The organism is Pseudoduganella flava, from assembly GCF_007830495.1.
Classification (GTDB): Bacteria; Pseudomonadota; Gammaproteobacteria; order Burkholderiales; family Burkholderiaceae_D; genus Rugamonas; species Rugamonas flava.
The window spans coordinates 112,775-225,563 of sequence record NZ_VLKW01000001.1 but is presented as its reverse complement, the minus strand read 5'-3'; the positions used below and the strand labels follow the sequence as shown (position 1 = coordinate 225,563).

Sequence of the window (112,789 nt, the reverse complement as noted above, 5' to 3'; positions counted from 1 at the left end):
GCCGGTCGGATTGGCCATCCGCATCACGTAGCTGTCGGCGCGATTGAGCACGCGCACCGTGTCCGGGCCGAAGATGCGGGCCTTGTCGTCCGCATACGCCTGCATCGTGCCGTGCCAGTCGAGGTGATCCTGCGTGACGTTCAGCACCGTCGCCGCATCGGCTTTCAGCGAGTACGTCGTGTGCAGCTGGAAGCTGGACAGTTCCAGCACCCACGCCTGCGGCAGCGAGTGTTCCAACTGAGCGTTCTCCATCGCCTCGCGCAGCACGTCCAGTGCCGCCGGGCTGATGTTGCCGGCCACCTTGACGGAGAGGCCGGCGCGTTCGCACAGCTGGCCCGTCAACGTCGTCACCGTGGTCTTGCCGTTCGTGCCCGTGATCGCAATGATCTTCGGCGCATACGCGCGGTCGGTCTTCAGCCAGTCCAGCGCCTGCGCGAACAGCTCGATTTCTCCCCATACCGGGATGTTGGCGGCTTGTGCGGCAGGCAGGAGCTCGGCCAGTTCGCGGTTCGGCGCGAGGCCCGGGCTGACGGCAACGAAGTCGACACCGTCCAGCAGCGCGGCGTTGAACGGCCCGGAAATGAACTGCGTGCCCGGCAGCGTCTCGCGCAGCACGGGCAGGCGATCGGGCACGCCGCGCGTATCGGCGACGCGCAGCAGCGCGCCGCAGCGGGCGAGCCACTGCGCCATCGCCAGGCCCGATTCACCGAGGCCCAGTACCAGCGCGATTTTGCCGTTGTAGATCATCCGCAATTTACCTTCTAGCGCAGCTTCAACGTGGACAGGCCGAGCAGCACGAGCATCATCGTGATGATCCAGAAGCGGACGACGACTTGCGTCTCCTTCCAGCCCTTCTGTTCAAAATGATGATGCAGCGGTGCCATCAGGAACACGCGGCGGCCCTGGCCGTAGCGCTTCTTCGTGTACTTGAACCAGCCCACCTGGATGATCACGGATACCGTCTCGGCGACGAAGATGCCGCCCATGATGAACAGCACGATCTCCTGGCGCACGATGACGGCGATGGTGCCGAGCGCGCCGCCCAGCGCCAGCGCACCGACGTCGCCCATGAACACTTGCGCGGGGTGCGTGTTATACCAGAGGAAGGCGAGGCCCGCGCCGGCCATCGCGCCGACGAAGATGATCAACTCGCCGGCGCCGGGAATGTGCGGGATGAACAGGTATTTCGAGTACGTGGCGCTGCCGGTCAGGTAGGCGAACAGGCCGAGCGCCGAGCCGACCATCACGGTCGGCATGATCGCCAGGCCATCCAGGCCGTCGGTGAAGTTCACCGCGTTCGACGAGCCGACGATCACGCAATAGGTCAGCGCGATGAAGCCCCACACGCCCAGCGGATAGCTGATCGTCTTGAAGAACGGTACGATCAGGTCGGCCTTCGGCGGCAGGTCCAGCGAGAAGCCCGACTGCACCCACGCGAAGAACAGCTTGAACACTTCGGCCGGCGTCGGCGCCGACACGGAAAATGCCAGGTACAGCGCGGCGGCCACGCCGACCAGCGACTGCCAGAAGTATTTTTCCGCCGAGCGCATGCCTTCCGGGTCCTGGCGCACGACCTTGCGGTAGTCGTCGACCCAGCCGACAAGGCCGAAGCCGATCGTCACGACCATCACGGGCCAGATCAGGCGGTTCGACCAGTCGCACCACAGCAGGGTGGACACGCCGATCGCGATCAGGATCAGCACACCGCCCATCGTCGGCGTGCCATGCTTTTTCAGGTGCGTCTGCGGACCGTCGGTACGGACGGCCTGGCCGTACTTCATCGCGGTCAGCTTGCGGATCACGGCCGGGCCGGCGATCAGGCCGATCAGCAGCGCCGTGATCGTTGCGAACACGGCGCGGAAAGTGATGAAGTTAAAGACGCGAAATGCGCCGATATCGTCCTGCAGATACTGTGCGAGCCAGAGCAGCATGATCAGTGTGATTCCTTGTTAGCTTGTTGCGATCCAATCAAATGCTGCACGACCCGCTCCATCTTCATGAAACGGGAGCCCTTGATCAATACCGTGGTGTCCGGCGTCACTGCCGCGTCGACTGCCGCGAGCAATGCGTCGAACTGTTCGAAATGGCGTGCATGGCCAACCATGTGCTTGGCCAGTTCGCCCGTGACGAGCACCTGGTCGATGCCCTTCTGCGCCGCGTAAGCGGCAATCTCTTCGTGGAATTCGCGGCCCTGCGTGCCGACTTCGCCCATGTCGCCCAGCACGAGCACGCGCGGCGTCGGCGCATTGGCCAGCACGTCGATCGCGGCGCGCACCGAGTCGGGGTTCGCGTTGTACGTGTCGTCGATGACGACGGCGCCGTTCTGCGCCTGCTTTTTCTGCAGGCGGCCGCTGACGGGCGCGAAGTTGTCGAACCCTTCCTTGATCTTTTCCAGCGTGATGCCGGCCGCGTAGGTGCAGGCGATCGCCGCCAGCGCATTGCGCACATTGTGCTCGCCGGCCGCTTGCAGGCCCACGTAGCACTGCGCCAGCTGGCCGTCTTCCTGCTTGATCGACACGAACACCTGGTTGCCGAATTCGGACGGGCGGAACGTGCAGCTGACATCCGCTTCCTTCGTCAGCCCGAACGTCAGCGTGCGGCGGTTGCCGGCCAGCTCGCGCCAGATCGGCGTAAACTCGTCATGTTCCGGGAACACGGCGACGCCGTCCGCCGGCAGCGCGGCCAGCACGGAGCCGTTCTCGCGCGCGACCGCTTCCACGGTATGCATGAATTCCTGGTGCTCGCGCTGCGCGTTGTTCACCAGCGCGATCGTCGGCGCCGCGATGGCGGCCAGCCGGCCGATCTCGCCCGGGTGGTTCATGCCCAGTTCGACGACGGCCGACGAGTGATGCGGGGCCAGGCGGAACAACGTCAGCGGCACGCCGATCTCGTTGTTCAGGTTACCGCGCGTCGCCAGCCGGTCTTCGTCGCCGTGCGCGGCCGCCAGGATCGCGGCGATCATTTCCTTCACCGTCGTCTTGCCGTTGCTGCCGGTGACGGCGATGACGGGCAGGTCGAACTGGTTCCGCCACCAGTGGGCGATCTGTCCGAGCGCCACGAGCGTATCCGGTACGACGATCGCGGAAGGTGAGCCAGATGCGTTCCAGCCGTCCGGCAGCTTCTCGACGACGACGGCACCGGCCTTTGCCGCCACCTGCGGCAGGAAGTCGTGGGCGTCGTACACCTCGCCGCGCAGCGCGACGAACAGCGCGCCGGGCGCGACGGTACGGCTGTCGGTCGAGATGCCATCGAAGGCGATGGGCTCGCCTACGAGGTGCGCGCCGTCGAGCGCGCCCAGGATCTGGTCCAGCGTTGCGCGCATCAGTTCGGCCTCATCATCGTCAGTCGGGCGGTCAGTGCCAGTTGGGCGTGGTCGGCGTCGGAGAACGGCAGTTTCTTGCCCTTGATCTCCTGGTACGGTTCATGGCCCTTGCCGGCCACGAGGATCACATCGTTCTTGCCCGCGTGCTTGATGGCGGACAGGATCGCCGCGGCACGATCCTCGATCGCCTGCGCCGGCCGCGCCGGGTCCATGCCGGCGACGATCTGCGCGATGATCGCGTCCGGGTCTTCGCTGCGCGGATTGTCGCTGGTGACGATCACCTGGTCGGCGGCCTGCGCGATGCGGCCCATCTGCGGGCGCTTGCCCGGATCGCGATCGCCGCCACAGCCGAACACGCACCACAGCGCGCCGCCACGGTCGGTGGCGACGGGGCGCAGCGCTTCGAGCGTTTTTTCCAGCGCGTCGGGCGTGTGCGCGTAATCGATGACGACCATCGGCGCATCGTTGCCGCCGACGAGCTGCATGCGGCCCGGCGCCGGCGTCAACGCCTCGATGGCATCGACGGCCGCGCGCAGCGGCATGCCCTTCGCCAGCAGCGCGCCCAGCACGCCCAGCGCATTGCTGACGTTGAACGCACCGACGAGCTGCGTCTTCACCTGCGCGCTGCCGTACGGCGAATCGAGGTGGAACTCGGTGCCGGCGCTGCGGCTCTTGATCTGGCTGGCGCGCAGCAGCGCGACGCCCGGCAGGTCGGCATGGTTCTGCAACGTGTAGCCGATCACTTGCGCGCCCTGCACCTGGGCGGCGATGCGGCGGCCCGCCGCGTCGTCGAGGTTGATGACGGCCGTCTTCAGGCCCGGCCACGCGAACAGCTTGCGCTTGGCTTCTTCATAGGCTTCCATCGAGCCGTGGAAGTCGAGGTGGTCGCGCGTCAGGTTCGTGAACAGCGCCACGTCGAAATGCATGCCCGACACGCGGCCCTGCTCCAGGCCGATGGACGACACTTCGATCGCCAGCGCGCGGGCGCCCGCGGCGCGGCACTCGTCCAGCGTACGGGCCAGCAGCACCTGGTCCGGCGTCGTGTAGCCGGTCGGCGTGAATTCCGGTTCGGCGCGCCCGTGGAACAAGCCGACGCCCAAGGTACCGATGACGGCAGCCGTCTCGCCGGCGCGCGCCATCGCGTGGCCCAGCCACACGGCCGACGACGTCTTGCCGTTCGTGCCCGTGATACCGACGGTGAACATGCCGGCATCCGGCATGCCGTACGCGGCGTGGGCAATCGGGCCGGCCACTTGTTTCAGGTCCGGCACCGCCAGGCTGGCGACCTGCCATTCCGGCTTGAACGTGAAGCCGGCCGGGTCGTACACAATGGCCGCCGCGCCCTGCTCGATCGCCGCTTCGATGTAGTTGCGGCCGTCGCCGGCGTCGCCCGCGCTGCCGTTCGGATAGGCGAAGAACACGTCGCCCGGCTTGATGCGGCGCGAGTCCGAGGCCAGCTGCCCGTTGGGCGCGGCCGACTTGATCCAGTGTCCGAATTGGTTGATATCGTCGTTGTTATTCATGCGGTTCATTACATGGCCTCCGGTCCGGTGTCCGTCGGCACCACGATTTCCGTCACCGTGGAATCGGGAGGCACGTTCAATGCACGCAGCGCGTTCTCTGCGACTTTGGCAAATGTGGGAGCGGCCACCTGGCCGCCGTAGTGGCCGCCCTGGGTCGGCTCGTCGATCATCACGGCGATGATGAAGCGCGGCGCCGACAGCGGCACGATGCCGACGAACGAGCCCACGTACTTGCGCGGGATCGCGTAACGGCCGTTCTCCACCTTGTAGGCGGTGCCCGTCTTGCCGCCGACGCGGTAGCCCGGGATCTGGGCCTGCTTCGCCGTGCCGTCCTTGCCGGAGACGACCATCTCCAGCATCTCGCGCATCGCGCGCGCGGTCTCGGGCTTGATGATCCGCTGGCCCTGGGGCAGCTCGCTGGTCTTTTCGAACGTCAGTGGGATCGTGTCGCCGTCGCGGGCAAACATCATGTAGGCGCGCGCCAGCTGGATCAGCGACACGGAGATGCCGTTCCCGTAGCTCATCGTGGCCTGCTCGATCGGCCGCCACGATTTATAGGGTCGCACGCGGCCTGCCACGGCGCCGGGGAAGCCCCACTTCGGCTGCTGGCCGAAGCCGACCTTGGTGAACATCTCCCACATGTCCTGCGCAGGCATCGACAGCGCGATCTTCGACGTGCCGATATTGGACGACATCTCGACGATCTGCTGCACGCTGATCACGCCGTGCGCATGGGTGTCGGAGATCGTGCGGTCGAGGATCGTGTAGCGGCCGTTGCCCGTGTCGATCGTCGAGTGGGGCGTCACCTTGCCCTTGTCCAGCGCCAGCGCGACGGTCACGGGTTTCAGCGTGGAGCCGGGCTCGAACGAGTCCGTCATCACGCGGTTGCGCAGTTGCGCGCCGGTCAGGTTGCGGCGGTCGTTCGGGTCGTAGCTGGGGTAGTTCGCCAGCGCCAGCACTTCGCCCGTGTGCACGTCCAGCACGACAGCGGCGCCGGCCTTGGCCTTGAACTTCTCGACGGCGCCCTTCAGCTGCGTGAACGCGATGTACTGGATCTTCGAATCGACGGACAGCACAAGGTCCTTGCCGTCGTGCGGCTCGTGCTTGGCGCCGATGTCCTCGACGATGTGGCCGAGACGGTCCTTGATCACGCGGCGCGAGCCGGGCACGCCGACCAGCGTCTTCTGGTGCGCCAGCTCCATCGATTCCTGGCCCACGTCCTCGACGTTGGTGAAGCCGACGACGTGCGTCATCACCTCGCCCTGCGGGTAGAAGCGCTTGTATTCCTTGCGGGTGTCGATGCCTTCGATGTTCAGCTTGGCGATCTTGTCGGCGATGTCCTGCTCGACCTGCCGCTTCAGGTAGACGAAGTTGCGGTCCGAATCGAGCTTCTTGCGCAGGTCGGCCTCGCTCATGTCCAGGAGGCTGGCCAGCGCGCGCAGCTTCTCCGGCGGCGCCTGCAGCACGTCGTCCGGGATCGCCCAGATGGCCTTGACGGGGATCGACGAGGCCAGCACCTGGCCGTTGCGGTCCATGATCTTGCCGCGCGTGGCGGGCAGTTCGATCGTGCGGGCGTAGCGGATCTCGCCCTGCTTCTGCAGGAATTGCGTGGACAGCCCTTGCAGCCACAGCGCCCGCACGGCCAGCGCGGCAAACGCCGCGAACAGCACGAACAGCACCACGCGCGAACGCCACGTGGGCAGGCGCACGGCCAGCACGGGGCTCTTCGAGAACGACACGCCTTTCGAGGCGGCCACGCGGGCGTTGGCGGAGGAGCGGCTCATTGCTCACCCTCCGTCAGGTATTGGGTGCGCGCCGGCGTCAGCTGGGTCATGCCCAGGTCGCGGTGCGCGATTTCTTCGATACGGGCATGCTTGCCCAGCGTCGACTGGTCCAGCTGCAGCTGGGCCCATTCGATGTCGAGCTGGCGCGCCTGCGACTGCGCCCGTTCCAGTTCGATGAACAGGTGGCGCGCCTGGTATTGCGCATTGACGAGCGACAGCGCGCACCCGACCAGCAGCACGGTCAGCACGGCGTTGATCTTGCCGCTCATTGGCCACCTCCTGCCGGCAGGCGCATCGCCACGCGCAGCACGGCCGAGCGGGCGCGCGGGTTTTCATCCACTTCGCGCGCGGACGGCTTGATCTTCGCCAGCAGCTTCATCTGCGGCTGCGGCAGGTCGGCCGCGCGGATCGGCAGGCGCCGGTCCGGCTGCGGCACATTGGCCCGCTCGGCGAAGAAGCGCTTGACGATCCGGTCTTCCAGCGAGTGGAAGCTGATCACGGCCATGATGGCGCCCGGCGCCAGCGCGTCGTAAGCCTGTTTCAGACCTGCTTCGAGGTCTTCAAGCTCTTGATTGATGAAAATCCGGATAGCCTGAAAGGTGCGAGTGGCCGGATCCTTGCCCTTCTCCCGGGTTTTGACCGCGCCTGCCACGATGCCGGCAAGCTGTCGTGTGCCTGAAATTGGCTCGATTGCCCGGCGAGCAACAATCGCCTTTGCAATCTGAAAAGCAAACCGTTCTTCCCCATAATCCCTGATCACCTTTTCAAGAGTCTGTTCCGATTCCGTGGCCAGCCATTCGGCCGCGGAGATGCCGCGCGTCGTGTCCATCCGCATGTCCAGCGGACCGTCGTTCTTGAAGGAAAAGCCCCGTGCGGCATCGTCCACCTGCGGCGACGAGATGCCCAGGTCGAGCAGGACGCCGTCGACGTGCGCAACGCCACGCTCGGCCAGCGCCTCGGACATCGTCGCGAAGCTGTCGTGCACGATCGTGAAACGGGGGTCGGCGATCTGCTCGGCGGTAGCGATCGCCTGCGGATCCTTGTCGAACGCAATGAGGCGGCCGGCCTGCCCCAGGCGGGACAGCAGCAGGCGGCTGTGGCCGCCACGGCCGAAGGTGCCGTCGACATACGTGCCGTCGGCCCGCGCGCCCGTGATGGCAAGCGCGTCGATCGCTTCGTCTAGCAGCACCGTACGATGCTGGAATGATGGCACCGCTGTGTTCGTCATGTGGCGGGCCCTTCAGAAGGAGAAATCGGACAGCGTGTCCGGCATGCCGGCGTCGATCGTCGCCTGCTCGTTCTCGGCGCGCTTGACCGGATCCCAGATTTCGAAATGGGTCAGCATGCCGGACAGCACGACCTCGCGGCCCAGACCCACGGTCTCGCGCAATTCGGGCGAGACCAGGATGCGGCCGGCGCTGTCCATTTCGACGTCGCAGGCATTGCCCAGCAGGATGCGCTGCCAGCCGCGGGCGGACATCGGCCAGCCCATGATCTGGTCGCGCTTGCCTTCCCACACGGGGCGCGGGTACATCAGCAGGCAGCCGTCCGGGTGCTTTGTCAGCGTGAGGCGTCCTTCGCACTGAATCATCAGTGCGTCACGATGCTTGGCCGGGATGGACATCCTGCCTTTCGCATCGAGAGTGATCGCGGACGCGCCCTGGAACACGGCTGTACTTTCTCTTCAGAACCTTAGGTTTGGAAATCTGTTGTGACGTTTGCGCGGCGCCGATTCCGCCCCAACTTCCCACAAAACTACACTTTTTCACACAGATGCCCACTTTAGAGTAAGGAAAGATAGTGGTCAAGCGATTTCCGGCTGGCAAAAGTCGATTTTTACTAATGAAATTAAGGACTTAGGAGCGATCCTTGAAGCAAGCTCAAGTCAGAAAACGCTGAGAAATCAGGGACCTAGGCAATTTATTGAATGTGCTACCTCATCTACACCGCAGCACAAACCCGTGCCAAGTAGCAAAAAATAAAATGAAGACGAAAGGATAAGATTGCTGAACGACAACGTCTTCGTCGCGACGCCGCAACGGTTCCGGCCGTTGCAAATACTTACAAAAATTACACATATTTGGCATTGCACGGCTGAGCTGATGCGTGTCAGGGGCGTAGTGAATACTAGCGTGGGAGTGGGAGAACTTTTACGTAAAAGCAAGAGAATAACCGCTGGGATAACGGTGGAAATTCCTGCGGGAAATAGCTTGTATAGACAACTTGGGAGAAGTAGCGGGTGGGAAGCGCGCGATTATACGCGGAACGCGGTGGGCACGAAGAAAACGGACACAAGCGGTGTGCAGGCGAAGTGATTGCTCAGTTTGCGCCTGCCGTTACAGCGGCGCTTCCCAGGATTTGGCCCGCTCGACGGCCCGGCTCCAGCGCGCCAGCAGCTCGGCGCGCCGGCCTTCTGGCATCGCGGGCTCGAAGCGCCGTTCGCATTGCCACTGCGCGGCAATCTCCTCTTCCGACGCCCAGAAGCGCACGGCCAGGCCAGCCAGGTAGGCGGCACCAAGGGCCGTCGTCTCCGTCACGCGCGGGCGCAGCACGGGCACGCCCAGCAAGTCCGCCTGGAACTGCATCAGCAGGTCGTTGCGGGCCGCACCGCCATCGGCGCGCACCTCGACGACGGGCTGCGCCGCGTCGCGCTGCATGGCGCCCAGCAGCTCCGCGCTCTGGTAAGCGATCGCTTCCACGGCCGCCCGCGCGATGTGGGCGGCGGTGCTGCCGCGCGTCAGGCCGACGATGGTGCCGCGGGCATAGGGGTCCCAATGCGGTGCGCCGAGCCCGACGAAGGCCGGCACCAGCATCACGCCACCGCTGTCCGGCACGGAGGCGGCCAGCGGCTCGACGTCGCTGGACGCCTTGATGATGCCCAGCCCATCGCGCAGCCACTGCACGGTGGCGCCGCCCATGAACACGCTGCCCTCGAGCAGGTAGCACTCGCCCGTGTGGACGCGCCAGCCGACCGTCGACAACAGCCGCTGATGCGATACGGCGGGCTGGGCACCCGCATGCATCAGCATGAAACAGCCGGTGCCATAGGTGTTCTTGACCATGCCGGCACGATGACAGGCCTGGCCGAACGTGGCGGCCTGCTGGTCGCCGGCGATGCCTGCGACTGGGATCGGCGCGCCGAACAGGTCGGCATGGGTGGCGCCGATCTCGCCGCTGGACGACACGACATCGGGCAGCAATGCATCGGGAATGCGGAACAGCGCGAGCAGGTCGGCGTCCCAGCGCATCAGGTGGATGTTGAACAGCATCGTGCGGGACGCATTGCTGACGTCCGTCACGTGCGCGCCGCACAGCCGGTAAGCGAGCCAGCTGTCGACTGTGCCGAAACACAGTTCGCCCCGCTCGGCCCGTTCGCGCGCACCCGGCACGTGATCGAGCAGCCAGGCCAGCTTGGTGGCGGAAAAATAGGCGTCCAGTTCCAGGCCGGTACGCTCGCGAATGAAGTCGGCATGGCCGGCGGCGCGCAGCGCATCGCAGTGGTCGGCCGTGCGGCGATCTTGCCAGACAATGGCGGGCGCGACGGGGCGGCCGGTTGCACGCTCCCACAGGACTGTCGTCTCACGTTGGTTGGCGATGCCGATCGCCCGCACCTGCTCGGGGCGCACGTGCGCATCGCGCAGCACGGCCTGGGCGACGGCCAGCTGGCTGGACCAGATGTCGTCGGCGTCGTGCTCGACCCAGCCGGGCTGGGGGAAATGCTGGGGAAATTCCTGCGCAACGCAGTGCGCGACGTGCCCGTCGTGGTCGAACAGGATGGCGCGGGAACTGGTCGTGCCCTGGTCCAGTGCCAGGATGTAGTGTTTCATCAGTGTCCTGAATTGCTAGTTCGTTGCAATAAATTTCACGAAATCGGTTCGAAAGCCGAGGCACTGCCTCGGCGCGGAAAAATACCGGGCAACGCCCGGGTATTTTCAACGCAGTATCGGAGCGATTATCGTCGAATCTGCAATTCAGGACACTGGAATAAGTTGAAGCAAGCCGATAGGCCGGATTCTGTTACGGCGCCGGCAAGCCGGCGCTATGACAGCCATTCCTCTAGGCGACGGATTACTCCGCCGCTCAAGCTTTCTACCCGCACGCTCCGCGAGCAACATCATCGCGTGCCTATTTGAAATTGCACCAGGTGGAGGTTACCGCGTTTCACCGTAACTTAATACGCTCGTCTCTGTGGCCCTATTCCTCGCCTTATACCCGAAGGCTTTCAGCGGACGGCCGTTAACCGTCACCCCGCTCTGTGGAGTCCGGACCTTCCTCCCGCCAACGCATTGCTGCGCCGGCCAGCGGCTGTCTGGCTTGCTTCCGGCGCTATTGTACCGCATCCGCCGCGGCGATCCGCGACGCCCTGCCCCAGCGATCGCCCGGCGCGCGCAGATAGTGCTCGTAGAGGTAGCGCCACGGCAGCGCCAGCGGCACGATGATGCCGACCATGCAGGCAAACGCGGTTTCCGCCGTGTCGCCGGCCAACGTGCCCGCGCGCCACTGCGGCAGGGCGATGACGAGCAGCCACAGGGCCTTCCACCCCAGCTCCCACAGCAGCACCGGCAGCATGCGGATCGGGTAGCGGATCCCGAGGAAGCACAGCAGGCCGAACGTGACCAGCATGCATTGGACGACGCCCTCCATCAGCTCCCACTGGCCGTGGTAACGCAGGATCTTCGGGCCGATCTGCGCGACCAGCGTGGCGCCGATCAGCAGGTACACGGCCCGCAACACGTACAGCCGGAACAACGAAACTTCCGTCATGGCGCTACTCCTTCAAGGATGGCAATTCAATCGACTTGCCGCAGGATCCGTTCGATGGCGGCGATGCGTTCGCGCAGCTCGACCAGCGACGCGTCGATCGATGCCAGCGTGCGCGCCGACTCGCCGTCCGCACGGGCCCGGTACTTCGCCTGGGCAATGGCGCTGAAGGCGCGGATGCCGAAGACCAGCAGCACGGCGGCAAGCACCATGAAGATCGTGAACAGGAATACGTGTTCGGACATTGGAAAACCTCTATGGTTCGGGGTTGGTCAGGCTGGCCGCGGCGGCCGCGATCGCGGCCGGGTCCAGCGTCACGTGGAACGGGTTCACTTCGAAGAAATTGAGCGCCTTGCCGTCGGCGGACAATTCCAGCTGACTGCGCACCAGGCCGGCATCCTCCAGCTTGGCCAGGTGCAGGTGCAGCAGTGGGCGGCTGATGCCCAACTCGCGGGCCAGCTGGCTGACGTAGTTGCGGCCACCGGCGGCCAGCGCCGCAACGATCCGCAGGCGGTGCGGATTGTCGAGCGCCGCCAGCATGGCCAGCAGCCGGTCGCCGTCGCTGCGTTTGGTTTTCACTGTCATGTGTAAACATTATCTGACATGTGACAGCACGTCAACAACAACCGTAAAACGGAAAAGCGTGTCGTTATTTCAAAAGCCGGCGACCGGGCCGCGCTCTAGAATGCGCCATCCCATTACAAGAGGTTCCCATGACGTCCGCAGCCCCTTCGCATGCACCCCGCTCCGGCGGCCAGATCCTGGTCGATGCCCTGCAAATCCACGGTGTCGACACCGCGTTCGGCGTGCCCGGCGAAAGCTATCTGGACGTGCTGGACGCGCTGCACGAATCGGGCATCCGCTTCGTCATCAACCGCCAGGAAGGGGGCGCCGCGTTCATGGCCGATGCGTACGGCAAGATGACGGGCAAGCCCGGCATCTGCTTCGTCACGCGCGGTCCCGGCGCCACCAACGCATCGATCGGCGTGCACACGGCTTACCAGGATTCCACGCCGATGATCCTGTTCATCGGCCAGGTGGGCGGCGACTTCATGGACCGCGAGGCCTTCCAGGAAGTGGACTACCGGCGCATGTACGGCCAGATGGCCAAGTGGGTGGCGCAGATCGACCGCGCCGAACGCATCCCCGAATACATCGCGCGGGCATTCCAGGTCGCGACCAGCGGCCGCCAGGGCCCCGTCGTGCTGGCGCTGCCGGAGGACATGCTGGTGGCCAAGGCCGCCGTCGCGGATACGCGCCACTACCAACCGGTGCAGGCATCGCCCGCGCAGGCGCAGATCGATGCGCTGCGCTCCCTGCTGGCAGGCGCACAGCGCCCGCTGGTGCTGCTGGGCGGCAGCGGCTGGACGGAGCGGGCGTGCGCCGACATCGCCCGCTTCGCCGAGGCGAACCACCTGCCGGTCGCGTGCGCGTTCCGCTTCCAGGACCTGATGGACAACGACCATCCGCATTACGTGGGCGACGTCGGCATCGGCATCAACCCGAAGCTGGCCGCGCGCGTGCGCGATGCGGACGTGCTGATCGCGATCGGCCCGCGCCTGGGCGAAATGACGACGAGCGGCTATTCGATCATCGACGCGCCGGTGCCGCGCCAGCGCCTCGTGCACATCCACGCCAGCATGGAGGAACTGGGCAGCGTCTACCAGGCCGAGTTGATGATCGCGAGCGGCATGCCGCAAGCGGCCGCGATGCTGGCGGCGATGGCGCCCGTCGATGCGTCGGCATGGCGGGACAGCGTCGCGCAGGCGAAGGAAGAGCTGCAGGCGTGGCAGCGCGTGCCGGCCATCTTCCAGGACGGTACCGCGCCGCTGAACCTGTGGCAGGTGGTACGCGACATCGACGCGCTGGCGCCGCACGACGTGATCATCACGAACGGCGCCGGCAACTACGCCACGTGGGCGCACCGCTTCCACCGCTACGGCGGCATGCGCACGCAGCTGGCGCCGACCAGCGGCGCGATGGGCTACAGCGTGCCGGCCGGCGTGGCGGCAAAGATCGTCGACCCGGCGCGCACCGTCATCACGTTTGCCGGCGACGGCGAGTTCATGATGAACGGCCAGGAGCTGGCGACCGCCGTGCAGTATGGCGCGGGCGTCATCCTCATCGTGTTCAACAACCGCATGTTCGGCACGATCCGGATGCACCAGGAACGCGAGTATCCGGGGCGCGTGTCCGGCACGACGCTGGAGAACCCGGACTTCGCCGCGCTGGCGCGCGCCTATGGCGGCCACGGCGTGGTGGTGGAAGAGACGGCACAGTTCGCCCCGGCGCTGCGCGACGCGCTGGCGTTCACGCGCGAGCAGAACCTGCCGGCCGTCATCGAACTGCGCTACGACGGCAACCTGATCACGCCGGGCGCGACGCTGGAGACGATCCGCGCGACCGCGCAGGCACAGAAGGCCGGCTGACCGGCCCGCCTTCAGCTCAGCTTGCAGCTCAGCCCGGGTTCAGCCCGGGTTCAGCCCTGTGATGGCGGGGCGGGTTCCCACTTCGGCGCTTCCGGCTTGTCCTGCGGCGATTCGGCTGGCGCCTTTTTCGGCGCGGGGCAGGCGCGGCAAGTCTTTGCCTTGCGACCGAAGTCACGCACCTTCGCCAGCGTCATCGGCAGCGACTGGTCTTCGCAATAGCCGCCGTCGAGCGTCAGCGTCTCGCCATCCCGCGAGAACTTGCCGCTGATGGTGCGCTCCGGCTCATCCGGCGGCTGCACGGTGAAGTACATCATCGCGCCGCGCGGATCGATATTGACGTCGCTCGCGACGAGCGGCCACGACAGCCCTCCCGCCGTGTACTCGTAGATCACCGTATCAACCTCGGCAAACCGCTGCACGGTAATGCGCTGGCCGCCGAACTCGCCGCTATCCTGCACGCACAGATCGGAATACACGACCATGCCATAGCGCGGCAGGCCGGCCTTCCCGCCATCCGCCTTCTTCGCCTTGCCCGGCGCGGCAACGGCAGCCGCAATGGCGGCGCAAGCGACCAATACGGAAAGAGCGAGGGAAAAAGCGACGCGATTTGTTGTTCTCATTGGACGGCCGGCAAAACGATGGAGCCGCCATTCTACCGCTGTCGGCCCCACGCAACAGCGTGACGCAAAAACAACAGGGGACTGTCCCTCGTTTTGAGAAATATTTCCAAAATCGAGGGACAGTCCCTCCCACCGCGGCTGTACGCCCTTCCCTCTGACGGGCAGGCGAAACTTATCCCGACGGCAAGTTATTCGGTTGTTTTACAACAGGGGACTGTCCCTCGTTTTGGGAAATGTTTCCTGAATTGAGGGACAGTCCCCGATTTTTGGAAATGTTTCTGAAATTCGGGGTCTGACCCCGATTTTAGGAGATATTGCGGGCGAAAAAAAACCGGCCGCGAGGGCCGGTTTGGATGCTGCACTAAGCGTTGGCTTAGAAGGAGTGACGCACGCCCACGTTGAACGCGGAGTCGCCGGTACCGGCTTCGGTGTTGCCACCGACCGTGTACGAAGCGCCGTTCTTGTTGGTGATCTTCGCGTACGAGATGTAGCCCGTCGTGCGCTTCGAGATGTCGTGCATGTAGCCCAGGGCCCACTGGTGCGCGTCGCGGTTCGCGATTTCCTTGTCGTCCACGCGCATGTAGGAAGCGATGATCTTGCCGGTCTTGCCAGCCACCGGAACCTGCACGCCAGCCAGCCAGTCGCGGCTGTCTTGCGATGCCGGCACGGCCGTGGTCGTGTAGGCGGTCGAGTTCGCGTAGGCGATGCTGTTCAGGCCCTTGTTCTGGCCGTACATGAAGTACGCTTTGGCGACGTTGAAGTCGTAGTTCACAGCCAGCAGGCTGTTACGGCCGATGCCACGCTCGATGGTCGGAGCCAGGCCGGTCGCGGTGTCGTTGTTGCGGTTGTTGTAAGCGATACGTGCGTTCAGGCCGCCGTTCGTGTACGACACTGCTGCGCCCAGCTGACGGCCAGCGGACGATTCAGCTTGCTCGCCGAAGCCGTAGAAGAACTCGCCGGAGAAGCCCGAGAACACCGGGGTCTGGTACACGACGGAGTTGCTGTTACGCAGGTTGATGCCGTTCGCCGGGAACAGGTTCTTTGCCGAGCCAGCCAGACCAGCCTGGAACGGGTCGCCCACTTGCGCCAGGGCGTTGTACCACGGGGTGTACTGACGGCCAACCGTCAACGTGCCGGCGGTGTTCGAACGCAGGCCGACGAAAGCCTGGCGGTTGAACAGCTGGTTGTTGGAGTTGTCCAGCGCGCCATCGTCAACGCGGTAGCCGGTTTCCAGGGTGAAGATTGCGGACAGGCCGCCACCCAGGTCTTCCGTGCCACGGAAGCCGATGCGGGATGCGTTGGCGACGCCGGAGGACAGCTTGGTCACGTTGCCGGCTTTACCGCCGCGCTCGCTGACGATGCCAGCGTCCACGATGCCGTAAATCGTTACATTCGACTGTGCAAAAGCGGCGCTGCTCATTGCGCCCAAAACTGCAACGGAGATTAGAGTTTTTTTCATTACATTTCCTTCAGTTGTGTTGCATGTAAAAAAGTAAAGCAACGGCTAATTCGGTCTTGCGGTGCCGTGAGCCGGGTACATACGCCGGCCCCGGACCGCTTATTGTGAGGGCAAACCCCGATTTGCCACTGTGCCACCCGCCCTGGATAAGTTGCGGGCAGCGTTCACTTATTGTCGCGGCCGATTCAATCGCGCCGTCTTCGTATCAGTGCGCTGGGCACTGGAGGCGGCACTATACTGATGGTTTGGCATTCCATCAAGTGTAAAAATACTCACCAGCTGGGCCAGACTTGCGGCCTGATCCTGCATGCTGTGCGATGCGGCGGTCGCTTCTTCCACCAGCGCCGCGTTCTGCTGCGTGACCGCGTCCATCTGGGCAATCGCTTCGTTCACCTGCACGATGCCGGCACTTTGTTGCTGGCCCGCAACAGTAATCTCTCCCATGATGTCCGTCACGCGGCGCACGCTGACCACCACTTCTTCCATCGTGCTGCCGGCCTGGTTCACCAGCTTCGTCCCTGATTCGACCTGGTCGACCGAGTCGCTGATCAGCTCCTTGATCTCGCGGGCCGCCGCGGCGGAGCGCTGTGCCAGGTTGCGCACTTCGGACGCCACCACCGCGAAACCGCGGCCCTGCTCACCGGCGCGGGCCGCCTCGACGGCCGCGTTCAGCGCCAGGATGTTGGTCTGGAAGGCGATGCCGTCGATCACACCCGTGATGTCCGAGATCTTCTTCGCCGACTCGTTGATCGAACCCATCTTCTCGACCACCTGCGACACCACCTGGCCGCCCTGCTCCGCGATCGCCGACGCGTTCACGGCCAGTTCGTTGGCCTGGCGCGCGCTGTCGGAGTTGTGGCGCACCGTGGAGGTCAGTTCCTCCATCGACGCTGCCGTTTCTTCCAGCGAGCTGGCCTGCGCTTCGGTGCGCGACGACAGGTCCATATTGCCGGCAACGACCTGCTGCGACGCGCTGGCGATCGTGTCGGTGGCATGACGCACCTGGCCGACGATGTTGGACAGGCTGTCGCGCATCGACTTCATCGCGAACATCAGGCTGCTCTTGTCGCCCGGACGGGTCCGTACATCCACGTTCAGCTCGCCTGCGGCGATTTTGCCGGCCAGCTTCACCGCGTATTCCGGTTCACCGCCCAGCGTATTGACCAGCCAGCGGGTGATCAGCACGGCGCCCAGCGCACCCAGGATCACCGAGCATACCAGCAGGCCCAGGATCCATGCGCGCGAGGAATTGTATACCTGATCACCGAATTTTGCTGCGTCGTTGCCACCTTCGCCATAATACTTGACCAATTTGTCCACCTGACCGCGCAAAGCGACGATCAATTTGTTGGATTCGCCACGAATCAGCTGCTTGGCCAGCGCGTCGTCGTCGGCGCGCACGGCGGCGCGCAGTTTCGCGTCCTCGGCCATGTAGCGATCCCACAACGACAGGAATTCGTCGTACAAGGCCTGCTCTTCCGGCGTCTTGATCAGCTTCACGTACTCGTCCTGCATCTTTTTCAGGTCGACGAGGTCGTTCGCAATCACCTTGTCATATTTATCCAGTTCGGATACCTGCTCCGAGATGATGTACTGCAGCTCACGGGTACGGACACGGGCGATCTGCGACTTGATGTCCTGGATGACGCGCATTGCCGGCATCCAGCGGCTCGACAGATCGGTTGCCGTCGCGTTCACTTTGGCGAGCTGATTGATGGAGAACAGGCCGACGATGACCGTCAGCACGAGAACCGCCGCAAAGGCCAGTCCTAGTTTGGTGGAGAGCTTGAGCTCGGATAGCCACTTCATGAAATTCCCTTGTATTGTCAAAATATCAGGCATATTGCCGTGTGGCAAAATTCTATCGCATCGCAGCAGATCGTGCAGGGTTCCATATCGCAAGCTTCAACGACGTCATCAAATCTGTCGTTTTTCTGCCTGAGCAAACCGTCATCAATGTCAATTCTGACGGTATTGCAGAGTGACCAACATCTCCCATTGCTGTAGGGCTACATCGCTGAAAATTTCAAACCTGAAACGAATTCATTTGCGCAAACGCTTGATGCATTGCACAAATTTCAGCTTGAACAAACTCCCGGGCTCGCTCACAATGCAATCATTATTGCCGCATGGCAATTTAGTCCCCAGGAGCCCTCATGTTTTCGTCCATTGAACAAAACGGCAACATTGCTGTAGTGCAGACCAACTTTTCGTGGGGCGACGACCTCGCCCGCATCATCGGCATCGTCGAAGGGCACTTCGACGACTTCAACGGCAACGGTTTCTATCCGCATCCGGACGAGGAAGCACTGCAGCGCGAACTGCTGCAAGTGCCGACGCTGCGCAACTTCGCGGCCCATATCGCCGAGCGCAAGGCGCGCGGCCTGGCGATCACCGGCCTGGGCCTGGCCGGCCTGTCCGAAGCGGACCGCAATGCGGTGCTGTACGCGATCGCGCTGACGCAAGGCTTCCCGACGTCGACCGACCAGCGCACGAAGCGCGTGGCGTGGGACGTGCGGGCGCGGGCGCGCACCGACTCGAAGTTCGTCACGTTCTCGGAGCGTACGGGCAATGCCGACATGCATACTGACTCCTCGTTCTATCCGATGCCGGAAGAGCAGTTCCTGCTGTACGTGGTCGCGTCCGCGCGCTGCAACGGCGGCGAATCGCTGCTGATCGACGTCGAGGACATCGTAGCCGAGCTGAACAAGACGGAAGAAGGCCGCGCCGCGTACGCATTGCTGCGCGAGGCGCAAGTGCCGTTCCGTGTGCCGTCGGTCTATGCGGCCCAGGACGAGCAGATCGAACTATTCTACGCCCCTGTTTTCCATGGAGACGGCCTGGCGATGCGCTGGCGCTACGATTCGATTGAAAAAGGGCTTGCGGCGCGCCCGGATCTGGCCACGCCTGAACTCGTTGGCGCGCTGCGCCTGCTCAACGACATCATCGAACAACGGGCACCGCGCTTCGTGCGCCAGCTGCCGGACGACACGCTGCTGTGGGCCGACAACCACCGCACGCTGCACGGCCGCGCCACGTACACGGACCCGGGCCGCCACCTGATCCGTATCCGCATCTCCAGCACGCCGAACGCGCGGCGCGTGGGGCCGTCCGGGATTTCCGCCGACTGATCGATTAGTATTGCGCCATGCTCGCTTCCATCATTCCTGTTTTCCTGATCATCCTGCTTGGCGTGGCCATCCGCCGTTACGGCTGGATGCCGGCCGACTTTTTCCCGTCGATCGAGAAGTTCGCGTACAACATCGCGTTCCCGGCGATGCTGTTCGCGGGCACGGCCCGGCTGTCGTTTCACGGCAGCCAGGTCGGCGAGCTGGCGCTGGCCACGTTGGTGCCGACCTTCGTCGTCGTCGTACTGACGCTGGGCTCGCTGCTGCTGTTGCCCACGCTGCCGGGCGCCAGCCGCTCGTCTGTGATGCAGGGCGCGATGCGGCCGAACACGTATTTCGGCCTGGCCGTCGCCGCCCTGTTCTTCGAAGCGAAGACGGCGTCGCTGGTGATGCTGGCGCTGGCGCTGTGCCTGCCGGTCGTCAATGCGCTGTCCGTCGTGGCGCTGGCCTGGTGGAGCGGCAGCAAGCCGAACTTCGTCACGGTCGCCAGGACGCTGGCGAAAAACCCCATTATCCAGTCGACACTGGCCGGTGTCGTCGTGAGCCTGGCCGGCATCCCACTGCCGAAAGAGCTGATGAATACGCTCGACATCCTCGGCAAGGCGGCAACGGCGCTGGGCCTGCTGTGCGTCGGCGGCGGCCTCGTGTTCACGATGGAAGGCGCGCGCCCCGCCGCGCTGACGGTCACGTCGGTGCTGAAGCTGCTCGTGATGCCGCTGTTGGCCGCCCAGGTCTGCCTGCTGCTGCACGTGTCGCCGCAGGTCGCGCTGGCCGCCTGTTTCTATTGCGCGCTGCCGACCGCGCCAAACGCCTATATCATGGCAAAGCAGCTTGGTGGCGATGCCCGGTTGATGGCGTCGCTGATCACGCTGCAGACCTTGCTGGCGGTCGTCACGGTCCCGCTGAGCCGGCAATTCATGCCGTGGCTCGGCGCCTGAACATACCTTCCAGTAAATATTTTTTTGCGTTATTTGTCCAAGACATGTAACCCACGATAACGTGAAAAAAATGAATCCTTTCCACTGGCTTGCCCGTGTCATGGACAAGTCACACTCCAGGGGGGCGGCACTTCCGGCGCGTTAGCGGCAAGGCAATTTTCCCGTTCCAAAAGGCATGTAGAATGCTGCACGCCCAATGCAGGAGTACCTCGCGCAGATGAACAATCCTATCCTTCCGACGGCCATTCCGTGCACGATCAGCGACGTCGAGCGCGACACCGGCGTGGCCAAGGAGACTCTGCGCGTATGGGAGCGGCGCTATGCCTTCCCGAAGCCGGAACGCGACCCGTTCGGCGAACGGCTGTACCCCGTGGAACAGGTACACAAGCTGCGCCTCGTCAAGCGCCTGATCGACCTGGGCTTCCGGCCCGGCAAGGTGATCGGTTACACCACGCAGGAATTGCAGGCACTGGCGGAAAAGACGGCCACCGGCAACCGCCCGCGGGCGCGCGGCACGGCCGCCGACATGCAACCCTATCTCGACCTGTGCCGCAGCCACCAGAGCGACGCGCTGCGCCGCCGGCTGTCGCAGGCGCTGCTCGTGATGAGGCTGCGCAACTTCGTCATCGACCTGATGTCCCCGCTGACCACGTCGGTCGGCGACGCCTGGGCCTGCGGCGACTTCGGCGTCTGGGAAGAGCATCTGTTTACCGAAACGCTGCAGATGGTCATGCGCAGCGCGATCTTTTCCGTGCCGGCCGCCAATCCGCTGTCCAGCGCGCCGCGCCCGCGCATCCTGCTGACGACGACGCCGCAGGAAAAGCATGGCCTGGGCCTCTTGATGTCGGAAGCGCTGATGGTCGCCGACGGCGCCAGCTGCATCTCGCTGGGCGTGCAGACGCCGCTGCCGGACATCGTCGACGCGGCCCGTGCGCTGCAGGTGGACATTGTCGCGCTGTCGTTCTCGACGGCGATGAACACCCGCCACGTGATCGATGCGCTGAAGGAGCTGCGGGCGCGGCTGCCGGAAGCCGTCGATATCTGGGCCGGCGGCGGCAACGCCGCGCTGCGCCGCCGCGCACCGGGCTTCGTGCAGGTGCTTACGCTGCAGGACATCGCCGGCGCGCTGGCCGACTGGCGCCTGCGCGCCCGGCAGCATTATTCAGCCTGAATTCAGCCTGAACTTCCGCGCCGGAAGGGTTGTGAGCCGTTTGGCAAGGCGCGCGCGGCCGCTCTGGTAGAATACCCGGCGCAACAACCTTACATCGCGTGTTTTCCGGCCCGTGAGCGGCCGCCAGCCTCCCAAGCACATGTTCAGCTTCTTCAAGAAAAAAACCGTCACGCCGGAGGTGCCGCCCGCACCGGTGCAACAGCCGGCGCCCGCCGCCGCAGAGCCTGCGGCCGCCCCCGACCTTCCCCCGGACACCGCCCCGCTCGCGTTCGAGATGGAAACGGCGCCGCGGCCGGAATCGAAACAATCCTGGATGAGCCGGCTGAAGGCCGGCCTGTCGAAGACCTCCGCCAACCTGTCGCTGCTGTTTGTCGGTGCCCGCATCGACGACGAGCTGTACGAAGAGCTGGAGGCGGCGCTGCTGATGTCCGATGCCGGCATCGACGCGACCCACTACCTGCTCGATGCGTTGAAACGCAAGGTCAAGGACGAGAAGCTGACCGACGCCGCCGCCGTCAAGGCCGCGCTGAAGACGTTGATGATCGACCTGCTCCGGCCGCTGGAAAAACCGTTCGTGCTGGGCCGTCACCAGCCGACCGTGATGATGATTTCCGGCGTCAACGGCGCCGGCAAGACGACGACGATCGGCAAGCTCGCCAAGCACATGCAGGCGCACGGCCAGTCCGTGCTGCTCGCCGCCGGCGACACGTTCCGCGCCGCCGCGCGCGAGCAGCTGATGGTGTGGGGCCAGCGCAATAACGTCACCGTGATCTCGCAGGAGTCCGGCGACCCGGCGGCCGTGTCGTATGACGCCGTCCAGTCCGGCAAGGCGAAAGGCACCAACGTCGTGATGATCGATACGGCCGGCCGGCTGCCGACGCAGCTGCACCTGATGGAAGAGCTGAAGAAGATCAAGCGCGTGATCGGCAAGGGCATGGAAGGCGCGCCACACGAGACGTTGCTCGTCATCGACGGCAACACGGGCCAGAACGCGCTGGCGCAGGTGAAGGCGTTCGACGACGCGCTGCAGCTCTCCGGCCTCATCATCACGAAGCTGGACGGCACCGCGAAAGGCGGCGTCATCGCGGCGATCGCCCGCGTGCGCCCCGTGCCCGTGTACTTCATCGGCATCGGCGAAAAGATCGAAGACCTGCAACCCTTCGATGCCGAGGAATTCGTCGAAGCGCTGCTCGGTTGAGACACGATGATCGAATTCGCCAACGTCACCAAACAATACACTCCCGATGCCACGGCGCTGCGCGGCATCAGCCTGACGATCAATAAGGGTGAGCTCGTCTACCTGGCGGGGCCGTCCGGCGCCGGCAAGTCCACGCTGCTGAAGATGATTGCCGCGATGGAGCGGCCGACGTCCGGCAAGGTCACCGTCAACGGCACCGACATCGGCCGCCTGAAGAGCGCCGGCATCCCGTTCCTGCGCCGTAACCTCGGCCTGATCTTCCAGCAGCAGCGGCTGCTGACGGACCGTTCCGTGCTGGCCAACGTGATGATGCCGATGCTCGTTACCGGCCTGCCGCGCGCGCAGGCCGAGGAACGCGCCCGCGCCGCGCTGGACAAGGTGGGCTTGCTGGACCGCGCGAGCGCCGCGCCGCTGGCGCTGTCCGGCGGCGAGCAGCAACGCGTGTCGATCGCCCGGGCGATCGTCAACCGCCCGCAGATCATCCTGGCCGACGAGCCGACCGCCAACCTGGACCGGGCCAGCGCGAACAAGGTGTTCGATGCGCTGCGTGCATTCAACAAGGTGGGCGTGACGTGCCTGATCTCGACGCACGACGAGCAGGTGCTCGATGGCGCGAGCCGCGTGATCCACCTGAAGCAGGGCAGCCTGGACGACAGCGTGCAGGGAGCATCCGCATGAGCGCCTGGCTGCGTCAGCATGGTTATGCGCTGGGGGCGGCACTCGTGCACGTGCGCCGCGCGCCCGGGTCGTTCCTGTTCAATATCCTCGTCGTGGCGATCGCGCTGGCGCTGCCGTTCGCCGGCGTGACGGTGCTGGACAATATCCGGCCGATGTCCGAGCAGCTGGCGGTGGACCCGGAGCTGTCCGTGTTCCTGAAGCAGGACCTGCCGCGCGAACACGCGCAGGGCATGGCCGGGACGCTGCGCGCCGTCGCGAAAGACGCCAAGATCGTCTTCGTGCCGCGCGAGAAGGCGCTCGAGGACCTGCAGCAGAAGAACGGCGTGGCCGGCGTCGTCGACACGCTGGGCGAAAACCCGCTGCCGGACAGTTATGTCGTGCGCCTGAACGCGTTCCAGAGCGCGGCCCAGGGCGCCGAGGTGGACCGCGTCGCCGAACGGCTGCGCGACCTGCCCGGCGTCGAGTCCGTGCAGGTCGACTCGGCCTGGGTCAAGCGGCTGGCTGCGTTGCTGGGCGTGCTACGCGTCGGCCTGCTGCTGCTGGCCGCGACGCTGGGCACGGTTGTCGTCGCCGTCGTGTTCAACACGATCCGGTTGCAGGTGCTGACGCAACGCGAGGAAATCCTCGTGTCGCGCCTGATCGGCGCCACCGATACCTACATCCAGCGGCCGTTCTATTACACGGGCGCGCTGCTGGGGCTGTGCGCCGGCGGCGTGGCGCTCGGTGCCGTGGCACTGTCGCTGCACCCGCTGAACGCGGCGATCGCGGAATTCGCCCGGCTGTACGCGTCCGAATTCCAGCTGGCGCCGCTCGAGCCGCTGGCAATGGGGCTGCTGCTGGCGCTGTCGGCCGGCCTCGGCCTCGTCGGCGCGGCGTTGTCGGTACGGCGGCAACTGGCTCGCCTGTCCTGAAGTATGGCGCCCGGCCCTTGAAAAAGGGTCGGTCGCCCTCATCTGTACCATGCGCCCCTCCTCGGGGCGTACAGCATCGCTGGTTCCCGTCCTACACGACCCCCTCGAGGTCCGTGCGTTCTCGCACAGAGTACGCCGTGGGCCCCACGATAACCTTGTTTCCAATCCCTTTGATCCAGCTCAAATTCTGACTGAAACATGGCCGGGAAGAACTGCATCAGCGTTCTACCGATTACCATGCCTCCATAGCGTTTTTACTATCGGAGCCATTGAAATCCGTTGATTGGCACTCGTCGAGGGAGAGTGCTAATATATGTTCAAACGCAATGTTGGCGAGCTTTCCATGGGTTAAGACCGGATTAAGTTCCCCATTGCATGCTGTATGCAGTGCGCACTGTCCGTAATCCCGCGGCGTGCATGCAAGACCCTTCGAGCGAGGAAATGAAAATGAATATGATGTCCGCACCTTCCGCCCTGGTTCCTGCCGGCAGCCGTGCTTTGGGACTCGGGTTCAGCGGCAACCTGGGTAACCTGGACGCCTACATTTCCGCAGTGAACCGTCTGCCGATGCTCACCCATGAGGAAGAGGTCTCGCTGGGCCGCCGCCTGAAGGAAAACAACGACCTGAAGGCGGCCGAGAAGCTCGTGCTGTCCCACCTGCGCCTGGTGGTGTCGATCGCCCGTGGCTACCTCGGCTATGGCCTGCCCCATGCCGACCTGATCCAGGAAGGCAACATCGGCTTGATGAAGGCCGTGAAGCGCTTCGACCCGGACCAGGGCGTGCGCCTGGTGTCCTACGCGATGCACTGGATCAAGGCGGAAATGCACGAGTACATCCTGAAGAACTGGCGCCTGGTCAAGGTGGCGACGACGAAGGCGCAGCGCAAGCTGTTCTTCAACCTGCGCAGCCACAAGCAGGGCCTGGATGCGATGACGCCGGACCAGATCGACCAGCTGGCCAAGACGCTGGACGTGAAGCGCGAGGAAGTGATCGAGATGGAAACCCGCCTGTCGGGCCGCGACATCGCGCTGGAAGCGCCGACCGACGACGAAGACGACAAGTTCTCGCCGATCGCCTACCTGTCGTCCGACCAGACGGAGCCGACCAAGGTGCTGGAAGCGGAGCAGGTGACGCGCCTGCAGTCCGAAGGCCTGGAAACGGCGCTGTCGAAACTGGACCCGCGCTCGCGCCGCATCATCGAGGCGCGCTGGCTGGCCAACGACGACGGCTCCGGCGCCACGCTGCACACGCTGGCCGACGAGTTCGGCGTGTCGGCCGAGCGCATCCGCCAGATCGAATCGGCCGCGCTGAAGAAGATGAAGGGCGCGCTGGCCGCTTACGCCTGAGCGACTGCCGCGACATGAAGAACCGGGCCTCGTGCCCGGTTTTTTTATTGCTCAAAAAGTGGGGACGGACCCATTTTGAGCAACTTTCTTCTGCTAACGCTCGTTTGCTCGGCAGCCACAGCTCAGCGGTGCGCCACCCATCGTAACACTTTGCTAATCTTCGTCCTCAGCCTTTGCCGCATGGAGGACGTATGCAAGCCAGGCTCTTTGGCATTTTTACCTTTGCGCTCACGTTCGGCATCATGGCGGCGTGCAGCATCGATGGCACCAGCGCCGGCGAAAGCAAGCCGCGCAAGACCAGCGCCAGCTATACGCTGCGCCAGGGCGAGAGCGTGTCGCTCGCGCCCGGCACCACACTGAAACTGGAACGCATCAACGACAGCCGCTGCAAGAAAGGCGCCGTGTGCGTCTGGGCCGGCTACATCAGCTACACGTTCACGCTGACCGGCCCGCAGGGCACGCACAACTTCGTGCTCGCCGAGAACATGCCGAACGCAGCGCCCACCCTCACGCAGGATGGCCTGACGTTCGCACTGGAAAGCCTGGATCCGCCGGAGCCGCCCGCGCTGCATGCTGAACCGCCGGATTATCGGGTAAGCTTGCGGGTATCTATTGCTCAGCCCGGCTCAGTCCAGCCCTCCAGCACATGACCCGTTCCCTGGCCCGTCCCCTCGTCCGCTCCGCCCCAACCTATTGCGCGATCACCATCCTCGCGCTGGCCTGTGCCACCGGCCAAGCCAAGACGCCCGTCGCCACCGGTACCGGCGGTGCCGTCGCCACGATCAGCGAGCAGGCGTCGCAATCGGCGATCGCGATCCTGAACCGGGGCGGCAACGCGATCGACGCGGCCGTCGCCGCGGCAGCGACGCTGGGCGTCACCGATCCGTTCAGCTGCGGCATCGGCGGGGGCGGCTTCATGGTGGTCTACCTGGCCAAGGACAAGCGCGTGATCACGATCGACCACCGCGAGATGGCGCCGGCCGCGTTCAAGCCCACCGTGTTCACGGCGGACGGCAAGGAAATGGACTTCGACACCGTCGTTGCCAGCGGCATGTCGGTCGGCGTGCCCGGCACCGTGCGCGGCTGGCACGAGGCGCTGCAGCGCTACGGCACGATGACGTTCAAGGACGTGCTGGCGCCGGCGATCGCCGTGGCCGACAAGGGCTTCACCGTCAACGAGAACTTCTCGCACTTGGTGGCGGAAAACACCGACAAGTTCCGCCGCTTCCCCGCCACCGCCGCGCTGTACCTGAAGAACGGCGCCGCGCTGCCCGCGGGTACGCTGCTGCGCAACCCCGACCTGGCCAAGACGTACCGCACGCTGGCCAAGGGCGGCGTGAAGGCGTTCTACGAAGGCCCGCTGGCGCGCGCGATCGTCGACGCGGTGAACCGCCCCGCCACCGCGGCCGGCGTCACGGTACGCGGCGGTGCGATGACCCTGGCCGACCTGGCCAATTACGAGGCGCGCATCCGCCAGCCCGTCAGCACCACGTACCGCGGCTATGAGCTGTACGGCATGCCGCCGCCCAGCAGCGGCGGCGTGGCCGTGTTCGAGGCGCTGAACATCCTGGAAGGCTGGGACTTGCGCACGTTGAAGCGCGAGCAGGCCGAGCACCTTTACCTGGAGGCGAGCCGCCTCGCGTTCGCGGACCGTAACGCCTACGTGGCCGACCCGGAATACTTGGAACCGCCCGTCGCCGGCCTGCTCAGCAAGGCCTACGCGGCCGAGCGGCGCAAGCTGATCGACATCGGCCACGCCGCCGCCGGCCCGGTTGCCGCGGGCGATCCGTACGCCTTCCAGCAGGACGCCAGCGTGCCGCTGCGCCCCGCCCCCGCCAGCAGCCGGCTGCTGCGCGAAGGCGCCCACACCACGCACCTGACGGTCTCCGACAAGGATGGCAACATCGTCTCGTACACGTTCACGATCGAATCGTGGGGCGGTAGCGGCATCGTCGTGCCCGGCCACGGCTTCCTGCTCAATAACGAGATGACGGACTTCGATTTCGCCGGCCCGCACCCGAACGTGCCGGAAGCGGGCAAGCGCCCGCGCAGCAGCATGGCGCCGACGATCGCACTGAAGAACGGCAAGCCGGCGTTCACGATCGGCAGCCCGGGCGGCGCGACGATCATCACGACGGTGCTGCAGACGATTGTCAACCACGTCGACCTGGGCATGCCGATGGATGAAGCGATCGCCGCGCCCCGCCTGTCCGAACGCAACGGCGCCGCGACGGACGTCGAACCGGGCTTCCCCGGCAGCGCGCAAGCGCAGACGCTGCAGCGCTACGGCCAGCGCTGGTCGGCCAAGCCGGAAGAAATCGGCGCCGCCAACGCGCTCGTCTTCAATGCGGACGGCACCGTCACCGCCGTCAGTGAACGCCAGCGACACGGCATCGGCAGCGCCCTCGTGCAGAAGACGGCGCACTGACGCCTCGCTCCCATGCATTGCCTGAAAACCGGGGTCAGACCTTGGTTTTCAGGCAATTTTCATTTCAGCCACCCGTTTTTACCTGGTTTTACAGCTTGTAGGTGGATAGCTCAGCTTGGCAGGGCTTGACATTCCAGTTACAATGCGAATCATTCTCATTTGCGTTCATAACAAAAGGAAGATCATGCTGCCGCCGAACACGTCCCTCCGTCTGACACCTTTCGCCCTCGCCGCGACCCTGCTGTGCGGCGTTGCGCATGCCGGGCCGGACGCGCCGGAGGAAGCGGCAGCGGAAACCAAGATGCAGACCGTGGTCGTCGAGGGCGCGGCGGAGAATGGCTACACGGCTCCCGCCAGCAATTCGTCCACGCGGCTGAATCTGTCGTTGCGTGAAACGCCGCAAGCTGTCTCCGTCGTCACGCGCGCGTTCATGGATGATTTTCGGCTCGACTCCGTCAATGACATGCTGACCAATACGGCCGGCGTCACCGTCGAGCGCATCGAAACGGACCGCACCTACTACACGGCGCGCGGCTTCGACATCACCAACTTCCAGTACGACGGTATCGGCATCCCGTTCGTGTACGGTAACGTGTACGGCAACCTCGACACGTCGCTGTACGAGCGTATCGACATCGTGCGCGGTGCCAATGGCCTGATGTCCGGCGTGGGCAACCCGTCCGCTACGGTCAACTTCATCCGCAAGCGCCCGACGCAGGCGCTGCAGGCATCGGCCGCGCTGACGTACGGCACGTGGAGCAAGAAGCGCTTCGACGGCGACGTGTCCGGCTCGCTGAACGAAGCCGGCACGATCCGCGGCCGTCTCGTCGCGGCCTACGAGGACAGCGATTCCTACCTGGACCGCTACTCGAACGACCGCAAGGTGATCTATGGCGTGATCGAAGCGGACCTGACGCCGGACACGCTGCTGACCGTCGGCCACACCGCGCAGATCGGCAACGTCAACGGCGCCCTGTGGGGCGCGCTGCCGCTGTACTACACGGACCTCACGCCGACCAACTACGACGTGGGCACCAGCACCGCCACCGACTGGGCGCACACGCGCAACGAGTACCAGCAGACGTTCGTCGAGCTGAAGCAGCGCCTCGGCGCGGGCTGGACGGCCCAGGCGACGCTGTCGCGCAATACCTTCAAGACGCGCGGCAAGATGTTCTATGTGTACGGCACGCCGGACCGCACGACGGGCCTGGGCCTGTATGCCTATCCGTCGCGCTATGACGCCGACAACAAGCAGACCCTGTTCGATGCGTCCGTGAACGGAAAGTTCAACCTGGCGGGCCGCGAGCACGAGCTGTCGTTCGGCGCGAACTGGTCGAAGAGCACGCTCGACGACATTTCCTATTACGGCCAGGGCATCGGCACTCCGCTGCCCGCGCTGGAGACCTGGGGCGGCGCCTTCCCCGAACCCGCGTTCGACGCGAGCGTGGACGGCAGCGCGTACACCGACAAGCGCAAGTCGATCTTTGGCGTGGCGCGCTTCAACGTGGCGGACCAGCTCAAGCTGATCACCGGCTTCACGACGACGAAGGCCGACAGCGACGGCCTGTCGTACGGCGTGGCGAAATCCCGCTCGGCGACGAAGACGACGCCGTATCTGGGCCTCACCTACGACATCCTGCCGAACGTGACGGCCTATGGCAGCTACTCGGAGATCTTCTCGCCGCAGAGCGAGACGGACATCGCGGGTAACACGCTGGCGCCGATGGAAGGCAAGAACGCGGAACTGGGCATCAAGAGCGACTGGTTCAACCGTCGCCTGAACACGTCCGCCGCGCTGTTCCGGACCAAGCAGACCAATATCGCCGAGCAGGCCGGCATTGCCGGCACGAAGGCCTACTACCGCGGCATCGACGCCGAATCGAAAGGCGTCGAACTCGAGGCGAGCGGCGAATTGGCGAAAGGCCTGCAGACCAGCGCCAACTTCACCGTGCTGTCGATCGAAGATCCGGCGGGCGCCGCTGCCCGTACCTACCTGCCGCGCCGCACGCTGCGCCTGTCCGCGACCTATCGCCTGCCGACGCTGCCGCTGACCGTCGGCGTCGGTGCCAAGTGGCAGGACGACATCCACCGCAACGAAGCCGACGGCGCCGCGATCCGCCAGTCCGCCTACACCGTACTGGGCCTGATGGCCCGCTACGACATCAACCGCCAGCTGTCCCTCGCGGTCAACGTCAACAACGTCACGGACAAGAAGTACCTGACGAGCCTGTACTGGAGCCAGAGCTACTACGCGGCGCCGCGCAATGCGAGCGTGACGCTGAACTGGAAGTACTGACGCCCGGCGCACATCCACGTCACTCCTCCAAGTCACTCAGCCGTTCCGCGCGCGCAGGTCCTCCGGGGCCTGCGCGCGTTCGTGCATCCCGTAGTCGCGCATCACACTGGCCACGCGCAGCCGGTAATCGGCAAACAGGCTCTCGCGGCCGGCGCGCTGCGCGCCCTGGTGCGCCTCCAGATTACGCCACTGTACGAGCGCCGCCTCATCGCGAAACACGGACAGCGACAGCAGCTTGTCGGGGTTCGTCAGGCTCTGGAAGCGCTCGATGGAGATGAAGCCGTCGATCCCTTCGACCAGCGGGCGCAATGCCGCGGCATGGTCCAGGTAACGCTGCTTGCGATCCGGGTGCGGAACTACTTCGAAGATCACTGCGATCATACGGCCTCCATGAAGACGGGAATGCGGGCGTTGACGGATGGCCGGTAATGCCATCCCAACGCAGGTAAGCCGGCCGGCAGCGCCAGCAGCGCGCGGGTGACGATGGTCGTGGCCAGCGCCTGGCCAGGGCAGGCGTGGCGGCCATGCCCGAAGCCGTCCGCGGTGGCCAGCACGAGCAGGATCCCCTCCCCTGCCGTCACGCGCACACCGCCCACGTCGACGTCGCATGCGGCATAGCGCCGCGTGTTGTGGATCGCCGGGTCGGCGCGGCTCACGCGCTCCACCAGCGTGCTACGGTCGGCCGCCGAGTCGCGCAGCAGCGCCGTGACGCAGTTGCCGAGCAGGCCCGCCGTCGCCTCGTACGTCTGGCTCAGCAAGCCCGCCAGGTTGGCCAGCAGCGTGTGCTCGTCGGGCATTGGGGCGGCCAGCACGCCCGCCAGCAAATGGCGCTTGCCGGGATTCGTACATTCGGCCCGCACCAGCTCGCGCAGCGCCGCCAGCAGCGCATCGGCCGCACCGTGCGACGCCGCGATGGCGGCGGCACTCGACAGCGGCGACAGGCATGCAACGAATTCGCGGGTCCAGCCTTCCACTTGCGCCAGGCGCTCGTCCGGCCAGCCCAGCAAGGCTGCGACGGTGCGTACCGGCGCGGCGAACAGATAGGCGTTCAGCGTCTGCGCATCGGCAACGCCTGCCGCCAGCGGCGCGGCAACACGGTCCGCACATGCGCGCACCGCTTGCTCATCGAGCGTCGCCAGCGCGTGCAGCAGCGCGGCCTTCGGCGATGCATGCCGCGGGCCCTCGTTCATCCGCGCCAGCGCGCCGAACAACGCGCCGGCCGGCCCGGCGATCGCGGCGGGCACGGGTTCGTGCACGGGCCGCACGCGGCAATCCGGATGTGCCAGCACCTCGCGCATCAGCGTGGGCGCCGCGGCCACCCACAGCTTCAATCGCTCGTCGTAGACCAGCTTCGGCTCCGCCGCGATGTGCGCATACCACGGATAGGGATCGGGATGCGTGACGGCCGCGATCGGGTCGGCGGGCCAGGCGCCCGGTTCGGTGTTGCGTTCCATGCTGCTCCTTTACGTGTTCGGTTCGTGTGCAGTATGCTGAAGGACTCCCATCGACACTTCGCCCAGGACCGAATCATGGATGCACCCGTCCACGCCGATACGCGGCTTGCCCGCATCGCCGCCGCGATCGCGGAACCTGCCCGCGCACGCATGCTGTGCAGCCTGCTCGACGGCCACGCCCGTACCAGCACGGAGCTGGCCGTCGTGGCCGAGGTCAGCCCGTCCACCGCCAGCGCCCACCTGGCGAAGCTGAAGGACGAAGGCTTGCTGGAGCAGCTTGCGCAAGGCAAGCACCGCTACTACAGCCTCGCCGGGCAGGAGGTGGCGGCCGCTCTGGAGGCGTTGCTCGTCGTCGCCGGCGTGCCGCGCGTGCCGTTCACGCCGACGACGCCCACGCGGCTGCGCAATGCCCGCACGTGCTACGACCACATGGCCGGCACCGTGGCCGTCGCGCTGCACGATCGCCTGCTCACCCAGGGCTGGCTGGTCGCGGCAGACGACGGCTACGCGCTGACACCGGCCGGCACCGCGGGCTGCGCCGCCCTGGGCCTGGACGTTGCCGCGTTGCGCCAACGCCGGCGTCGCTTCGCCTGCCCGTGCCTGGACTGGAGCGAACGGCGCGCGCACCTGGGCGGCGCGCTCGGCGCGGCGCTGCTGCGCCTCGCACTGGACAAGGGCTGGGTCGAACAGGACCTGGATAGCCGCGCACTTGCCGTGCCGCCTGCGGGCCGCCGGCGCCTCGAAGCGGTCTTCGGCATCCAGCTCGCGGAATAAGCCACGATTAAGCCTGCGGCCCGATGATGGCCTTTCCACCAACTTCGTATCGGGAGTTTCGATGAAAGACGTCATCCGCGCCAACAAGGGCTTTCTTGCGTTCCTGCTGCTGTTTGGGATCTTCCGCACCGCGGTGGCGGACTGGAATCCGATCCCGTCCGCGTCGATGCGTCCGAACCTGCTCGAAGGCGACGTGGTGTTCGTCAACCGCCTCGCCTACGACGTGAAGATCCCGCTGACCGACATCTCGCTGGCGCGCACCGGCGAACCGCACCGCGGCGACATCGTCACGTTCTCGTCGCCGAAGGACGGCACCCGGCTGATCAAGCGCATCGCCGCGCTGCCCGGCGACACCGTCGAGATGCGCGGCGAGCGGCTGCTGATCAACGGCCGCCAGGCCGACTACACGGTGCTGGACAACGCGATCGAGCACGTGGCGCCGCTGGGCGACCTGGCCGCGCTGCGGCTGCGCGAAGACGCCGGCGACGCGAGCTACCGCATCCAGGTGCTGCCGCAGGTGCGCGCGATGCGCGACTTCGGCCCCATCACGGTGCCGAAGGACAGCTACCTGATGCTGGGCGATAACCGCGACAACAGCGGCGACTCGCGCTTCTTCGGCACGGTGCCGCGCGCGCTGCTGATCGGCCGCGCCGAACGGATCCTCGTCTCGGCCGACATCAAGGGCAGCTGGGCGCCGCGCACGGACCGCATCGGCATGAGCTTGCGGCACGACTGAACGTCACGGTTACCCCTGGTGTAACATCGTCGCTCCTCTTCCACGCGCGGGAGCGACATGATCGAGTTCGACGGCCTGGCCAAGCGCTATGGCGACTATGAAGCGGTGCGCCCGCTGCACCTGACGGTGCGGCGCGGCGAGGTCTTCGGCTTTCTCGGCCCGAACGGTGCCGGCAAGACGACGACGATCCGCATGATGATGGGCATCCTCGTGCCCAGTGCCGGCCGCGTGCTCGTCGACGGCCTCGATTGCCACCGCGACGGTGCCGAAGTGAAGCGGCACGTCGGCTACCTGCCGGACAACCCGATCTTCTACGACTACCTGCGCGGCCGCGAGATCCTGCAGTTCGTCGGCGAGATGCACGGCCTGCCGCGGCGCGACGCGGCCGCGCGCGCCGAAATCCTGCTCGATGAATTCGGCCTCGGCGAAGTCTCCGAGGAATTCGCCGTCAACTACTCGATGGGGATGAAGAAGAAGCTGGGCCTTGCGTGCGCGCTCGTGCACGACCCGGCCGTGCTGATCCTCGACGAACCGATCAACGGCCTCGACCCGCGCGCCGCGCGCGACGTGCAGGATCTGCTCGTGGGCCGCGCCGCCGCCGGCAAGACGATCTTTGTCTCCACCCACCTGCTCGACATGGCGCAGCGCATGTGCGCCCGCGTCGGCATCATCCACCGCGGCACGCTGGTCGCCACCGGCGCGCTGGACGAGTTGCGCGACGAAAGCAGCACGTCGCTCGAGGAAGTGTTCCTGAAGATTACCGACGAGACGGCGCAGCCATGAACGCCCTGCCTCCCGTCGGCGGCGCGCAAGCCGCGTGGCTGCTGGTGCGCCTGCGGCTGCGCCGGCTGGTGAACCTGGCCACCGTGTCGCGCCGCCCCGCGAAGGCCGGCAAGCGCGCCGCCACCGCCGGCAAGCGGCGCGGCCGCTGGATCGTGTCGCTCGTCGTCGCCGTGCTGATGACGCTGGCGTTCACCCACATGTCGCACCAGATCCTCGTGAACCTGCAGTGCGAGCTGACGCCTGCCACCGCCTGCGGTGCACAGGTGGGCATCGACGACCGCGAGCGCGTGGTCGGCGCGGAGTTGCTGGAAGCGCCGTTCTCGCCCGAGCTGACGGCGGGCGTGACGATGGAACTGACGTTGCTGTGGCTCGTCGCGCTGCTGGTGCCGCTGGCCAGCCGCGAGCTGGCGCAGCCGGACTGGGACCTCGAATGGCTCGTCACGCTGCCGGTCGGACGCAGTGCCCTACTTTGGGCACGCGTGCTGGAACGCACGGTGACCAATCCCACCGGCTTGCTGGTGCTGTGGCCCGCCACCGTCGCCACTGCCTGGCACACGGGGATGCGCTGGAGCGCGCCGCTCGCCGCGGTGGCCGCCACACTGGCGCTGTTGGCGCAGGCGGCTGTGCTGCGCACGCTGGTCGATACGGGCCTGCGGCTGGCGATGCCGCCTTCGCGGCTGCGCAACCTGCAGGCTGCGATCTCGATCGTCTCGATGCCGCTGATGTACCTGGTGATCTCGCTGGCGACAGGCAACGGCGCGCTGACGCTGGGCTGGGCGCGCGCCTGGCCCGCGTGGACGCAGTGGACCCCGCCCGGCGTCGTGCTGCTCTGGCTCGACGCCCGCACACTGCCGGCCGCGCTGGCGCTGTTCGGCGCGATGGCGCTGGTGACGGCGCTGGTGCTGTGGGCCGGCATCGCGCTGCTGGCACGGCAGCTGGCCGGCGGCGTGGTGGCGGCCAGCTCGCGCGAGACAGCGCGCACGGCGGGCCGCGCGGACACGCTGGATCGCCTGCCCGGCACGCCGCTGCAGCGGCGCGAACTGCGCCTGCTGGGGCGCGACCGTTCGTTTCTTGTGCAAAGCCTCGTCGTGCCCGTGGTGATCATCGGCAGCCAGGTGTTCTTCTCCGGCCGCATGCAAGCCTTCGCGGAGCTTGGGCAGGACCAGGCGCTGCTGGCCTCGATCGCGTTTGGCCTGGGCAGCTACGTGCTGCTGCTGTCCGCCTTCCAGACCATCAACACGGAAGGCCAGTCGCTGTGGATGCTCTACACGTTCCCCGGCACGCTGGAACGGATGCTGGCCGAGAAGGCGCGGCTGTGGGGGCTGCTGGCGCTCGTGTATCCGGCCGCCGTGTTCGCGCTGGGCCTCGCATTCGCGCCCGCGCTGGACGGGCACATGATCATGCACCTGGCGGCGCGCATCGGCCTCGTTGCAATCGGCATTCCCGTGTTCGCGCTGATCGCCGTGGCGCTCGGCGTGTGGGCATCCGATCCGCTGGCCACGGAACCTGGTGCGCGCATCCGGCCCACCTACGTCTACCTGTACTCGCTTCTGGCATCCGCATACGGTTATGCGTTGTACACCGACGAGTGGGCGCACCGCCTGTCCGTGGTCGTGCTGGTGATCGGACTTGCGCTGGCGTTGTGGCAGAAGGCGCGCGACCACTTGCCGTATCTGCTCGACCCCGGTGCCGCGGCACCGCCGCGCGTGTCGGCTGTCGACGGCATGGCCGCCGCGCTGCTGTTCTTCGTCGTGCAGGCCATCGCATTCGCGCTGCTGCATGACGGCGATGGGCCGCCGGCGCTGTCCGAGCTGGCGATCGCGCTGGCCATTGCCGGCGCCGTCGTGTACGGCGTCGCGCGGCTCGTCTACTGGCGCATGCGCACCGCCGGCGTGCCAGTGCTGCGGCACGGGTCCATCGGCGGCGCGGTGGCGACGGGGATCGTCTGCGCACTACCCGCGATCGCGGCGGGGCTGCTGTGGATGGTGGCCGTGCGCCGCTACGGCATCGAGCTGCCGCGACCTGACCGCGACTTCGCGCTGCCGCTGCTGTTCGCGATTGCCTGCGTGGCCGCGCCGCTGTTCGAGGAATTCATTTTCCGCGGCCTGCTGTTCGGCGGCTTGCGCCGCTCGCTGCCGCCCGCCGCCGCAATGGCGGCCAGCGCGGCGCTGTTCGCCGTCGTGCACCCGCCGCTGTCGATGGTGCCCGTGTTCGCGCTCGGGCTGTGCGCCGCGTATGCGTACCAGCGCAACCAGGGTTTGCTGGCGGCCGTGGTGACGCATGCCGTGTACAACGCGGCGATCATTGCCGCGCAGTCGTGACGATTCATGCCGGGCAGGTGCGCGCCGGCCAAAGTCGAGTTAGAATGAGAATTATTCTCATTAAAAAGCAATGACGTCCGCCCTTCTTGTACACATGCCGGCCACGGTGGAATTCTGATGGCCGGCCACGAACTCTTGCACCCTGCGCGGCGCCGCGTGCTTGGCGCGAGCGGCCTGCTGCTTGGCGGCGTGCTGCTGCCGGCATTCGTTCCCGCCATGGCGCGCGCGGACGATGGCTGGCAGACGGCCGTGCTGCCGCAGGCGCGCCAGTGCGATATCGCCTCGGCGATCACGGGGCAGCGCTACCGGATCTTCGTCAGCATCCCGGACACGCCGGCGCCGCCGCAGGGCCATCCGGTGCTGTATGCGCTGGATGGCAATGCATCGTTCCCCACGCTGGCCCTGATTGCCCGCACGGCGGCGCGGCGCAGCAAGGCGAAGGGGCAGGCGGCACCGGTCGTCGTCGGCATCGGCTACGCGGGCGGCGACGATTACGACGGCCCGGCGCGCACGCGAGACTACACGCCGCCATCCGGTGCCGGCATGCCGGCGGCTGAAGGCGGGGCCGATCGCTTCCTCGATTTCATCGACCAGGAACTGAAGCCACTGGTGCGCACGCTTGCGCCGATTGACACGGGCAGGCAGGCGCTGTACGGCCACTCGTACGGCGGCCTGTGCACGCTGCACGCGCTGTTCACGCGGCCGGGCATGTTCCAGACCTACCTTGCCGCGAGCCCGTCGATCTGGTATCGCGACCGCTACGTGCTGGGCGAACTGGCAGGCTTCGCCAAGCGCGCCGCCGCGCTGCCTGCGCGGCCGTCGCTGCTGCTGACGGTAGGCGAACTGGAACAACCGGCGGCGGCCAGCGCATCGGCCGAATCGCACGCGGGAGTGCAAGCGACGCGGCGGATGATCGACGCGGCACGCGAACTCGCGGCAACGCTGCAAGGCATGAACGGCGCGCTCGAACGGGTGCAATTCCACGTGCTGGCGCAGGAGAACCACGGCTCGGCAGCGTTCCCGGCGATGTCGCGCGGGATGGAGTTCTTCCTGAGGTAGTCACAGCAGGCGCGCCGGGAACAGCGCGCCGATCGCCCACATCGCGGCGGCGCCCAACGCGCTCGTGCCGAGCGTCGCAACGACGATCAGCGCCGGCAGCTCGTGGCGCCCCAGCGCATCGCCCAACACGACCGCGCCCAGCGCCAGGAGCACCTGCAGCGGCACGATGACGCGCAGGCAGCGCGGCGCCAGCGGATACCCGCGCCGCCACAAGCCACGTGCCACCAGCACCGCCGGCGCGGTCAGCACGGCAAGAAACACGGCGGCGATCAGGATCAGTTGCAACAGGCGCATGCGGCATCGATAACACGAAAGGACGTCAGCATAACGCAACGGCGCGTGGCCGCCAAACCACAGGGGACTGTCCCTCGATTTAGGAAATATTGCCAGAACCGAGGGACAGTCCCCCTCGCCCACTGTCGCGGCATCGCCACGGTTTATAAGCCGCTGCGATCCGAAGGCGAATGCCGACAGGTCAGCGGCGGAAAACAACGTGGAGGGACTGTCCCTCGGTTTTGGAAATATTTCTTGAAACGAGGGACAGTCCCTCCGTTTTGGAAATTGTTGGCGGACGAAAAAAAAGCGGTGGCCGGTTACCCGCACCACCGCAAAGGGAAGCGCGCCATGGGGCAGGCGCTGGTGAAACTCCTTACGTACTACACATTCGCTGCGGCGGTGCACGCACCGCCGCGTGATTCGTTACAGGTGCTGCGCGATCTGCGGCAGCAGGTCGTCGAACGTGCGGCCGGTGCCGTTCTCGCCGATCGCGTGCATCTTCCATTCGCCGTTGTGGCGGTACAGCTTCGCCATGATCTGCGCGCTGTGCGCCCCTTGCACGGACAGGTCGAACCGCGCCACTTCCTTGCCGTTGTTCGCGTTCAGCAGACGGCAGTAGGCGTTCTGCACTTGCGTGAAGCTCTGGCCCGTGAAGCTGTTCACCGTGAACACGATGCTCTTCACGTTCGCGGGCACCTGCTGCAGGTTGACGCTGATCTGCTCGTCGTCGCCGTCGCCCGCGCCGGTGCGGTTGTCGCCCGAGTGCATGATGCTGCCGTCGCGGCTCTTCAGCTGGCGGAACCAGATGACGTCCACCGGCTTGTTGGCCTCGTCGAACAACACGCACGACGCGTCCAGATCGATCTCGGCGCTCTTCGTGCCGAAGCCGAGGAAGCCCTTGCTCTTCACGGCATCCCAGCCCAGGCCCATCGCGACGTGCGTCAGCGTGGCACCGGCTTCCTTGTCCAGAGAGATCTTCTGGCCCTTCGTCAAATTCACAGACATCGCTACCTCCTTATCATTGCGGGCGGGTGCTGGACAGCCACGCGAGGAACGCCGCGCGGCTGCGGGAGCACACCACCACCTTGCCGCTTCCGGAGAAGCGGAGCACCATGCCTTCGCCGCTCGTCACGCTGTTCACCAGGTTGCCGAGGAAGCCGCTGCTGCGGCTCGTCGCCACCGAGATCTCGTAACGCAGCGAGCTGTCCCAGCACACGACGTGCGAGTTATCGATCGTGACTTCCTTGCCGGGTACCACGTCCAGCGTGGCCACCGAGCCGAAGCCCGATACCACCAGCTGGCCGCTGCCGGAAGTCTCCGTGATGAAGAACCCGCCGGTCTGGCCGAACAGCGCGTTGCCCACGTTCTGCGTGCGCACGTTCAGGTCCACGCCGGACGATGCCGCCACGAACGCACCGTCGCTGATCATGTACTGGCGCGGACCCACGTCGAGCACCTGCATCGCACCGGGCAGCGTCGGGGCCAGCAGGCAATCGCCGTCCCCTTTCGTCGCCTCGATGTGCTGCTGGAAGAACGACTCGCCGTTGGCGAACGTGCGCATCAGCGCCGCCCCCAGTCCGCCGTTCATCTTGCCCTTCAACTCCAGGCTCGATTCCATCATCACCATGGCGTTCGCTTCGCAATAGATCTTCTCGCCATGGCGCAGGGTCACGTGCAGGAACGGATCCTCGTCCCCTGTTACGGTGAAGACGGGCATGGCTTAGACCGATACACCGTAGTTCGTTGCGAGGGCATGCAGGCCGCCCTTGTAGCCCTGGCCGACGGCGCGGAACTTCCAGTCGGCGCCGTTGCGATAGACCTCGCCGAACACCATCGCCGTCTCCGTCGAGCCGTCCTCGGACAGGTCATAGCGGGCGATCTCCTGGTTCGTCGCGCTGTTCACGCAGCGCACGAAGGCCTTCTGCACCTGGCCGAAGTTCTGGCGGCGGTTGTCGGCATCGTGGATCGTCACGCACACGGCGATGCGGTCCACTTCGGCCGGCACCTTGGAGAGGTCGATGCGCACGGTCTCGTCGTCGCCGTCGCCCGCGCCGGTGCGGTTGTCGCCCGAGTGCTGCACGGAGCCGTCGGTGGACTTCAGGTTGTTGTAGAAGATGAAGTCCTGGTCCTGGCGCACCTTGCCGTCCGCCTTCAGCAGGAAGGCCGAACTGTCGATGTCGAATGCCGCGCCGTCGGTGTTGCGCACGTCCCAGCCCAGGCCGACGGTCAGTTGGGTCAGACCGGGAGCTTCCTTGGACAGGTTGACGTTGCCGCCTTTTTGCAGACTGATAGCCATGATGAATTACTCCTTCAGTTAAAGAGACACCCTCTTGCATATCCGGCGCGACTGGTGTCGTTTAGCGCGCCGCGATTCTGGTGGGCGGCCTTGCCGCCCCATTCGTTACGCCGGCTGCGCCAGCAATTCCTGTTTTTTCCGGTACCGCACCGAGGACCACACGGAGGCCGCGATGAATGCCACGCCAACCAGGCCGGTGAAGATCTCGGGAATATGGAACTTCATACTCGCTAGCATGATCACTGCCAGGATGCCGATCGCGTAGTGGGCACCGTGCTCCAGGTAGACGTAGGCTTCCAGCGTGCCTTTCTCGACCAGGTACACCGTCATCGAGCGAACGAACATCGCGCCGATCGCCAGGCCCACCATGATGATCACGACGTCCTTGGTGATGGCGAACGCGCCGATCACGCCGTCGAACGAGAACGATGCGTCGAGCACTTCCAGGTACAGGAACCCGCCGATACCGCCACGCTTGACCATGTCGCCAACGTTCGAGCCGCCCTCTTCTTCCTTCTCGAGGAAATTCGACACCGCATCCACGCCGATGTAGATCAACAGACCCCACAGGCCGGACAGCAGCACCGCGAACTTCTGGCCCTCGGCGACGAAGGACATGCAGCCCAGCAGCGTGCCCAGTGCCACGATCACCGAGATCGACGAGATCTTGCCCAGCGATCCCAGCTTCTTCTCGAAGTTACCCAGCCAGTGCGTTTCCTTCTCATGGTCCAGCACGAAGTTCAGGAACACCATCAGGAGGAAGATGCCGCCAAAGGCCGCCACTTCCGCGTGGTGATCCGTCAGGTGCCGCGAGTATTCGTCCGGGTTGTTCAACGCCAGCGTCCACACGTCGGCCAGGCCGATGTCGGCCGCCACCGCGACGATCACGAGCGGGAACAGCAGCCGCATGCCGAACACCGCGATGATGATGCCGAGGCCCAGGAACAGCTTGCGCCAGAACGCATCCCACGTCTTCAGCACGGACGCGTTGACCACCGCGTTGTCGAACGAAAGCGAGATTTCCATCACGCCCAGAATGAGGGCGATGCCCAGTCCCGACAGCGCACCCGCGACGCCGCCGGTGCGATAGCCCCACCACCCCGCGATGACGAGGCAGATCGCCGTGACCAGGAACGAGATCCTGAAGTGTTTCATCCCGTGCTTCCTTTTATTTTGATGTTGTTGTTGATCGATGTCTTGCAGTGTAGAGAAAACACTCGAATAGAAAAATAGAAGATAATTTGAACTTCACTTCGTAAAACTCGAACCATGAAAACCAGCGGCGTCAATTTCCGGCACCTGTATTTCTTCCGTGTGGTCGCGGCCGAGGGCAGCGTCACGCGCGCCGCCGAGCGGCTCGGCCTGGCGATCCAGACGATCAGTACGCAGCTCGCCGCGCTGGAACAATCGGTCGGCAAGCAACTGCTGACGCAGCAGGGCCGCCGGCTCGTGCCGACCGAGGCGGGAAGAGTCGCGCTGACGTATGCGGAGCAGATCTTCGAGCTGGGCGACCGGATGCAGGAAGCGTTGAACGAGGCCGATGCGGGCCGCACGCGGCTGACGGTCGGCATCTCCGACTCGCTGCCGAAGCTGATCGCCTACCGCCTGCTGCGCGCGGCGTTCGACATGCAAGTGCCGGTGAAGCTCGTGTGCGTCGAGCGCGAGTTCGAAGCGCTGCTGGCCGACCTCGCGCTGCACAAGCTCGACGTGGTGCTGACGGACCGCACGGTGCGCGCGTCGGCCAGCTTGCGGGTGTACAGCCACTTGCTGGGCGAAAGCGAGATGCTGCTGTTCGGCGCCCCGGCGCTGGCGCGCCGCCACGGCCGCAACTTCCCGCGCAACCTGAACGGCGCGCCGCTGCTGCTGCCGACGCGTAACAACGCGCTGCGCGGCCGCATCGACGAATGGCTGCTGAAGCAGGACGTGCGGCCGGATGTCGTCGGCGAATTCGAGGACAACGCGATGCTGACGACATTCGCCCGCGACGGCCTTGGCCTGTTCTTCGCGCCCGCCGGCCTGGAAGCGGACATCAAGGCGCAATTCGGCGCCGTCCCCGCCGGCACCGCAACGGAACTGCGCGAACAGTTCTACGCGATCTCGAGCGAACGGCGCATCAAGCACCCGGCCGTTGAAGCGATCATGACCGCGAACACAGGGCTGTTCACCGTCTGACCGGAGCCCCGGGTGTTGTAAAAATGTGTTACCCAAATCGAGGGACTGTCCCCGATTTTTGGAAACTTTTTATACCCGCCGATCAGCCGAGGTGCCAAGTGCAGGGATCTCGAGCCATCTGTATTTGAACAGCGGCGTGGATGTGAAGTAGGACCATGCGGGTGCCACACAATTTCCAAAAATGAGGGACAGTCCCCGAATTTGGGAAATATTGTTGGTGGCTATGGGGCGGGCTGGCGGTAGCGGTGAGCCAGCGCGGCGAGGCCGGCGTCGGCGTAGCACATCATGTCGTCGACGAGCGCCGTTACGTCGCGGGTTATCGCGGGCAAGATGGTTTCGCGCAGCGGGCGCGGTGCCAGCAGCAGGGCCAGGCAGGGGCCCATCAACAGCAGCAGGCTGCGTTGCAGGCCTGGGCTGTCCGGTGGCAGGCCGAGGATCTCGCCGACGATTCCCTGCATCACGCGCGCTTTCGGCGCGATCGCCTTGTGCGCCAGCGCGGAGGCGCCCACGGTCGGCGTCAAGAGTTCGCGCACCAGCACCCGCGTCGCCCAGTGCGCATCCGGCGCGGTGGCGCGCTGCACCACGGCTGTCAGCACGGCGCGCAGCTTGTCGCGCGGGTCGCCGTCCATTGCGGCCGCGTGCTGGATCTCCTCGAGCTTCACCAGGTGCTGGTGCGCTTCGATCAGCACCGCTTCGTACAGCTGCTCGCGGCCGCCGAAGTGGTAGTTGACGGCGGCCGCGTTCGTGCCGGCGCGGGCGCAGATTTCCTTGCTCGTCGCGTCGGCAAAACCACGCTCGGCAAAGACCTGGCCGGCGACGTCGAGCAATTGCTGGCGGGTCGCATGGCCGTGCGTACTGGCGGGGCGGGATGAGGACATGGGCGCATTGTAGGCGAATTCATTTGAAATTCAAATTTGAATTTGATATACATACGTCATCTCTGGGAGAACGCCGATGACTTCGCCTCAGCAGGACCCGCACAAGGACGAGGGTAACGCCAAGCATCAGAATCAGAAGCAGGAGCAAGAAGCGGCGCCGCCCTCCTCCACCCCGTCGAACAGGAAGAAGTTCTCGATCGGCGCGGCCATCGTGGCCGTGCTCGCAGCGGGCGGCTGGTTCTGGTGGCAGCACAGCCACCCGCCGCGCGACCCGAACGTCGTCGTCCTGTACGGGAACGTCGACCTGCGCCAGGTCTCCCTCGCCTTCAACGCGAACGAACGGATCGCCCGGCTCGACGTCGACGAAGGCCAGCGCGTGCGGGCCGGCCAGGTACTCGGCGAACTCGATACCCGCACGCTGGCGCTGCGTCTCGACCAGGCCCGTGCACAGGCCGAGGCGCAACGCCAGGTGCTGCGCCGCCTGCAGGCCGGCAGCCGCCCGGAGGAGCTGGCGCAGGCGCGCGCCAACACGGCTGCCGTGCAGGCCGATGCCGACCTGGCGCGGCGCCAGCTGGAGCGCCTGCAGGCCACGTGGCGCGAGTCCGCCGGCCGCGCCGTCAGCCAGCAGGACCTGGACAACGCGGCAGCCAGGGCGCGTGCCGCGGCGGCGCAACTGGAAAGCGCGCGCAAGGCGCAGCAGCTGGTGCGGACGGGCGCGCGCACCGAGGACATCGCCCAGGCCGAGGCTCAGCTGAACGCCGCGCAAGCCGACATCGCGCTGATGGAGCGGCAGCTCGCCGAGGCAAAGCTCACCGCACCCGTCGACGCCGTCGTACGCGCGCGCCTGATGGAGCCGGGCGACATGGCCTCGCCGCAGCGGCCCGTCTACACGCTGGCGATCACGGATCCGAAATGGGTGCGCGCGTGGATCAAGGAAGCGGACCTGGGCCGCATCCAGCCCGGCATGGCGGCCAGCATCGCGATCGACAGCCTGCCGAACCAGGCCCTGCCCGGCCGGATCGGCTACATCTCGTCGGTTGCGGAGTTCACGCCGAAGACGGTGCAGACGGAAGAGCTGCGCACCGCCCTCGTCTACGAGGTGCGCGTGCTGGCCGACGATCGCGCCGACCGCCTGCGCATGGGCATGCCCGCCACGGTGCGCATCGACACGGCGCGCAGGTGAAGCGATGGACCACGCCCTCGCCGCGGCCAACCTGCACAAGCGCTTCAAGGACGCTCCCGACGCGGCGCTGCGCGACGTCACGCTGGCGGTGCCGCGCGGCCAGCTGACGGCCCTCGTCGGCCCGGACGGCGCCGGCAAGACCACGTTCCTGCGCGTCGCCGCCGGCCTGCTGGCGCCGACGCGGGGCACGATGCACGTACTGGGCATCGACGCTGCCGCGGCGCCGCAGCGCATCCAGGACCGCATCAGCTACATGCCGCAGCGCTTTGGCCTGTACGAGGACCTGTCGGTGCAGGAAAACCTCGACCTGTATGCGGACCTGCATGGCGTGGCGCAGCTCGAGCGGCGCGAGCGCTTCGCCCGCCTGCTGAAAATGACGGACCTGCACCGTTTTACTACCCGCCTGGCCGGCCAGCTGTCCGGCGGCATGAAGCAGAAGCTGGGGCTCGCGTGTACGCTGGTGCGCTCGCCCGAATTGCTGTTGCTGGACGAGCCCACCGTCGGCGTCGATCCGCTGTCGCGCCGTGAGCTGTGGCAGATCGTGCAGGAGCTGGTCGAGCATGACGCGCTGACGGTCGTCGTCAGCACCGCCTACCTGGACGAAGCCGAGCGCTGCGCCGCCGTGCATGTGCTGCACGAAGGCCGCCTGCTCGCTTCCGGCCCGCCGGCCCAGCTGCGCGAGCAGGCTGCGGGATCGACGTTCATCGTCACACCGGCCGATGGCGACAGCGCGCGCGATCTGCAGGCGCGCCTGCTGGATGCGCAGGACGCCATCGTCGACGCCGTGCCGCAGAGCGACCGCGTGCGCGTGATCCGCCGCCACAACACCAAGGGCAGCACGTTCACCAACCTGCTCGCCGGGGCAGCCCAAGAGCCGGTACCGCCGCGCCTCGAGGACGGCTTCATGCTGATGCTGCGCGCCGAACGCAGCGGAGCGGTGGCGGCGGCGGGCGATGCGGCCGTCGCACCGAAGGGCAACGGCGACAAGGAGACCGTCATCGAGGTGCACGACCTGGTGCGCCGCTTCGGCGACTTCACGGCCGTCGACAAGACGAGCTTCGACGTGAAGCGCGGCGAGATCTTCGGCCTGCTGGGCCCGAACGGCGCCGGCAAGACGACGACGTTCCGCATGCTGTGCGGCCTGCTGCCCGCCAGCGGCGGCACGTTGCAGGTGGCCGGCGTGGACCTGCGCCGCGCTCGTGCGAAGGCGCGCCGCAACATCGGCTACGTGGCGCAGAAGTTTGCGTTGTACGGCACCCTCACCGTCGGCGAAAACCTGCGCTTCTTCGGCGGCGCCTATGGCCTGCATGGCAAGCGCCTGCACGAACGTACGCAGCGCGTGCTCGACGAGTTCCAGCTGCGCGAACACGTCGATGCGCCGAGCGGCCAGCTGCCAGGCGGCTTTCGCCAGCGCCTCGCGATGGCGGTGGCGCTGCTGCACGAGCCGGGGATCCTGTTCCTCGACGAGCCGACCAGCGGCGCCGATCCGCTGGCGCGCCGTGAGTTCTGGCGCCGCATCACAGCGCTGTCGCATGCCGGTGTGACCACCGTCGTCACGACGCACTTCATGGAGGAAGCCGAATACTGCGACCGCATCGCGATCCAGGATGCGGGCCGGCTGCTGGCCCTGGGCACCCCGCGTGCGGTGCGCGAACAGGCCGGCGGCGCGGCCACGATGGAAGAGGCATTCATCGGCATCGTCGAACGGCACCGCAATGGAGCAGCGCGATGAGGTCCGGGTTCGTGCGCCGGCTGGTCGCGCTGACGCGCAAGGAGTTCCGCCAGCTGCTGCGCGACGCCAGCAACCTCGCCATCGGCATCGCGCTGCCGATCGTGCTGATCCTGATCTTCGGCTACGGCCTGTCACTGGACGTGAAGGATGCCCCGGTGGCCGTCGTGCTGGAGGACGCGTCGCCGACCGCCTACGACGCCGTCGCCGGCCTGCGGCTGTCGAGTGCTTTCCGGCCCGTCGTCGTCGGCTCGATGCGCGAGGCGCAAATGCTGCTGGAGCGCCGCGATGTCGATGCGATCGTGCGGATGCCGTCCGACTTCAGCGCCCGATTGGGCAGCGGCGGCGCGCAGGTGCAGCTGATCGTGCATGGCGCCGAGGCGAGCCGCGCAACCATCATCACGAACTACGCGACGGCCGCGCTGGCGCAATGGGCACAGCGCCGCCAGGATCGCGGCGACACCGTGCCTGCAGCCGTGCCGGGCAACGGTGCCGTCACCGTGGAACAGCGCATGTGGTTCAACGCGGCCAATACCAGCACGTGGTATCTGGTGCCGGGCCTTGTCGTGATGATCATGACACTGGTCGGCGCCTTCCTGACAGCGCTCGTGATGGCGCGCGAATGGGAGCGCGGCACGCTTGAAGCGCTGTTCGTCACACCCGTGCGCCCCGTCGAGATCCTGCTGGCGAAGATCATCCCCTACTTCTGCGTGGGCCTCGTCGGCCTCGTCCTGTGCCTGCTGGCGGCGCGCTGGCTGTTCCAGGTGCCGATCCAGGGCTCCCTCGTGATCATGCTGCTGGCGTCGATGCTGTACCTCGTCGTCGCCGTCGGCATGGGGCTGTTGATCTCGTCCGTCACGAAGAACCAGTTCATCGCCAGCCAGGTTGCGCTGCTGACGAGCTTCATGCCGTCGATGATGCTGTCCGGCTTCCTGTTCGACCTGCGTAACGTGCCCGCCGTGGTGCGCTACGTCGGCAACGCGCTGCCCGCCACGTACTTCATGGAGCTGATCAAGACGCTGTTCCTGGCCGGTGACGTGTGGCCGCTGATCCTGCGCGATTGCGCCGTGCTGCTGGCCTATGCGGCCGTGCTGCTCGGCGCGGCCCGCGCCGTCACCCGCAAGCGGCTCGATTGAGGCGATCATGCGCGATGCCTTCCTCGACCTGCTGCGCCGCCTGCTGAACCTGTGCCGCAAGGAGTTCCTCGCCGTGCTGAAGGACCCTAAAAGCCGCACGATCCTGGTGCTGCCGGCGCTCGTGCAGAGCATGCTGTTCGGCTATGCGGCCACGTACGACCTGAACGACGTGCCGTATGCGCTCGTCGACGACAGCCACGGCGCGACCGCCGCGCAACTGGTCGGGAAGCTGGACGGCACCGGCGTGTTCCGCCACGTTGCGACGGTGGCCACGCCGGCCGGCATCCGCGACGTGATCGACACGCAGCGCGCCCTCCTCGTGCTGCACATCCCGCGGGACTTCGAACGGCGGCTGTACGCGGGCGAACAGGTGCCGGTGCAGCTGATCCTGGACGGTCGCAACTCCAACACGGCCGGTTCCGCCGGCGCCTATGTCAGCGCCGTGATCGCGGACTTCAACCGTCAATGGCGCGAACGGCATGGCGGCACGGCCAATCCGCTCGAGGTGCAGACCCGCGCGTGGTTCAACCCGAACATGGAGACGCGCTGGAACCTGATGCCGGGCCTGATCGCGTCGCTGTCGATGCTGCAGACGCTGCTGCTGACGGCGTTGTCGGTCGCCCGCGAACGGGAACAGGGCACATTCGACCAGCTGCTGGTGACGCCGATGACGCCGGCCGAGATCATGGTGGGCAAGGCGCTGCCGCCGATCTGCATCGGCCTGGTGCAGTCGACGCTGATCCTGCTCGTCACCCGCTTCTGGTTCCACGTGCCGATGGCCGGCTCGCTCGTGGCGCTGTACGGAGCGCTGACGCTGTTCACGGTTGCCTGCGTCGGCATCGGCCTGGCGATATCGGCCGTCGCCGCCAGCATGCAGCAGGCGATGCTGTACACGTTCGTGCTCGTGATGCCGCTGATGCTGCTGTCCGGCCTGACGACGCCGATCCGCAACATGCCGGCTGCGATGCAGACGCTGACGTGGGCCAACCCGCTGCGCTTCGCGATCGACATGGTGCAGCGGATCTACCTGGAAGGCGTCGGCCTGGCCGTCGTGTGGCACGACATGATTCCCCTGTGTGTGATCGCCGCCGTCACGCTGCCGATCGCTGCCTGGATGTTCCGTAACCGCCTGGTGTAACAATGAAGACACTGCCCCTTGCCCCGCCCTTTGTCCTGTGCTGTGCGCTGCTGGCCGCCTGCACGGCCGTCGGCCCCGACCACCACATTCCCGCCACCGCCGTTCCAGCTGGCTGGCAGGACTGGCATGGCGGCGCGCCCGAGCTGCGCGCTACCGCCTTGTCGGCAGCCGGCACGCAGGCGTATGCGCGCTTCGACGACCCGGTGCTGCGCGGCCTGCTGCGCCGCGCGCTGGACGCCAATGCCGACCTGCGCACGGCGGAACTGCGCTTTGCCCAGAGCCGCGTGCAGCGCGCCGTGGCGGCGGCAGGCAACGGGCCCCGTGTCGATGCGCAGGCCGGCGCGACGCGCCAGCGCCAGAGCGAGACCGGGACGGCCACGCGCATGCTCGACGCGCTGGCACCGCGGGAAAACCGGGCGGCGCTGATCGACGTGCTGGCGGCACCGTTCGACGTGTACCAGGCCGGCTTCGACGCCAGCTGGGAGCCGGACCTGTGGGGCCGGGTGCGGCGCTCGATCGAGGCGGCCGATGCGGATGCGGCACAGGCGCAGGCGCTGCTGCGCGACGCCAGCCTCACCGTCGCCGTGGAAGTGGCGCGCAACTACCATGAGCTGCGGGCGGCACGCCTGCAGCTGCGCTTGGCGCGCGAGGACGTGACGGCCGCGGAGGAACTGCTGCAACTGGCACAGGCGCGCAGCCATGGCGGGCTGGGGACGGATCTCGACGTGGTGCGCCAGCAGGCGCTCGTCGCCGAACTGCGCGGGGCGCTGCCCGGCCTGCAGGAACAGGAGGCGCAGGCGGAGAACCGGCTGTCGCTGCTGCTTGGCGTGGCGCCGGGCGCACTGCATGCGGAGCTGGCGGTGCCTTCAGATGCCGATACGCCGGGGGCCGTGCTGGATCTCGCACTGGGCATCCCAGCCGACCTGCTGACGCGCCGGCCCGACATCGCGGCAGCCGAGGCGGCGCTGCACGCGGCCACGGCACGCATCGGTATCGCGCGGGCCGACCTGTACCCGCGCATCGTGCTGGGCGCATCGTTCGGCACCGAGTCGACGGCCGGCGGCAGGTTCGGCGAATGGGGCAGCCGGCAATGGTCGATCGGGCCGACGCTGTCGCTGCCGCTGTTCGATCGCGGCGTGCGGCGCGCCACGGTGCAGTTGCGCGAGCTGGACCAGCAACAGGCCGCCGTCGCCTGGCAGCACACGGTACTGCGGGCATGGCACGAGGTCGATGATGCGCTGTCCGCGTATGCGGCCGAGTGGCAGCGCCACGAGCAATGGCGCCAGCGCGAGGATGCCGCGCGCACGGCGCTGGAGCTGGCGATGGTGCGCTGGCGCGGCGGATTGTCCGATGCGCTGCCGCTGCTCGATGCGCAGCGCACAATGCTGGCCGCGCGCCGCGCCAGGGTGCAGAGCGAAGCGGCATTGACGCTCCGGCTGCTGGCCATCTGCAAGGCCACGGCCGTGATGCCGGAGGCGTGACGGCACGCCGTTGCGCCCCCCTGGCCGGGGTAATTTGCGCTGACGGGGGCGCGGGTCGGATAAGATGTCGTTTTTAACTACCCGCTTCGGGGAATTTCGCCAACGCGCGCAAGCCTCCCGAAGTGCGCCATATGCATAATCTATTGCTGGTCCTGTTTGCCTTCCTGCTCGTTGCACTGAACGGTTTCTTCGTGGCCGCCGAATTCGGCATCGTGACCTTGCGGCGTACGCGCGTGCGGGCCATCGCGAAGACGCAAGGCTTCAAGGGCCGCATCCTGGAAAAGGTGCACGGACAGCTCGACGCCTACCTGTCCGCCTGCCAGCTCGGCATCACCCTCGCATCGCTCGGTCTCGGCTGGGTCGGCGAACCCGCGTTCGCCGGCGTGCTGGAACCGCTGTTGCTCGCCGTCGGCATCTCGGCGCCGGAAATCGTGCACGGCATCTCGTTCGTGTTCGCCTTCGTCACGATCTCGTTCCTGCACATCGTCGTCGGCGAACTGGCGCCGAAGTCGCTGGCCATCCGCGTGCCGGAAGCGGTCGGCGTGTGGTGTGCCGTGCCGCTGTACGGCTTCTACTGGATGATGTACCCGGCGATCTGGCTGCTGAACCAGAGCGCCAACATGGTGCTGCGCATCGCCGGCCTGTCGGCGGCGGGCGGGCACGAATCGCATTACTCGACGGACGAGTTGAAGCTGATCCTGCGCACCAGCCAGCCCGGCGAACAGTTCTCCAGCGACGAGCGCAACATCCTCGCCAACACGCTGGACTTCTCGCAGCTGCGCGTGTCCGACCTGATGCGGCCCATCAACGAGGTGATTGCGCTGCATGCTTCGCGCTCGATGGAACAGAACCTCGAGACCGTGGTGCGCAACCGCTTCTCGCGCTATCCGTACTTCGATGCGGACGGCAACACGGTGCTGGGCATCGTCCACCTGAAGGACCTGTTCTTCGCGCAGCAGACGGGCAAGGCGATCAACGCGTTCACGTCGTTCCTGCGCCCGGTCGAGACGATCTCCGCACGCACGCCGGCCATTGAACTGTTCCGGCGCTTCCGCGAAGGCGCGCCGCACTTCGCGCTGATCGGCGAGAAGGGCAAGCGGCCGGTGGGCTTCCTCACGCTGGACAATCTGCTGGGCGCGATGGTGGGCGAGATCCACGACGAGTTCCGTCTCAACGAGAACGACTGGCTGAAGCAGCCGGACGGCGCGCTGATCGGCAAGGCCAGCCTGCCGATCTTCTCGCTGGAGCGCGTGCTGGGCATCGACATCGAGAACGAGGAGCTGGGCCTGGACGAGGTGGAATCCGTCGGTGGCCTGATCATGCTGAAGCTGGGCGACATTCCGAAGCAGGGGCAGCGCGTGTCGTTCAACACGTTCGACATCGTCGTGCGCAAGATGAACGGCCCGCGCATCCTGCTCGTGAAGGTGATCCCGCGCGCCGCACGGATGGCCGAGGACGAGCAGGACTGATTGCATTCCTTATAATCGGGTCTTTCACCTTTCGTGGAGGACCCGCATGTCGCATCCCCCGCTGTTCCCGTCCGCTGTTTCCGCACTCCTCGCCGCCCTGCTGGTGGCGGCCGCGCCGCTGGCCGGCGCCGCCCCGCAATACGTCGAAGTGGGCACGCCGCTGCCCCGCTTCCACCTGCTCAAGGAAGGCAGCCACCGCTACCTGCGCTACTTGCGCTCCGCCGACAGCAATACGGCGCTGGACATCTGGCAGCGCGACATCCACGTCGACGGCAAGCGCCTGCAGATCCGCCAGCGCTGGGACGCGGTGGGCAAGACGCCATCCGTGAAGCGGCTCGAATCGACGTTCGAAGCGGGCACGCTGCGGCCGTACACGCACGTGCGCATCACCGAGAAGGACGGCAAGAAGGTCATCGAAGGCTTCAACTTCGCCGCCGACAAGATCACTGGCATGGCGGACCTGCCGGGCAATACGCAGAAGCAGCTGACGGTCGCGTCGAAGGAACCCGCATTCAACTTCGAGACCGACATGGAGCTGCTGCAGGCGCTGCCGCTGGCCGACGGCTACGAAGCGGAGATGGTGCTGTACCACCCGGGCGGCGCCGCGGCCCCCGCCCGCTACACGTTCCGCGTGGCCGGCAGCGAAGCGATCGCCGGCCCGGCCGGCCCCGTCGACTGCTGGATCGTCACGACCGACTACAACCAGCCGGGCAGCGTGTCGAAATTCTGGTACGCGAAGGCGACGCAGTTGATGGTCCGCCAGGAAAGCCCGCTGCCGGACGGCCGCGTGCTCGTCAAAACCCTGCTCGACTAAAACATTTCCAAAATTCGGGGACTGTCCCTCGATTCTGGAAATATTTCCGGAATTGAGGGACAGTCCCCTGTTGTTTTTACATCGGTTTTGCCGCTACAGGCTTATCGCGGGCATATGAAATAAGTTTGCGCAGGAATTTGACTGATGGGGACTGTCCCTCGTTTCAGGAAATATTGCCGAAATCGAGGGACAGTCCCCTGTTGTGTTTATGGTACAGGGCGGTGCGGGGTGACGGGGTGGACGTTCGTCCAGTTGCGCAGCAGGCCCAGGGCGACGGCCAGCAGGGTCGGGCCGATGAACAGGCCGACGAAGCCGAAGGCGAGCACGCCGCCCATCACGCCCAGCAGCACGAGCAGGAACGGCAGGCTGGAGCCGCGGCTGATCAGCATCGGCTTGACGACGTTGTCGACGCCGCTGATCAGGAACACGCCCCACACGGCCATGAAGATCGCCCAGCCGGTGCTGCCCTCGTAGAACAGCCAGATCGCCGCGCCGCCCCAGATCAGCGGCGGGCCGACGGGCACCAGCGAGAACAGGAACGTGGCGACGGCCAGCAATGCGACGGCCGGCACGCCGGCGATCAGGAAGCCGACGGCGGCCACCGCGGCCTGCGCCAGCGCCGTGCCGAGCAGGCCGTACATCACGCCGCGCACCGTGCGGTTGACGGTGTCCGCCACTTCCAGCGCGTGCTCGCCCATGATCTTGTCCATGCCGACCGACAGCGCGCGCAGCAGGGTCTGGCCGTCGCGATACAGGAAGAAGCTGACGAAGGCCGCGAGGCTCACCTGGGCGACACCGCTGCCCAGCACGATGCCGCCGCCCAGCAGGAAGTGGCGCGCCGGTTCCATGAAGCGCTTGGCCGCCTCGACCAGTTGTTCGCGGCTGCCGATCAGGTTTTCGATGTAGTGGTAGGCCGTCTCGCCGACGACGGGTATGCCGCGCAGCCAGTCCGGCGCATGCATCGTGCCCGAGGCCAGCGCGTCGCGCAGCGCGCGGTAGACGTTGCCCGCGTTGTCGGCGACGTTCCACGTCACCAGCGCGAGCGGCAGGATGATCACGAGGATCAGCGACACCGTCATCACCGTCGCGGCCAGCGTGCGGTGGCCCTTCATCCGCCCAAGGAGCCGCAGGTACAGCGGCCAGCTGGAGATCGTGATCGCGCAGGCAAACAGGATCGCAGGCAGGAACGGCCGCAGCACCCACAGGCAGCCGATGACGAGAAAGACGATCGCCGCGAGGCGGCTATAAGGTTGAAAGCGTTTTTCCATGCATCCTGTCCGGTCTGGGAACCCGGCTGGAAGGTGGGGGCACCTGCCGGGGATGCAAGCTTAGCAGGAATGCACGGCTGCTCAGACGAGCAGCTGCTTCAGGTCGTGCACGATCGGCGCCGGGCCCTGGTTATGGCGCAGGAACAGGCGCGCCTTGCCCTGCTTGTCGAACACGAAGCTGCCCGCCGTGTGGTCGATCGAGTACTGGCCCGGCTCCTTGCCCGGCACCTTCTGGTAGAACACCTTGAATTCCTGCGCCGTCTGCGCGATCTCGGCCGGCGTGCCGTACAGGCCCACGAAGCGCTGGTCGAACGCCGGCGCGTACTGCTTCAGGAGCTCGGGCGTATCGCGCTCCGGGTCCAGCGTCACGAACAGCACCTGCACGTCGTTCGCCTGCGGGCCCAGTTCCTTCATCACGGCGGCCATTTCCGACATCGTCGTCGGGCACACGTCCGGGCACTGCGTGAAACCGAAGAACAGCACGACGACCTTGCCCTTGTACGTCTCCAGCGTCACCGGCTTGCCGTTGAAGTCCTTCAGCGAGAAGCCCTTCGCGTATTCGAGCCCCGTGATGTCGGTGTTCTTGAAATCCGCCTTCTTCTCGGAGCAGCCAAACAATACGAACAGCGACAGCATGCACAGCACGGCGATGAGTTTTTTCATGTCAGATCCGGATATAGTGATCGACCAGCAGCGCCGCGAACAGCAGCGCCAGGTAAATGATCGAGAACGCGAAGGCCTTGCGGGCCAGCAGGTCGCTGTAGTTACGCCAGATGCGCCAGCCGTACCACAGGAAGATCGCATCGAGCACGACGGCACTGGCCAGGTAGATCACGCCGCTCATGCGCACGGCGAACGGCAGCAGCGTCGTCGCGGCCAGCGCGATCGAATACAGGAACACGTGGAATTGCGTGAACGGCAGGCCGTGCGTCACCGGCAGCATCGGCAGGCCGGACTTCGCATAGTCGTCGCGCCGGTACAGTGCCAGCGCCCAGAAGTGCGGCGGCGTCCACAGGAAGATGATCAGCACCAGCAGCCAGGCCTGCATCGGCACGTCGTTGGCGATGGCCGCCCAGCCCAGCGCCGGCGGCATCGCCCCGGACAGCCCGCCGATGACGATGTTCTGCGGCGTCGCCGGCTTCAGGATCATCGTGTAGATGACGGCATAGCCGACGAACGTGACGAACGTCAGCCACATCGTCAGCGGGTTCACCAGCGCATAGAGGATCCACATGCCGGCCCCGCCGATGACGGCCGAGAAGATCATCGTCTGCGCCGGCGTGATCTCGCCCAGCGCCATCGGCCGGCGCGCCGTGCGCGCCATCCGCGCGTCGATCTCGCGCTCGGCCAGGCAGTTGACGGCGAATGCGGCGCCGGCCAGCAGCCAGATGCCGATCGTGCCGGCGACGACGACGCGCCAGTCCGGCAGGCCATCCGTGGCGAGGAACATGCCGATCACCGCGCAGAACACCGCCAGCTGCGTCACGCGCGGCTTCGTCAGCGCCCAGTACTGGGCGACGCGGCTGTTCTGTCTGTGTGTTGCGGTGTGGGCGGTCATGGGGTGGGCATCAGGAACTTAGCCCGGTAGTTTACCATGGTCAGTAACAGCACGAGGGCGGCCGCCCCGGCGTTGTGGAGCACCGCGATCGTCAGCGGGAAGCTGAGGTAGATCGTCGCCACACCCGTCGCGGCTTGCAGGATCAATACGGCGGCGATGCCCTTGACCGGCTTGCGCAGCGCCGGCACGGCCCACGCGCGCCAGCAGGTATAGCCCAGCACCGCGATGACGACCAGCGCAAAATTGCGGTGCACCCAGTGGATGGCCGTCAGCGCGGCAAACGGCAGGTAATGCCCGGCGGACGTCTTGCCCAGTTCGCGCCACAGGTGGAAGCCGTGTTCGAAGTCCATCTCCGGAATCACCTTGCCACCGCCGCACAGCGGGAACTCGGTGCAGGCCAGGGTCGCGTAGTTCGTGCTGACCCAGCCGCCGAGGAACAGCTGCACGAGCAGCACGAGACCTGACAGCGCCGCCAGCAGCCGGATGCGCAGCAACGCGGCCGCAGGTACGCCAGCGCTGCCGAACGGCGCCAGCGCATGGTCCTGCCGGCCGCCGAACCACGTCAGCAGCGCCAGCAGGCCCATGCCCAGCAGCAGGTGCGTCGTGACGATGACGGGCTGCAGCTTCAAGGTCACGGTCCACGCGCCGAACGCGCCCTGCAGGCAGACGAAGAAGAACAGCAAGGTCGGGTAGCCCGGCCGGATCGACGGCACCGCGCCCGCGGCGCGGTCGCGCCGCCAGCGGTACCACGCCACGGCCATCATCGCCATGATCAGGATGCCGATCGCCATCGCGAAATAACGGTGGATCATCTCGATCCACGCCTTGACCATCGTCACCGGGCCGGTGGGCTGCAATGCCTCGGCGGCGCGGATCTCGTCGTGCGCCAGGAACGGGTTGGCCAGGCCGTAGCAACCCGGCCAGTCCGGGCAGCCGAGGCCCGAGTCGGTCAGCCGGGTGAACGCGCCGAACACGATCAGGTCGAACGTGATGAACACGGCGATCCAGACGAGCTTGCGGTACTTGTTGGCGTCCTTCGAGATCCACACGATCGACAGCGGCAGCAGCGCGACGATCAGCGCCGTGATGGCCATCTGGGCCAGCGTAGTATGATGCATGGTTATCCTATCGCCGACGCCTTCAGCAGCTTGCCGATGTCCCGCTTCACCTTGGTAGGGTCGGGGTTCTTCGGGAAGCGCATCATCAGGTGGCCGCGCGGGTCGATCATCCAGATGTGGTCCTGCGCCTTGCCCCCCTGCTCCACCGGCAGCCATTTGTAGACGGCGTCCGCCGGCGCGCGCAGCATCCGCGTGCCGTCGTTCACGCGCAGCAGCATCGTCTCGAGCGGTTCGTCGTCCGTGATCAGCCACACGCGTTCGATGCGTTCCATCTCCTTGCCCTGCATCGTGCGCAGCTGGCGCATCGCGAACAGCTGGTCCTGGCACGCCTGGTCGCAATCCGAGCCGCCCACCTTCAGCATCACCCACTTGCCCTGGAACGTCCCCAGCGTCATGGGGTCGCCGGCCAGCGTGCGCGTGGCCATCGGCGGAATCGGGTGGGCGCGCGGGTCGATCAGCGTGCCGTAGTTGTTGCGTGCCGTCGGCTTGATCACGTAATACGTCACGTAGGAGGCGATCAGCGGCGCGGCGCACACGGCCAGCACGGCCAGCAGCTTCCAGCGCCCGCGCGCCTTGTTCGGTTGATCAGCGGTTTGGCTTTGGGTTTTGCTTTGATCCACTGCGTAATCCGGTAAAGAGGAAGAACAGGAAGGCCATCAGCGCCAGCGCATACCACTGGAACGCATAGCCGCGGTGCTTGTCGATGCCCAGGTCCGCCTTCGGCCAGTCGCGTACCAGCGCACCTTCGCTGCCGTCGCGCGACGTCTGCTCCAGCACCAGGTAATGCAACGGGCGCTGCAACGTGCGCATCGCGTCGTCGAGGTCCACGTTCTGCACGATCGCACCGGCCGTCGGCGCCTGCGGCTGGCCCAGCTGCCACACATGGCCCGCGCCGGGCTTGGCGACGCCTTCGACGGTGACGGTACCGGTGGGCGTCGGGTATGGCGCGATGCGCGTGCGGTCGCTTGGGTCGCGGGGAATCCAGCCGCGCGCGACCAGCACGTGCATCGGCGAGCCTTCCACCTGGAACGGCATCAGCACGACGAAGCCGGCGCGCCCGTCATGCGGCCGGTTGTCCAGGTAGATCGGCCAGTCGCGCACGAAGGTACCCGTCACGCGCACGCGGTGATACATCAGCGGCGCGGTGGAGCGCGGCTCGGGGCCCAGCTCGATCGGTGCGGCACCGGTTCCGGTGGCCAGCTGCGCCGCGATGGCCTCTTTTTCGGCCGCGCGGCGGTCCTGCCAGCGGCCCAGCGCGATGCCGAGCGCCACCAGCGCCAGCATGGCGATGAACGCAACGGGTTTAAAACGGAAAGCGATACGCATTACAATGAACGCCTCACCTTTGCCGGCCGGCCTTTCAACATGAAAATCTTCGTCGCCATCGCGTTCATCCTGATCATCGGCAGCCTCGGTTCGGCGCTGTTCTACCTGATGCGCGACAAGGGCGGCAGCCCGCGCACCTTGCGCGCACTGGCGCTGCGGGTCGGCTTCTCGATCACGCTGTTCGTCATCATCCTGGTGCTGTACAAGCTGGGCTACATCCAGCCCACTGGCCTGCACTGAGTGGCAGGCACTGAGCGGCATCCATTAAGCGGCTGGCGCTGACCGGCCAAAGAAAAAGCCGCAGCGACAACGCGCTGCGGCTCGTTCGTCGGCAGCCGATTATAGCCCCGCCGCGCGGCCCTGGGACTATGACATAAAGTCCCAGCATCCCAGGAAGCTTGTCACGAGTGGTCAGGGCAAGGTCCGGCGCCGCAGACAGTGCTCAATGCACGGCAAGGCGCCGCAACGCAGCCATGGCCGCTCGTGGCAAGCTTACAGCCAGTACACGACGACGTACAGGCCGAGCCAGACGACGTCCACGAAGTGCCAGTACCACGCGGCGCCTTCGAACGCGAAGTGGTGATCGGGCGTGAAGTGCCCCTTCATCACGCGCACCAGCACGACGGCCAGCATGATCGCGCCCATCGTCACGTGGAAGCCGTGGAAGCCCGTCAGCATGAAGAACGTGGAGCCGTAGATGCCGGACGACAGCTTCAGATTCAGCTCGCTGTACGCATGCATGTACTCGTAGGCCTGGAAGCCCATGAAGATCGCGCCCAGCAGGATCGTCGCCGCCAGCCAGATGGCCGTCTTCTGGCGTTTGCCATGCTGCAGCGCGTGGTGGGCGATCGTCAACGTCACGCCGGACGTCAGCAGCAGCGCCGTGTTGATCGTCGGGATCGGGAACGGGCCCATCGTCGTAAACGTATCCACCACGCCGGCCGGCCCCCCGTTGCCCCATTGCGCGGCGAAGTCGGGCCAGAGCAGCTTGTGGTCGAGGTCCGCCAGCCATGGCATCGTGATCGTGCGGGCATAGAACAGCGCACCGAAGAACGCGCCGAAGAACATCACTTCCGAGAAGATGAACCAGCCCATCGACCAGCGATACGAATAGTCGATGCGCTTGCTGTACATGCCCCCTTCCGACTCGCGGATCGCGTCGCCGAACCAGCCGAACAGCACGGCCAGCATCGCCAGGATGCCGACGAGGCACACGATGCGGCCCCAGGCCGCGTCGTTGACCCAGCCGGACGCGCCGATCATCGTGACCAGCATGGAGATCCCGGCGAGCATCGGCCAGCGGGATGGACCGGGCACGAAGTAGTACGGTGCCGTGGCTTGATTCGAACTCATCTTCATCTCCTCGAATGCTATTGTGATACCACCAATTTGACGACAGTTATCAATATGCCGATGAACAGCGCGGCCGCCAGCAGCGCCGCGACGATCACGTGGATCGGCTTCAGCTTGGCCGGGTCCTGCTCGAAGTCGCTCTTGCGGCGCAGCCCCACGAACGACCACAGTACCGCCTTCAGCGTGTACAGGAAGCCCTTCACAGCTTGCCGCCCGCAGCCGGGCTTTGTGCCAGCCCTGCCACCTCGATGAACGTGTACGACAGCGTGATCGTCTTCACTTCCCGCGGCAGTTGCGGGTCGATGTAGAACATCACCGGCATCTGCTTCGCTTCATGCGCCTGCAAGGTCTGCTGCTTGAAGCAGAAGCACTCCACCTTCTTGAAATGCGGCATCGCGCTCTGCGGCGCATAGCTCGGCACCGCCTGCGCGTTGACGGTGCGGCCTTGCGAGTTCACGACCTCGTAGACCACCGTCACCATCTCGCCCGGATGCACCGTCACGCTGTTCGTCGTCGGGCGGAAGCGCAACGTACCCTGCACATTGCTGTCCAGCTCCACCGTGATGCTGCGCGTGCGGTCCACCTGCGTGTTTTGCGGCGGCGCCACCGTGCCGTCCTTCTGCGTCAGCACGTTGATGCCGAGCGCTTCGCAGATGTGGCGATAGACCGGGATCAGCGCATAGCCGAAGCCGAACATCGCCACCGCGATCACGAGCAGCTTGCCGAGCAGCCTGCGGTTCTCGGGGTTCATGTCACACGGCCAGCAGGCGCTTCGCGATCACGGCGACGAAGAACGCCAGCGCGATCGTTCCGAGGATCAGCGCCAGGCGCAGGTTGCTTTGCTTCTTCGGATCCATCGCGCGTTCGCCTTATTTCACTTGCGGCGGCGTTTCGAACGTGTGGAACGGCGCCGGCGACGGCACGGTCCACTCCAGCCCTTCGGCGCCCTCCCACGGCTTGGCCGGCGCGGCCTTGCCGCCGCGGATCGTCGGCAGCACCACGAAGAACAGGAAGAACACCTGCGTCAGGCCGAATCCGAACGCGCCGACCGACACGATCGAGTTGAAGTCGGTGAACTGGGCCGGGTAGTCCGCATAACGGCGCGGCATGCCCGCCAGACCCAGGAAGTGCATCGGGAAGAACGTGATGTTGAACGTGATCAGCGACAGCCAGAAGTGCGTCTTGCCCAGCGCCTCGTTGTACATGTGGCCCGTCCATTTCGGGCCCCAGTAGTAGAAGCCTGCAAACAGCGCGAACAGCGAGCCGGCCACCAGCACGTAGTGGAAGTGCGCCACCACGTAGTAGGTGTCCTGCACCTGGATGTCAATCGGCGTGACGGCCAGGATCAGGCCCGTGAAGCCGCCCATCGTGAACACGAAGATGAAGCCGACGGCGAACAGCATCGGCGTCTCGAACGTCATCGAACCCTTCCACATCGTGGCGATCCAGTTGAACACCTTCACGCCCGTCGGCACGGCGATCAGCATCGTCGCGTACATGAAGAACAGCTGCGCGGTGATCGGCATGCCGGTCGTGAACATGTGGTGCGCCCACACGATGAACGACAGGATCGCGATCGATGCCGTCGCGTACACCATCGATGCGTAGCCGAACAGCGGCTTGCGGGCAAAGGCGGGAATGATCTGCGAGATGATGCCGAAGGCCGGCAGGATCATGATGTACACCTCGGGGTGGCCGAAGAACCAGAAGATGTGCTGGTACATAACCGGGTCGCCGCCGCCGGCGGCGTTGAAGAACGAGGTGCCGAAGTGGCGGTCCGTCAGGGTCATCGTGATGGCGCCGGCCAGCACGGGCATCACGGCGATCAGGAGGTAGGCCGTGATCAGCCAGGTCCAGCAGAACATCGGCATCTTCATCAACGTCATGCCGGGGGCGCGCATGTTCAGGATCGTCACGATGATGTTGATCGAGCCCATGATCGACGAGGCGCCCATGATGTGCATCGCGAAGATCGCCATGTCCATGCCCGGGCCCATCTGCGTCGACAGCGGCGCGTACAAGGTCCAGCCGGCCGCGGTGGCGCCGCCCGGTGCGAAGAACGAACCGGCCAGCAGCAGCGCGGCCGGCGGCAGCAGCCAGAAGCTGAAGTTGTTCATCCGCGCGAACGCCATGTCGGACGCGCCGATCTGCAGCGGGATCATCCAATTCGCGAAGCCGACGAAGGCCGGCATGATGGCGCCGAACACCATCACGAGGCCGTGCATCGTCGTCAGCTGGTTGAAGAATTCAGGGCGGAAGAACTGCAGGCCGGGCTGGAACAGCTCGGCGCGGATCATCAGCGCCAGCACGCCGCCGGACAGCAGCATGACGAACGAGAACCAGAGATAAAGGGTGCCGATGTCCTTGTGGTTGGTGGCGAACAGCCAGCGGCGCAGGCCGTGCGGATGGTCATGCGCGTGGTCGTGATCATGCGCGTGATCGTGGCCGGCCGCGTGATCGTGGCCGTGATCGAATGTCGTCGTGCTCATCGTAATGCTCCTGGATTACTTGCGTGCTGCCACAATTTCGGCCGGTTGGACGATGTTCTGCTCTGGCTTGTTCGACCAGTTGTTGCGCGTGTACGTGATCACGGCGGCGATGTCGGTATCCGACAGCTGCTTCCACGCCGGCATCTCGGCCTGGTACTTGCCGCTCTTCTGGCCGTTCAGCAGCACGTGGATCTGGGCGGCCTTGTCGCCGTTGACGACGGGCGAACCGTCCAGCGGCGCGAACGAGCCGGGCACGCCCTTGCCGGTAGGCTGGTGGCACACGGCGCAATTGGCAGCGTAGACCTTCTCGCCCTTCGTCTTCAGCTCGTCGATGGTCCAGGTCTTGTTCGGATCGTCCGCCAGCTTGGCCATCTCGGCCTTCTTCGTGGTGACCCAGGCCGTGTATTCGTCGGCCGTGACGACCTTGACGACGATCGGCATGAAGGCGTGCTCCTTGCCGCACAGTTCCGCGCAATTGCCGCGGAAGGTGCCGGTGTGCTCCGACTTGAACCAGGTATCGCGCACGAAGCCGGGAATCGCGTCCTGCTTGACGCCGAACGCGGGGATCATCCACGCGTGGATCACGTCGTTGGCGGTGGTGACGATGCGGATTTTCTTGTTGACGGGGACGACCACCTCGTTGTCCACCTCGATCAGGTAGTTCTCGCCGCGCTTCTCGGTGGCCGGGCTGCCCGGCATGCCGATCTGCGTGCGCGGCGTATTCAGGTTGGAGATGAACGAAATGCCTTCGCCTTCGCCTTTCAGGTAGTCGTAGCCCCACTTCCACTGCATGCCGGTGGCCTTGATCGTGATGTCGGCATTGGACGTGTCCTTCATGCCGACCACGGTGCGGGTGGCCGGCAGCGCCATGCCGATGACGATCAGGAACGGCACGACCGTCCACGCGATTTCGACGGCGGTCGATTCATGGAATGTGGCGGCCTTGTGGCCGACCGATTTGCGGTGCTTGAAGATCGAATAGAACATCACGCCGAACACGGCGACGAAGATGACCAGGCAGACGATCATCATCCAGTTGTGCAGGCTGTAGATTTCGGAAGCGATCTGCGTGGCGGCCGGTTGCAGCGTCATCTGGTTCGGCATCGGCCCGCCGGTGCCGCCGGTTGCAGCGGTGTAGGTACCTGTGGTACCGGTTGTCGTAGCTGCCTGCGCAGCCCACGCCGGCAAGCCGGCGAGCGCGGCCAACGGGGCCGCCAGCAGCGCGTGATGTCGCTTCGGTCGCTTCGCAAGTTTCATATTTTCCCCAAAACCACCCAAGATATAAGAAAAATTGTACTGCGACGACCTGCCTGTGGCCGGTGGTCGTCGTGCATTCATACACATGGTTCTCCCGGAGGGGAACCGTGACATTGCCACCGGCACAGACTCAATATCACCGATGACGCTGACTATTGATGCCCTGCTCATTCTGACCGTCCTCCGCCGAATTCTTTATGTCCGGTTGGAAAAAACTGGCCAAAACAGTCAAGGATTATAAGCACTACTACTTAGCCCTATCAAGGGAAATTGCGGTTCTGTTAATGCTGCGGCGCGACACGCTTTCTCCCTTTCTGCTTGTTATTTCGGGCGCTGCGGAGAAAAGCGGATGATCGCCTCCCCGTCTTTCGTCGTGCGCGGTTCCGGCCGGAAGGCGTGGCCGTAGATGACTTCAAAGGTCAACGGCAACGTGCCGTCGTCGCGGCGCTGCTTGTCCAGCGCGGCCAGCAGTTTCGCATGCGCGGCCCGGCCCAGCAGGCCCTTGCGCCCCGTCGTCAGCGGATTGCCGCCCAGCGCACGCACCTCGGCCAGCAGCTTGTTGGGATCGCTGTACGTGACCGTGATCTTCTCCATGTCCATCACGGGCGTCGAGAAGCCGGCCTCGACGAGCTGGTCGCCGAAGTCGTGCATGTCGACGAACGGCAGCGTGTGCGGTGCAAGATCGACGTCGGCAAACGCGGCGCGCACTTCCTGCAGCGAGTCGGGGCCGAAGCACGAGAACATCAGGAGGCCATTCACGCGCAGCACGCGGCGCCATTCGGCGAACACGCGGTCCGGCTGCGGATGCCAGTGCAGCGCGAGGTTGGACCAGACGAGGTCCATGCTGCCCGGCCCGAGAGGCAGCTCGGCGAAGTCGCCGCAGACGAGGTCGATGCCGCTCTTCGCCGGCAGCAGCTTCGTGATGAAGCGGTTGAAGCCCTTGGCCGGCTGGTTGTCGGCGGCGCGCAGCATCGCGGCCGACGCATCGACGCCGACGATCTGGGCCGCGGCATACATTTTCTGCAACATCGGCAAGTCGCCGCCCGTGCCGCACCCGGCGTCGAGCACGCGCTGGGGTGCGAGGCGGACGAGTTCCAGGCGCTCGTGCATCCGGTGGGCGATCTCGCGGCGCAGGAAATCGGCGCCGGCGAGCCGCTCGGGGCGGTCAAACAACGCGCGGACACGCTCCAGGTCAATCGGCGCGGAGAGTTTCGGGGGACGAGCGGGGGCATGCATGGGGAATTCGTGGGATGAGTGCGATAATGTGCGCAGTTTACATGCTTGGAGCAAAACGCGATGGCGCCTGTTGCTTCGCACGCGCTGGCGAGGTGGTTACCTGCTTTGCTGCAGGGCTTGCTCCCATCGGCGTGCGTGCTGTGCGGCACCCATGGTCGCGACGCGTTGTGCCCGCCTTGCCGCGGCCAGTTCTTCGGCGTGCGCGAGGCCCGCTGCCCCGTCTGCGCGGAGCCGCTGCCAGCTGCCGCCCAAGGCATCGCCTGCGGGCGTTGTGTCGCACGCCGGCCCGCGTTCGATGCGACGATCGCCGCCGCGCCATACACGCTGCCGCTCGACCGCCTCGTGCTGGAATTGAAATTCGCCGGCCAGCTCGCCCATGCCCGGCTGTTCGCGGACCTGATCGCGGACGCGGTGCGCGCCATGCCGGGCTTCACGGCACCGGCCGTACTGTGCCCGGTGCCGCTGGGCGACGGGCGGCTGGCCGAGCGGGGCTTCAACCAGGCACTGGAGATCGCGCGGCCGCTGGGCCGCCTGCTGGGCATCGCGGTGGTGCCACGGCTGGCCGAGCGGGTGCAGGAGACGTCCGCGCAAAGCAAGCTGCACGGCGCGCGGCGGCGGGCCAACGTGGCCCATGCATTCGCGGTGCCGGAGCGCGCGCTGGTCGAAGGCCGGCACATCGGCATCGTCGACGACGTGATGAGCAGCGGCCAGACGCTGGGCGCGCTGGCGGCAGTCTTCAAGCGGCACGGCGCGGCGCGGGTGACGAACTTCGTGTTCGCCCGCACGCCGCTGCGTAGTTAAGAACATGAGGAGAATGTGTTGTTTCATGTAGTACTGGTCCACCCGGAAATCCCGCCGAATACCGGCAATGTCATCCGGCTGTGCGCCAACACGGGCGCGCAGCTGCACCTGATCGAACCGCTGGGCTTCCCGCTGGACGACGCCAAGATGCGGCGCGCCGGCCTCGACTATCACGAGTACGCGAACATGCAGGTCCACAAGGACTGGGACGCGTTCCTGGCCGCCGTCCAGCCCGACACCAAGCGTATATTCGCGATGACGACGCACGGCTCGACCCCGTTCGCCCAGCTGGCATTCCGCCCCGGCGACGTGTTCGTGTTCGGCTCGGAAACGAGCGGCCTGCGCCCCGAGTTCCGCGAATCGTTCCCAGCCACGCAGCGAATCCGCGTACCGATGCGGCCGGGGAATCGCAGCATCAACCTGTCGAACACGGTGGCCGTGGTGGTCTACGAGGCGTGGCGGCAGAATGGGTATGACGGCGGGGCGTGAGTTACGGCTGGGTTCGTGTCCCTCTGGGGTCAGACCCCAGAGGGACACGAGGTCAGCTGTATGCAAGATACGGCGCGTGATGCAGCTCATCTCAGGCAAACTCATGCATGCTAACTTGGTCGGATGGCCCGATCCCTTCGTACTCAATATCCTGGCGCGCTGTATCACATCACGTCCCGCGGCAATCGCCGTGCGAACATCTATGTCGACGAATACGACTACTTGATGTGGCAAGAGCTGCTTGGCAAGACCGTCGATCGCTTCAGTTTTCTCGTGCATGCGTTCTGCCAGATGCCGAACCACTTCCACCTGCTGCTGGAGACCGTCGAAGCAAACCTGTCTGACGGCATGCGCTACCTGAACGGCACGTACGGGCAGAAGTTCAATTGGCGGCACAAGCATGTCGGCCATGTCGTGCAGGGACGCTTCTTCTCGGACGTCGTGAATCGGGACGCCCAACTCCTGGCGGTATCACGCTACATCGCGCAAAACCCGGTACGTGCCGAGCTCGTGAGCGATGCCGATGGATGGCGCTGGGGCAGCCATCGACACCTCAGCGGCGACCTGTCAGCACCACCATGGCTGCAAACGGAATGGCTTCTCAGCCAGTTCAGCACTGGGAGTTTGAAGTGCGCCCAAGCGAAATATCGCGCGTTCGTCGACGCTGTGCCGTTGGCGGAGAACCCGCTCCAGCCAGACAGCGAAAGGTCCTTCGCACCTCGGGAGGCGCTATCTCTACAGCAATATCAACAGCGGTATAGCGATCCGAATGAGGCGATGGCGATGGCATATTTGTCCGCGTCGTACACGAGGCAGGAGATCGCCGAATATTTTGGCGTTTCCATCAAGACTGTCGGCCGGGCAATCGCTCGTTTCAAACTGCGCCGCTGAGCTCGTGTCCCTCTCGGGTCTGACCCCAGAGGGACACAAGCTCATCAGTTAGCCCCCCCACCAGTGTTGGCATAACAACACGAAAAGTCGTATAAGCAATCCATCGCAGCTTCGATGGAGGTGCCATGTTCGATATGGATGTGCCGTGGTGGGAGTTCATTGCGCGTGCGGCGGTCGTCTACTGCTTCCTGCTCATCATGGTCCGCATAACCGGCAAGCGGACGATCGGTCAGTTCACGCCGTTTGACCTGCTCGTCGTGATGCTGCTGTCGGAATCCGTGTCGAATGCGCTCAATGGCGGCGATAACTCGCTGCCCGGTGGCTTGGTGAGCGCGGCCACGCTGATCGCGCTGAACGTCGCGTTCGCGGTGGCGACGTCACGCAGCCGCAAGATCGCGGACTTCGTCGACGGCAGGCCCGTGCTGCTGGGCCGCGACGGCAAGTTCTACGACGACGTCGTCAAGAAGTGCCGCGTGGCCGAGGGGGACGTCGAGCAGGCGCTGCGCGAGGCCGACTGCCCGCTGCACAAGATGAAGTGCGCGTTCCTCGAGCCGGACGGCAAGATCACGATTTTGCAGAACTGAACTCGCGCACCTTCGCCAGCAACTTCGTCGTCGAGCGGTCGTGCTCGAAGTCGATCGCCACCGCCTTGCCGCCATAGCCCAGCACCGCCTGCCCTTCGGGAATCGCCGTCATGTCGTAGTCGCCGCCCTTCGCGTAGATCTCCGGGCGCGCTTCCTGCACCACCTCGAGCGCCGTGTCCTCGTCGAACGGCACCACCAGCGCCACCGATTCCAGCGCGGCCAGCACGGCCATCCGGTCGGCCAGCGTGTTCAGCGGACGGTCGTCGCCCTTGCCCAGGCGCTTCACGGAGGCGTCCGTATTGACGGCCACCACCAGCGACGCGCCCAGCTCGCGCGCCTGCGCGAGGTAGGTTACATGGCCGCGGTGCAGGATGTCGAACACGCCATTGGTCAGCACGACCGGCTTGGGCAGCGCGGCCACGCGTGCAGGCAGTGCGTCGCGCTGGCAGATCTTTTCTTCGAAACGGGGCATGGCAATACTCGGGACAGGGTCGTGGGGCAGCCATTATAACGAGTGCATTCCGTTACAATAGCGCGGTCCACGCTCTGTGCCTCATTGACTTTATGACACTGACAGAACTGAAATACATCGTCGCCGTCGCGCGTGCCAAGCACTTTGGTCACGCGGCGGAAGCCTGCTTCGTCGCCCAGCCCACGTTGTCGGTGGCGATCAAGAAGCTCGAGGACGAGCTGGGCGTCACGCTGTTCGAGCGAGGCGGTGCCGAGATCTCCGTCACGCCGCTGGGCGCGCAGATCGTCGCGCAGGCCGAGCGCGTGCTCGAGCAGACGGCGGCCATCAAGGAGCTCGCGAAACAGAACAAGGACCCGCTGTCCGGCCCGTTGCGCCTGGGCGTCATCTACACGATCGGCCCGTACCTGCTGCCGCCCCTCGTGAAGACGATGATCGAGAAGACCCCGCAGATGCCGCTGATCCTGCAGGAGAACTTCACCGTCAAGCTGCTCGAGCTGCTGCGCCAGGGCGAGCTGGATGCGGCCATCATGGCGCTGCCGCTGCCCGATCACGGCATGGCGATGCAGACGCTGTACGACGAGCCTTTCGTCGTGGCGATGCCGCGCCAGCACCCGTGGGCCGGGCGCGAGCGCATCCCCGCCGAGGACCTGAAAAGCGAGACGATGCTGCTGCTCGGTGCCGGCCACTGCTTCCGCGACCAGGTGCTGGAAGTGTGCCCGGAGATGGCGCGCTTCTCGACGCCCGGCAACGGCATGCAGCGCACGTTCGAAGGTTCGTCGCTGGAGACGATCCGCCACATGGTGGCCTCGGGCATCGGCCTGACCGTGCTGCCGCGCGCCTCGGTGCCGGACATGGACGCCAAGGACGGCATGCTGCAGTTCCGCTATTTCGAAGACCCGCAGCCGTCGCGCCGCGTCGTCATCGTCTGGCGCAAGAGCTTTACCCGCAAGGCGGCGATCGATGCGCTGTGCGACGCGATCGCGCAGATCCACCTGCCCGGCGTCACGCCGCTCTGCAACGACACTACCGCCTGAGGACCACCGTGCACGCGCCCGCCCCCGCCGCCAGCAAACTGGAACTGTACTTCCGCCTCGTGCGGCTCGACAAGCCGATCGGCACCGTGCTGCTGCTGTGGCCGACGCTGACCGCGCTGTGGCTCGCCTCCGGCGGCGTGCCGGCGTGGCACCTGCTCGTCATCTTCTGCCTCGGCACCTTCCTGATGCGCTCGGCCGGCTGCGCCGTCAACGACTACGCCGACCAGGACTTCGACCGCCACGTGAAACGCACGGCGGACCGCCCCATCACCAGCGGCCGCGTCAGCGGCAAGGAAGCGCTGGCGATCGCCGCCGGCCTGTCGCTGGTGGCGTTCCTGCTGATCCAGCCGTTGAACGCTCTCGTCAAGCAGCTGTCCGTCGCGGCGCTGATCATCGCCGGCACCTACCCCTACTTCAAGCGCTTCTTCGCGATCCCGCAGGCGTACCTGGGCATCGCATTCGGCTTCGGCATCCCGATGGCATTCGCCGCCGTGCAGGACAGCGTGCCCGTGTGGGCCTGGCTGCTGCTGGTCGGGAACGTGTTCTGGGCCGTGGCCTACGACACCGAATACGCGATGGTCGACCGCGACGACGACCTGAAGATCGGCATCAAGACCTCCGCCATCACGTTCGGCCGCTACGACGTGGCGATCGTGATGCTGTGCTATGGCGTACACCTGGCGATCCTGCTGGCCGCCGGCGCGCACTTCGGCCTCGGCATCTGGTTCAAGGCAGGCATCGCCATCGCCGCCGCCTGCGCCGTTTATCACTACTTCCTGATCCGCGGGCGCGAACGTGCGCCTTGCTTTGCCGCGTTCCGCCACAATAACTACCTGGGAGCGGCCGTGTTTGCCGGCATCGCGCTCGATTACGCGCTGCGCTGACCTGTTGGAAAGGTAGCGCGTACGATCGCGCGGAAATAGTTGCGTGAGCGCAATGCCATCACACGCCGCCGCCTACACTAGGTTTCCGGACAATCCAACAACGAGGCGATCATGGATCAGACGACGAGCAATTCCACCGGCGGCAACAGCGTCGGCAACGGCAAGACCTATGAAGCGGGCAGCGACAACACGGGCGCACGCGAGCGCCTGATGGGCGATCTGAAAAACGCGATTGGCGAAGCGGAACAATGGCTGCGCGGCGCCGCCAACGCCGGCACCGAGGAACTGGGCGAAGTGAAGTCGAAATTCCAGGACACGCTGCGCACGGCCAAGGGCGACCTGCTGAAGCTGGAAGACAGCGCGGTAGCGAAGGCGAAGCTGGCCGCGCAATCGGCCGACACGTACGTGCACGACAATCCTTGGAAGTCCGTCGTCATCGGCGCTGTCGTCGGCCTGCTGGCCGGCGTCATCATCTCGCGCGACTGACGCGCGAATGCGGTAACGGAAACGGCCCAAGCGGGCCGGTGCCACCGAGCGCACCGCAATCCCGTGCTTTCATCCCAACGGCAAATGCCGGGGTCAGACCCGCCGGGTCTGACCCCAGGGTTCGGGCCCCGGGTTGGTCTTGACTGAACGGCATTCGCCCATGCGGGCCATTGCTTATTGGCGCTGCGCCGCCGGCACGCGCAGCATCAGCGCCACCAGCCACATGCCGAACGAAATCGCCCTCCACAATCCGGCGAACGCAAAGCAATACAGCACGAACTGATAGCCGTTCATCTGTCCGATCCGGGGCAAGCCGGCGCCTTCCATCAGGTACAAGCAGACCAGGGTCGTCAGCGCGCCAGCCAGCCCAGCGAACCACCATTTGCGCTCCAGTTTATTCACTGCGTATCCGTTCTCGTTGGTGGCGTTCACGCATCCTTGCCCATCTGCTCGCCCAGCTCCCTGCCCCGCTCCGCCGCCGCCTTGACCGCGGCGACGATCGCGTTCTTCACGCCGCTGTGCTCCATGCTCGTCAGCGCCGCGTACGTGGTGCCGCCTTTCGATGTGACCCGTTCGCGCAGCACGCTTACCGGTTCGCTGGAACGTGCCGCCAGTTCGGCCGCGCCCGTGAACGTGGCCTTCGCCAGCTCCAGCCCCTGCTCCGCCGACAGGCCCAGCTCGACGGCGGCCTGCTGCATGGCCTCGATGAAGTAGAACACGTAGGCCGGGCCGCTGCCCGACACGCCCGTCACCGCATCGATCTTCGCTTCGTCGTCGAGCCACACGGTGCTGCCCACGGCCTTCAGCACCTGGTCGGCCGCGGTGCGCTGCGCCTGCGTCACGCTGGCCGCGGCCACCACGCCTGTTACGCCCTTGCCGATCAGCGCCGGCGTGTTCGGCATGCAGCGCACGATCGCATCATGGCCACCCAGCCAGCGCGACAGGTCGACGATGCGGATGCCGGCCGCGATGGACAGCACCAGCGGCGTATGCGCCGCACCCGCCAGCAGCGGCGCCAGCGGCGCGAGCGCTTCGCGCATCGACTGCGGCTTCACGGCCAGCACGATCACTTCGGCGGCCACGACGTTCGCATCGATCGCGCCGGCCGTCGTCACGCCATGCGCGGCATGCAGTGCTTCCAGTGCGGCCGGATTCGGGTCGACGACGTGGATGCTGGCGCCCGGCGTCACCTTGCCGGCGAGGCCGGCGATCAGCGCGGCAGCCATATTGCCGCCACCGACGAATGCAATCTTCATGCTTGCTCCTTGTTGTATGTGCGTGCGCCGAAAATGGCGCTGCCGACGCGCACGATCGTCGCGCCTTCGAGGATCGCCGCGCGCATGTCGGCGGACATCCCCATCGACAGCGTATCGAAGCCGGCACCGAAGCGTTCACGCAGCTGTTCGTACAGCACGCGCATGGCGGCAAACGCCGCGCGCTGCTCGGTGAAGTCGTCGGACGGTTCGGGAATCGCCATCAGGCCGCGCAGCCGCAGGTTCGGCAGCCGCGCCACCGCCTCGGCCAGCTCCGCCACCTCGGCGGGCGCGACGCCGCTCTTGCTGGCTTCACCGCTGATGTTGACCTGCACGCAGACGTTGAGCGGGCCCAGCCCGGCCGGGCGCTGGTCGGACAGGCGCACTGCGATCTTCTCGCGCTCGACCGTATGCACCCAGTCGAAGTGCTCGGCGATGGGCCGCGTCTTGTTGCTTTGTACAGGGCCGATGAAATGCCACACGAGCCGTTCGCCCGGCAGCGCGACGCTTACCGCCGCGATCTTGTCGACGCCTTCCTGCACATAGTTCTCGCCGAACGCGCGCTGGCCCGCGGCGGCGGCGGCCAGCACGGCGTCGGGGCCGAAGGTCTTCGACACGGCCAGCAACTGGACCGCATCAAGTGGGCGCCGCGCCTCGTTCGTGGCCGCCACAATGGCATCTCTGACAGCTTGCAAACGCTCTGGAATTGAAGACATAATCAAAAAGTGCGCCAGCCTTCTACGCTGGCGTTAATTTTATGGCACAGGGATTATAAATGGACATCTCCGAACTGCTCGCTTTCTCCGTGAAGAACAAGGCTTCCGACCTGCACCTGTCGGCCGGCCTGCCGCCGATGATCCGTGTCCACGGGGATGTCCGCCGCATCAACCTGCCGCCGCTCGAGCACAAGGACGTGCACGGCATGATCTATGACATCATGAACGATGCGCAGCGCAAGGCCTATGAAGAGATGCTCGAGGTGGACTTCAGCTTCGCCATTCCGGGCCTGGCGCGCTTTCGCGTCAACGCCTACAACCAGGAGCGCGGCGCATCGGCCGTGCTGCGCACGATCCCGTCGAAGATCCTCACGCTGGAAGAGCTGAACGCGCCGCGCATCTTCGCCGACTTCGCGCTGAAGCCGCGCGGCCTCGTGCTCGTCACGGGCCCCACCGGTTCCGGTAAATCGACGACCCTGGCGGCGATGGTGAACCACCTGAACGAGAACGAGTACGGCCACATCCTGACGATCGAAGACCCGATCGAATTCGTGCACGAGTCGAAGAAGTGCCTGATCAACCAGCGCGAAGTGGGCCCGCACACGCTGTCGTTCAACAACGCGCTGCGCTCGGCGCTCCGCGAAGACCCGGATGCGATCCTCGTCGGCGAGCTGCGCGACCTGGAGACGATCCGCCTCGCGCTGTCCGCCGCCGAAACGGGCCACCTCGTGTTCGGCACCTTGCACACGTCGTCTGCGGCGAAGACGATCGACCGTATCGTCGACGTGTTCCCCGCCGAGGAAAAGGAGATGGTGCGGGCGATGCTGTCCGAATCGCTGCAGGCCGTGATCTCGCAGACGCTGTTGAAAACCAAGGACGGCTCCGGCCGCGTCGCAGCGCACGAAATCATGGTGGGCACGCCGGCCGTGCGCAACCTGATCCGCGAAGCGAAGATCGCGCAGATGTACTCGGCGATCCAGACCGGCAGCAACGCCGGCATGCAGACGCTGGACCAGAACCTGACGGACCTTGTGCGCCGCAACGTGATCTCGGCCGCGACCGCGCGCGCCGCCGCCAAGATCCCCGAGAACTTCCCCGGCTGATTCAGACAAAAAGGAGCGGCGATGGAACGCGACCAGGCATCCAAATTCATGTTCGACCTCTTGCGCCTGATGGTGAACAAGAAGGGGTCGGACCTGTTCATCACGGCCGGCTTCCCGCCCGCGATCAAGATCGACGGCAAGCTGACGCCCGTGTCGGCCCAGCCCCTGACGGCCGCGCACACGGCCGACCTGGCGCGCGCGATCATGAACGACAAGCAGGCCGCCACGTTCGAGCAGACCAAGGAAGCGAACTTCGCGATCAGCCCGGGCGACCTGGGGCGCTTCCGCGTCTCCGCGTTCGTGCAGATGAGCGCCTGCGGCATGGTGCTGCGCACGATTAACAGCACGATCCCGCACCTGGACGATCTCGGCCTGCCCGAAGTGCTGAAGGACGTCGTGATGGCCAAGCGCGGCCTCGTTGTGATGGTCGGCGCCACCGGCTCGGGCAAGTCGACCACGCTGGCCGCGATGGTCAACCACCGCAACGAGAACAGCCACGGCCACATCATCACGATCGAGGACCCGGTCGAATTCGTCCACCCGCACAAGAACTGCATCGTCACGCAGCGCGAGGTGGGCGTCGATACGGAAGACTGGGAAGTGGCGCTGAAGAACACGCTGCGCCAGGCGCCGGACGTGATCCAGATCGGCGAGATCCGCGACCGCCAGACGATGGACCATGCGATCGCCTTCGCCGAGACGGGTCACCTGTGCCTGGCGACGCTGCACGCCAACAGCGCCAACCAGGCGCTGGACCGCATCATCAACTTCTTCCCGGAAGAGCGCCGCCAGCAGCTGCTGATGGACCTGTCGCTGAACCTGAAAGGCATGATCTCGCAGCGCCTCGTGCCGCTGAAGGAAAGCCGCGGCCGCGCGGTGGCGATCGAGATCATGCTGAACTCCCCGTTGATCTCCGACCTGATTTTCCAGGGTAAGGTCCACGAGATCAAGGAGCTGATGAAGAAATCGCGCGAGCTGGGCATGCAGACGTTCGACCAGTCGCTGTTCGACCTGTACGAGGCGGACAAGATCAGCTACGAGGATGCGCTGCGCAACGCCGATTCCGTCAACGACCTGCGGCTTGCGATCAAGCTGGAAGGCAAGGGCGCGAAGACGCGCGACCTGGCCGCCGGCACCGAACACCTGGGCCTCATCTGAGGACACCGAACAAGGAGACGCCATGAGCACCGTGCACGATTTTTCCGCCGTCAGCCTGGCGGGCCAGCCCGTCAATCTCGCGCAGTACCAGGACAAGGTACTGCTGGTCGTGAACACCGCGAGCGCATGCGGCTTCACGCCGCAATACGCCGGCCTCGAGAAACTGTATAAACGGTTTCACGAACAGGGCTTCGAAGTGCTGGGCTTCCCGTGCAACCAGTTCGGCGCACAGGAACCCGGCACGCACGACGAGATTGGCGCCTTCTGCGAAAAGAACTTCGGCGTCACGTTCCCGCTGTTCGCGAAGATCGACGTCAATGGCGACAATGCCCATCCGCTGTACCAGTACCTGAAGAAGACGGCGCCGGGCCTGCTGGGGACGGAGGCGATCAAATGGAACTTCACCAAATTCCTGATCCGCCGCGACGGCACCGTGGCCCACCGCTATGCGCCGACGACCAAGCCGGAAGAGCTTGTCCAAGACATCGAAGCGCTGCTCGCCGAATAAGATTCGGAATGGTTGCGCTGCACCGCACAAAACCCGGCTCATCGGCGCTTGTACCATAGATGAAACCGATTTCACCTTGTTGCCCACAAGAATTTCATTTTAGGTAATAATGGCAGGCGGATTTTCCCACACACCGCACATGCACCGCTTGCCTGCAAAACTCCTGTCCCGCTGGATGAGGATGGGCGCGTACGCCCGCCTGTTCGTGCCGATCACCGCCCTGATCGTCACGATTGTCTGCGCACGCTATACGCTGCTGATCGATTCCGAATCGACCCAGGCACGGTTGCAGTTCGCGCTGGAGTCGCAACAGGCGGCGCACGCGCTGGCCGATGCCGTGCGCGAGCCGGCCGAAGCGGGCGACCTGCGCCGCATCGGCATCCTGCTGCGCCAGAGCGCCACGCGCAACCCGGCCATCGTGGCCGTGCTGTGGCAGGAAGGCAGCGTCGTGCGCGAGGCGTGGCACGTGGACGAGCAACGCGACTATCCCGCCTGGTTCCCCCACATCGCCGACATCGCGCCGCTGTACTACGAGCTGCCCGTCGGTGAGGGTCAGCTCAGCGTCACCTTCCGCCCCACTCCCGCGCTAAACGGCGCCTGGCAAGCCCTGCGCCGGCAAGCCCTGCTCTCGCTGCTGAACATCTTCCTGATCTACTCGCTGCTCGGCATGCTGATCTACGCGACGCGCCGGCTGCTGCGCCGCTTCGGCACGGCCACGCGCGCGTTCCGCGACGGCGCCTACGGCGTGCGCCTGCCGGTACGGGGCTTTCCCGAGGCGCAGGAACTGGCCGTTACGTTCAACGACATGGCCGCGCGCATCCAGGACCTGATGGGCAAGCTGCGCGACGAGAAGGAGCGCATCGAAGTGACCCTGGCATCGATCGGCGACGCCGTCATCGCGACGGGTCCGGGCGGCCGCATCCGCTCGATGAACCCGACGGCCGAACAGCTGACCGGCTATCCCGCCAGCGAAGCGATAGGCCTGGAGCTGCACAGCGTGTTCACGCTGGCGAACAACTTCGGCCAGCACACGCTGCTCAAATCGCTGGCGGCGATCGAACGGGGCGGCCCGAACGTCAAGGCCAAGGACCAGAGCCTCGTGAACCGGCGCGGAGAGCGCTACAACATCGAATACACGGCGGCACCGATCCGTGCGGGCGGCATGCCGGAAGGCGTGGTGCTGGTGTTCCGCGACGTCAGCGAGAAGCGCCAGCTGATCCAGCAGATCTCGTGGCGCAGCGAGCACGACGTGCTGACGGGTTTGCCGAACCGCACGGCGCTCGCAGCCCGCTTCGAGCACGAGATCGCCCGCGCGCGCGACGAGCATTGCCTGCTTGCGGTGTGCCTGTTCGACCTCGATCACTTCCGGCTCGTCAACGACAGCGGCGGCCAGCCGCTGGGCGACGAGGTGCTGAAACAAGCGGCCAGCCGGCTGCACGAATTCGCCGGCGCGCGCGACTACGTGGCACGCCTGGGCGGCGACGAATTCGTGCTGCTGCTGCGCGACCACACGGACCGCGCCAGCATCGAAAAGACGCTGGAGCGCCTGATGCTGTCGCTGTCGCGCGTGTACCAGGTGGCGGGCCGCGCGATTCCGATGACGGCCAGCGCCGGCGTGGCGATCTACACGGGCAACGACGTCAGCGCCGACAACCTGCTGCGGCATGCCGACCAGGCGCTGTACCAGGCGAAGGTGCAGGGTCGCAGGAAGGTGCACTTCTTCGACGCGGACCTGGACGAACAGGTGCGCACGCACCACAACCAGCGCACCGAACTGCGCGACGCGCTGCTGGCCGGCCAGCTATGCCTGTTCTACCAGCCGAAAGCGAACCTGCGCCAGGGCCGCATCGTCGGCATGGAGGCGCTGCTGCGCTGGCGCCACCCGGAGCGCGGCCTCGTCGGGCCGCAGGAATTCCTGCCGGCCGTCGAGCACACGGACCTGATCGCCGACATCGGCGAATGGGTGCTGCGCGCGGCGCTCGAGCAAATGCAGCAATGGTGCGCGGCCGGGCGCACGTGGGTCGTCGGCGTCAACATCGCCGCGCGCCACTTCCAGCGACCCGACTTCGTGCAGCGGCTGCGCGCGCTGCTGGCCGAGTACCCGTCCGTGCCGCCGCAATTGCTGGAGCTGGAGATCCTCGAATCGTCGGCACTACACGACGTGACGCACGTGCGCACGATCATGCAGGAATGCCAGGCGCTCGGCATCCGCTTCGCGCTGGACGATTTCGGCACCGGCTATTCATCGATGTCCTACCTGAAGCGGCTGCCGGCGGACGTGCTGAAGATCGACCAGAGCTTTGTCCGCAACATGCTGGTGGACCGCGACGACCTGCACCTCGTCTCCGCCGTCATCGGCCTGGCGCGCGCGTTCAACCGCAGCGTGATCGCGGAAGGCGTGGAAACCGTGGAGCACGGCGCGCTGCTGATCCGGATGGGCTGCGACCTGGCGCAAGGCTATGGCATCGCCCGGCCGATGCCGGCCGATACCGTGCTGGGATGGGCCGACGCATTCGTGCCCGCGCCCGAGTGGGGCACGGCCAGCCTGCTGGGCCCATTGACGGATTTGAACGGCGACAGCGACGCGAGCCGCCTGCTGTTCACGCCGGCGTGAGCGCTATTACGGCTGAGCTGGTCTTTTTCCAACACCAGGGACTGTCCCCGGTCGGCTGAGCTGGTCTCTTTCCAACACCAGGGACTGTCCCCGGTCGGTTGAGCTGGTCGTTTTACGACATCAGGGACTGTCCCCAACTGGACCGATCATCCGGTCCACCAGTTCGATCCAGTGCTCCACCGGTGTTTGCGTACCTGATTGCAGGTGGCCGATGCAGCCCACGTTGGCCGAGACGATCCGTGCCGCTCCCGTCGCCGCGAGGTTCGCCAGCTTGCGGTCCCGCAGCGGCAGTGCGAGTTCCGGGTGCAGCAGCGAATAGGCGCCGGCGGAGCCGCAGCACAGGTGGGAATCCGCACATAGCCGCACGTCGATGCCGAGCGCGCGCAGCAAGCCCTCGACCTTGCCGCGGATTTGCTGGCCATGCTGCAGCGTGCACGGCGGATGCCACGCGACCGTCTCCGCGCGGGGCCGGGCCAGCCGCACCAGCTCGGGCTCGAACTGCGGCAGCACTTCGGACAAGTCGCGCGTCAATGCGCTGATGCGCGCCGCCTTCTCCGCGTACGCCGGGTCCTGCGCCAGCAGGTGGCCGTACTCCTTGACGGTGGCGCCGCAGCCCGAAGCCGTCATCACGATCGCCTCGACCTGATCCACATATGGCCACCACGCGTCGATGTTGCGGCGCATGTGTTCACGGCCGCCATCCTGGTCGTTCATGTGGAAGCGCAGCGCGCCGCAGCAGCCCGCTCCCCGCGCCGCCATCAATTGCACACCGACGGCATCGAGCACGCGTGCCGCGGCCGCGTTGACGTTCGGCGACAGCGCCGGCTGCGCGCAGCCTTCCAGCACCAGCATCTTGCGCGCATGCGTGCGTGCCGGCCACTGTTGTGGTGCCGCCGCGGGCGGAATCTTGGCACGCAGCGCTGCCGGCAGCACTGGCTTGACGAGCCGCCCCGCGCGCAGTGCCGCGGCAAACAGGCCGCCGCGCGACAACCCTTCCTTCAGCACCCAGCGGCGGATCCGGTCGGGCGCCTTGCGCGGCACGCGTTCTTCCACGGCGTGGCGGCCGATGTCGGCCAGCCGGCCGTAGCGCACGCCGGACGGGCACGTGGTTTCACAGTTGCGGCACGTGAGGCAGCGGTCCAGGTGCAGCTGCGTGCTGCGCGTGACGGGGGCGCCTTCCAGCACCTGCTTGATCAGGTAGATGCGGCCGCGCGGGCCATCCAGTTCGTCGCCCAGCAGCTGGTACGTGGGGCACGTGGCCGTGCAGAAGCCGCAGTGCACGCAGGCGCGCAGGATGCTTTCCGCTTCGATGCCCTCCGGTGTGCCGCGGATGAAATCGGCGAGGTTCGTTTGCATGTCAGAGCATTCGTCCGGGATTGAAGATGCCGGCAGGGTCGAAGGCCGCGCGCAAGCGTTCGTGAATGCGCGCGACGGCCGGCGCCAGCGGATGGAACACACCGGCCGAGCGGTCCGCGGCGCGGTACAGCGTCGCATGGCCACCCACCGCCGCGACGAGGTTGCGCAGGTCGGCCGCGGCGATGTCGGCATCGCGCAGCCAGCGCTGGGCGCCGCCCCACTCGATCAGTTGCCGGCCACCGGTGGCGAGTGCCGGCGCGGTGGACGGCACGGACAGCCGCCACAACGTAGGCGCGGCGAAGAATGCGTGGGTCTGGTCGCGCAGCGCGTCCCAGAACAGGGGGCCGTCGGCGATCGCCTCGCCGCCCAGCTTGCGCAGCGCGGCCGCGACGGCGGCGTCGGCACCGGACAGCCGCACCGTCAGCACGCCGTCATGCCAGCAACTGGCCGACAGCGGCAGCGGCTGGCCGCCCCACTCGTTCAGGCGGCGCAGCGCCGTCGCCTCGTCCAGCGCGAAGCGCACGGTGGCCTCGCACAGCGGCTGCGGCAGCACCTTCAGCGACAGCTGCGTGATCAGGCCGAGGGTGCCGAGCGAGCCAGCGAGCAGGCGCGAGACGTCGTAGCCGGCCACGTTCTTCATCACCTGGCCGCCGAAGTTCAGCAGCTCGCCCTTGCCGTCCATCAGCTGCGCACCCAGCACGAAGTCGCGCACGGCGCCGGCAAACGCGCGGCGCGGCCCGGACAGGCCGGCCGCGACCACGCCGCCCAACGTCGATGCGGGACCGAAGCGCGGCGGCTCGAACGCCAGCATCTGGCGCTCGGCGGCCAGCACGCTTTCGATCTCGGCGAGCGGCGTGCCGCAGCGCGCGGTAATCACCAATTCGGTTGGCTCGTAGTCGACGATGCCGCGGTGGCCACGCGTGTCGAGCACGGCGCCGTCGCCAGGGTGGCCATACCACTGCTTGGTGCCGCCGCCGACGATGACGAGCGGCTGGCCGGTGGCGGTGGCGGACTGGATGCGGTCGCGGAACAGGTGCAGGGTGTCGCTCATCGTTCGCTCATCGTTCGCCATCGGTCAGAAGCGCGGCAGGTTTGCGTGGGGCAGCACGCCGTTCGTCACGCGCATGCGGCCGAACTCCGCGCAGCGGTGCAGCGTTGGGATCGCCTTGTCCGGGTTCAGCAGCGCCAGCGGATCGAAGGCGCGCTTGACGGCGAAGAACGCCGCCAGTTCCGCGGGCTTGAACTGCACGCACATCGAGTCGATCTTCTCGATGCCGACACCGTGTTCACCCGTGATCGTGCCGCCGACGGCGACGCACAGCGCCAGGATGTCGGCCCCGAACGCCTCGGCGCGCGCCAGCTCGTCCGGCTGGTTCGCGTCGAACAGGATCAGCGGGTGCAGGTTGCCGTCGCCGGCGTGGAACACGTTGGCGCAGCGCAGGCCGTACTTGACCTCCATCTGCGCGATCCCCGCCAACACCTGGGCCAGGTTCTTGCGGGGGATCGTGCCGTCCATGCAGTAGTAGTCCGGCGAGATGCGGCCGGCGGCCGGGAACGCGTTCTTGCGGCCGGACCAGAAGCGCAGCCGTTCCTCTTCGCTGGTCGAGACGGCGATGGCACTGGCGCCGGCGTCGCGCAATACGGCGGCCATGCGCGCGATCTCGTCTTCCACTTCATCGAGCGTGCCGTCGGCTTCGCACAGCAGGATTGCCGCGGCATCGAGGTCGTAGCCGGCGTGGACGAACGGCTCGACCATGCGCGACGACGTCTGGTCCATCATCTCCAGACCCGCCGGGATGATGCCCGCCGCGATGACGCGCGCCACCGCGTTCGCACCCGTGACGACGTCCGCGAACGACGCCATGATGACGCGCGCGACGGCCGGTTTCGGCACCAACTTCACTGTCACTTCGGTAACGATGCCGAGCATCCCTTCCGAGCCGATGAACACGGCGAGCAGGTCCAGACCGGGGGCATCGAGTGCCTCGCCACCCAGTTCGATCACGTCACCCTCTATCGTCACGACGCGAGCGCGCAGCACGTTGTGGACGGTGAGGCCGTACTTCAGGCAATGCACGCCGCCTGAGTTCTCGGCCACGTTGCCGCCGATCGTGCAGGCGATCTGCGACGACGGGTCCGGCGCGTAATACAGGCCGTGCGGCGCGGCCGCCTCCGAGATCGCCAGGTTGCGCACGCCCGGCTGCACGACGGCCGTGCGTGCATACGGGTCGACGCGCACGATCCGGTTCAGCTTCGCGGTGGACAGCACGACGCCCTGCGCGATCGGCATCGCGCCGCCGGACAAGCCGGTGCCCGCGCCGCGCGGCACCACCGGCACGTTCAGGGTACGGCAGACTTCCAACACGGCGGCGACCTGCGACTCGTCCTCGGGCAGCGCGACGACCATCGGCGGCTGGCGGTAGGCGGACAGGCCATCGCATTCGTAGGGCCGGGTGTCCTCCAGGCGGGACAGCACGCAGTGCGGCGGCAGGACCGCGCACAGGGCGGCGGCGACGTCGCGGCGGCGCTGTTCGAAGTCCGGATTGGCGGTGAGCGTGGACATGGCCCGATTGTAGGGCCAAACGGCGCGCGCGCGGCAAAACCCCGCCCAACCTTTGGTAATTTGGCGTATGCTCGCACCATTTCAAAATCAGGAGACGAGCATGGGGAACCGGCTATCGAAGATCGCGACGCGCACCGGCGACAACGGCACGACAGGCCTGGGCGACGGCAGCCGCACGCGCAAGGACAGCGTGCGCGTGCACGCGATGGGCGACGTCGACGAACTCAATTCGAACATCGGCCTGCTGCTGTGCGAGCCGCTGCCGGACGAGCTGCGCGCGGAGCTGGTGACGATCCAGCACGACCTGTTCGACCTGGGCGGCGAACTGTGCATCCCGGGCTACCAGCTGATCAAGGAAGAGCACGTCGAGCGGCTCGATGCGCTGCTGGAGAAGTACAACGCGACGCTGCCCGCGCTGACGGAATTCATCTTGCCGGCCGGCTCGCGCGCCGCGTCGCTGGCGCACGTGTGCCGCACGGTATGCCGCCGCGCCGAGCGCAGCATCGTCACCCTGGGCAACGAGGAAACGATCCACGACCACCCGCGGCAATACGTGAACCGGCTGTCCGACCTGCTGTTCGTGCTGGCCCGCGTGCTGAACCGCTACGCCGGCGGCAGCGACGTGCTGTGGCAGCACGAGCGCAAGCGCTGACACTACTGCCGAGCCCGTGTCCCTCTGGGGTCAGACCCCAGAAGGTCAAAAAGAGGACACGGGCTCAGCCTTAATGAACGGCTGGGCTCGTGTCCCTCTGGGGTCTGCCCCCAGAGGGACATGTGAAGGGGAGCAGTGCTCCGCGCCCCCGCCCCACCACGGGCGCTGCCGTTACTCGCCCGTGGCGCCCACACCGGCTGCCAGCAGCCATGCGTTCAGCAGCAGGAACACGAGGCCCATGGCCATCATCCACGAGGCGCGGCAGCGGTCGCTGTCGTTGTCGAACACGGGCGGCTTGCCGTAGCCGATGCCGCCGAAGTAGGCGGCGAATACGGTGGACAGGTAGTGCACGGCGCCGAACATCTCGCCCAGCTCGCCCTTGCGCGGGTGGTCGATCACCGCGTGCGATACCGCCACCAGCGCGATGTAGATGACCGATGCGGACAGCGGCGGCAGGTACAGCCCCATCTTCTCGACCCATGCGCGGATGCCCGGGCGGGTTTTCGCCAGCAGCGGCAGGATGATGTTGTGCGTCAGGCCCGCGATCGCGATCAGCTTCAGCAGGATCGTCTTGTGGATGCTGCCGGTCTTGCCGATCGCCAGGTTGTGCAGGTTCGTCTCGGCCTGCTTGTTATTCTGCAGGAAGAACTCGGGCGAATCGATGTGCAGCACGCGCTGGAACCAGCTCACTTCCTCGCCCGCCGCCGCGAAGACGAGCAGTGCCAGGCCCACCAGCGCCAGGAAGTCCAGCGTGACGCGCGGGTTGCGGTGCCAGCGGTCCACCGCGGCGAACGCGAGCAGGCCGGATGTGACGACGAAGCACAGGAACTGCATCCATTCGACGATGCCGTCCTCGCCCAGCAGGCGCCACAGCTTGGCCGGATCCGGCCCCGACCACGCCACGGCCACGCCCATGATCCAGACGTTGATGGCGATCCCGACCGCGATCACCGGGTGTATGTACCACTTGCTCTTTACCACGCATTACTCCCTAGCTGTTTGAAGTTGTTCGATGGCGGCCACCGGCACGCTTGCCGGTTCCGCCTGCACCGCCGCCGGCACGGCACGGGCACGCCACGCGGCCACGTACCGCACGGCGGCGGCGCCGGCCGAGATCAGCGCCCACGTCCACAGCAGCGGATCGAGCAGCGCGTCCCACAGGTTCCCCGTCGGCAGGCGGGGCAGCGCATACAGCAGCAGCCCCGCCACCAGGGCTGCCGCGCCGTGCCGGCCCCAGCCGTAAATGACGGCCGCGCCGCACGCCACGATGGCCGCGCAGGACAGCAGCGGCGCGCCGGTGCCGCCGAAGCCGGCGTAATACAGGCCCAGCGCCACGACGCCGAACGCGTCGAGATACAGCAGCGTGCCGGCCGCCACGATGGCCAGCGCAAAGGCCGGCGGCAACAGTGGCGCCACGGCCCGCCCGCGCCAACGGTCGGCAAGCGCCAGCAGCGCGCAACCCAGCGCCACGCCGCTCGGGAACTGGAATGCCAACACCAGCCAATAGGCCGGCGACGCCGGCCCTGGTAGCGCCATCAGCACCAAGCTGGCAAGGCCGATGCCGGCGATGGTGCGGCGCGACGGCTGCGGCAACAGTGCCAGCAGCAGCGCGGCCGCGACGAGCGCCCAGGCCACGCGGCCGTAAGCGATCTGCAGTGCGAGATCGGGCAGGTTCATGTCGCATCCTCCTCTTTGATCCGGAACTGGTGATGGGCGATGCCGCGGCGCTGGTGCGTGTAGGTGATGTGCAGCTCGTCGCCCACCTGGTACATGGTGGGATAGGAAAATTCGTCGCCCGGCTTGCCGCTGACGATGTCGGCCACCGGTTCCCACTTGCTGCCGTCCGCCGAGACGGCCAGCGACAGCACGCTGCGCGACGAGCCCCCTTCGGCCACGTGGTTGTACAGCATCAGGATGGTGCCCGTGTGCAGCCGCAGCGCCGCCAGCGACGTGCTCTGGTTCGAGACGGCCATCGGCGCCAGGTCTTCCCAGCTTTCGCCGCCATCGCGGCTCGTGGCCTGCTGCACGCGCTGCTCCTCGCCGGAATCGCGCATCCACGCCCGCACCTCGGTCGGCGAAACGGGCACGATGGTCGGCTGCAGCGCGTCGGTGCCGGTGCCGATGCGCGTCACGCGGCGCGGCGCGCCATGGCCGTCGAACGACATCAGCATCGGGTACTTGTTGCCGATCTCGAAGTACACGGGCAGCCACCACCCGCCGTCGGCCAGCGCGACAGGCGACGTGCGCACCAGCACGCTCGTATTGAACACGGGAGACATCGGCAGCACGCGCCGCACGGCAAACGTGGCACCCTGGTCGCGCGACTCCATCTGCACGATGCGGGAGGCGGCCCAGCCGCCCAGCCCCGTCGCAACGACGTACAGGTGGACGGTGCCGTCGGCCGCCGTCCAGGCGACGGGATTGCCGACGCGCCGCACGCCATACCCCAGCGCGGCGCTGAGCGATTCGCGGCTGGCGACGACCCAGTTGTCGCTCCAGCGGCCATTCGACCAGCGCGATGCGTACACCTTGACATCCGGCCCGCTTTCGCGGCTGCCGGCCCACCAGAACGACAGAAGTTTGCCACCAGGCAAGCTCGCCAGCGCGCTCGCGTGCGCGGACGGTACGCCGGTCGGCATCGGGATCATCGCGCGCGACAGCTCGGTCAGCGCGACGCTCTTCTTCACCGGCGCATGGACGGCAGCCGGCCGGTCGCCGCGCTGCGACAGATGTGTCCAGCGCAATGCTTCCGCCGCCGTGGCGGCTGCCACGGCAACGATGCACGCGAGTGCGGCAATGCCGCGCACCCGCCGTGCAGGAGGGCGCCATGCTCTCATTCCATCTCCCAGATACCGAAACCGGGGAGCGGACGCCGCGTTCCCCTGCCCGAACATGCTCATGGTCCGGCGGTCTTTGCCACCAGGACTCAGTTCTTGCTCCGCTGCTTAGTTGCTAAGCGGAAGCCGGTATCCTACAGGAAAAAATAAAGAAAAGGTTAAGTCAGCCGTTTCCGGCCCCTCGCGCGCCCCGCTTGCCGTCATCAGTGCCCGGCGGCCATAAAACCCGGCAGCGCCGGCAGCCGGGCGCGGATGAAGTCGACGAAGGCGCGCGCCCGCGCGCTTTGAAACCGCCGGCTCGGGTACAGCAGGTACACCTGCTGCGGCACGCCGCGCCAGCGCGGCAGTATTCGGCGCAGCGTGCCCGCCGCAAGCAGGTCCTGCACCAGCCATTCCGGGCACAGGCCGATGCCGGCGCCGGCCGCCACGCTGTCGCGGATCGCCAGCGCATGGTTGATGCGGTAGCGACTTCGCACCGTCACCGTCACGTCGCGCGCGCCATCGGACAACGCGATCGCGTCGCCGGCCGGCAGCCATGCGAAGCGCACGTAGCGATGGCGCGCCAGTTGCGCGGGCGTGCGCGGCGTGCCGTGCCGTTCCAGATAATCCGGCGCGGCGACGAGCAGCCGGGGCGACACGGCCACGTGGCGGGCGACGGCATCCGGCGGCAGATCGTCGCCGAGCCGCAGCGCGACGTCGACGCCCTCTTCCACCAGGTCGACCATGCGGTCGTTCAAGAGCAGTTCCAGTTCGATGTCCGGGTGCTGGGCCAGGAAGTCGACGGCCAGCGCGTTCAGCCGGAACTGCCCCAGCGCGACCGGCGCGCTGACGCGCAGCAGCCCACGCAGCGCCGCGTTGCCGCCGCGCGCTTCCGTCACCGCATCGTCGAAGCCGGCCAGCAGGTCCTTCGCGCGCGCGTAGAAGCGGCGCCCTTCCGGCGTTGGCGCGAGACTGGCCGTGGTCCGCTCCAGCAGGCGCACGCCCAGCTCGTTCTCCAGCGCCGCGACGATCTTGCTGACGGTGGGCTGCGTAGTGCCCTGCTCGCGCGCGACGGCCGACAGGCTGCCCAATTCCACCGCCCGCACGAACGTGGACAGCGAGCGGATCGTATCCATGCCTATTCCATATTCGAATGAGTGTCAGTCGATTCTACCTTCTTCTACGGTAATGGCGAATGAGCCACGATGGCGCCGTCATTCATCGAAAGGAGTTCACTCATGACGATTACCCGATTCCTTGCCGCCGTGCTGACGACATTCACCTTCGCCGGCCAAGCCGTGGGGGCGCAATGGCAGACCAGCTGGTACGCCGCGCCACAGCCCACGTGGGGTGCGGACTTCGCGCTGCCGACCAACGTCCCCGCGGCGGTTAACGGCAGCACAGTGCGCGAAGTAGTGCGCCTGTCCACGGGCGGTGCGCGCGTGCGCGTGCAGCTGTCGAATCGCTACGGCACGGCGCCGCAGACGATCGGCGCCGTGCGTATCGCCCGGACCGCGGCGGATGCGGGTGCCACCTCCGCCATTGTGCCCGGGGACCGGGTGCTGGCGTTTGCCGGACGGTCGTCCGTGACGATCCCGGCCGGCGGCACCGTCACCAGCGATCCCGCCGACTTCCCCGTCGCGGCGCTGGCGCGGCTGACGGTGTCCGCATGGCTGCCGGCGGCCGCGCCATTGACGACCTTCCACTGGGGCGCGCAGCAGACCGGCTACATCGTGGCGGGCGATGCGACGGCCGCGCCGGCGCTGCCGCAAGCGGCCGAGCTGCATGGCCGCGCGTTCCTGACGGCGGTGCAGGTGGAAAGCGAGCGTGCCGCCACTGTCGTCGCATTGGGCGACTCGATCACGGACGGCAATGGCTCGACGCCGGACTGGCACCGGCGCTGGCCGGATCAGCTGGCCGATCGGCTGGCGCGCGATGGCATCGGCGTAGCGAACGCAGGCATCTCGGGCGCGCGGCTGCTGTCTGCCCGCATGGGTGTGAAGGCGGAAGATCGCTTCGCGCACGACGTGCTGGAGCAACCGGGCGTGCGTGCGGTTGTCGTGCTGTTGGGGACGAACGACATCGGCTGGCCCGGCACGGCGTTCGCGCCACACGAGCCGCCAATGACGGCGCAGCGGCTGATCGCCGGCTACCGCGCGCTGATCGCCCGCGCCCGTGCGCGCGGCGTGACGATCGTCGGCGGCACGCTGCCGCCGTTCAAGGGCGCGCTGCCCGGCACCCCGTTCGCCGGCTACTGGACGCCGGCCAAGGAAGCCGTGCGGCGCGAGGTCAATGGGTGGATCCGGGACAGCGGGGAATTCGATGCGGTGGCGGACTTCGATGCGGCGCTGCGCGATCCGTCCGACCCGGAACGCATCCGCCCTGAATACGACTGCGGCGACCACCTGCATCCCGGCGATGCCGGGTATGCAGCGATGGCCGCCGCCGTGAACAAGGTGTTGTTTTTCTAAACCAGGGACTGTCCCTGGTGTGGTTTTACAACCAGCTCATCAATAGGTGCGTTCAGCCGTTGTTGACGACCAGCCTGGGCTCGCCACCCAGGAAGCGCTGCTTGATGGATTTGGCGATGCCGTCGCCGTCCAGGCCCACGCTGGCCAGCAGCTTGGCCGGGTCGCCGTGGTCGATGAACTTGTCCGGCAGGCCCAGCATCTGCAGCGGCTTGACGATGCCCGCTTCGGCCAGCGCCTCGGCAACGGCCGCGCCGGCGCCGCCCATCACGCAGCCCTCTTCCACCGTCACAAGGTAGTCGTGGTCGGCGGCCAGCTGCTTGACGAGCTCCACGTCCAGCGGCTTCACGAAACGCATGTTCGCAACCGTGGCGTTCAACTGCTCGCCCGCCTTCAGGGCCGGCGCCACCATCGAGCCGAAGGCGAGGATCGCGACGCGTTCGCCCTGGCGGCGTACTTCGCCTTTACCCAGCGGTATGGTCGTCAGCTCCTGCGCTATCGCCGCGCCGATGCCGGCGCCGCGCGGGTAGCGCACGGCGGCCGGGCCCGGGTAGTGGTAGGCGGTGGTCAGCATCTGGCGGCATTCATTCTCGTCGGATGCGGCCATCACGACCATGTTCGGGATGCAGCGCAGGTAGGCCAAATCGTAGTTGCCCGCGTGCGTCGCGCCATCGGCACCGACGATGCCGGCGCGGTCCAGTGCGAACGTCACGTCCAGGTTCTGCAGCGCCACGTCGTGGATCAGCTGGTCGTAGGCGCGTTGCAGGAACGTCGAGTAGATCGCCACCACGGGCTTCATGCCTTCGCAGGCGAGGCCCGCGCCGAACGTGACGGAGTGCTGCTCGGCGATGCCGACGTCGAAGTAGCGCTTCGGGTATTCCGCATTGAAGCGCACCATGCCGGAGCCTTCGCGCATCGCCGGCGTGATGCCGACCAGGCGCTCGTCCTTCGCCGCCATGTCGCACAGCCAGTTGCCGAACACCTCGGTGTACGTGATCTTCGCCGGCGCCGTGGCAGGCTTGATGCCTTCGGCCGGGTTGAACTTGCCGGTGCCGTGGTACAGGATCGGTTCCGCCTCGGCCAGCTTGTAGCCCTGGCCCTTCTTCGTCACCACGTGCAGGAATTGCGGGCCCTTCAGGTTGCGGATGTTCTGCAACGTGGGGATCAGCGAGTCGAGGTCGTGGCCGTCGATCGGGCCGATGTAGTTGAAGCCGAATTCCTCGAACATCGTGGCCGGCACCACCATGCCCTTCGCATGCTCTTCCAGCTTCTTCGCCAGCTCCAGCACGGGGCCCGGCAGCACGGACTTGCCGACGTTCTTCGCGGCCGCGTAGAACTGGCCGGACATCAGCCGCGCGAGATACCGGTTCAGCGCACCGACGGGCGGCGAGATCGACATGTCGTTGTCGTTCAGGATCACCAGCAGGTTGCAGTCCTCTTCGACGCCGGCGTTGTTCAGCGCTTCGAACGCCATGCCGGCCGTCATCGAGCCGTCGCCGATGACGGCGATCGCGTGGCGCTGTTCGCCCTTCAGCTTGGCGGCGGCCGCCATGCCCAGCGCGGCCGAGATCGACGTGGACGAGTGCGCGGTACCGAACGTGTCGTACTCGCTCTCGACGCGGCGCGGGAAGCCGGAGATGCCGTCCAGCTGGCGCAAGGTGTGGAACTGGTCGCGCCGGCCCGTCAGGATCTTGTGCGAATAGGTCTGGTGGCCCACGTCCCACACGATGCGGTCGTGCGGCGTGTTGAACACGTAGTGCAGCGCGACCGTCAGTTCGACGGTGCCCAGGTTCGACGACAGGTGGCCGCCCGTCTTCGAGACGGAGTCGAGCAGGAACGTGCGCAGCTCGTCGGCGAGCGGCTTCAGTTGATGGCGCGGCAGCTTGCGCAGGTCGGCCGGGTTGTTGATGGTTTCAAGCAGGTTCATTTATGCCTTCCGCTGCACGATCAGGTCCGCGAGTTCGAACAGGCGCCGGGCATTCTCGCCAAACGGCGCCAGCGCGGCATGCGCGTCGCGCCGCAGTTGTTCGGCCAGGGCGATCGACTTGTCGAGGCCCAGGATCGAGACGTAGGTGGGTTTGTTGTCGGCCGCGTCCTTGCCGGCCGTCTTGCCCAGCGTGGCCGAATCGGCCGTCGCGTCGAGCACGTCGTCGACGACCTGGAACGCCAGGCCGATCGCGCGGCTGTAGTCGTCCAGCGCTTGCAGTTCTTCCGCATGCAGGTCCTTGCCCGCCAGCGCGCCCAGCACGACGGAGGCACGCAGCAGCGCGCCCGTCTTCAGCTGGTGCATGCGCTCCAGCTGCTCGAGCGTCAGGCTGATGCCGACGCTGTCCAGGTCGATCGCCTGGCCGCCGCACATGCCGGCCGAGCCGGCCGCGTCGGCCAGCAGGCACAGCATCGTCACGAGCCGCGCCGAAGGCAGGCTGCCGCAGCCGGCCAGCACGCCGAACGCCTGCGCCTGCAGCGCATCGCCGACCAGCAGCGCCGTCGCTTCGTCGTACGCGACGTGCACGGTGGGTTTGCCGCGGCGCAGTTCGTCGTCGTCCATGCACGGCATGTCGTCGTGCACCAGCGAGTACGCATGGATCATCTCGACGGCCGCCGCCGCGCGCGACAGCACTTGCGCATCGGCGCCGAACAGCGCGCCGGCCGCATGCACCAGCAGCGGGCGCACGCGCTTGCCGCCGCCCAGCAGCGCATAGCGCATCGCTTCGTGCAGCTTGGTGGGGATCACGGTCGCGGCGGGCAGGTAAGCCGACATGTCGGCTTCCATCGCCGCCTGGATGCCCTTGGCCCAGTCGTTGAAGGTGACCGTCATTGGGCGGCCTCGTCGCCGTCGGCGAAGGGCTTCAGCATGTCGCCTTCCAGGATCTTCACCTGCGATTCGACCTTTTCCAGCTGGCCGGCGCAGTACTTGACGAGTTCGGAACCGCGCGCGTAGGCGGCCACGGAGGCTTCCAGCGGCAGCTGCCCGGATTCCATCTGCGTGACGAGCTGGGCCAGCTCCGCCATCGCTTCCTCGAAGGAGGCGGGAGCCCCGGGGGTGTCCTCGCCATTCATTTTCTTGACCATGGTACGTAAATTCGCCTCAAGCGCTAGCGTGTAGCCGCGTATTTTAGAACAAAGTCTACCGGCCGGTCCAAAATGACAACCCACCCGGACACCAAGAAGTTGCAATTGCGGCCAGCGGGGCGCCCCCGGGGTGGGAAACGGGGCACAATGCGGGTCCGGATGGGGAAACGGGCGAAGATTTATCGGCAGAGCTCCCATAACCACGCTATAATCTCCGGTTCTGTCCGAAATACCGTTTTTATACTCTGAATTCAGGTCTTTGCGGATTCTGTCTCTTCTTGGTTGCAGTACTTTAATTAAGGGGGGTTGGGATGTCCGATCTGGGTACCCACGCCAGGCTGGCGCGCTCCAACGCGCAATTGCCGGTCCACGTCTACTTTGACGAAGCGCTCCTGCAGCGTGAAATGCAGCAATTGTTTCAGAACGGCCCACGCTATGTGGGCCACGAACTGATGGTGCCGAACGTCGGCGACTTTACGACCCTCGCCGCGGAGAACGAGGGCCGCATGCTGGTCCGCAATAACCAAGGTATCGAACTGCTGTCGAACGTCTGCCGGCACCGCCAGGCACTGATGTTCAACGGGCGCGGCAACACCAATACGATCGTCTGTCCCCTGCACCGCTGGACCTACGACCTGAAGGGCGAACTGATCGGGGCACCGCACTTCCCCGACACGCCATGCCTGAATCTGCCGAAGGCCGGCCTGCAAAGCTGGAACGGCCTGCTGTTCGAACAGAACGGCTACAACGTGATGGAGAAGCTGAAGAACCTGTCGGTCACGAAGGATCTCGATTTCACCGGCTACATGCTCGATCACGTCGAAGTGCACGAGTGCGACTACAACTGGAAGACGTTCATCGAGGTGTACCTCGAGGACTACCACGTCGAGCCGTTCCACCCCGGCCTTGGCGCGTTCGTCACCTGCGACGACCTGCGCTGGGAATTCGGTGAGGACTACAGCGTGCAGACGGTGGGCGTGAACCGCGGCCTGAAGAAATCGGGCTCGCCGGCTTACCAGCGCTGGCAGGAACAGGTGCTGAAGTTCCGGAACGGCGAGGCACCGCCTTACGGTGCGATCTGGCTGACGCTGTACCCGAACATCATGGTGGAGTGGTATCCGCACGTGCTGGTCGTGTCCACGCTGTGGCCGCAGGGGACGGGCAAGACGAAGAACGTCGTCGAGTTCTACTACCCGGAAGAGATCGTGCTGTTCGAGCGCGAATTCGTCGAAGCCGAGCGCGCCGCCTACATGGAGACGTGCATCGAGGACGACGAGATCGCGCAGCGCATGGATGCGGGCCGCAAGATCCTGCTGGACCGGGGCGAGAACGATGCGGGCCCGTACCAGAGCCCGATGGAAGACGGCATGCAGCACTTCCACGAGTGGTACCGCAAGAAGCTCGATGTATAAATAGCATGAACAATCAAGGGGACAGCTCCGGTCATCGGACTGTCCCCTTTGTTTTTGGAAGGACTTGAATGCAATCGCTGTGGATGTTGTTCGCCAGTTTCCTGTTTGCCGCGATGGGCGTGTGCGTGAAGATCGCCTCCGACATGTACTCGACGTCGGAGATCGTGATGTACCGCGGCATCGTCGGCGTGATCGTGCTGCTGGCATTGATCCGCATCCAGGGCGGCACCCTGAAGACGAAGTTCGCGATGGGGCACCTGTGGCGCAGCGTGATCGGCGTGATCTCGCTGTGGCTGTGGTTCTTCTCGATCCACAAGCTGCCGCTGGCCACGGCGATGACCTTGAACTACCTGTCGCCGATCTGGATCGCCGTGTGGCTGTTCGCGCACGGCTGGTGGCATGCGCAGAACCGCATTGAATGGCCGCTGATCCTCGCTGTCGGCATGAGCTTCGTCGGCGTCATCCTGCTGCTGCAGCCCGCGTTCCATTCGGACCAGCTGGTGTACGCGCTGATCGCGATCGGCTCGTCCGTGCTGACGGCGATGGCGTACATGCAGGTGCGTAAGCTGGGGCTCGCGGGCGAGCCGGAATACCGCGTCGTGTTCTACTTCGCCGTGACGAACATCGTCGCGGGCCTCTTCGGCCACGTGGCCGAGGCGGGCGGCGGCCCCGTCGTGTTCCACTCGCTGAACACCGGCTACGGCTTCCTGCTGCTGTTGGGGATCGGCCTGTTCGCGACGGCCGCGCAGGTGTCGATGACGCGCGCCTACCGGCTCGGCAACACGCTCGTCGTCGCCAACCTGCAATACACGGGCATCGTGTTTTCCAGCGCCTGGGGCGTGATCGTCTTTTCCGACCGGTTCGACTGGCACAGCTGGCTGGGCATCGGCGTCATCCTCATCTCCGGCATGGCCGCGACGTTCTACAATACGAAGAGCACCGCGCGCGGCAAGGCAGTGGCCGCGACGGATCCGATCGCCAGCGAAGTGTAAGGAGACCGCATGTACAACACCCTGATCGACGCCGCCACCCTGGCCGCGCATATCGACGACTCGCACTGGGTCGTGGTGGATTGCCGCCACGACCTGATGAACCTCGCCGCCGGCCGCGAGGCCTATGCAGCCGGCCACATTCCCGGTGCGCGGTTCGCCAGCATGGAGGACGAGCTGTCCGGCCGCAAGACGGGTACGAATGGCCGCCACCCTTTGCCCGAGCGCGCCGCGCTGATCGCCGCGCTGCGCAGCTACGGCATCGACGACGACACCCAGGTTGTCGCATACGATGCACATGGCGGCATGTATGCCGCAAGGCTGTGGTGGCTGCTGCGCTCGGTCGGCCATGAAGCCGTCGCCGTGCTCGATGGCGGCCTGCAGGCATGGCAGGCGCTGGGCCGGCCGGTGACGACCGACGTGCCGCAACCGCGGGCTGGCAACCTGGCCGAGCGCCCTGCCCTGACCCGCACCGTGTCGGTGGACGACGTGGTGGCGAACCTGGCCACGCAGGCGTTCACCGTCGTCGATGCGCGTGCCAACGACCGCTTCCGCGGCGAGAACGAAACGATCGACCCGGTCGGCGGCCACATCCCCGGCGCGAAGAACCGCTTCTTCAAGGACAACCTGGGCGCCGATGGCCGCTTCAAGCCTGCCGACCAGCTGAAGCAGGAATTCGCGCCGCTGTTCGCCGCACCCGAGAAGGCCGTGATGCAGTGCGGCTCCGGCGTGACGGCCTGCCACAACCTGCTTGCGCTGGAAGTGGCCGGCATGCCGGGTGCCGCGCTGTATCCGGGCTCCTGGTCCGAATGGTGCGCGGCGCCCGAGCGCCCAGTGGCCACGGGCGCGTAAAGCCGTGCTGACTACGCGCGTGCGTTACAGCCCGCGCGCCGCCGCGGCCTTCAACGTCGCGGCAATCCACGCCATCGCCTCCGGCACGTCGTAGTTGCCCGCATGCGGCTGGTTCCACGCCAGCCGGTAGTTCACTTCCTGCACCTTCGGATCGGCCTGCAGCGCGCGCGTCAGGTTGATCGATACCGTGAACGCCGTGTCGCGATCGCGCGTGCCGTGCCGCACGTACCAGTACGGCGCCGTGTCCGTGCCGGTGCCGATGTAGGCCATCGGGTTGATCAGCCGGACCTGATTCAGCACGGGCGTCGTCGCCAGGCTGAAGTACCGGCTGGCCGTGATGCCCGTGTCGTCGTAGCCGATGCCGTCGCCGTGCACGTCGTTGTTGTCCCAGCCGTACTCGGTGAAGTTCGAGTACTTCTGCGCGCTGGTGCCGAACAAATTCGATTCGCCGCTCGACGCGGTGACCGTCAGGCCCGTCTGGTCGAACGCCGGCGCGGCCTTCAGCGTGGCCTGCGTGGCGACGAACTTCAGGTACTTCGTCATGTCGATCGACACGACCTTGCGCGCCGCGTTGTCGACCGTGAGCCAGTCGTTCACGTAGGTGACGGTCGTCGCCGGGCCGCCCATGCCGCCTGCGGTGAACGTCATGTTCTCGCCAAGGTTCGGGATCGTGCCGCCGCCCGCCATGTACACCTCGGCCGAGTGGATCACTTCCTGGCGGATCTGCGCCAGCATGTTTTCGGCCGTCAGGGCCGCGCCGCTGCCGTTGCTCAGCCTCAGGCCGGCCTGATAGGCGGGGAACTTCGCGGCCAGTTGCGCGCTGCCCGTGGGGTTCGGGTTGCGGCCCACGGCCGCGCGCGTGCCCAGCGTCGTGTACAGCCATTCGTAGGCCAGGTCCGCATTGCCAAGGTCCGTGATCGGGCAGTAGGCGTTGATGGCGAGGACGTCGTCGCGCAGCGTGCTGCGGCCGTTCGCATCGATGCCGGCCGCGCCGATCGCGGCGAGGTAAGGCAGATAGTCCGCGCTGTTGCCGGAGGCGCCGATGACCGACGACAGCCCGCCGCCGCCGCTGGTGCCGTTGACGACGATGCGGTTGGCGCTGCCCGGCATCAGCACGTCGTTCAGGCGCAGGTAGCGGATCGCCGCCTTCGCGTCGACCACAGGCGCCGGCGCCTTGCCCGCCCAGCTGCCGTCGGCCGCCGTCATGCCGCGGCTGCGCGTGGCGACGTCGATGTACACATAGCCCGCCTTCAGCGCGGCGGCCACGTTGCTGGTCGCGCTGTCGTAGCTGGCGCCGTCCGTCACGCTGGCCTTGATGTAGCTGGCGAACCAGCCGCCGTTGTTGACGGCGAAGTACAGCGCCGTGTCCTGACTGGCCGAGGAACTCTCGGGCACGAAGATGTTCATGCTCTGGTAGCCGCACTGCGTATTCGCGATCGTCGTGCTGGTGCCCATCAGCGTGGCCTGCGTGGCGCTGGCCGCCACCGGTTTCGCCACGTAGCACACCTCCTTGTACCAGCGCACCGGCACCTGCGCGCCGTCGATCGTGACGTTGATCGTCGTGTACTTCGCGGGGTCGAACGTCAGCGCGCCGTCGAACGCGCCGGCGCCGGGCGTGCCGCCATTGCCCGAGCCGCAGGCGGCCAGCGAGGTCAGTAACAGTGCGCCGAGTGCGCGTTGGCCGATTGAATGCATGCAGTCTCCTTGTGGTTGTAAAAAATCGGGGCGCAGCCCGCCCTGGCGGGTGGAACGCCGTATCGGTGTCGAACGGGGAAGCGGGTCAGGCCGGCGGGTGCCGCGTGGCGGTGGCCGGCGCGCGCGTCGTCATCGTGTCTCCTGTTGCGAACGAGTATAGGAGCGCCCGGCCGTACGACGATTGCGTTGTGCTTCTTGAAAAGTGCGTTTTGCTTATCGCGCGGCGCCACCGAAGGCGCTGGCTTGCAGTCCGATAGGGATGATCGTCGGGACGATATAAAAAAAATAACATACGATTGCGGTTGCGAGATTTCCGCCGTTGCCCCCTTCCCCATCACTTCAGAGGAGAATCGTCAATGAAGCATGCGAGTCTGCATCGTCACGCCACATCCCTGCGCGGTCGCCAGTTGCTCCCGTTGCTGCTGGCGGCATCCGTGGGCCACGCGTACGGCGCCACTACCGGTCCCGCGGGCACGCCGGGCCAGAACGGCGCGACGGCCGGCGCCGCCGGCACGGCCGGGGGTGCCGCACCGGCCTTTACGGTATCGCGTACGCTGTTCGACGACCTCGAGGTCAACGGCGGTGCCGGCGGCAAGGGCGGCAACGGTGCAGCGGGCGCCACGGGGCAGAACGGCGGCGCGGCCGGTGCGGGTGGCGCGGGCGCGGCAACCAGCCTGACGCTGAACGACAGCCGCCTGGCCCCGGCGAGCACCATCGTGTGGGTTACGGGCGGCACGGGCGGCAGCGCGGGCGCCGCGGGCGTGGCCGGCGCCGGTGCCGCAGCGGGAGCGGAGGCCGTCGGCGGCAGCGGTGGCACGGCGGCCCTCGAGGCGACGCTCGGCGGTACCGGCGGTCAGGCCGCCGCCGTTACCCTGAGGACGGATGGCGGCCGAGCGGGCCACGGCAGTGCTGGAGGCGGTGCCGGCGGCGCCGCCAGCGCCCGGGCGAGAGTCGCGCAGAACGCTGCCACCATTGCCGAGACAAACATCAACGTCAGGGGCGGCCGGGGCGGCAACGCGACGGTTTACGCCGATGGCGCCGGCAACGGCAACGGTGGCGCGGGCGGCGCCGCGTTCGCAACGCTCGATGCCAGCAACGCGGCCGGCTACCAGGGCACGGTCGACGTGACCGGTGGCATGGGCGGCAACGCCTATGGCGCGGGCCAGCGCGCGGGCGATGGGGGCGCGGCAGCGGCGGTCGTCAACGCGTCCGGCGGCAACGGTCCTCTTGCGCTGACCACCCGGATCGAAGGTGGTGCAGGCGGCTATGGGCTGCGTGGCGCGAAGGGTGGCAATGGCAGCGGCGTCACGGTACGGGACGCGCTGACGCTCGCCACGCATGGCACCCTGCAGCTCAACTTGTACGGGAACGCCGGCCCCGGTGGCAGCAGCGATGCCGCGGCCGGCGCGGGCGGCGACGCGGACGTGCAGCTGACGTTGCACGATACCCAAGCAACGGCGCTCACCATCCGGTTGGACAGCCGCGGTGCCTATGGCGGTTCAGCCAGCGGCAACCGATCCGCCGTCGCCGGCAAGGCGGGCACGGCGAACGCGCGCGCCGATGTGACGGGGCATGGCCCGGTCACGCTGACCGTCTCCGCCGAGAGCGGTCGGGGCGGCAGCCACGATGCAGGGGGAACGGCCGAGAACGGTGCTTCAGCCACCGCCGAAGCCCACGCGCGCGGCACCGGCACGGTGGTGAGCGTGGCCAACGCGATCGGCGGGGCGGCGGGCTACAGCCGCGCCGGCAGCGCCAGAGCAGGTACGGGTTACGCGAGGGCTTCCGCGCACAGCGACAACGGCGACGCAACTGCCAGGGCGCGCGCGACCGGCGGCTTCGGCACGGGAGACGGCGCCGGCGGTTCGGTAACCCTCGTCGACGCTGTCAGCGGCAGCGCCAGCGGTACGCTGACCTTGGTGCAGATCGCCAACGGCCGCGTGGGCGGGAGTGGCTCCCCCTTGTCCGCCGGCGGCGCCGGCGGTGCCGCGGTGTCGCGGCTGTCGTTCAGCGACGCGCGTGCCGCGCGGATAAACGCGACCGTCGAGGCGCACGGCGGTGACGGCGGTGACGGAGCCGACGGCCTGGACGGTCTCGGCGGCTCGGCCGACGCCGCGCTGTCGCTGGCCGCCACCGCCGCCGGTTCGCGCGCAACGGGGACCGTGGTGGCACACGGGGGGCTGCTGGGGTGGGGCCGCCCGGGCGCATCCGAGCGGGCTGGTGACGCGACTGGCGTCGCGCTGGTGCAGGCCGACCGGCAGGCCGTCGCACGCGTCGAGGCACACGGCAGCACAGTGAATGGCAATGAGGGCGTGGTCGCCAGCAACGCCAGCGCACAGGCGCGCGCCATCTCCGCCGGCGAGGCCGATGCCCTGGCCATTGCCCGTGCCGACCTCGGCAAGTCCAACAGGGGGACGGCGCGGGCCGAGGCGGTCGGCGGGAACGGCACCACGAGCGCTGCCGCCCTAGCGATGGGCGCCAATGTGGATGCCGTCGCGCTGTCGCGTGCGACGGGCGCCTCACTCAACGAAGCCTATGCCCACGCGACGGGGGTGGAAACGGCCTCCACGCTGGCACGGAGCGTTTCCACCGGTACCGGCGGCCTCACCGTGACGACTACGGCAAGCTCAGCCGGCGCGGCAGACGGGGGGACCGGATGGGGAGCGGCGACGTCGGCCAACATTGGCGGCGCGCTCGGCACGAGAGATCTTGTCTTGGGGGATGTCGGCTTTGCCTCCGCGACGGCACTGCCCGACGCGGCAAGCATGGTACCGATCCTCGCAGCAGCGCCGGCGGCAGCCGCGGCGCTCGCCAAAGGAGAGATCATCGCGGTGGGCACGATGGGCATCCAGTCAGCTGCCCCGCCAAGCAACTTGCTGTCGGCAAACTTCCAGTTCGCCACCGATGCGCCGCGCTACCTGACACTTGGCCTCCTAGGAACGCTGTCCGACCAAGGCCTCACCTTCAGCGACCTGGAACTGACCGTCAGCAGCCACGGCACGCAATTGTTCACGCAGTCGTTCGACAGCGTGGCCGCCGCGCAGCAGTTCTTCGCCGACCAGGCCATCTCGCTCGGCATGCTGGGCGCAGGCATGCAGGACATCCTCGTCAGCACCGAGATCACGGGGAGCGACCGCGGCGGCTTCCAGTTCCAGTACGCGCTGGGCGTATCGGCCGTGCCGGAACCGGGTTCGTGGATGTTGATGCTGGTCGGGATGACCGTCGTGCTGGTCGTGACGCGCCGGCGCCGCGCCTGATCGCCGGCCCGGCATCCGCCGCACGCGGGTGCCGGGCTGTACCCCTACCTGGCGGCCGGGGTCAGTCGCCCCCGCCGCCTCCACCGCAACCGCCGCCGCAGCTGCTGCCGCAACCGCCGCCACTGTCGCCGCAACCGCTGTCGCCGCCACTGTCCCCACAACCACCGTCGCTGCCGGCGTCGCCGCCCACCAGGCCGGCCGTGCCACCGCACGAGCCGCCATCGCCGTGGCTGCGCGACGCGGCGGCATTGCTGCCGGCGCTTGCCATGCAGCGCGCGAGCCAGCGATCGTAATCGTCCTGCGCGATCAGGCCCGCGGCCAGCAGAAAATCCGGGTCCGTGCCCGGACTCACCCACGTCGCGGCGCCGGCACGACGGTACTTGTTCACCAGCGCATACACCATGCGGTGCTTGTGGACGTAGTAATGATAACCGCCCGGCATGCGCAGCTTGCGATCCGTCGCGAACAGCCGCGGTACCTTCGGCCCGGCCAGGTCCAGCTTGTCCATCGTGCGCGCCGTCACCAGGCACATCGCCATCGGCAGCTCCATGCCGCCCGCCATCGCGTTGGCTTCGACGTGGGGAATACGCTGGCCGTAATGGCGCTCGCAGAACGCGTCGAGCGATTCAGACGACCAGCTCAGCCACGCATGCCAGACCGAGTCTGCCGCCTTCGACGGCAGCGCGCACGGCCGGTTGCTGCGCCTGACGCATTCGAAGAACGTCAGCAGCGCGTCGGTGGCGCGGAGATAAAAAAAGGCATCCTGCGGGATGCCTGGGAATTCGTGGTGCGCCGTCTGCGCCCAGTGATCGTACAGCTTCGGGGGAACGTCGCACAACGCTTTGCGGTTGCGCGACGTGAGGTAGATGTGGCCGGTGCGGGCCAGGTTGACTGCTTCGGACAGGATGTACAGCAAGTGTCACCTCCCTGTTGTTGTTTTTGTTGTCCCTATGCTCGCACCATTGTATGACAGCTGTGTGACATATTCCCCGGTCAGTGCGCGTGCTTGCTCGCGGTCAGCAGCAGCACGATGCACACGCCGAGCGCGATCAACAGCACCTGCGGCACCGTTTCGCGCAGCGTGGCTCGGCGCTGCATCTGCGGCATCAGGTCGCTGACGGCGATGTAGATGAAGCCGGACGACGCGAACACGAGCACGTACGGAATCAGGTTGCTGGCGCGGTCCAGCGTGTAGTAACCGAGCAGGCCGCCGGCCACCGCCAGCAGGCTGCACAACAGGTTGTAGACATACGCGCGGGTGCGCGAGAAGCCCGCGTTCAGCAGCACGATGAAGTCGCCGATCTCCTGCGGGATCTCGTGCGCGACGATGGCCACGGCGGCGACGATGCCCAGGTGCGGGTCAGCCAGGAATGCCGCCGCGATCAGGATGCCGTCCGTGAAGTTGTGCATGCCGTCGCCCAGCAGGATCATCCAGCCGGCGCGGCCAGCCTCGTGCTTGTCGTGGCCGTGCGCGTGGTGGTGGCCGTCACCCTCGTGGTGGTGCGAATGGCGCAGGATCGCCAGCTTCTCCAGCATGAAGAAGGCCAGCAGGCCGCCCAGCAAGGTGGCGAACAACGTGCGCGGGTCGGCGTGCGATTCGAAGGCTTCCGGCAGCGCGTGCAGCAGCGACGTGGACAGCATGATGCCGACCGACAGGCTAACCATCCGCTCGACGACCCGCGACAGCAGCGTGAACGAGAACAGCGCCGCCGCGGAAATGCTGACGATGCCGGCGAACGTCGTCGCCAGCAGAATGGATGTGAGTACCGGATCGATTTTGGGACCTCTTGTGGGCGTAACGAGCGCGCCCGACATCGGCCAGACAGAACGCGCAAACCGGACATTTTACCGTCCGGCTCGCTCTTCTGCTCAAATCGGCAAATCGCCCGGCCGGGGAATCAGTCCACGCCGTGCTGCTTGAACCAGTCCAGCGCCCGTTTCCAGCCGTCCTTCGCATCCGCTTCCACGTAGCTGGGGCGGTAGTCCGCGTGGAACGCGTGGCCGGAATTCGGATAGATGACGAACGTGGAGCCGGACTGCCCTTTCGCCAGCTCGGCCTTCATCTTTTCGACCGTGTCGAGCGGGATGCCCTGGTCCTTCGCGCCGTACAGGCCGAGGATCGGCGTCTTCAGCGTGGCAGCAACGTCGACAGGATGCTTGGGCGTATTGGCAGTGACTTCCCCTAGTAACCTCCCATACCACGCAACTCCGGCCTTGACGGCCGGATTGTGCGCGGCATACAGCCACGTGATGCGGCCGCCCCAGCAGAAGCCGGTAATGCCCAGCTTGTCGGCGGCGCCGCCGTTCTGCTTGGCCCACGCGACGCAGGCGTCGAGGTCGCGCATCACCTGGATGTCCGGCGTCTTGCTGATGATGTTCTTCTGCAGCTCGGCGATCGACGGCTCCTTCTGCGGGTCCCCCTGGCGCGCGAACAGGTTCGGCGCCAGCGCCAGGTAGCCCTGCTTGGCGAAGCGGCGCGCGACGTCAGCGATGTGCTCGTGCACGCCGAAGATCTCGGAAATCACGAGGAGCACGGGCAGGCCCGTCTTGCCGTTCGGCTGGGCGCGGTACACGGGGACGGGATAGCCGTCGACGGTGACGGTGATGGTGCCGGCCGTCAGACCCTCGCTATCGGTCTTCACCACGGTCTCGGCCGTGACGGGCAGCGCGGCGACGGCGAACCCGGTGCCGAGCGCGGCCTTCAATAAGTCGCGGCGGCTGATCCCCTCCGCCTCGCCGATCAGGCTCGCGGCATCGTTGTGCAGGTCTTTCATGCGTCCTCCAGAATGAGTGATCGGGGAAATTGAAACATAATGGTGATGAAAAGCCAACTTTTATTGGGCGGACGGCAGCGGGTCGCCGGCTTTGGACCACCCCCACGGCAAATGCCGGGGTCAGACCCGGCGGGTCTGACCCCAGGGTCTGCCTCGGGTTTTCTTGCAAGGCGACGGCACGCTCAGTGCGCGAAGGCGCCTGCGGACGCACGCGTCGTCAGTGCGCGGAGGCGCCTGCCGATGCACGCGTCGTCAGTGCGCGGAGGCGCCTGCCGATGCACGCGTCGTCAGTGCGCGGAGGCGCCTGAGCGAGCAGTGCTCGCTCAGTGCGCCTCCTCCCAATTCCTCCCCACACCCACCTCGGCAACCAGCGGGACCTTCAGTTCGGCGACGCCGGCCATCAGCTTCGGCAGCGTTTCCTTCACCAGCGCCAGCTCGTCGTCCGGGACTTCCAGCACCAGTTCGTCGTGCACCTGCATGATCATGCGCGCCTTCAGGTTTTCCTTTTCCAGCCAGTCCTGCACGGCGATCATCGCCAGCTTGATCAGGTCCGCCGCCGTGCCCTGCATCGGCGCGTTGATGGCCGCGCGTTCCGCTGCCTGGCGGCGCGGGCCGTTCGGCGAGTTGATCTCGGGGAGCCACAGGCGCCGGCCGAATACCGTCTTCACGTAGCCGTTCGCCTTGGCTTCCAGCCGCGTCTCGTCCATGTAGCGCTTCACGCCGGCGAAGCGCTGGAAGTAGCGGTCGATGTAGTTCTGCGCCGCCGTGCGGTCGATGCCCAGGTTGGCGGCAAGGCCGAATGCGCTCATGCCGTAGATCAGGCCGAAGTTGATCACCTTCGCGTAGCGCCGCTGTTCGCTCGACACCTCGCCCGGGGCCACGCCGAAGATCTCGGCAGCCGTCGCGCGGTGGATGTCCTCGCCCTCGGCAAACGCCTTCAGCATCGCCGGGTCTTCCGAGATGTGCGCCATGATGCGCAGCTCGATCTGCGAATAGTCGGCCGACACGATATGGCTGCCTTCCGGCGCGACGAACGCCTCGCGGATGCGCCGCCCTTCCGCCGTGCGGATCGGGATGTTCTGCAGGTTCGGATCGTTCGATGCGAGGCGCCCCGTCACGGCGACCGCCTGCGCATAATTCGTGTGCACCCGGCCCGTTTGCGGGTTGATCATCTTCGGCAGCTTGTCCGTGTACGTGGACTTCAGCTTGGCCATGCCGCGGTACTCCAGCAGCACCTTCGGCAGCGGGTAGTCCTCGGCCAGCTTCTGCAGCACTTCCTCGTCGGTGGACGGCGCGCCGCTCGGCGTCTTCTTCACCACCGGCAGCTTCAGCTTGTTGAAGAAGATCTCACCGATCTGCTTCGGCGAACCCAGGTTGAACGGGCCCTCGGCCAGCTCGTAAGCCTTCTGTTCCAGCTCGGCGATGCGCGCACCCAGCTCGCTCGACTGCGTCTGCAGCAGCGCCGCGTCGATCAGCACGCCGTTGCGTTCGATCTTCTGCAGCACGACGGCCGTCGGCAGCTCGATGTTGCGGTACACCTTCGTCAAGCCTTCGTCGCCTTCCACGTGGCCGTGCATCGCCAGGTGCAGGCGCAGTGTGATGTCGGCATCCTCGGCCGCGTATTCGGTGGCGCGCTGCACTTCGACCTGGTCGAAGCAGATCTGGTTGGCGCCCTTGCCGCACACGTCCTCGTACGGAATCGTCTTGTGGTTCAGGTGGCGCATCGCCAGGCTGTCCATGTCGTGCGTACGGTGCGATTCGAACACGTACGATTGCAGCAAGGTGTCGTGCACGATGCCGCGCAACGTCACGCCGTGGTTGGCGAAGATGTGCGCGTCGTACTTCAGGTTCTGGCCCAGCTTGCACTTGCTGGCGTCTTCCAGCCAGGGCTTGAGTTTTTCCAGCACCAGCTCGCGCGGCAGCTGTTCCGGCGCGCCGGCATAGCGGTGCGCCACCGGGATGTAGCAGGCCAGGCCCGGCTCGGTGGCCATCGAGATGCCCACCAGCTGCGCGTTCATCGGTTCGAGCGACGTCGTCTCCGTATCCAGCGACACCAGTTCGGCGGCCTGGATGCGGGCGATCCACTCGTCCAGCTGCGCTTCCGTCAGCAGCGTTTCGTAGCGCACGTTCGCCGGCGGCTGGGCGAACATGTCGCCCGTCGCGCCTTCCGGGGCAGCCGGCGTCGTCTGGCCCGCGACGGCCGTCGACGGCGTCAGCGCCTTCAGCTCGCGTAGCAGCGTCTTGAAGCCGTACTTCGTGAAGAACGCCAGCAGCGATTCATGGTCCTCGTCGCGCGCCACCAGCGATTCGGTGATCGACATCATGTGCTGCGCCAGGTCGCAGTCCGTCTTCACCGTGATCAGTTCGCGGCCCTTCGGCAGCCAGTCCAGCGCCGCGCGCAGGTTCTCGCCGACGGCGCCCGTGACCTTGTCGGCGTTGGCGATGACGCCATCGAGGCTGTCGTACTGCGTCAGCCATTTCACGGCCGTCTTCGGACCGCACTTGCTCACGCCGGGCACGTTGTCGACGGTGTCGCCGATCAGCGTCAGGTAATCGATGATGCGGTTTGGCGGCACGCCGAATTTCGCCACCACGCCCGCTTCGTCGAGCTTCTCGTTGGTCATCGTGTTGATCAAGGTGACGTGCGGCGTGACCAGCTGGGCCAGGTCCTTGTCGCCGGTCGAGATGATCACGTCCATGCCGTTTTTCTCGGCCGTGACGGACAGGGTGCCGATCACGTCGTCCGCCTCCACGCCCTCGACCATCAGGATCGGCCAGCCCATCGCCTTCACGGCCTCGTGGATCGGCTCGATCTGCAGCGACAGGTCGTCCGGCATCGACGCGCGGGTCGCCTTGTATTCCGGGTACAGGTCATCGCGGAACGTCTTGCCCTTGGCATCGAACACGCAGGCGATGTACGCGGCCGGGTAATCGGCGCGCAGCCGGCGCAGCATGTTGACCATGCCGTGCATCGCACCGGTCGGGTGGCCGTCCGGGCTGCGCAGGTCGGGCAGCGCGTGGAAGGCACGGTAGAGATAGCTGGAACCGTCGACCAGCAGCAGAGTTTTTTGCATGAGTGAACCCGGGCCGGGCCCGGCTTATAAAAGGCTACTGTGAATCCGGCATTATCGCAGAGATCAGCGGTGGACGAAGCGTGCCGGAGTGCCCGAAAAAAAACGCATTCGCAGCGGAAATGCGTGTCAGTTTGTTACAATGGTCCTACACGAATATCAAGGTTCTCGAAAAAGGCTCCTCTCATGCGTTCCTCCATGCTTTTCGCCCTCCTCCTGGCGGCCGCGGCCACCGCCCAAGCGCAGTCCGGCACCCCGCCGAAGACGGAACCGGTGCAGGATGCGGATACGCCGATCACCGTGACGACGAAGCCGGGCCGCGAGACGACCACCACCGTCAAGCGCGACGGCGGCCGCATCACGGAGGAGACCGTGCATTCCGGCGGCAGCACCTACACGGTGAAGCCGGCCAACCCGAACAGCACCCAGCTGCCGGGCGACGCGGGCGGCCCGCAAGTGCGCGGCCCGCAATGGACCGTGATGGAATTCGATATCGCCAAGAAACAAAAACAGCGCAGTGCCGACGCCGCAGCCGCTGCGGAAAACGCGGCAGACGTGCCGCCGCCTCCTCCGCCGCCACCCGCGACGCGTTGATGCCGCGCCCGGCCCGGCGCCATCGCGCCGGGTGCATGGAGCCCACCCCACTCGATCGATCTTCACTCACATGGCAGTTTTTACCTCGGTCAGCCTGGACGACGTCCAGCCCTGGATCGCGCAATTCCCTCTCGGCCAGGCGCTGGCGCTCAAAGGCATCGCCTCCGGCATCGAAAACAGCAATTTCTTCCTGACGACAGAGCGCGGCGAATACGTCCTGACGATCTTTGAAAACCTGAACTTCGAACAACTGCCGTTCTACCTGCGGCTGATGGAGCACCTGGCCGCGCGCGGCGTGCTGGTGCCCGCCCCCGTACCGAACGACCAGGGCGAACTGTGCGTGCCGCTGCAAGGCAAGCCGGCCGCCATCGTGTCGAAACTCGAAGGCAGCTCGCAGCTCGACCCGCAACCCGTGCACTGCGCGGCAGTCGGCGCGATGCTGGCGAAGATGCACCTGGCCGGCACCGATTTCCCGTTGTACCAGCCGAACCTGCGCGGCCTGGCGTGGTGGCACTGGGCCACGCCGATCGTGCTGCCGCACCTGGGCAAGGCCGAGCACGACCTGCTGTGCTCCGAAATGCACTTCCAGGAAGCGTTCCATGGCAGCGCGCTGTACAAGCGGCTGCAGCAGGGCCCCGTGCATGCGGACCTGTTCCGCAACAACGTGATGTTCGATGGCGAGCAACTCACCGGCTTCTTCGACTTCTACTTCGCCGGCTGCGATACATGGCTGTTCGACGTGGCCGTGACGGTCAACGACTGGTGCGTGGACCTGGACACGGGCGTGCTGGACGTGGCCCGCGTGCGCGCGTTCCTGGACGCCTACCATGCGGTGCGGCCGTTCACGCCCGACGAGCAGGAAGCGTGGCAGCCGATGCTGCGCGCCGCCGCGCTGCGCTTCTGGCTGTCGCGCCTGTACGACCTGCACAAGCCGCGCGAGGCCGAAATGCTGACCCCGCACGACCCGGCCCATTTCGAACGCATCCTGCGCGAGCGGATCGCCACGCCAGCCCCCGCCCTGCACGCATGAACAACATCCCCGCAAAATCCGGCTGGCTCTGGGTGAAACAGGGCTTTGCGATGCTGCGCCAGCAGCCGACGGGCCTGTCGACGCTGTTCTTCGGCTACATGCTGGCGACGGCCGTATTGATCGTGCTGGCACCGATCGGCATCATTGCGCACTCGATATTGATGCCGGTGTTCGCGATCGGCTTCATGAGCGCGGCCCGGGAGATCATCGCGCAGCGCCCGGTGCTGCCGGCGCAGGTCCTGGCGGGCTTCCGCGGCCCGGCATTGCGCCGCCTGTGCACGCTTGGCGTCGTGCACCTGCTGGCGTTCATCGCGGCGGTCGGCATCGGCCTGCTGTTCATCGACTTCGACGTGTGGGAAAAGCTGATGGCCGAGCCGCAGACGGCCACGCCGGAACTGCTGCGCGCTACCGGCATGATTCCCGGCGTCCTGGCCGGCGCGGCGCTGTACGTGCCGACGCTGCTGATCGTCAGCTTCGCCGCGCCGCTCGTGCAGTGGCAGGGGATGGCGCCGGGCAAGGCGCTGTTCTACAGCTTTTTCGCGATCAAGCGCACGGCCGGCGCGTTCTGCGTGTTCGCCGTCAGCCTCTTCGCGATCGCCTTCTTCGTGCTGCAACTGCTGGGCGCGCTGCTCGGCATGGGGCCGATCGGCTTTGCCGTGATGCGGATGGTTTCGGTGTTGCTGTACGGCGTCGCACACTGCGCGCTGTACGTCGCATACGTGCAAATTTTCAGCCCGTCTGACCAGGATCAGGACGCGCCGGCGGTCCTGTAAGAACGCACCGTGCGGCGGGCGGACGCCAGCCCCGACCAGTATAATGGCGGGATGCAGAACCTCCTCCACAATCTCAATCCCGAACAACTCGCCGCCGTTACCCTGCCGCCGCAAAACGCCCTGATCCTGGCGGGCGCCGGCTCGGGCAAGACGCGCGTGCTGACCACGCGCATCGCGTGGCTGATCCAGACCGGGCAGGTGTCGCCGGCCGGCATACTTGCGGTCACGTTCACGAACAAGGCCGCGAAGGAGATGCTGACGCGCCTGTCGGCAATGTTGCCGATCAATACACGCGGCATGTGGATCGGCACGTTCCACGGCCTGTGCAACCGGCTGCTGCGCACGCATTACCGCGACGCCGCGCTGCCGCAATCGTTCCAGATCCTCGACACGCAGGACCAGCTGTCGATGATCAAGCGCCTGCTGAAGGCGCACAACGTGGACGACGAGAAGTACCCGCCGAAGACGGTGATGTACTTCATCAACAACAACAAGGAGCAGGGGCTGCGCGCATCGAAGGTCGAGGCGTATGACGCGACCGAGCGCAAGCTCGTCGAGCTGTACGACCTGTACGACGAGCAGTGCCAGCGCGAAGGCGTCGTCGATTTCGCCGAGCTGCTGCTGCGCACGTACGAGCTGCTGCTGCGCAACCAGCCGCTGCGCGAGCACTACCAGCAGCGCTTCCGCCACATCCTCGTCGACGAGTTCCAGGATACCAACAACCTGCAATACGCCTGGCTGAAGCTGATCTCCGGCCACGGCACGCAGCGCGGCGGCGCGCTGTTCGCCGTCGGCGACGACGACCAGAGCATCTACGCGTTCCGCGGCGCGAACGTGGGCAATATGGCCGCGTTCGAAGCGGAGTTCCAGGTGAAGAACCTGATCAAGCTGGAGCAGAACTACCGCTCGCACGGCCACATCCTCGATGCGGCCAATATGCTGATCGCGAACAACAGCCGCCGCCTGGGCAAGAACCTGCGCACGGATGCCGGCCACGGCGAGCCGGTGCGCGTGTACGAGGCCACGTCCGACCTGCAGGAAGCGCAGTGGATCATCGAGGAGGCGAAAAACCTGATCGGCGAGGGCGCACGGCGCAGCGAGATCGCCGTGCTGTACCGATCGAACGCGCAATCGCGTGTGATCGAACATGCATTGTTCTCGGCCGGCATTCCATACACCGTGTACGGCGGCCTGCGCTACTTCCAGCGCGCCGAGGTGAAGCACGCCATCGCCTACCTGCAGCTGATGGACAACCCGCACAACGACTCGGCCTTCCTGCGCGTGGTGAACTTCCCAGCACGCGGCATCGGCGCGCGCACGCTGGAGCAGTTGCAGAACGCGGCCGAAACGTACGGCATCTCGCTGTACGCCGCCGTGCCGTACATGGTCGGCAAGGCCGGCACGTCGCTGGGCGCATTCGTCAAGCTGGTCGAGAGCGTGCGGTTTGAAACGCAGCAGATGGCCCTGCCCGAGCTGGTACGCATCACGCTGGAGTCGTCCGGCCTGTTGCAGCACTACCAGAACGAGAAGGAAGGCGCCGACCGCATCGAAAACCTGGAGCAGATGGTCAACGCGGCCACCCAGTTCGTGTCCGAGGAAGGCTACGGCCCTGGCGCGCCGGCCCACCTGGGTCCGCAGGCGGACGCGCAGGCCGGTGCCGCCATCATCAATGCCGACGGCGTGGAAATCATGGATGCGGATGCGCCGCTGGCGACCGTGATGTCGCCGCTGTCCGCCTTCCTCGCGCACGCTTCGCTGGAAGCGGGCGACAACCAGGCGCAGGCCGGCCAGGATGCGATGCAGCTGATGACGGTGCACTCGGCGAAGGGCCTGGAATTCGACAACGTGTTCATCACGGGCCTCGAGGAAGGGTTGTTCCCGCACGAGAGCAGCTCGAAGGAAGAAGGCGGCGTCGAGGAAGAGCGGCGCCTGATGTACGTGGCGATCACGCGTGCGCGCAAGCGCCTGTACATGTGCTTCTGCCAGACGCGCATGCTGCACGGCCAGACGCGCTACAACATGAAGTCGCGCTTCTTCGACGAGCTGCCGGAGGAATCGCTGAAGTGGCTGTCGCCGCGCGTGCAGTCGCACTGGTTCGCCAACAAGAAGGCGGCCTGGGAAGACGTACAGCTGGCTGGCGGCACGGACAACGCGATCGCCCAGCGCCTCACGCAAAAGTCCGGCAACGGCTCCGGCTGGCGCATCGGCGAATCGGTGGCGCATGCGAAGTTCGGCGAGGGCGTCATCGTCAACCTGGAAGGCAGCGGCGCGAACTGCCGGGCGCAGATCAACTTCGGCACCGCGGGCATGAAGGTGCTCGACTTGTCGGTGGCGAAGCTGGAGCGGCTGGGCCGCTGAGGCGTAAAAAAACCGGAGGCGACTCCGGTTTTTTTTGCCTGCGGCGCCGCTCAGCCCTGCCGGGCAGCGACTTCCTTCGCCTGGCCCTTGCGCAGCGCCTCGTCGATCAGCGCACGGGTCGTCCGGTCCGCATCGCGGCTCAGGCGCGATTGCTCGGCTGCCAGTTTGCCCATCTTCATCCCCATTTCGTGCATCGGCTTGGACAGCTCTTCGATCCTGGCCTGCAGGGCGCGGGCCGGCTCGTGGTCGACGTCGGCCTTCCGGTGCGCCTGCGTGAACTTTTCCGTCAAGTTCGCCATCTGCTTCTGCACCGGTTCGATCTGCATCTGCACTGCTTGCATCTGGCGCGAGATGGAGGCACGCTGCGCCTCTGTCGGCGCGCTCTCCATACGCTCGGCCAGCCGCTCCATGCGCCGCGCCAGCACGTCCAGCGTCATGCCCAGCGCATTGATTTGGCGCTCCGTGCCGCGCATGCTGTCGTCGTTGAAGGCGGCGGCCATCGTCTTGCCGATCTGCTCGCCGATGACCTGCATCTTGCTGCCCTGTTCGTTCATGGCCTGGCCCTGCCGCTCCATCTCGGCCCCGAGCTTCTCGGTTGGAGCCCAGGCGCCGCGTACCTGCGCCAGCAGCGCCGGGTCGTTGACGACGTAGGCCTTGCCGTCGCGACGGAACCAGATGAAGTCGCCCTTCACCGTGTCCTTCAGGCGTTGCACGTCCTTTGCATCGCGCGTGTCCAGCGCCGACACCTTCATGCGGTCCTTGCCCGCGACGACGATCGCGTACGACGCGCCAGCCGCAGGGACTTGGAACGTGTGCCCGTCCAGGTCGAGCGCCGGCGGTGCGGGCGGAGCAGGCGGCGCCGGCAGGGCCATTTCGGGCGCTGCCGGTGCAGCCGGCGGCGCAGGCAGTGCGGCGGCGGGAGCGATCGCCAGCGGCGCGGGTGGTGCTGGCGGCTTCGGTGGGGCCGGCGGCGCGGGTGGCTGCGGCGGACGGGGCATAGGCTGCCCGGCATGCTTGGCGTGGCGGGCAGCCTCGGCAGCGGCCTTCGCTGCCGCGGCCGCATCGCTGCCCGCTTCGACGGCAGCCTTGGCGGCCTCGAACGCGGCCCGGCCGGCATCCTCGTGTGCGGCAGCCGCCTCGGCGGCGGCCTGTTGCGTGGCAGCGGCACGCGGCTGCGTCGGCGCGGCGGGCGTGTCCGCCCCGTCGGGGCGGGCATGCGCATACAGCATCACGCAAGCCGTGCACAGGCCCAGCAGGGGCGCGGCGATCTTCCAGCTGAGGGGTTGGGAGTCTGGGCGTACCAGGCGTTTGATACGGGACATGAGGTCTCCTCCGTGTGCCGCGGGGGCGAAATGTGAGGTTGAGAACTGGAACTTGTCCAGCTCGGACAATGCAAGGGCAAGGCGCCGCGGTTCGCCCAGCACACTTGCGGCCAGGTCGTCTGCGATCTGTTCCCGTTCAATGCGGATGCGCTTGCTCAGCATCCACACGCTCGGGTGATAGAACAGCAAAATCTCGATCGCGCTCTGCACCAGGTTCACGAGGTAATCGTGGCGCCGGATATGTGCGAGCTCATGGGCCAGCAGCGCCTCGAGCAGATGCGGAGGCATGCCCGTCACGAGCGCCGCAGGCAGCAGCACGATGGGCCGCCAGCAGCCGGCCGTCATCGGCCCTTCGAGGTCTTCGCCGGACACGCCGAGGCGGATCGGCCGCGTGATGCCGAACCGCAGCGCCAACGCATCGAGGCGTCGCTGCCATGGGGCGTTCGGGGTGTAGTGGCCGAGCTGCGTGCGCCGCCGAACCCACTGCAGGCCCAGCGACAGGCGCAACGTCATCAGCGCGGCACCAAGGGCCCACAGCAGCACAAGCCACGGCAACTGGCCGCGCAGCAGGTACTCGAACGACGTCAGCTGGTCCGCATCGACGACGCTCACGTTTGCGCCGGGAATCGCGCCGGCGCGGACGGCATCGAGCAACGGGTCGACCGGCACCGGCATCGAATAGCCAGCCTGCACGGCCTCGTACACACGCCACACGATGCTCGCCACCGGCAGCGCCGCGCACAGCAGCAACGCCGCGCACGCAACGGCATAGCGTGCCTGCGGCCGCGCATTGCGCAACAGGTGCAGCGCCAGCGCGGCTGCCCAGCCAATCAGCAAGCCCTGCCAGACGAAATGCAACAGCGACCAGCCGATGGCCGGCACCAGCATCTCGAAGAGCGCGCTCATGCCGATGCTCCGGCAGGCGGCATTGCAAACTCATGCGTTTGGTTCGTCATGGCGCGGCTCCTGGTCAAGTGGAATGTAGAATAAATTATCTAGAAATCCTTGTCTAGAACTTTTTGTCTACATTGGGATGTGGTGAAGTCATTGAACTATAGACAAGGCGCGGAGCGGTAGTCGGAAATTGCGACGGAGCGCTGAATTGGGGGAGTGAACAGCACATCCGCGACGACGGGGAGCGCTCGCAGACAAAGACTGGCCGAAGCCTGGTTCTATTGTCGAGGCCGTGTCTCTGGTGCCAGGCACCAGAGACACGAGCTGAGCGGTACTAGCTGTTGAGGCTGTGTCCCCTGGTGCCTGGCACGAAGGGACACGAACTGAGCAGGAGTCTATTGTCGAGCCCGTGTCACCGGTGCCTGGCACCAGAGACACGAGCTGAGCAGTACTAGCTGTTGAGGCTGTGTCCCCTGGTGACTGGCACGAAGGGACACGAACTGAGCAGGAGTCTATTGTCGAGGCCGTGTCACCGGTACCTAGCACCAGAGACACGGGCTGAGCAGTACTAGCTGTTGAGGCTGTCCCCTGGTGCCTGGCACGAAGGGACACGAGCTGAGCGGTATCAACTGTCGAGGCCGTGTCTCTGGTGCCTGGCACCAGGGACACGGACTGAGCCGGTGTCATTGCTGTCCGGCGGAGACGAGCTCAGCTTTAGTGACGGCGGGGCGGTGCGATTGAACGACCGGGTGTCAATACATCACAACGGAACGAATCGACTCGCCCTTCTTCATCAGGTCGAAGCCTTCGTTGATCTGCTCGAGCGACAGCTTGTGGGTGATCAGGTCGTCGATGTTCAGCTTGCCGTCCATGTACCAGTCGACGATCTTCGGCACGTCGGTGCGGCCGCGGGCGCCGCCGAATGCGGAGCCCTTCCACTCGCGGCCGGTGACGAGCTGGAACGGTCGCGTGCTGATTTCCTGCCCCGCCGCGGCCACGCCGATGATGATCGACTTGCCCCAGCCCTTGTGGCAGCACTCGAGCGCCTGGCGCATCAAGGTCGTGTTGCCGACGCACTCGAAGCTGTAGTCGGCGCCGCCATCCGTCAGCTGGATGATCGCGTCGACGACGTTCTCGACGTCGTTCGGGTTGATGAAGTGCGTCATGCCGAACTTGCGCGCCATCGCTTCGCGGCCCGGGTTGATGTCGACGCCGATGATCTTGTCCGCGCCGACCATCTTCGCCGCCTGGATCACGTTCAGGCCGATGCCGCCCAGGCCGAACACGACGACGTTCGCGCCCGCTTCCACCTTCGCCGTGAACAGCACGGCGCCAACGCCCGTCGTGACGCCGCAGCCGATGTAGCATACCTTGTCGAACGGCGCGTCTTCGCGGATCTTCGCCAGCGCGATTTCCGGCACCACGATGTAGTTCGAGAACGTGGACGTGCCCATGTAGTGGAAGATCGGCTTGCCGTCCAGCGAGAAGCGGGAAGTCGCGTCCGGCATCAGGCCGCGGCCCTGCGTCGAGCGGATCGCCTGGCACAGATTGGTCTTTTGCGAGAGGCAGAATTTGCACTGCCGGCATTCCGGCGTGTACAGCGGGATGACGTGATCGTCCTTCTTCAGGCTCTTCACGCCCGGGCCCACGTCGACGACGACGCCGGCACCTTCGTGGCCGAGAATCGCCGGGAAGATGCCTTCCGGATCGGCGCCCGACAGCGTGTAGTAATCGGTGTGGCAGATGCCGGTGGCCTTGATCTCGACGAGGACTTCACCTTCCTTCGGACCGCCCAACTCGACTTCTTCGATCGTCAGCGGTGCCCCCGCCTTCCATGCCACTGCTGCCTTGGTTTTCATCGTCTGCTTCCTGTGATGGTAAAACCGCCATCATAGCAAACGCCCCCGCGGCGCGTGGCGCGCCGCTACTGGCGCTTGCCCGCCAGGTCGAGCTCGAGCAGGCGGCAGACAGACTGCCACAATTGGCGCGGCGACGTCCACGGCTTCGGCAGGTAGGCATGAGCCTGGTGGTGCAGGCTGGGCTGGCGTGCCGAGTACAGCAGCACAGGCGTGTGGCAGCCGGCCGCACGAAATGCATCGATCAACGCCTGGCCGTCGCCGTCCGGCAGGTCGGCATCCAGGATGATCAGGTCGAAGCGGGCAGCATGCAGGTGGGAGGACGCGTCGGCCATCGTCGCGGCGCGGCTCACGCGCACTTCCGGCACCAGCAGCGTGGCGAGGATCAACGCGGCGGTATCGTCCGCATCCACGTGCAGCACATGGGGTGCGGGCGCCAGGGGTTTGCAGGCCTCGAGGGCATCGGTCATGTTCATCGTCATCTCCGCGATCCGAATCAGTGTAGAACCTGGAACCATGCGCCGCGATGCGGGGTCGGTTGGCTTCCAGGGTGCTGGTCGGCGGAGCTGGGCCGATGAAGAAAAGACACGGCCGCGGTGGTGGGGCAGCCGTTACGTGCGCGGGCGGCGCGAAGCGCCTGCCCTGTTTGGGCTAGTGTAACCCGAATTGCATGCGGATGAGAAACACTTATTTCCTCA

Annotated in this window: 105 protein-coding genes and 1 other RNA gene (2 of these 106 cut by a window edge); 46 read left to right on the top strand and 60 right to left on the bottom strand. The window is 66.3% G+C overall.

The features are described 5' to 3' along the window. The 13 genes from murD to IP92_RS01010 form a co-directional block, all read right to left on the bottom strand. Positions 1 to 747 carry the beginning of a UDP-N-acetylmuramoyl-L-alanine--D-glutamate ligase gene (murD, locus tag IP92_RS01070; protein WP_145873258.1) on the bottom strand. The gene continues 768 nt to the left of window position 1, outside the view, so the window shows 747 of its 1,515 coding nt (coding positions 1–747); its start codon is at positions 745 to 747; the stop codon falls past the left edge of the window. 14 nt (positions 748 to 761) lie between these two features. Beyond that, a complete protein-coding gene (mraY, locus tag IP92_RS01065; RefSeq protein WP_145872680.1) occupies positions 762 to 1,931 on the bottom strand; it encodes a phospho-N-acetylmuramoyl-pentapeptide-transferase in 1,170 nt (389 codons plus the stop codon). A gap of 2 nt (positions 1,932 to 1,933) precedes the next feature. Beyond that, complete coding sequence (locus IP92_RS01060) at positions 1,934 to 3,322, bottom strand: UDP-N-acetylmuramoyl-tripeptide--D-alanyl-D-alanine ligase (protein WP_145872679.1); 1,389 nt, start codon at positions 3,320 to 3,322, stop codon at positions 1,934 to 1,936. Beyond that, entirely contained in the window at positions 3,322 to 4,854 is a 1,533-nt protein-coding gene (locus tag IP92_RS01055; protein WP_371860872.1) for a UDP-N-acetylmuramoyl-L-alanyl-D-glutamate--2,6-diaminopimelate ligase, read from the bottom strand. Before IP92_RS01055 ends, IP92_RS01060 begins: the two co-directional genes overlap by 1 nt. Next, positions 4,854 to 6,629: a peptidoglycan D,D-transpeptidase FtsI family protein gene (locus IP92_RS01050; protein WP_145872678.1), complete on the bottom strand. Its 1,776-nt coding sequence runs from the start codon at positions 6,627 to 6,629 to the stop codon at positions 4,854 to 4,856. The genes IP92_RS01055 and IP92_RS01050 overlap by 1 nt, the downstream gene beginning before the upstream one ends. Beyond that, positions 6,626 to 6,898, bottom strand: a complete 273-nt coding sequence (gene ftsL / locus IP92_RS01045) for a cell division protein FtsL (RefSeq protein WP_145872677.1) — start codon at positions 6,896 to 6,898, stop codon at positions 6,626 to 6,628. The genes IP92_RS01050 and ftsL overlap by 4 nt, the downstream gene beginning before the upstream one ends. Then, the gene (gene rsmH, locus IP92_RS01040; RefSeq protein WP_145872676.1) at positions 6,895 to 7,857 is read right to left on the bottom strand and encodes a 16S rRNA (cytosine(1402)-N(4))-methyltransferase RsmH; all 963 of its coding nucleotides are present in this window, start codon (positions 7,855 to 7,857) and stop codon (positions 6,895 to 6,897) included. Before rsmH ends, ftsL begins: the two co-directional genes overlap by 4 nt. A gap of 12 nt (positions 7,858 to 7,869) precedes the next feature. Next, entirely contained in the window at positions 7,870 to 8,298 is a 429-nt protein-coding gene (gene mraZ, locus IP92_RS01035) for a division/cell wall cluster transcriptional repressor MraZ (protein ID WP_145872675.1), read from the bottom strand. A gap of 667 nt (positions 8,299 to 8,965) precedes the next feature. Next, positions 8,966 to 10,456, bottom strand: coding sequence for a glycerol kinase GlpK (gene glpK, locus IP92_RS01030; RefSeq protein ID WP_145872674.1), 1,491 nt, complete (start codon positions 10,454 to 10,456; stop codon positions 8,966 to 8,968). 160 nt (positions 10,457 to 10,616) lie between these two features. Continuing rightward, positions 10,617 to 10,950: RNase P RNA component class A (gene rnpB, locus IP92_RS01025), an RNA gene on the bottom strand. 5 nt (positions 10,951 to 10,955) lie between these two features. Then, positions 10,956 to 11,393 carry a hypothetical protein gene (locus tag IP92_RS01020; RefSeq protein ID WP_145872673.1) on the bottom strand — a complete coding sequence of 146 codons (438 nt, stop codon included), beginning with the start codon at positions 11,391 to 11,393 and terminating at the stop codon, positions 10,956 to 10,958. A 26-nt stretch (positions 11,394 to 11,419) separates the two neighbouring features. Further along, positions 11,420 to 11,635, bottom strand: a complete 216-nt coding sequence (locus IP92_RS01015) for a hypothetical protein (RefSeq protein WP_145872672.1) — start codon at positions 11,633 to 11,635, stop codon at positions 11,420 to 11,422. 10 nt (positions 11,636 to 11,645) lie between these two features. Then, entirely contained in the window at positions 11,646 to 11,975 is a 330-nt protein-coding gene (locus tag IP92_RS01010; RefSeq protein ID WP_145872671.1) for an ArsR/SmtB family transcription factor, read from the bottom strand. Positions 11,976 to 12,103: 128 nt separating this feature from the next. Here IP92_RS01010 and IP92_RS01005 point away from each other — a divergent pair, with 128 nt between their 5' ends. Beyond that, positions 12,104 to 13,819 (top strand): thiamine pyrophosphate-binding protein, encoded by a 1,716-nt coding sequence (locus IP92_RS01005; protein ID WP_145872670.1) that lies wholly within the window; start codon positions 12,104 to 12,106, stop codon positions 13,817 to 13,819. 50 nt (positions 13,820 to 13,869) lie between these two features. On the opposite strand, the gene IP92_RS01000 is transcribed toward IP92_RS01005, so the two are convergent. The 3 genes from IP92_RS01000 to IP92_RS00990 form a co-directional block, all read right to left on the bottom strand. After that, a complete protein-coding gene (locus tag IP92_RS01000) occupies positions 13,870 to 14,439 on the bottom strand; it encodes a hypothetical protein (protein WP_145872669.1) in 570 nt (189 codons plus the stop codon). 373 nt (positions 14,440 to 14,812) lie between these two features. Further along, complete coding sequence (locus tag IP92_RS00995) at positions 14,813 to 15,898, bottom strand: porin (RefSeq protein WP_145872668.1); 1,086 nt, start codon at positions 15,896 to 15,898, stop codon at positions 14,813 to 14,815. A 168-nt stretch (positions 15,899 to 16,066) separates the two neighbouring features. Further along, positions 16,067 to 17,707, bottom strand: a complete 1,641-nt coding sequence (locus tag IP92_RS00990) for a methyl-accepting chemotaxis protein (RefSeq protein ID WP_145872667.1) — start codon at positions 17,705 to 17,707, stop codon at positions 16,067 to 16,069. A gap of 347 nt (positions 17,708 to 18,054) precedes the next feature. Between IP92_RS00990 and IP92_RS00985 the strand changes: the two genes are divergently transcribed. The 10 genes from IP92_RS00985 (at position 18,055) to IP92_RS00940 (ending at position 29,993) form a co-directional block, all read left to right on the top strand. Next, positions 18,055 to 19,029: a TauD/TfdA family dioxygenase gene (locus IP92_RS00985; protein ID WP_145872666.1), complete on the top strand. Its 975-nt coding sequence runs from the start codon at positions 18,055 to 18,057 to the stop codon at positions 19,027 to 19,029. A gap of 17 nt (positions 19,030 to 19,046) precedes the next feature. Further along, positions 19,047 to 19,964 carry an AEC family transporter gene (locus IP92_RS00980; RefSeq protein WP_145872665.1) on the top strand — a complete coding sequence of 306 codons (918 nt, stop codon included), beginning with the start codon at positions 19,047 to 19,049 and terminating at the stop codon, positions 19,962 to 19,964. 217 nt (positions 19,965 to 20,181) lie between these two features. Continuing rightward, positions 20,182 to 21,135 (top strand): MerR family transcriptional regulator, encoded by a 954-nt coding sequence (locus IP92_RS00975; protein ID WP_145872664.1) that lies wholly within the window; start codon positions 20,182 to 20,184, stop codon positions 21,133 to 21,135. Between the two features lie 139 nt (positions 21,136 to 21,274). Beyond that, positions 21,275 to 22,333 carry a signal recognition particle-docking protein FtsY gene (ftsY, locus tag IP92_RS00970; protein WP_145872663.1) on the top strand — a complete coding sequence of 353 codons (1,059 nt, stop codon included), beginning with the start codon at positions 21,275 to 21,277 and terminating at the stop codon, positions 22,331 to 22,333. 6 nt (positions 22,334 to 22,339) lie between these two features. Further along, entirely contained in the window at positions 22,340 to 23,011 is a 672-nt protein-coding gene (locus tag IP92_RS00965) for a cell division ATP-binding protein FtsE (protein ID WP_145872662.1), read from the top strand. Then, positions 23,008 to 23,922: a permease-like cell division protein FtsX gene (gene ftsX, locus IP92_RS00960; RefSeq protein ID WP_145872661.1), complete on the top strand. Its 915-nt coding sequence runs from the start codon at positions 23,008 to 23,010 to the stop codon at positions 23,920 to 23,922. Before IP92_RS00965 ends, ftsX begins: the two co-directional genes overlap by 4 nt. 453 nt (positions 23,923 to 24,375) lie before the next feature. Beyond that, complete coding sequence (gene rpoH, locus IP92_RS00955; RefSeq protein WP_145873256.1) at positions 24,376 to 25,269, top strand: RNA polymerase sigma factor RpoH; 894 nt, start codon at positions 24,376 to 24,378, stop codon at positions 25,267 to 25,269. A gap of 191 nt (positions 25,270 to 25,460) precedes the next feature. Beyond that, entirely contained in the window at positions 25,461 to 25,919 is a 459-nt protein-coding gene (locus tag IP92_RS00950) for a hypothetical protein (protein WP_145872660.1), read from the top strand. After that, a complete protein-coding gene (gene ggt, locus IP92_RS00945) occupies positions 25,916 to 27,697 on the top strand; it encodes a gamma-glutamyltransferase (RefSeq protein ID WP_145872659.1) in 1,782 nt (593 codons plus the stop codon). The genes IP92_RS00950 and ggt overlap by 4 nt, the downstream gene beginning before the upstream one ends. Before the next feature lie 184 nt (positions 27,698 to 27,881). Then, a complete protein-coding gene (locus IP92_RS00940) occupies positions 27,882 to 29,993 on the top strand; it encodes a TonB-dependent siderophore receptor (RefSeq protein ID WP_158206795.1) in 2,112 nt (703 codons plus the stop codon). A 36-nt stretch (positions 29,994 to 30,029) separates the two neighbouring features. Here the strand turns inward: IP92_RS00940 and IP92_RS00935 are convergent, their stop codons facing one another. Both IP92_RS00935 and IP92_RS00930 read right to left on the bottom strand, forming a co-directional pair. After that, positions 30,030 to 30,374 (bottom strand): antibiotic biosynthesis monooxygenase family protein, encoded by a 345-nt coding sequence (locus tag IP92_RS00935; RefSeq protein ID WP_145872657.1) that lies wholly within the window; start codon positions 30,372 to 30,374, stop codon positions 30,030 to 30,032. After that, positions 30,371 to 31,447: a cytochrome P450 family protein gene (locus IP92_RS00930; RefSeq protein WP_145872656.1), complete on the bottom strand. Its 1,077-nt coding sequence runs from the start codon at positions 31,445 to 31,447 to the stop codon at positions 30,371 to 30,373. Before IP92_RS00930 ends, IP92_RS00935 begins: the two co-directional genes overlap by 4 nt. A gap of 75 nt (positions 31,448 to 31,522) precedes the next feature. Here IP92_RS00930 and IP92_RS00925 point away from each other — a divergent pair, with 75 nt between their 5' ends. The 5 genes from IP92_RS00925 to IP92_RS00905 all read left to right on the top strand — a co-directional run bounded on the left by IP92_RS00925 (position 31,523) and on the right by IP92_RS00905 (position 37,120). Continuing rightward, on the top strand, positions 31,523 to 32,221 hold the full coding sequence (locus IP92_RS00925; protein ID WP_145872655.1) for a helix-turn-helix domain-containing protein: 699 nt from the start codon (positions 31,523 to 31,525) through the stop codon (positions 32,219 to 32,221). A gap of 61 nt (positions 32,222 to 32,282) precedes the next feature. Then, the gene (gene lepB, locus IP92_RS00920; RefSeq protein ID WP_145872654.1) at positions 32,283 to 32,957 is read left to right on the top strand and encodes a signal peptidase I; all 675 of its coding nucleotides are present in this window, start codon (positions 32,283 to 32,285) and stop codon (positions 32,955 to 32,957) included. Between the two features lie 57 nt (positions 32,958 to 33,014). Next, positions 33,015 to 33,740, top strand: a complete 726-nt coding sequence (locus IP92_RS00915; RefSeq protein WP_145872653.1) for an ABC transporter ATP-binding protein — start codon at positions 33,015 to 33,017, stop codon at positions 33,738 to 33,740. Beyond that, on the top strand, positions 33,737 to 36,061 hold the full coding sequence (locus IP92_RS00910; RefSeq protein WP_145872652.1) for a CPBP family intramembrane glutamic endopeptidase: 2,325 nt from the start codon (positions 33,737 to 33,739) through the stop codon (positions 36,059 to 36,061). Before IP92_RS00915 ends, IP92_RS00910 begins: the two co-directional genes overlap by 4 nt. Before the next feature lie 117 nt (positions 36,062 to 36,178). Further along, on the top strand, positions 36,179 to 37,120 hold the full coding sequence (locus IP92_RS00905; protein ID WP_145872651.1) for an alpha/beta hydrolase: 942 nt from the start codon (positions 36,179 to 36,181) through the stop codon (positions 37,118 to 37,120). Here IP92_RS00905 and IP92_RS00900 read toward each other — a convergent pair whose 3' ends face one another. From IP92_RS00900 to IP92_RS00880, 5 genes are all read right to left on the bottom strand, one after another. Continuing rightward, entirely contained in the window at positions 37,121 to 37,414 is a 294-nt protein-coding gene (locus tag IP92_RS00900; protein WP_145872650.1) for a hypothetical protein, read from the bottom strand. Positions 37,415 to 37,819: 405 nt separating this feature from the next. Further along, positions 37,820 to 38,401: a TerD family protein gene (locus IP92_RS00895; RefSeq protein ID WP_145872649.1), complete on the bottom strand. Its 582-nt coding sequence runs from the start codon at positions 38,399 to 38,401 to the stop codon at positions 37,820 to 37,822. Positions 38,402 to 38,414: 13 nt separating this feature from the next. Then, complete coding sequence (locus IP92_RS00890; RefSeq protein ID WP_145872648.1) at positions 38,415 to 39,113, bottom strand: TIGR00266 family protein; 699 nt, start codon at positions 39,111 to 39,113, stop codon at positions 38,415 to 38,417. Positions 39,114 to 39,116: 3 nt separating this feature from the next. Then, positions 39,117 to 39,692 (bottom strand): TerD family protein, encoded by a 576-nt coding sequence (locus IP92_RS00885; RefSeq protein ID WP_145872647.1) that lies wholly within the window; start codon positions 39,690 to 39,692, stop codon positions 39,117 to 39,119. Positions 39,693 to 39,797: 105 nt separating this feature from the next. Continuing rightward, positions 39,798 to 40,847 (bottom strand): DUF475 domain-containing protein, encoded by a 1,050-nt coding sequence (locus IP92_RS00880; RefSeq protein WP_145872646.1) that lies wholly within the window; start codon positions 40,845 to 40,847, stop codon positions 39,798 to 39,800. Positions 40,848 to 40,961: 114 nt separating this feature from the next. Here IP92_RS00880 and IP92_RS00875 point away from each other — a divergent pair, with 114 nt between their 5' ends. Beyond that, on the top strand, positions 40,962 to 41,864 hold the full coding sequence (locus IP92_RS00875) for a LysR family transcriptional regulator (protein ID WP_145872645.1): 903 nt from the start codon (positions 40,962 to 40,964) through the stop codon (positions 41,862 to 41,864). 221 nt (positions 41,865 to 42,085) lie between these two features. Here IP92_RS00875 and IP92_RS00870 read toward each other — a convergent pair whose 3' ends face one another. After that, positions 42,086 to 42,742: a TetR/AcrR family transcriptional regulator gene (locus IP92_RS00870; RefSeq protein ID WP_145872644.1), complete on the bottom strand. Its 657-nt coding sequence runs from the start codon at positions 42,740 to 42,742 to the stop codon at positions 42,086 to 42,088. A 76-nt stretch (positions 42,743 to 42,818) separates the two neighbouring features. Here IP92_RS00870 and IP92_RS00865 point away from each other — a divergent pair, with 76 nt between their 5' ends. The 7 genes from IP92_RS00865 to IP92_RS00835 all read left to right on the top strand — a co-directional run bounded on the left by IP92_RS00865 (position 42,819) and on the right by IP92_RS00835 (position 51,692). Next, complete coding sequence (locus IP92_RS00865; RefSeq protein ID WP_145872643.1) at positions 42,819 to 43,925, top strand: HlyD family secretion protein; 1,107 nt, start codon at positions 42,819 to 42,821, stop codon at positions 43,923 to 43,925. A gap of 4 nt (positions 43,926 to 43,929) precedes the next feature. Next, positions 43,930 to 45,657: an ATP-binding cassette domain-containing protein gene (locus tag IP92_RS00860; protein WP_145872642.1), complete on the top strand. Its 1,728-nt coding sequence runs from the start codon at positions 43,930 to 43,932 to the stop codon at positions 45,655 to 45,657. Further along, entirely contained in the window at positions 45,654 to 46,790 is a 1,137-nt protein-coding gene (locus tag IP92_RS00855; RefSeq protein ID WP_145872641.1) for an ABC transporter permease, read from the top strand. The genes IP92_RS00860 and IP92_RS00855 overlap by 4 nt, the downstream gene beginning before the upstream one ends. 7 nt (positions 46,791 to 46,797) lie before the next feature. Next, entirely contained in the window at positions 46,798 to 47,928 is a 1,131-nt protein-coding gene (locus tag IP92_RS00850; RefSeq protein ID WP_145872640.1) for an ABC transporter permease, read from the top strand. Between the two features lie 2 nt (positions 47,929 to 47,930). Then, positions 47,931 to 49,409, top strand: coding sequence for an efflux transporter outer membrane subunit (locus tag IP92_RS00845; protein WP_145872639.1), 1,479 nt, complete (start codon positions 47,931 to 47,933; stop codon positions 49,407 to 49,409). A 131-nt stretch (positions 49,410 to 49,540) separates the two neighbouring features. Then, positions 49,541 to 50,878 (top strand): hemolysin family protein, encoded by a 1,338-nt coding sequence (locus IP92_RS00840; protein ID WP_145872638.1) that lies wholly within the window; start codon positions 49,541 to 49,543, stop codon positions 50,876 to 50,878. Between the two features lie 46 nt (positions 50,879 to 50,924). Beyond that, positions 50,925 to 51,692 (top strand): DUF3108 domain-containing protein, encoded by a 768-nt coding sequence (locus tag IP92_RS00835; RefSeq protein ID WP_145872637.1) that lies wholly within the window; start codon positions 50,925 to 50,927, stop codon positions 51,690 to 51,692. Positions 51,693 to 51,898: 206 nt separating this feature from the next. Here the strand turns inward: IP92_RS00835 and IP92_RS00830 are convergent, their stop codons facing one another. The 6 genes from IP92_RS00830 to IP92_RS00805 all read right to left on the bottom strand — a co-directional run bounded on the left by IP92_RS00830 (position 51,899) and on the right by IP92_RS00805 (position 56,962). Then, complete coding sequence (locus IP92_RS00830) at positions 51,899 to 52,960, bottom strand: AI-2E family transporter (RefSeq protein ID WP_145872636.1); 1,062 nt, start codon at positions 52,958 to 52,960, stop codon at positions 51,899 to 51,901. Positions 52,961 to 53,041: 81 nt separating this feature from the next. Next, entirely contained in the window at positions 53,042 to 53,623 is a 582-nt protein-coding gene (locus IP92_RS00825; protein ID WP_145872635.1) for an SCO family protein, read from the bottom strand. Position 53,624: 1 nt separating this feature from the next. Beyond that, complete coding sequence (gene cyoE / locus IP92_RS00820) at positions 53,625 to 54,518, bottom strand: heme o synthase (protein WP_145872634.1); 894 nt, start codon at positions 54,516 to 54,518, stop codon at positions 53,625 to 53,627. Beyond that, positions 54,515 to 55,636 carry a COX15/CtaA family protein gene (locus IP92_RS00815; protein WP_229418553.1) on the bottom strand — a complete coding sequence of 374 codons (1,122 nt, stop codon included), beginning with the start codon at positions 55,634 to 55,636 and terminating at the stop codon, positions 54,515 to 54,517. Before IP92_RS00815 ends, cyoE begins: the two co-directional genes overlap by 4 nt. A 2-nt stretch (positions 55,637 to 55,638) precedes the next feature. After that, the gene (locus IP92_RS00810; RefSeq protein WP_145872633.1) at positions 55,639 to 56,256 is read right to left on the bottom strand and encodes an SCO family protein; all 618 of its coding nucleotides are present in this window, start codon (positions 56,254 to 56,256) and stop codon (positions 55,639 to 55,641) included. Beyond that, positions 56,222 to 56,962, bottom strand: coding sequence for an SURF1 family protein (locus tag IP92_RS00805; protein WP_145872632.1), 741 nt, complete (start codon positions 56,960 to 56,962; stop codon positions 56,222 to 56,224). The genes IP92_RS00810 and IP92_RS00805 overlap by 35 nt, the downstream gene beginning before the upstream one ends. Before the next feature lie 39 nt (positions 56,963 to 57,001). Here IP92_RS00805 and IP92_RS00800 point away from each other — a divergent pair, with 39 nt between their 5' ends. Further along, the gene (locus IP92_RS00800; protein WP_145872631.1) at positions 57,002 to 57,202 is read left to right on the top strand and encodes a twin transmembrane helix small protein; all 201 of its coding nucleotides are present in this window, start codon (positions 57,002 to 57,004) and stop codon (positions 57,200 to 57,202) included. Between the two features lie 252 nt (positions 57,203 to 57,454). On the opposite strand, the gene IP92_RS00795 is transcribed toward IP92_RS00800, so the two are convergent. The 7 genes from IP92_RS00795 to IP92_RS00770 form a co-directional block, all read right to left on the bottom strand. Beyond that, positions 57,455 to 58,315, bottom strand: a complete 861-nt coding sequence (locus IP92_RS00795; RefSeq protein ID WP_145872630.1) for a cytochrome c oxidase subunit 3 — start codon at positions 58,313 to 58,315, stop codon at positions 57,455 to 57,457. A 17-nt stretch (positions 58,316 to 58,332) separates the two neighbouring features. Further along, positions 58,333 to 58,518, bottom strand: coding sequence for a DUF2970 domain-containing protein (locus IP92_RS00790; RefSeq protein ID WP_145872629.1), 186 nt, complete (start codon positions 58,516 to 58,518; stop codon positions 58,333 to 58,335). Next, positions 58,515 to 59,066: a cytochrome c oxidase assembly protein gene (locus IP92_RS00785; RefSeq protein WP_145872628.1), complete on the bottom strand. Its 552-nt coding sequence runs from the start codon at positions 59,064 to 59,066 to the stop codon at positions 58,515 to 58,517. Before IP92_RS00785 ends, IP92_RS00790 begins: the two co-directional genes overlap by 4 nt. Position 59,067: 1 nt before the next feature. Further along, positions 59,068 to 59,172, bottom strand: coding sequence for a cytochrome oxidase small assembly protein (locus IP92_RS30355; protein WP_229418552.1), 105 nt, complete (start codon positions 59,170 to 59,172; stop codon positions 59,068 to 59,070). 12 nt (positions 59,173 to 59,184) lie between these two features. After that, the gene (gene ctaD, locus IP92_RS00780) at positions 59,185 to 60,804 is read right to left on the bottom strand and encodes a cytochrome c oxidase subunit I (RefSeq protein ID WP_145872627.1); all 1,620 of its coding nucleotides are present in this window, start codon (positions 60,802 to 60,804) and stop codon (positions 59,185 to 59,187) included. A gap of 15 nt (positions 60,805 to 60,819) precedes the next feature. Continuing rightward, positions 60,820 to 62,061, bottom strand: coding sequence for a cytochrome c oxidase subunit II (gene coxB, locus IP92_RS00775; RefSeq protein WP_199271803.1), 1,242 nt, complete (start codon positions 62,059 to 62,061; stop codon positions 60,820 to 60,822). A 321-nt stretch (positions 62,062 to 62,382) separates the two neighbouring features. Continuing rightward, complete coding sequence (locus IP92_RS00770; protein WP_145872626.1) at positions 62,383 to 63,297, bottom strand: methyltransferase domain-containing protein; 915 nt, start codon at positions 63,295 to 63,297, stop codon at positions 62,383 to 62,385. Positions 63,298 to 63,357: 60 nt separating this feature from the next. On the opposite strand from IP92_RS00770, the gene IP92_RS00765 reads away from it, so the two are divergent. The 4 genes from IP92_RS00765 to IP92_RS00750 all read left to right on the top strand — a co-directional run bounded on the left by IP92_RS00765 (position 63,358) and on the right by IP92_RS00750 (position 66,062). Then, positions 63,358 to 64,098: a ComF family protein gene (locus tag IP92_RS00765; protein ID WP_145872625.1), complete on the top strand. Its 741-nt coding sequence runs from the start codon at positions 63,358 to 63,360 to the stop codon at positions 64,096 to 64,098. 18 nt (positions 64,099 to 64,116) lie between these two features. Next, positions 64,117 to 64,587, top strand: a complete 471-nt coding sequence (trmL, locus tag IP92_RS00760) for a tRNA (uridine(34)/cytosine(34)/5-carboxymethylaminomethyluridine(34)-2'-O)-methyltransferase TrmL (protein ID WP_145872624.1) — start codon at positions 64,117 to 64,119, stop codon at positions 64,585 to 64,587. Positions 64,588 to 64,710: 123 nt separating this feature from the next. Then, complete coding sequence (locus IP92_RS00755; RefSeq protein ID WP_145873253.1) at positions 64,711 to 65,478, top strand: transposase; 768 nt, start codon at positions 64,711 to 64,713, stop codon at positions 65,476 to 65,478. A gap of 125 nt (positions 65,479 to 65,603) precedes the next feature. After that, positions 65,604 to 66,062, top strand: coding sequence for a DUF421 domain-containing protein (locus IP92_RS00750; protein ID WP_145872623.1), 459 nt, complete (start codon positions 65,604 to 65,606; stop codon positions 66,060 to 66,062). On the opposite strand, the gene rfaE2 is transcribed toward IP92_RS00750, so the two are convergent. Further along, positions 66,043 to 66,534: a D-glycero-beta-D-manno-heptose 1-phosphate adenylyltransferase gene (gene rfaE2, locus IP92_RS00745; RefSeq protein WP_145872622.1), complete on the bottom strand. Its 492-nt coding sequence runs from the start codon at positions 66,532 to 66,534 to the stop codon at positions 66,043 to 66,045. The genes IP92_RS00750 and rfaE2 overlap by 20 nt on opposite strands. A 92-nt stretch (positions 66,535 to 66,626) precedes the next feature. On the opposite strand from rfaE2, the gene IP92_RS00740 reads away from it, so the two are divergent. The 3 genes from IP92_RS00740 (at position 66,627) to IP92_RS00730 (ending at position 68,938) form a co-directional block, all read left to right on the top strand. Then, positions 66,627 to 67,568 (top strand): hydrogen peroxide-inducible genes activator, encoded by a 942-nt coding sequence (locus IP92_RS00740; RefSeq protein WP_145872621.1) that lies wholly within the window; start codon positions 66,627 to 66,629, stop codon positions 67,566 to 67,568. A gap of 8 nt (positions 67,569 to 67,576) precedes the next feature. Continuing rightward, positions 67,577 to 68,452 carry a 4-hydroxybenzoate octaprenyltransferase gene (gene ubiA, locus IP92_RS00735; protein WP_145872620.1) on the top strand — a complete coding sequence of 292 codons (876 nt, stop codon included), beginning with the start codon at positions 67,577 to 67,579 and terminating at the stop codon, positions 68,450 to 68,452. A gap of 111 nt (positions 68,453 to 68,563) precedes the next feature. Then, on the top strand, positions 68,564 to 68,938 hold the full coding sequence (locus tag IP92_RS00730; protein WP_145872619.1) for an ElaB/YgaM/YqjD family protein: 375 nt from the start codon (positions 68,564 to 68,566) through the stop codon (positions 68,936 to 68,938). 174 nt (positions 68,939 to 69,112) lie between these two features. Here the strand turns inward: IP92_RS00730 and IP92_RS00725 are convergent, their stop codons facing one another. The 3 genes from IP92_RS00725 to IP92_RS00715 are packed head-to-tail and all read right to left on the bottom strand — an operon-like array spanning position 69,113 to position 70,907. Further along, positions 69,113 to 69,370: a hypothetical protein gene (locus tag IP92_RS00725; protein ID WP_145872618.1), complete on the bottom strand. Its 258-nt coding sequence runs from the start codon at positions 69,368 to 69,370 to the stop codon at positions 69,113 to 69,115. Next, positions 69,367 to 70,194: a pyrroline-5-carboxylate reductase gene (proC, locus tag IP92_RS00720; RefSeq protein WP_145872617.1), complete on the bottom strand. Its 828-nt coding sequence runs from the start codon at positions 70,192 to 70,194 to the stop codon at positions 69,367 to 69,369. The genes IP92_RS00725 and proC overlap by 4 nt, the downstream gene beginning before the upstream one ends. Further along, positions 70,191 to 70,907, bottom strand: coding sequence for a YggS family pyridoxal phosphate-dependent enzyme (locus IP92_RS00715; protein WP_145872616.1), 717 nt, complete (start codon positions 70,905 to 70,907; stop codon positions 70,191 to 70,193). The genes proC and IP92_RS00715 overlap by 4 nt, the downstream gene beginning before the upstream one ends. 59 nt (positions 70,908 to 70,966) lie before the next feature. Here IP92_RS00715 and IP92_RS00710 point away from each other — a divergent pair, with 59 nt between their 5' ends. The 4 genes from IP92_RS00710 to IP92_RS00695 all read left to right on the top strand — a co-directional run bounded on the left by IP92_RS00710 (position 70,967) and on the right by IP92_RS00695 (position 76,290). Further along, positions 70,967 to 72,010, top strand: a complete 1,044-nt coding sequence (locus IP92_RS00710) for a type IV pilus twitching motility protein PilT (RefSeq protein ID WP_145872615.1) — start codon at positions 70,967 to 70,969, stop codon at positions 72,008 to 72,010. A gap of 21 nt (positions 72,011 to 72,031) precedes the next feature. Beyond that, entirely contained in the window at positions 72,032 to 73,168 is a 1,137-nt protein-coding gene (locus tag IP92_RS00705; protein ID WP_145872614.1) for a PilT/PilU family type 4a pilus ATPase, read from the top strand. Positions 73,169 to 73,190: 22 nt separating this feature from the next. Next, positions 73,191 to 73,676, top strand: coding sequence for a glutathione peroxidase (locus IP92_RS00700; protein WP_145872613.1), 486 nt, complete (start codon positions 73,191 to 73,193; stop codon positions 73,674 to 73,676). A 181-nt stretch (positions 73,677 to 73,857) separates the two neighbouring features. Further along, complete coding sequence (locus IP92_RS00695) at positions 73,858 to 76,290, top strand: EAL domain-containing protein (RefSeq protein ID WP_145872612.1); 2,433 nt, start codon at positions 73,858 to 73,860, stop codon at positions 76,288 to 76,290. A gap of 120 nt (positions 76,291 to 76,410) precedes the next feature. Here the strand turns inward: IP92_RS00695 and glcF are convergent, their stop codons facing one another. From glcF to IP92_RS00680, 3 genes are read right to left on the bottom strand one after another with little or no spacing between them, the layout of a single operon-like run. Next, on the bottom strand, positions 76,411 to 77,646 hold the full coding sequence (gene glcF, locus IP92_RS00690; RefSeq protein WP_145872611.1) for a glycolate oxidase subunit GlcF: 1,236 nt from the start codon (positions 77,644 to 77,646) through the stop codon (positions 76,411 to 76,413). Between the two features lies 1 nt (position 77,647). Then, a complete protein-coding gene (gene glcE, locus IP92_RS00685; RefSeq protein ID WP_145872610.1) occupies positions 77,648 to 78,697 on the bottom strand; it encodes a glycolate oxidase subunit GlcE in 1,050 nt (349 codons plus the stop codon). 24 nt (positions 78,698 to 78,721) lie between these two features. After that, on the bottom strand, positions 78,722 to 80,209 hold the full coding sequence (locus IP92_RS00680; protein WP_145872609.1) for an FAD-linked oxidase C-terminal domain-containing protein: 1,488 nt from the start codon (positions 80,207 to 80,209) through the stop codon (positions 78,722 to 78,724). A 100-nt stretch (positions 80,210 to 80,309) separates the two neighbouring features. Between IP92_RS00680 and IP92_RS00675 the strand changes: the two genes are divergently transcribed. Continuing rightward, entirely contained in the window at positions 80,310 to 80,861 is a 552-nt protein-coding gene (locus tag IP92_RS00675) for a cob(I)yrinic acid a,c-diamide adenosyltransferase (protein WP_145872608.1), read from the top strand. A gap of 171 nt (positions 80,862 to 81,032) precedes the next feature. Here the strand turns inward: IP92_RS00675 and IP92_RS00670 are convergent, their stop codons facing one another. The 4 genes from IP92_RS00670 to IP92_RS00655 form a co-directional block, all read right to left on the bottom strand. Further along, positions 81,033 to 81,842 carry a hypothetical protein gene (locus tag IP92_RS00670; RefSeq protein WP_145872607.1) on the bottom strand — a complete coding sequence of 270 codons (810 nt, stop codon included), beginning with the start codon at positions 81,840 to 81,842 and terminating at the stop codon, positions 81,033 to 81,035. Positions 81,843 to 81,845: 3 nt separating this feature from the next. Next, positions 81,846 to 82,538, bottom strand: a complete 693-nt coding sequence (locus IP92_RS00665) for a hypothetical protein (RefSeq protein ID WP_145872606.1) — start codon at positions 82,536 to 82,538, stop codon at positions 81,846 to 81,848. Next, on the bottom strand, positions 82,535 to 83,698 hold the full coding sequence (locus IP92_RS00660; protein WP_145872605.1) for a sialidase family protein: 1,164 nt from the start codon (positions 83,696 to 83,698) through the stop codon (positions 82,535 to 82,537). The genes IP92_RS00665 and IP92_RS00660 overlap by 4 nt, the downstream gene beginning before the upstream one ends. 203 nt (positions 83,699 to 83,901) lie before the next feature. Further along, positions 83,902 to 84,813, bottom strand: coding sequence for a LysR family transcriptional regulator (locus IP92_RS00655; RefSeq protein ID WP_145872604.1), 912 nt, complete (start codon positions 84,811 to 84,813; stop codon positions 83,902 to 83,904). 102 nt (positions 84,814 to 84,915) lie between these two features. Here IP92_RS00655 and IP92_RS00650 point away from each other — a divergent pair, with 102 nt between their 5' ends. Beyond that, positions 84,916 to 86,148: an SGNH/GDSL hydrolase family protein gene (locus IP92_RS00650; protein WP_145872603.1), complete on the top strand. Its 1,233-nt coding sequence runs from the start codon at positions 84,916 to 84,918 to the stop codon at positions 86,146 to 86,148. 52 nt (positions 86,149 to 86,200) lie between these two features. Here the strand turns inward: IP92_RS00650 and dxs are convergent, their stop codons facing one another. Genes dxs through IP92_RS00635 form a run of 3 tightly spaced genes read right to left on the bottom strand, consistent with a single transcriptional unit; the run spans position 86,201 to position 89,205 of the window. Continuing rightward, positions 86,201 to 88,072: a 1-deoxy-D-xylulose-5-phosphate synthase gene (dxs, locus tag IP92_RS00645; protein WP_145872602.1), complete on the bottom strand. Its 1,872-nt coding sequence runs from the start codon at positions 88,070 to 88,072 to the stop codon at positions 86,201 to 86,203. Further along, on the bottom strand, positions 88,073 to 88,963 hold the full coding sequence (locus tag IP92_RS00640) for a polyprenyl synthetase family protein (RefSeq protein WP_145872601.1): 891 nt from the start codon (positions 88,961 to 88,963) through the stop codon (positions 88,073 to 88,075). Continuing rightward, entirely contained in the window at positions 88,960 to 89,205 is a 246-nt protein-coding gene (locus tag IP92_RS00635; protein ID WP_145873252.1) for an exodeoxyribonuclease VII small subunit, read from the bottom strand. The genes IP92_RS00640 and IP92_RS00635 overlap by 4 nt, the downstream gene beginning before the upstream one ends. 323 nt (positions 89,206 to 89,528) lie before the next feature. On the opposite strand from IP92_RS00635, the gene IP92_RS00630 reads away from it, so the two are divergent. The 3 genes from IP92_RS00630 (at position 89,529) to IP92_RS00620 (ending at position 92,470) form a co-directional block, all read left to right on the top strand. Next, positions 89,529 to 90,629: an aromatic ring-hydroxylating oxygenase subunit alpha gene (locus IP92_RS00630; protein WP_145872600.1), complete on the top strand. Its 1,101-nt coding sequence runs from the start codon at positions 89,529 to 89,531 to the stop codon at positions 90,627 to 90,629. Between the two features lie 68 nt (positions 90,630 to 90,697). Next, complete coding sequence (locus tag IP92_RS00625) at positions 90,698 to 91,621, top strand: DMT family transporter (protein ID WP_145872599.1); 924 nt, start codon at positions 90,698 to 90,700, stop codon at positions 91,619 to 91,621. A gap of 9 nt (positions 91,622 to 91,630) precedes the next feature. After that, positions 91,631 to 92,470 carry a sulfurtransferase gene (locus tag IP92_RS00620; RefSeq protein WP_145872598.1) on the top strand — a complete coding sequence of 280 codons (840 nt, stop codon included), beginning with the start codon at positions 91,631 to 91,633 and terminating at the stop codon, positions 92,468 to 92,470. Positions 92,471 to 92,494: 24 nt separating this feature from the next. On the opposite strand, the gene IP92_RS00615 is transcribed toward IP92_RS00620, so the two are convergent. Next, complete coding sequence (locus IP92_RS00615; RefSeq protein WP_145872597.1) at positions 92,495 to 94,165, bottom strand: subtype B tannase; 1,671 nt, start codon at positions 94,163 to 94,165, stop codon at positions 92,495 to 92,497. 356 nt (positions 94,166 to 94,521) lie between these two features. Between IP92_RS00615 and IP92_RS00610 the strand changes: the two genes are divergently transcribed. Next, positions 94,522 to 97,419, top strand: a complete 2,898-nt coding sequence (locus IP92_RS00610) for a PEP-CTERM sorting domain-containing protein (protein WP_145872596.1) — start codon at positions 94,522 to 94,524, stop codon at positions 97,417 to 97,419. Between the two features lie 61 nt (positions 97,420 to 97,480). Here IP92_RS00610 and IP92_RS00605 read toward each other — a convergent pair whose 3' ends face one another. The 4 genes from IP92_RS00605 to polA form a co-directional block, all read right to left on the bottom strand. Further along, the gene (locus tag IP92_RS00605) at positions 97,481 to 98,335 is read right to left on the bottom strand and encodes a UCP032817 domain-containing protein (protein ID WP_145872595.1); all 855 of its coding nucleotides are present in this window, start codon (positions 98,333 to 98,335) and stop codon (positions 97,481 to 97,483) included. A gap of 77 nt (positions 98,336 to 98,412) precedes the next feature. Continuing rightward, positions 98,413 to 99,234: a ZIP family metal transporter gene (locus IP92_RS00600; RefSeq protein WP_145872594.1), complete on the bottom strand. Its 822-nt coding sequence runs from the start codon at positions 99,232 to 99,234 to the stop codon at positions 98,413 to 98,415. 83 nt (positions 99,235 to 99,317) lie between these two features. Continuing rightward, entirely contained in the window at positions 99,318 to 100,193 is an 876-nt protein-coding gene (locus IP92_RS00595; RefSeq protein ID WP_145872593.1) for a dienelactone hydrolase family protein, read from the bottom strand. Positions 100,194 to 100,516: 323 nt separating this feature from the next. Beyond that, positions 100,517 to 103,267: a DNA polymerase I gene (gene polA, locus IP92_RS00590; RefSeq protein WP_145872592.1), complete on the bottom strand. Its 2,751-nt coding sequence runs from the start codon at positions 103,265 to 103,267 to the stop codon at positions 100,517 to 100,519. Between the two features lie 195 nt (positions 103,268 to 103,462). Between polA and IP92_RS00585 the strand changes: the two genes are divergently transcribed. The 4 genes from IP92_RS00585 to IP92_RS00570 all read left to right on the top strand — a co-directional run bounded on the left by IP92_RS00585 (position 103,463) and on the right by IP92_RS00570 (position 108,019). Beyond that, entirely contained in the window at positions 103,463 to 103,858 is a 396-nt protein-coding gene (locus tag IP92_RS00585) for a hypothetical protein (RefSeq protein WP_199271802.1), read from the top strand. Between the two features lie 70 nt (positions 103,859 to 103,928). Next, positions 103,929 to 104,888 carry a homoserine kinase gene (locus IP92_RS00580; RefSeq protein WP_145872591.1) on the top strand — a complete coding sequence of 320 codons (960 nt, stop codon included), beginning with the start codon at positions 103,929 to 103,931 and terminating at the stop codon, positions 104,886 to 104,888. After that, positions 104,885 to 105,661 carry a BPSS1780 family membrane protein gene (locus IP92_RS00575; protein WP_145872590.1) on the top strand — a complete coding sequence of 259 codons (777 nt, stop codon included), beginning with the start codon at positions 104,885 to 104,887 and terminating at the stop codon, positions 105,659 to 105,661. The genes IP92_RS00580 and IP92_RS00575 overlap by 4 nt, the downstream gene beginning before the upstream one ends. 51 nt (positions 105,662 to 105,712) lie before the next feature. Continuing rightward, complete coding sequence (locus IP92_RS00570; RefSeq protein ID WP_145872589.1) at positions 105,713 to 108,019, top strand: UvrD-helicase domain-containing protein; 2,307 nt, start codon at positions 105,713 to 105,715, stop codon at positions 108,017 to 108,019. A 50-nt stretch (positions 108,020 to 108,069) separates the two neighbouring features. Here the strand turns inward: IP92_RS00570 and IP92_RS00565 are convergent, their stop codons facing one another. The 4 genes from IP92_RS00565 to IP92_RS00550 form a co-directional block, all read right to left on the bottom strand. Beyond that, entirely contained in the window at positions 108,070 to 110,247 is a 2,178-nt protein-coding gene (locus IP92_RS00565) for a M56 family metallopeptidase (protein ID WP_145872588.1), read from the bottom strand. A gap of 740 nt (positions 110,248 to 110,987) precedes the next feature. After that, the gene (locus tag IP92_RS00560; protein ID WP_145872587.1) at positions 110,988 to 112,094 is read right to left on the bottom strand and encodes an S-(hydroxymethyl)glutathione dehydrogenase/class III alcohol dehydrogenase; all 1,107 of its coding nucleotides are present in this window, start codon (positions 112,092 to 112,094) and stop codon (positions 110,988 to 110,990) included. Positions 112,095 to 112,159: 65 nt separating this feature from the next. Further along, on the bottom strand, positions 112,160 to 112,567 hold the full coding sequence (locus IP92_RS00555; protein WP_158206794.1) for a response regulator: 408 nt from the start codon (positions 112,565 to 112,567) through the stop codon (positions 112,160 to 112,162). A gap of 211 nt (positions 112,568 to 112,778) precedes the next feature. Then, positions 112,779 to 112,789, bottom strand: partial view of an ANTAR domain-containing response regulator gene (locus IP92_RS00550; RefSeq protein WP_145872585.1) — the end only. 619 nt of this gene lie beyond the right edge of the window; only the last 11 of its 630 coding nucleotides appear in the window; its start codon lies beyond the right edge, outside the window; it ends in the stop codon at positions 112,779 to 112,781.

Excerpts from the sequence above, each read along its gene's own strand:
- IP92_RS01015 (WP_145872672.1), bottom strand. The coding sequence starts at position 11,635 with ATGTCCGAACACGTATTCCTGTTCACGATCTTCATGGTGCTTGCCGCC.
- IP92_RS00700 (WP_145872613.1), top strand. The coding sequence starts at position 73,191 with ATGAGCACCGTGCACGATTTTTCCGCCGTCAGCCTGGCGGGCCAGCCC.
- ctaD (WP_145872627.1), bottom strand. The coding sequence starts at position 60,804 with ATGAGCACGACGACATTCGATCACGGCCACGATCACGCGGCCGGCCAC.
- IP92_RS00845 (WP_145872639.1), top strand. The coding sequence starts at position 47,931 with ATGAAGACACTGCCCCTTGCCCCGCCCTTTGTCCTGTGCTGTGCGCTG.
- IP92_RS00755 (WP_145873253.1), top strand. The coding sequence starts at position 64,711 with ATGGCCCGATCCCTTCGTACTCAATATCCTGGCGCGCTGTATCACATC.
- glpK (WP_145872674.1), bottom strand. The coding sequence starts at position 10,456 with ATGAAACACTACATCCTGGCACTGGACCAGGGCACGACCAGTTCCCGC.
- IP92_RS00560 (WP_145872587.1), bottom strand. The coding sequence starts at position 112,094 with ATGAAAACCAAGGCAGCAGTGGCATGGAAGGCGGGGGCACCGCTGACG.
- IP92_RS00600 (WP_145872594.1), bottom strand. The coding sequence starts at position 99,234 with ATGTCGGGCGCGCTCGTTACGCCCACAAGAGGTCCCAAAATCGATCCG.
- IP92_RS00965 (WP_145872662.1), top strand. The coding sequence starts at position 22,340 with ATGATCGAATTCGCCAACGTCACCAAACAATACACTCCCGATGCCACG.
- IP92_RS00850 (WP_145872640.1), top strand. The coding sequence starts at position 46,798 with ATGCGCGATGCCTTCCTCGACCTGCTGCGCCGCCTGCTGAACCTGTGC.
- IP92_RS00900 (WP_145872650.1), bottom strand. The coding sequence starts at position 37,414 with ATGCGCCTGTTGCAACTGATCCTGATCGCCGCCGTGTTTCTTGCCGTG.
- IP92_RS00695 (WP_145872612.1), top strand. The coding sequence starts at position 73,858 with ATGGGCGCGTACGCCCGCCTGTTCGTGCCGATCACCGCCCTGATCGTC.
- IP92_RS00940 (WP_158206795.1), top strand. The coding sequence starts at position 27,882 with ATGCTGCCGCCGAACACGTCCCTCCGTCTGACACCTTTCGCCCTCGCC.
- IP92_RS00860 (WP_145872642.1), top strand. The coding sequence starts at position 43,930 with ATGGACCACGCCCTCGCCGCGGCCAACCTGCACAAGCGCTTCAAGGAC.
- IP92_RS00815 (WP_229418553.1), bottom strand. The coding sequence starts at position 55,636 with ATGCATCATACTACGCTGGCCCAGATGGCCATCACGGCGCTGATCGTC.
- IP92_RS00625 (WP_145872599.1), top strand. The coding sequence starts at position 90,698 with ATGCAATCGCTGTGGATGTTGTTCGCCAGTTTCCTGTTTGCCGCGATG.
- IP92_RS00660 (WP_145872605.1), bottom strand. The coding sequence starts at position 83,698 with ATGAGAGCATGGCGCCCTCCTGCACGGCGGGTGCGCGGCATTGCCGCA.
- IP92_RS30355 (WP_229418552.1), bottom strand. The coding sequence starts at position 59,172 with ATGGATCCGAAGAAGCAAAGCAACCTGCGCCTGGCGCTGATCCTCGGA.
- IP92_RS00875 (WP_145872645.1), top strand. The coding sequence starts at position 40,962 with ATGAAAACCAGCGGCGTCAATTTCCGGCACCTGTATTTCTTCCGTGTG.
- IP92_RS00770 (WP_145872626.1), bottom strand. The coding sequence starts at position 63,297 with ATGCATGCCCCCGCTCGTCCCCCGAAACTCTCCGCGCCGATTGACCTG.
- IP92_RS00655 (WP_145872604.1), bottom strand. The coding sequence starts at position 84,813 with ATGGATACGATCCGCTCGCTGTCCACGTTCGTGCGGGCGGTGGAATTG.
- IP92_RS00840 (WP_145872638.1), top strand. The coding sequence starts at position 49,541 with ATGCATAATCTATTGCTGGTCCTGTTTGCCTTCCTGCTCGTTGCACTG.
- IP92_RS00630 (WP_145872600.1), top strand. The coding sequence starts at position 89,529 with ATGTCCGATCTGGGTACCCACGCCAGGCTGGCGCGCTCCAACGCGCAA.
- IP92_RS00675 (WP_145872608.1), top strand. The coding sequence starts at position 80,310 with ATGGGGAACCGGCTATCGAAGATCGCGACGCGCACCGGCGACAACGGC.
- IP92_RS00950 (WP_145872660.1), top strand. The coding sequence starts at position 25,461 with ATGCAAGCCAGGCTCTTTGGCATTTTTACCTTTGCGCTCACGTTCGGC.
- rsmH (WP_145872676.1), bottom strand. The coding sequence starts at position 7,857 with ATGACGAACACAGCGGTGCCATCATTCCAGCATCGTACGGTGCTGCTA.
- cyoE (WP_145872634.1), bottom strand. The coding sequence starts at position 54,518 with ATGACCGCCCACACCGCAACACACAGACAGAACAGCCGCGTCGCCCAG.
- IP92_RS00890 (WP_145872648.1), bottom strand. The coding sequence starts at position 39,113 with ATGCCCGTCTTCACCGTAACAGGGGACGAGGATCCGTTCCTGCACGTG.
- IP92_RS00640 (WP_145872601.1), bottom strand. The coding sequence starts at position 88,963 with ATGACGGTCACCTTCAACGACTGGGCCAAGGGCATCCAGGCGGCGATG.
- IP92_RS00570 (WP_145872589.1), top strand. The coding sequence starts at position 105,713 with ATGCAGAACCTCCTCCACAATCTCAATCCCGAACAACTCGCCGCCGTT.
- IP92_RS00730 (WP_145872619.1), top strand. The coding sequence starts at position 68,564 with ATGGATCAGACGACGAGCAATTCCACCGGCGGCAACAGCGTCGGCAAC.
- IP92_RS00930 (WP_145872656.1), bottom strand. The coding sequence starts at position 31,447 with ATGGAACGCAACACCGAACCGGGCGCCTGGCCCGCCGACCCGATCGCG.
- IP92_RS00665 (WP_145872606.1), bottom strand. The coding sequence starts at position 82,538 with ATGAACCTGCCCGATCTCGCACTGCAGATCGCTTACGGCCGCGTGGCC.
- IP92_RS00620 (WP_145872598.1), top strand. The coding sequence starts at position 91,631 with ATGTACAACACCCTGATCGACGCCGCCACCCTGGCCGCGCATATCGAC.
- IP92_RS00825 (WP_145872635.1), bottom strand. The coding sequence starts at position 53,623 with ATGAAAAAACTCATCGCCGTGCTGTGCATGCTGTCGCTGTTCGTATTG.
- IP92_RS00765 (WP_145872625.1), top strand. The coding sequence starts at position 63,358 with ATGGCGCCTGTTGCTTCGCACGCGCTGGCGAGGTGGTTACCTGCTTTG.
- IP92_RS00865 (WP_145872643.1), top strand. The coding sequence starts at position 42,819 with ATGACTTCGCCTCAGCAGGACCCGCACAAGGACGAGGGTAACGCCAAG.
- IP92_RS00830 (WP_145872636.1), bottom strand. The coding sequence starts at position 52,960 with ATGGAAAAACGCTTTCAACCTTATAGCCGCCTCGCGGCGATCGTCTTT.
- mraY (WP_145872680.1), bottom strand. The coding sequence starts at position 1,931 with ATGCTGCTCTGGCTCGCACAGTATCTGCAGGACGATATCGGCGCATTT.
- IP92_RS00975 (WP_145872664.1), top strand. The coding sequence starts at position 20,182 with ATGAACAATCCTATCCTTCCGACGGCCATTCCGTGCACGATCAGCGAC.
- IP92_RS00795 (WP_145872630.1), bottom strand. The coding sequence starts at position 58,315 with ATGAGTTCGAATCAAGCCACGGCACCGTACTACTTCGTGCCCGGTCCA.
- IP92_RS00855 (WP_145872641.1), top strand. The coding sequence starts at position 45,654 with ATGAGGTCCGGGTTCGTGCGCCGGCTGGTCGCGCTGACGCGCAAGGAG.
- IP92_RS01010 (WP_145872671.1), bottom strand. The coding sequence starts at position 11,975 with ATGACAGTGAAAACCAAACGCAGCGACGGCGACCGGCTGCTGGCCATG.
- proC (WP_145872617.1), bottom strand. The coding sequence starts at position 70,194 with ATGAAGATTGCATTCGTCGGTGGCGGCAATATGGCTGCCGCGCTGATC.
- IP92_RS00750 (WP_145872623.1), top strand. The coding sequence starts at position 65,604 with ATGTTCGATATGGATGTGCCGTGGTGGGAGTTCATTGCGCGTGCGGCG.
- ftsY (WP_145872663.1), top strand. The coding sequence starts at position 21,275 with ATGTTCAGCTTCTTCAAGAAAAAAACCGTCACGCCGGAGGTGCCGCCC.
- IP92_RS00870 (WP_145872644.1), bottom strand. The coding sequence starts at position 42,742 with ATGTCCTCATCCCGCCCCGCCAGTACGCACGGCCATGCGACCCGCCAG.
- IP92_RS00580 (WP_145872591.1), top strand. The coding sequence starts at position 103,929 with ATGGCAGTTTTTACCTCGGTCAGCCTGGACGACGTCCAGCCCTGGATC.
- IP92_RS00835 (WP_145872637.1), top strand. The coding sequence starts at position 50,925 with ATGTCGCATCCCCCGCTGTTCCCGTCCGCTGTTTCCGCACTCCTCGCC.
- IP92_RS01005 (WP_145872670.1), top strand. The coding sequence starts at position 12,104 with ATGACGTCCGCAGCCCCTTCGCATGCACCCCGCTCCGGCGGCCAGATC.
- IP92_RS00680 (WP_145872609.1), bottom strand. The coding sequence starts at position 80,209 with ATGTCCACGCTCACCGCCAATCCGGACTTCGAACAGCGCCGCCGCGAC.
- IP92_RS01050 (WP_145872678.1), bottom strand. The coding sequence starts at position 6,629 with ATGAGCCGCTCCTCCGCCAACGCCCGCGTGGCCGCCTCGAAAGGCGTG.
- IP92_RS00635 (WP_145873252.1), bottom strand. The coding sequence starts at position 89,205 with ATGAATGGCGAGGACACCCCCGGGGCTCCCGCCTCCTTCGAGGAAGCG.
- IP92_RS00800 (WP_145872631.1), top strand. The coding sequence starts at position 57,002 with ATGAAAATCTTCGTCGCCATCGCGTTCATCCTGATCATCGGCAGCCTC.
- IP92_RS00585 (WP_199271802.1), top strand. The coding sequence starts at position 103,463 with ATGCTTTTCGCCCTCCTCCTGGCGGCCGCGGCCACCGCCCAAGCGCAG.
- IP92_RS00565 (WP_145872588.1), bottom strand. The coding sequence starts at position 110,247 with ATGAGCGCGCTCTTCGAGATGCTGGTGCCGGCCATCGGCTGGTCGCTG.
- IP92_RS01060 (WP_145872679.1), bottom strand. The coding sequence starts at position 3,322 with ATGCGCGCAACGCTGGACCAGATCCTGGGCGCGCTCGACGGCGCGCAC.
- IP92_RS00985 (WP_145872666.1), top strand. The coding sequence starts at position 18,055 with ATGTTTTCGTCCATTGAACAAAACGGCAACATTGCTGTAGTGCAGACC.
- rpoH (WP_145873256.1), top strand. The coding sequence starts at position 24,376 with ATGATGTCCGCACCTTCCGCCCTGGTTCCTGCCGGCAGCCGTGCTTTG.
- IP92_RS00785 (WP_145872628.1), bottom strand. The coding sequence starts at position 59,066 with ATGAACCCCGAGAACCGCAGGCTGCTCGGCAAGCTGCTCGTGATCGCG.
- IP92_RS00905 (WP_145872651.1), top strand. The coding sequence starts at position 36,179 with ATGGCCGGCCACGAACTCTTGCACCCTGCGCGGCGCCGCGTGCTTGGC.
- IP92_RS00555 (WP_158206794.1), bottom strand. The coding sequence starts at position 112,567 with ATGAACATGACCGATGCCCTCGAGGCCTGCAAACCCCTGGCGCCCGCA.
- lepB (WP_145872654.1), top strand. The coding sequence starts at position 32,283 with ATGAAAGACGTCATCCGCGCCAACAAGGGCTTTCTTGCGTTCCTGCTG.
- dxs (WP_145872602.1), bottom strand. The coding sequence starts at position 88,072 with ATGAACCTGCTTGAAACCATCAACAACCCGGCCGACCTGCGCAAGCTG.
- IP92_RS00915 (WP_145872653.1), top strand. The coding sequence starts at position 33,015 with ATGATCGAGTTCGACGGCCTGGCCAAGCGCTATGGCGACTATGAAGCG.
- IP92_RS00895 (WP_145872649.1), bottom strand. The coding sequence starts at position 38,401 with ATGTCTGTGAATTTGACGAAGGGCCAGAAGATCTCTCTGGACAAGGAA.
- IP92_RS00595 (WP_145872593.1), bottom strand. The coding sequence starts at position 100,193 with ATGAAAGACCTGCACAACGATGCCGCGAGCCTGATCGGCGAGGCGGAG.
- IP92_RS00880 (WP_145872646.1), bottom strand. The coding sequence starts at position 40,847 with ATGAAACACTTCAGGATCTCGTTCCTGGTCACGGCGATCTGCCTCGTC.
- IP92_RS01000 (WP_145872669.1), bottom strand. The coding sequence starts at position 14,439 with ATGAGAACAACAAATCGCGTCGCTTTTTCCCTCGCTCTTTCCGTATTG.
- IP92_RS00910 (WP_145872652.1), top strand. The coding sequence starts at position 33,737 with ATGAACGCCCTGCCTCCCGTCGGCGGCGCGCAAGCCGCGTGGCTGCTG.
- IP92_RS00980 (WP_145872665.1), top strand. The coding sequence starts at position 19,047 with ATGCTCGCTTCCATCATTCCTGTTTTCCTGATCATCCTGCTTGGCGTG.
- coxB (WP_199271803.1), bottom strand. The coding sequence starts at position 62,061 with ATGAAACTTGCGAAGCGACCGAAGCGACATCACGCGCTGCTGGCGGCC.
- glcF (WP_145872611.1), bottom strand. The coding sequence starts at position 77,646 with ATGCAAACGAACCTCGCCGATTTCATCCGCGGCACACCGGAGGGCATC.
- ftsX (WP_145872661.1), top strand. The coding sequence starts at position 23,008 with ATGAGCGCCTGGCTGCGTCAGCATGGTTATGCGCTGGGGGCGGCACTC.
- ggt (WP_145872659.1), top strand. The coding sequence starts at position 25,916 with ATGACCCGTTCCCTGGCCCGTCCCCTCGTCCGCTCCGCCCCAACCTAT.
- IP92_RS00935 (WP_145872657.1), bottom strand. The coding sequence starts at position 30,374 with ATGATCGCAGTGATCTTCGAAGTAGTTCCGCACCCGGATCGCAAGCAG.
- IP92_RS00715 (WP_145872616.1), bottom strand. The coding sequence starts at position 70,907 with ATGTCTTCAATTCCAGAGCGTTTGCAAGCTGTCAGAGATGCCATTGTG.
- IP92_RS00710 (WP_145872615.1), top strand. The coding sequence starts at position 70,967 with ATGGACATCTCCGAACTGCTCGCTTTCTCCGTGAAGAACAAGGCTTCC.
- IP92_RS01055 (WP_371860872.1), bottom strand. The coding sequence starts at position 4,854 with ATGAACCGCATGAATAACAACGACGATATCAACCAATTCGGACACTGG.
- IP92_RS00885 (WP_145872647.1), bottom strand. The coding sequence starts at position 39,692 with ATGGCTATCAGTCTGCAAAAAGGCGGCAACGTCAACCTGTCCAAGGAA.
- IP92_RS00995 (WP_145872668.1), bottom strand. The coding sequence starts at position 15,898 with ATGAAAAAAACTCTAATCTCCGTTGCAGTTTTGGGCGCAATGAGCAGC.
- IP92_RS00990 (WP_145872667.1), bottom strand. The coding sequence starts at position 17,707 with ATGAAGTGGCTATCCGAGCTCAAGCTCTCCACCAAACTAGGACTGGCC.
- IP92_RS00805 (WP_145872632.1), bottom strand. The coding sequence starts at position 56,962 with ATGCGTATCGCTTTCCGTTTTAAACCCGTTGCGTTCATCGCCATGCTG.
- IP92_RS00575 (WP_145872590.1), top strand. The coding sequence starts at position 104,885 with ATGAACAACATCCCCGCAAAATCCGGCTGGCTCTGGGTGAAACAGGGC.
- glcE (WP_145872610.1), bottom strand. The coding sequence starts at position 78,697 with ATGAGCGACACCCTGCACCTGTTCCGCGACCGCATCCAGTCCGCCACC.
- IP92_RS00925 (WP_145872655.1), top strand. The coding sequence starts at position 31,523 with ATGGATGCACCCGTCCACGCCGATACGCGGCTTGCCCGCATCGCCGCC.
- ftsL (WP_145872677.1), bottom strand. The coding sequence starts at position 6,898 with ATGAGCGGCAAGATCAACGCCGTGCTGACCGTGCTGCTGGTCGGGTGC.
- IP92_RS00705 (WP_145872614.1), top strand. The coding sequence starts at position 72,032 with ATGGAACGCGACCAGGCATCCAAATTCATGTTCGACCTCTTGCGCCTG.
- IP92_RS00610 (WP_145872596.1), top strand. The coding sequence starts at position 94,522 with ATGAAGCATGCGAGTCTGCATCGTCACGCCACATCCCTGCGCGGTCGC.
- IP92_RS00740 (WP_145872621.1), top strand. The coding sequence starts at position 66,627 with ATGACACTGACAGAACTGAAATACATCGTCGCCGTCGCGCGTGCCAAG.
- IP92_RS00615 (WP_145872597.1), bottom strand. The coding sequence starts at position 94,165 with ATGCATTCAATCGGCCAACGCGCACTCGGCGCACTGTTACTGACCTCG.
- IP92_RS00650 (WP_145872603.1), top strand. The coding sequence starts at position 84,916 with ATGACGATTACCCGATTCCTTGCCGCCGTGCTGACGACATTCACCTTC.
- IP92_RS01020 (WP_145872673.1), bottom strand. The coding sequence starts at position 11,393 with ATGACGGAAGTTTCGTTGTTCCGGCTGTACGTGTTGCGGGCCGTGTAC.
- rfaE2 (WP_145872622.1), bottom strand. The coding sequence starts at position 66,534 with ATGCCCCGTTTCGAAGAAAAGATCTGCCAGCGCGACGCACTGCCTGCA.
- polA (WP_145872592.1), bottom strand. The coding sequence starts at position 103,267 with ATGCAAAAAACTCTGCTGCTGGTCGACGGTTCCAGCTATCTCTACCGT.